General features: G+C 70.8%; 106 protein-coding genes and 1 pseudogene (1 of these 107 cut by a window edge). 46 read left to right on the top strand and 61 right to left on the bottom strand.

The features are described from left to right. The 14 genes from ACYVIP_RS25015 to ACYVIP_RS24950 all read right to left on the bottom strand — a co-directional run. Positions 1-1,022: the 5' portion of a phage tail protein gene (locus ACYVIP_RS25015; RefSeq protein WP_460400434.1), read on the bottom strand. It extends 913 nt beyond the left edge of the window; 1,022 of the gene's 1,935 nt are visible here — the first part of the coding sequence; its start codon is at positions 1,020-1,022; the stop codon falls past the left edge of the window. After that, positions 1,019-3,046: a putative baseplate assembly protein gene (locus ACYVIP_RS25010; protein ID WP_460400432.1), complete on the bottom strand. Its 2,028-nt coding sequence runs from the start codon at positions 3,044-3,046 to the stop codon at positions 1,019-1,021. Before ACYVIP_RS25010 ends, ACYVIP_RS25015 begins: the two co-directional genes overlap by 4 nt. Next, positions 3,043-4,974 (bottom strand): baseplate J/gp47 family protein, encoded by a 1,932-nt coding sequence (locus ACYVIP_RS25005; RefSeq protein ID WP_460400430.1) that lies wholly within the window; start codon positions 4,972-4,974, stop codon positions 3,043-3,045. The genes ACYVIP_RS25010 and ACYVIP_RS25005 overlap by 4 nt, the downstream gene beginning before the upstream one ends. Beyond that, complete coding sequence (locus tag ACYVIP_RS25000; protein WP_460400428.1) at positions 4,971-5,390, bottom strand: GPW/gp25 family protein; 420 nt, start codon at positions 5,388-5,390, stop codon at positions 4,971-4,973. The genes ACYVIP_RS25005 and ACYVIP_RS25000 overlap by 4 nt, the downstream gene beginning before the upstream one ends. Then, the gene (locus tag ACYVIP_RS24995; protein WP_460400426.1) at positions 5,387-6,031 is read right to left on the bottom strand and encodes a phage baseplate assembly protein V; all 645 of its coding nucleotides are present in this window, start codon (positions 6,029-6,031) and stop codon (positions 5,387-5,389) included. The genes ACYVIP_RS25000 and ACYVIP_RS24995 overlap by 4 nt, the downstream gene beginning before the upstream one ends. Continuing rightward, positions 6,028-7,233 (bottom strand): phage late control D family protein, encoded by a 1,206-nt coding sequence (locus tag ACYVIP_RS24990; RefSeq protein ID WP_460400424.1) that lies wholly within the window; start codon positions 7,231-7,233, stop codon positions 6,028-6,030. Before ACYVIP_RS24990 ends, ACYVIP_RS24995 begins: the two co-directional genes overlap by 4 nt. A gap of 13 nt (positions 7,234-7,246) precedes the next feature. Beyond that, positions 7,247-7,915 (bottom strand): CIS tube protein, encoded by a 669-nt coding sequence (locus ACYVIP_RS24985; protein ID WP_460400422.1) that lies wholly within the window; start codon positions 7,913-7,915, stop codon positions 7,247-7,249. A 73-nt stretch (positions 7,916-7,988) separates the two neighbouring features. Continuing rightward, on the bottom strand, positions 7,989-8,177 hold the full coding sequence (locus tag ACYVIP_RS24980) for a putative phage tail protein (RefSeq protein WP_460400420.1): 189 nt from the start codon (positions 8,175-8,177) through the stop codon (positions 7,989-7,991). Positions 8,178-8,189: 12 nt separating this feature from the next. Beyond that, positions 8,190-8,660, bottom strand: a complete 471-nt coding sequence (locus ACYVIP_RS24975) for a phage tail protein (RefSeq protein WP_460400418.1) — start codon at positions 8,658-8,660, stop codon at positions 8,190-8,192. Beyond that, positions 8,657-10,153, bottom strand: coding sequence for a phage tail protein (locus ACYVIP_RS24970; protein ID WP_460400416.1), 1,497 nt, complete (start codon positions 10,151-10,153; stop codon positions 8,657-8,659). The genes ACYVIP_RS24975 and ACYVIP_RS24970 overlap by 4 nt, the downstream gene beginning before the upstream one ends. A gap of 10 nt (positions 10,154-10,163) precedes the next feature. Next, positions 10,164-10,622: a phage tail protein gene (locus ACYVIP_RS24965; RefSeq protein WP_460400414.1), complete on the bottom strand. Its 459-nt coding sequence runs from the start codon at positions 10,620-10,622 to the stop codon at positions 10,164-10,166. A 31-nt stretch (positions 10,623-10,653) separates the two neighbouring features. Continuing rightward, positions 10,654-12,909: a phage tail sheath C-terminal domain-containing protein gene (locus ACYVIP_RS24960; protein WP_460400412.1), complete on the bottom strand. Its 2,256-nt coding sequence runs from the start codon at positions 12,907-12,909 to the stop codon at positions 10,654-10,656. 22 nt (positions 12,910-12,931) lie between these two features. Next, positions 12,932-13,642, bottom strand: coding sequence for a carboxypeptidase-like regulatory domain-containing protein (locus ACYVIP_RS24955; RefSeq protein WP_460400410.1), 711 nt, complete (start codon positions 13,640-13,642; stop codon positions 12,932-12,934). Next, positions 13,639-14,223 carry a Pvc16 family protein gene (locus tag ACYVIP_RS24950; protein ID WP_460400408.1) on the bottom strand — a complete coding sequence of 195 codons (585 nt, stop codon included), beginning with the start codon at positions 14,221-14,223 and terminating at the stop codon, positions 13,639-13,641. The genes ACYVIP_RS24955 and ACYVIP_RS24950 overlap by 4 nt, the downstream gene beginning before the upstream one ends. Positions 14,224-14,478: 255 nt before the next feature. Between ACYVIP_RS24950 and ACYVIP_RS24945 the strand changes: the two genes are divergently transcribed. Together ACYVIP_RS24945 and ACYVIP_RS24940 are read left to right on the top strand one after the other, a co-directional pair. Continuing rightward, positions 14,479-14,685 carry a hypothetical protein gene (locus ACYVIP_RS24945; RefSeq protein ID WP_460400406.1) on the top strand — a complete coding sequence of 69 codons (207 nt, stop codon included), beginning with the start codon at positions 14,479-14,481 and terminating at the stop codon, positions 14,683-14,685. 73 nt (positions 14,686-14,758) lie between these two features. Beyond that, positions 14,759-15,514 (top strand): AfsR/SARP family transcriptional regulator, encoded by a 756-nt coding sequence (locus tag ACYVIP_RS24940; RefSeq protein WP_460400404.1) that lies wholly within the window; start codon positions 14,759-14,761, stop codon positions 15,512-15,514. Between the two features lies 1 nt (position 15,515). On the opposite strand, the gene ACYVIP_RS24935 is transcribed toward ACYVIP_RS24940, so the two are convergent. Both ACYVIP_RS24935 and ACYVIP_RS24930 read right to left on the bottom strand, forming a co-directional pair. Then, positions 15,516-16,370 carry an acyl-CoA thioesterase gene (locus tag ACYVIP_RS24935; protein ID WP_460400402.1) on the bottom strand — a complete coding sequence of 285 codons (855 nt, stop codon included), beginning with the start codon at positions 16,368-16,370 and terminating at the stop codon, positions 15,516-15,518. Beyond that, positions 16,367-17,794: an AMP-binding protein gene (locus ACYVIP_RS24930; protein ID WP_460400400.1), complete on the bottom strand. Its 1,428-nt coding sequence runs from the start codon at positions 17,792-17,794 to the stop codon at positions 16,367-16,369. Before ACYVIP_RS24930 ends, ACYVIP_RS24935 begins: the two co-directional genes overlap by 4 nt. A 151-nt stretch (positions 17,795-17,945) precedes the next feature. On the opposite strand from ACYVIP_RS24930, the gene ACYVIP_RS24925 reads away from it, so the two are divergent. The 12 genes from ACYVIP_RS24925 to ACYVIP_RS24870 are packed head-to-tail and all read left to right on the top strand — an operon-like array spanning position 17,946 to position 31,771. After that, positions 17,946-18,929 carry an ABC transporter ATP-binding protein gene (locus ACYVIP_RS24925; protein ID WP_460400398.1) on the top strand — a complete coding sequence of 328 codons (984 nt, stop codon included), beginning with the start codon at positions 17,946-17,948 and terminating at the stop codon, positions 18,927-18,929. Beyond that, the gene (locus tag ACYVIP_RS24920) at positions 18,926-19,882 is read left to right on the top strand and encodes an ABC transporter ATP-binding protein (protein ID WP_460400396.1); all 957 of its coding nucleotides are present in this window, start codon (positions 18,926-18,928) and stop codon (positions 19,880-19,882) included. Before ACYVIP_RS24925 ends, ACYVIP_RS24920 begins: the two co-directional genes overlap by 4 nt. A 44-nt stretch (positions 19,883-19,926) precedes the next feature. Further along, the gene (locus ACYVIP_RS24915) at positions 19,927-21,507 is read left to right on the top strand and encodes an ABC transporter substrate-binding protein (RefSeq protein ID WP_460400394.1); all 1,581 of its coding nucleotides are present in this window, start codon (positions 19,927-19,929) and stop codon (positions 21,505-21,507) included. Further along, positions 21,507-22,553, top strand: coding sequence for an ABC transporter permease (locus tag ACYVIP_RS24910; RefSeq protein WP_460400392.1), 1,047 nt, complete (start codon positions 21,507-21,509; stop codon positions 22,551-22,553). Before ACYVIP_RS24915 ends, ACYVIP_RS24910 begins: the two co-directional genes overlap by 1 nt. 2 nt (positions 22,554-22,555) lie before the next feature. Continuing rightward, entirely contained in the window at positions 22,556-23,407 is an 852-nt protein-coding gene (locus ACYVIP_RS24905; protein WP_460400390.1) for an ABC transporter permease, read from the top strand. Next, complete coding sequence (locus ACYVIP_RS24900; protein ID WP_460400388.1) at positions 23,391-25,736, top strand: CaiB/BaiF CoA-transferase family protein; 2,346 nt, start codon at positions 23,391-23,393, stop codon at positions 25,734-25,736. Before ACYVIP_RS24905 ends, ACYVIP_RS24900 begins: the two co-directional genes overlap by 17 nt. Next, positions 25,733-26,941 carry an acyl-CoA dehydrogenase family protein gene (locus tag ACYVIP_RS24895; RefSeq protein ID WP_460400386.1) on the top strand — a complete coding sequence of 403 codons (1,209 nt, stop codon included), beginning with the start codon at positions 25,733-25,735 and terminating at the stop codon, positions 26,939-26,941. Before ACYVIP_RS24900 ends, ACYVIP_RS24895 begins: the two co-directional genes overlap by 4 nt. Beyond that, positions 26,938-28,035 (top strand): acyl-CoA dehydrogenase family protein, encoded by a 1,098-nt coding sequence (locus ACYVIP_RS24890; RefSeq protein WP_460400384.1) that lies wholly within the window; start codon positions 26,938-26,940, stop codon positions 28,033-28,035. The genes ACYVIP_RS24895 and ACYVIP_RS24890 overlap by 4 nt, the downstream gene beginning before the upstream one ends. After that, complete coding sequence (locus ACYVIP_RS24885) at positions 28,032-28,898, top strand: enoyl-CoA hydratase-related protein (RefSeq protein WP_460400382.1); 867 nt, start codon at positions 28,032-28,034, stop codon at positions 28,896-28,898. The genes ACYVIP_RS24890 and ACYVIP_RS24885 overlap by 4 nt, the downstream gene beginning before the upstream one ends. Beyond that, entirely contained in the window at positions 28,895-29,902 is a 1,008-nt protein-coding gene (locus ACYVIP_RS24880; protein WP_460400380.1) for a phosphotransferase family protein, read from the top strand. Before ACYVIP_RS24885 ends, ACYVIP_RS24880 begins: the two co-directional genes overlap by 4 nt. 37 nt (positions 29,903-29,939) lie before the next feature. Then, positions 29,940-30,545, top strand: coding sequence for a TetR/AcrR family transcriptional regulator (locus ACYVIP_RS24875; protein WP_460400378.1), 606 nt, complete (start codon positions 29,940-29,942; stop codon positions 30,543-30,545). 14 nt (positions 30,546-30,559) lie between these two features. Next, entirely contained in the window at positions 30,560-31,771 is a 1,212-nt protein-coding gene (locus tag ACYVIP_RS24870) for an acyl-CoA dehydrogenase family protein (RefSeq protein WP_460400376.1), read from the top strand. A gap of 58 nt (positions 31,772-31,829) precedes the next feature. On the opposite strand, the gene ACYVIP_RS24865 is transcribed toward ACYVIP_RS24870, so the two are convergent. The 3 genes from ACYVIP_RS24865 to ACYVIP_RS24855 all read right to left on the bottom strand — a co-directional run bounded on the left by ACYVIP_RS24865 (position 31,830) and on the right by ACYVIP_RS24855 (position 36,453). Further along, positions 31,830-32,648 carry an enoyl-CoA hydratase-related protein gene (locus ACYVIP_RS24865; RefSeq protein WP_460400374.1) on the bottom strand — a complete coding sequence of 273 codons (819 nt, stop codon included), beginning with the start codon at positions 32,646-32,648 and terminating at the stop codon, positions 31,830-31,832. A gap of 45 nt (positions 32,649-32,693) precedes the next feature. Further along, positions 32,694-34,562: an ABC transporter ATP-binding protein gene (locus ACYVIP_RS24860; RefSeq protein WP_460400372.1), complete on the bottom strand. Its 1,869-nt coding sequence runs from the start codon at positions 34,560-34,562 to the stop codon at positions 32,694-32,696. 157 nt (positions 34,563-34,719) lie between these two features. Then, a complete protein-coding gene (locus tag ACYVIP_RS24855; RefSeq protein ID WP_460400370.1) occupies positions 34,720-36,453 on the bottom strand; it encodes an ABC transporter ATP-binding protein in 1,734 nt (577 codons plus the stop codon). Positions 36,454-36,544: 91 nt separating this feature from the next. On the opposite strand from ACYVIP_RS24855, the gene ACYVIP_RS24850 reads away from it, so the two are divergent. Further along, positions 36,545-37,156: a TetR/AcrR family transcriptional regulator gene (locus tag ACYVIP_RS24850; RefSeq protein WP_460400368.1), complete on the top strand. Its 612-nt coding sequence runs from the start codon at positions 36,545-36,547 to the stop codon at positions 37,154-37,156. Between the two features lie 196 nt (positions 37,157-37,352). Further along, a pseudogene (locus tag ACYVIP_RS24845) lies at positions 37,353-38,540 on the top strand (transcription termination factor Rho, short form); the annotation flags it as partial. A 14-nt stretch (positions 38,541-38,554) separates the two neighbouring features. Here the strand turns inward: ACYVIP_RS24845 and ACYVIP_RS24840 are convergent. The 3 genes from ACYVIP_RS24840 to ACYVIP_RS24830 all read right to left on the bottom strand — a co-directional run bounded on the left by ACYVIP_RS24840 (position 38,555) and on the right by ACYVIP_RS24830 (position 43,158). After that, complete coding sequence (locus ACYVIP_RS24840) at positions 38,555-40,006, bottom strand: FG-GAP repeat domain-containing protein (protein ID WP_460400366.1); 1,452 nt, start codon at positions 40,004-40,006, stop codon at positions 38,555-38,557. A 167-nt stretch (positions 40,007-40,173) separates the two neighbouring features. Then, positions 40,174-42,468, bottom strand: coding sequence for an Hsp70 family protein (locus ACYVIP_RS24835; RefSeq protein ID WP_460400364.1), 2,295 nt, complete (start codon positions 42,466-42,468; stop codon positions 40,174-40,176). A gap of 90 nt (positions 42,469-42,558) precedes the next feature. After that, complete coding sequence (locus ACYVIP_RS24830; RefSeq protein WP_460400362.1) at positions 42,559-43,158, bottom strand: hypothetical protein; 600 nt, start codon at positions 43,156-43,158, stop codon at positions 42,559-42,561. 169 nt (positions 43,159-43,327) lie between these two features. On the opposite strand from ACYVIP_RS24830, the gene ACYVIP_RS24825 reads away from it, so the two are divergent. Further along, positions 43,328-43,447: a DUF397 domain-containing protein gene (locus ACYVIP_RS24825; protein ID WP_460400512.1), complete on the top strand. Its 120-nt coding sequence runs from the start codon at positions 43,328-43,330 to the stop codon at positions 43,445-43,447. Here the strand turns inward: ACYVIP_RS24825 and ACYVIP_RS24820 are convergent. The 3 genes from ACYVIP_RS24820 to ACYVIP_RS24810 form a co-directional block, all read right to left on the bottom strand. Next, positions 43,437-43,946, bottom strand: coding sequence for a hypothetical protein (locus tag ACYVIP_RS24820; protein WP_460400360.1), 510 nt, complete (start codon positions 43,944-43,946; stop codon positions 43,437-43,439). The two genes, ACYVIP_RS24825 and ACYVIP_RS24820, sit on opposite strands and share 11 nt — an antisense overlap. A gap of 4 nt (positions 43,947-43,950) precedes the next feature. Next, on the bottom strand, positions 43,951-45,219 hold the full coding sequence (locus ACYVIP_RS24815) for a hypothetical protein (RefSeq protein WP_460400358.1): 1,269 nt from the start codon (positions 45,217-45,219) through the stop codon (positions 43,951-43,953). 131 nt (positions 45,220-45,350) lie between these two features. Then, positions 45,351-45,935, bottom strand: coding sequence for a hypothetical protein (locus tag ACYVIP_RS24810; RefSeq protein WP_460400356.1), 585 nt, complete (start codon positions 45,933-45,935; stop codon positions 45,351-45,353). A 191-nt stretch (positions 45,936-46,126) separates the two neighbouring features. Between ACYVIP_RS24810 and ACYVIP_RS24805 the strand changes: the two genes are divergently transcribed. The 7 genes from ACYVIP_RS24805 (at position 46,127) to ACYVIP_RS24775 (ending at position 54,270) form a co-directional block, all read left to right on the top strand. Continuing rightward, the gene (locus ACYVIP_RS24805; RefSeq protein WP_460400354.1) at positions 46,127-47,275 is read left to right on the top strand and encodes an SPFH domain-containing protein; all 1,149 of its coding nucleotides are present in this window, start codon (positions 46,127-46,129) and stop codon (positions 47,273-47,275) included. Positions 47,276-47,499: 224 nt separating this feature from the next. Then, on the top strand, positions 47,500-48,654 hold the full coding sequence (locus ACYVIP_RS24800) for a TFIIB-type zinc ribbon-containing protein (protein ID WP_460400352.1): 1,155 nt from the start codon (positions 47,500-47,502) through the stop codon (positions 48,652-48,654). Position 48,655: 1 nt separating this feature from the next. Beyond that, positions 48,656-49,102 carry a hypothetical protein gene (locus tag ACYVIP_RS24795; RefSeq protein WP_460400350.1) on the top strand — a complete coding sequence of 149 codons (447 nt, stop codon included), beginning with the start codon at positions 48,656-48,658 and terminating at the stop codon, positions 49,100-49,102. A gap of 112 nt (positions 49,103-49,214) precedes the next feature. Beyond that, a complete protein-coding gene (locus tag ACYVIP_RS24790; protein WP_460400348.1) occupies positions 49,215-52,196 on the top strand; it encodes an AfsR/SARP family transcriptional regulator in 2,982 nt (993 codons plus the stop codon). An 86-nt stretch (positions 52,197-52,282) separates the two neighbouring features. Continuing rightward, the gene (locus tag ACYVIP_RS24785) at positions 52,283-52,747 is read left to right on the top strand and encodes a hypothetical protein (protein ID WP_460400346.1); all 465 of its coding nucleotides are present in this window, start codon (positions 52,283-52,285) and stop codon (positions 52,745-52,747) included. A 100-nt stretch (positions 52,748-52,847) separates the two neighbouring features. Beyond that, a complete protein-coding gene (locus ACYVIP_RS24780) occupies positions 52,848-53,450 on the top strand; it encodes a class I SAM-dependent methyltransferase (protein WP_460400344.1) in 603 nt (200 codons plus the stop codon). Between the two features lie 10 nt (positions 53,451-53,460). Beyond that, positions 53,461-54,270: a hypothetical protein gene (locus tag ACYVIP_RS24775; RefSeq protein ID WP_460400342.1), complete on the top strand. Its 810-nt coding sequence runs from the start codon at positions 53,461-53,463 to the stop codon at positions 54,268-54,270. A 58-nt stretch (positions 54,271-54,328) separates the two neighbouring features. Here the strand turns inward: ACYVIP_RS24775 and ligD (ACYVIP_RS24770) are convergent, their stop codons facing one another. Together ligD (ACYVIP_RS24770) and ACYVIP_RS24765 are read right to left on the bottom strand one after the other, a co-directional pair. Further along, complete coding sequence (gene ligD, locus ACYVIP_RS24770; RefSeq protein ID WP_460400340.1) at positions 54,329-55,345, bottom strand: non-homologous end-joining DNA ligase; 1,017 nt, start codon at positions 55,343-55,345, stop codon at positions 54,329-54,331. Between the two features lie 108 nt (positions 55,346-55,453). Continuing rightward, positions 55,454-55,972: a hypothetical protein gene (locus ACYVIP_RS24765; protein ID WP_460400338.1), complete on the bottom strand. Its 519-nt coding sequence runs from the start codon at positions 55,970-55,972 to the stop codon at positions 55,454-55,456. A 300-nt stretch (positions 55,973-56,272) separates the two neighbouring features. On the opposite strand from ACYVIP_RS24765, the gene ACYVIP_RS24760 reads away from it, so the two are divergent. Both ACYVIP_RS24760 and ACYVIP_RS24755 read left to right on the top strand, forming a co-directional pair. After that, positions 56,273-56,782, top strand: coding sequence for a nitroreductase family deazaflavin-dependent oxidoreductase (locus ACYVIP_RS24760; protein WP_460400336.1), 510 nt, complete (start codon positions 56,273-56,275; stop codon positions 56,780-56,782). Continuing rightward, entirely contained in the window at positions 56,769-57,785 is a 1,017-nt protein-coding gene (locus ACYVIP_RS24755; protein ID WP_460400334.1) for a ketoacyl-ACP synthase III family protein, read from the top strand. Before ACYVIP_RS24760 ends, ACYVIP_RS24755 begins: the two co-directional genes overlap by 14 nt. Positions 57,786-57,792: 7 nt before the next feature. Here the strand turns inward: ACYVIP_RS24755 and ACYVIP_RS24750 are convergent, their stop codons facing one another. The 3 genes from ACYVIP_RS24750 to ACYVIP_RS24740 form a co-directional block, all read right to left on the bottom strand. Beyond that, entirely contained in the window at positions 57,793-58,425 is a 633-nt protein-coding gene (locus ACYVIP_RS24750) for a hypothetical protein (protein WP_460400332.1), read from the bottom strand. A gap of 10 nt (positions 58,426-58,435) precedes the next feature. Beyond that, positions 58,436-59,410: a non-homologous end-joining DNA ligase gene (gene ligD, locus ACYVIP_RS24745; RefSeq protein WP_460400330.1), complete on the bottom strand. Its 975-nt coding sequence runs from the start codon at positions 59,408-59,410 to the stop codon at positions 58,436-58,438. Between the two features lie 79 nt (positions 59,411-59,489). Then, positions 59,490-60,551 (bottom strand): SGNH/GDSL hydrolase family protein, encoded by a 1,062-nt coding sequence (locus ACYVIP_RS24740; RefSeq protein WP_460400328.1) that lies wholly within the window; start codon positions 60,549-60,551, stop codon positions 59,490-59,492. A gap of 172 nt (positions 60,552-60,723) precedes the next feature. Between ACYVIP_RS24740 and ACYVIP_RS24735 the strand changes: the two genes are divergently transcribed. Then, positions 60,724-61,392 carry an enoyl-CoA hydratase-related protein gene (locus ACYVIP_RS24735; RefSeq protein WP_460400326.1) on the top strand — a complete coding sequence of 223 codons (669 nt, stop codon included), beginning with the start codon at positions 60,724-60,726 and terminating at the stop codon, positions 61,390-61,392. Here ACYVIP_RS24735 and ACYVIP_RS24730 read toward each other — a convergent pair. Next, entirely contained in the window at positions 61,376-62,803 is a 1,428-nt protein-coding gene (locus ACYVIP_RS24730; RefSeq protein WP_460400324.1) for an arylsulfotransferase family protein, read from the bottom strand. The genes ACYVIP_RS24735 and ACYVIP_RS24730 overlap by 17 nt on opposite strands. Before the next feature lie 128 nt (positions 62,804-62,931). Between ACYVIP_RS24730 and ACYVIP_RS24725 the strand changes: the two genes are divergently transcribed. The 5 genes from ACYVIP_RS24725 (at position 62,932) to ACYVIP_RS24705 (ending at position 68,210) form a co-directional block, all read left to right on the top strand. Beyond that, positions 62,932-63,417, top strand: a complete 486-nt coding sequence (locus ACYVIP_RS24725; protein WP_460400322.1) for a DinB family protein — start codon at positions 62,932-62,934, stop codon at positions 63,415-63,417. Positions 63,418-63,560: 143 nt separating this feature from the next. Further along, the gene (locus ACYVIP_RS24720) at positions 63,561-64,766 is read left to right on the top strand and encodes a PP2C family protein-serine/threonine phosphatase (protein WP_460400320.1); all 1,206 of its coding nucleotides are present in this window, start codon (positions 63,561-63,563) and stop codon (positions 64,764-64,766) included. A gap of 9 nt (positions 64,767-64,775) precedes the next feature. Further along, positions 64,776-66,323, top strand: a complete 1,548-nt coding sequence (locus ACYVIP_RS24715) for a sensor histidine kinase (protein ID WP_460400318.1) — start codon at positions 64,776-64,778, stop codon at positions 66,321-66,323. Beyond that, positions 66,316-66,759, top strand: a complete 444-nt coding sequence (locus tag ACYVIP_RS24710; protein WP_460400316.1) for a response regulator — start codon at positions 66,316-66,318, stop codon at positions 66,757-66,759. Before ACYVIP_RS24715 ends, ACYVIP_RS24710 begins: the two co-directional genes overlap by 8 nt. Then, complete coding sequence (locus tag ACYVIP_RS24705) at positions 66,756-68,210, top strand: amidohydrolase (RefSeq protein WP_460400510.1); 1,455 nt, start codon at positions 66,756-66,758, stop codon at positions 68,208-68,210. Before ACYVIP_RS24710 ends, ACYVIP_RS24705 begins: the two co-directional genes overlap by 4 nt. 64 nt (positions 68,211-68,274) lie before the next feature. Here ACYVIP_RS24705 and ACYVIP_RS24700 read toward each other — a convergent pair whose 3' ends face one another. The 6 genes from ACYVIP_RS24700 to ACYVIP_RS24675 form a co-directional block, all read right to left on the bottom strand. Next, entirely contained in the window at positions 68,275-69,456 is a 1,182-nt protein-coding gene (locus tag ACYVIP_RS24700) for a cytochrome P450 (RefSeq protein WP_460400314.1), read from the bottom strand. 113 nt (positions 69,457-69,569) lie between these two features. Next, positions 69,570-70,070, bottom strand: coding sequence for a DinB family protein (locus ACYVIP_RS24695; RefSeq protein WP_460400312.1), 501 nt, complete (start codon positions 70,068-70,070; stop codon positions 69,570-69,572). A gap of 4 nt (positions 70,071-70,074) precedes the next feature. Next, the gene (locus ACYVIP_RS24690; protein ID WP_460400310.1) at positions 70,075-71,325 is read right to left on the bottom strand and encodes a pyroglutamyl-peptidase I; all 1,251 of its coding nucleotides are present in this window, start codon (positions 71,323-71,325) and stop codon (positions 70,075-70,077) included. A gap of 45 nt (positions 71,326-71,370) precedes the next feature. Next, entirely contained in the window at positions 71,371-72,423 is a 1,053-nt protein-coding gene (locus ACYVIP_RS24685) for a tartrate dehydrogenase (RefSeq protein ID WP_460400308.1), read from the bottom strand. A gap of 64 nt (positions 72,424-72,487) precedes the next feature. Next, positions 72,488-73,357, bottom strand: a complete 870-nt coding sequence (locus ACYVIP_RS24680) for a LysR family transcriptional regulator (RefSeq protein WP_460400306.1) — start codon at positions 73,355-73,357, stop codon at positions 72,488-72,490. Positions 73,358-73,388: 31 nt separating this feature from the next. Beyond that, positions 73,389-75,137, bottom strand: coding sequence for an ABC transporter ATP-binding protein (locus ACYVIP_RS24675; protein WP_460400304.1), 1,749 nt, complete (start codon positions 75,135-75,137; stop codon positions 73,389-73,391). 74 nt (positions 75,138-75,211) lie between these two features. Between ACYVIP_RS24675 and ACYVIP_RS24670 the strand changes: the two genes are divergently transcribed. Then, positions 75,212-75,787: a TetR/AcrR family transcriptional regulator gene (locus ACYVIP_RS24670; protein WP_460400302.1), complete on the top strand. Its 576-nt coding sequence runs from the start codon at positions 75,212-75,214 to the stop codon at positions 75,785-75,787. 63 nt (positions 75,788-75,850) lie between these two features. Here the strand turns inward: ACYVIP_RS24670 and ACYVIP_RS24665 are convergent, their stop codons facing one another. The 10 genes from ACYVIP_RS24665 to ACYVIP_RS24620 form a co-directional block, all read right to left on the bottom strand. Further along, on the bottom strand, positions 75,851-76,156 hold the full coding sequence (locus ACYVIP_RS24665; protein ID WP_460400300.1) for a DUF1905 domain-containing protein: 306 nt from the start codon (positions 76,154-76,156) through the stop codon (positions 75,851-75,853). Next, positions 76,153-76,914, bottom strand: coding sequence for an ArsR/SmtB family transcription factor (locus ACYVIP_RS24660; protein ID WP_460400298.1), 762 nt, complete (start codon positions 76,912-76,914; stop codon positions 76,153-76,155). Before ACYVIP_RS24660 ends, ACYVIP_RS24665 begins: the two co-directional genes overlap by 4 nt. A gap of 71 nt (positions 76,915-76,985) precedes the next feature. After that, on the bottom strand, positions 76,986-78,362 hold the full coding sequence (locus ACYVIP_RS24655; protein ID WP_460400296.1) for a dihydrolipoyl dehydrogenase family protein: 1,377 nt from the start codon (positions 78,360-78,362) through the stop codon (positions 76,986-76,988). 138 nt (positions 78,363-78,500) lie between these two features. Further along, complete coding sequence (locus tag ACYVIP_RS24650) at positions 78,501-79,238, bottom strand: D-Ala-D-Ala carboxypeptidase family metallohydrolase (RefSeq protein WP_460400294.1); 738 nt, start codon at positions 79,236-79,238, stop codon at positions 78,501-78,503. Between the two features lie 73 nt (positions 79,239-79,311). Next, positions 79,312-80,052 (bottom strand): D-Ala-D-Ala carboxypeptidase family metallohydrolase, encoded by a 741-nt coding sequence (locus ACYVIP_RS24645; protein ID WP_460400292.1) that lies wholly within the window; start codon positions 80,050-80,052, stop codon positions 79,312-79,314. 160 nt (positions 80,053-80,212) lie between these two features. Beyond that, on the bottom strand, positions 80,213-81,106 hold the full coding sequence (locus ACYVIP_RS24640) for a carbohydrate ABC transporter permease (protein ID WP_460400290.1): 894 nt from the start codon (positions 81,104-81,106) through the stop codon (positions 80,213-80,215). Positions 81,107-81,109: 3 nt separating this feature from the next. Next, complete coding sequence (locus ACYVIP_RS24635) at positions 81,110-82,051, bottom strand: carbohydrate ABC transporter permease (RefSeq protein WP_460400288.1); 942 nt, start codon at positions 82,049-82,051, stop codon at positions 81,110-81,112. After that, positions 82,048-83,106, bottom strand: a complete 1,059-nt coding sequence (locus ACYVIP_RS24630) for an ABC transporter ATP-binding protein (protein WP_460400286.1) — start codon at positions 83,104-83,106, stop codon at positions 82,048-82,050. Before ACYVIP_RS24630 ends, ACYVIP_RS24635 begins: the two co-directional genes overlap by 4 nt. Before the next feature lie 33 nt (positions 83,107-83,139). Continuing rightward, on the bottom strand, positions 83,140-84,489 hold the full coding sequence (locus ACYVIP_RS24625; protein WP_460400284.1) for an ABC transporter substrate-binding protein: 1,350 nt from the start codon (positions 84,487-84,489) through the stop codon (positions 83,140-83,142). Positions 84,490-84,807: 318 nt separating this feature from the next. Further along, a complete protein-coding gene (locus ACYVIP_RS24620) occupies positions 84,808-86,439 on the bottom strand; it encodes an acyl-CoA dehydrogenase family protein (protein ID WP_460400282.1) in 1,632 nt (543 codons plus the stop codon). Positions 86,440-86,491: 52 nt separating this feature from the next. Here ACYVIP_RS24620 and ACYVIP_RS24615 point away from each other — a divergent pair, with 52 nt between their 5' ends. From ACYVIP_RS24615 to ACYVIP_RS24605, 3 genes are all read left to right on the top strand, one after another. Then, the gene (locus ACYVIP_RS24615) at positions 86,492-87,229 is read left to right on the top strand and encodes a PaaX family transcriptional regulator C-terminal domain-containing protein (protein WP_460400280.1); all 738 of its coding nucleotides are present in this window, start codon (positions 86,492-86,494) and stop codon (positions 87,227-87,229) included. A gap of 91 nt (positions 87,230-87,320) precedes the next feature. Further along, positions 87,321-88,055: an HAD family hydrolase gene (locus tag ACYVIP_RS24610; RefSeq protein WP_460400278.1), complete on the top strand. Its 735-nt coding sequence runs from the start codon at positions 87,321-87,323 to the stop codon at positions 88,053-88,055. Then, complete coding sequence (locus tag ACYVIP_RS24605) at positions 88,052-90,400, top strand: glycoside hydrolase family 65 protein (protein WP_460400276.1); 2,349 nt, start codon at positions 88,052-88,054, stop codon at positions 90,398-90,400. Before ACYVIP_RS24610 ends, ACYVIP_RS24605 begins: the two co-directional genes overlap by 4 nt. A gap of 129 nt (positions 90,401-90,529) precedes the next feature. Here ACYVIP_RS24605 and ACYVIP_RS24600 read toward each other — a convergent pair whose 3' ends face one another. Next, on the bottom strand, positions 90,530-93,496 hold the full coding sequence (locus ACYVIP_RS24600; RefSeq protein ID WP_460400508.1) for a glycine--tRNA ligase: 2,967 nt from the start codon (positions 93,494-93,496) through the stop codon (positions 90,530-90,532). A gap of 103 nt (positions 93,497-93,599) precedes the next feature. Between ACYVIP_RS24600 and ACYVIP_RS24595 the strand changes: the two genes are divergently transcribed. Genes ACYVIP_RS24595 through ACYVIP_RS24585 form a run of 3 tightly spaced genes read left to right on the top strand, consistent with a single transcriptional unit; the run spans position 93,600 to position 96,335 of the window. Further along, positions 93,600-94,250, top strand: coding sequence for a hypothetical protein (locus ACYVIP_RS24595; protein WP_460400274.1), 651 nt, complete (start codon positions 93,600-93,602; stop codon positions 94,248-94,250). After that, positions 94,247-95,473 carry a S1 family peptidase gene (locus ACYVIP_RS24590; protein WP_460400272.1) on the top strand — a complete coding sequence of 409 codons (1,227 nt, stop codon included), beginning with the start codon at positions 94,247-94,249 and terminating at the stop codon, positions 95,471-95,473. Before ACYVIP_RS24595 ends, ACYVIP_RS24590 begins: the two co-directional genes overlap by 4 nt. Positions 95,474-95,501: 28 nt before the next feature. Then, a complete protein-coding gene (locus ACYVIP_RS24585; RefSeq protein ID WP_460400270.1) occupies positions 95,502-96,335 on the top strand; it encodes an alpha/beta hydrolase in 834 nt (277 codons plus the stop codon). Here ACYVIP_RS24585 and ACYVIP_RS24580 read toward each other — a convergent pair. Then, the gene (locus ACYVIP_RS24580; protein ID WP_460400268.1) at positions 96,325-96,618 is read right to left on the bottom strand and encodes a WhiB family transcriptional regulator; all 294 of its coding nucleotides are present in this window, start codon (positions 96,616-96,618) and stop codon (positions 96,325-96,327) included. The genes ACYVIP_RS24585 and ACYVIP_RS24580 overlap by 11 nt on opposite strands. A 142-nt stretch (positions 96,619-96,760) precedes the next feature. On the opposite strand from ACYVIP_RS24580, the gene ku reads away from it, so the two are divergent. Next, positions 96,761-97,720, top strand: coding sequence for a non-homologous end joining protein Ku (gene ku, locus ACYVIP_RS24575; protein ID WP_460400266.1), 960 nt, complete (start codon positions 96,761-96,763; stop codon positions 97,718-97,720). Between the two features lie 87 nt (positions 97,721-97,807). Beyond that, complete coding sequence (locus tag ACYVIP_RS24570) at positions 97,808-99,385, top strand: hypothetical protein (RefSeq protein ID WP_460400264.1); 1,578 nt, start codon at positions 97,808-97,810, stop codon at positions 99,383-99,385. Between the two features lie 58 nt (positions 99,386-99,443). On the opposite strand, the gene gcvT is transcribed toward ACYVIP_RS24570, so the two are convergent. Next, positions 99,444-100,532 carry a glycine cleavage system aminomethyltransferase GcvT gene (gene gcvT, locus ACYVIP_RS24565; protein WP_460400262.1) on the bottom strand — a complete coding sequence of 363 codons (1,089 nt, stop codon included), beginning with the start codon at positions 100,530-100,532 and terminating at the stop codon, positions 99,444-99,446. Here gcvT and ACYVIP_RS24560 point away from each other — a divergent pair. Both ACYVIP_RS24560 and ACYVIP_RS24555 read left to right on the top strand, forming a co-directional pair. After that, positions 100,531-100,938: a hypothetical protein gene (locus ACYVIP_RS24560; protein WP_460400260.1), complete on the top strand. Its 408-nt coding sequence runs from the start codon at positions 100,531-100,533 to the stop codon at positions 100,936-100,938. The two genes, gcvT and ACYVIP_RS24560, sit on opposite strands and share 2 nt — an antisense overlap. After that, on the top strand, positions 100,935-101,132 hold the full coding sequence (locus tag ACYVIP_RS24555) for a DUF6186 family protein (protein WP_460400258.1): 198 nt from the start codon (positions 100,935-100,937) through the stop codon (positions 101,130-101,132). The genes ACYVIP_RS24560 and ACYVIP_RS24555 overlap by 4 nt, the downstream gene beginning before the upstream one ends. Before the next feature lie 5 nt (positions 101,133-101,137). On the opposite strand, the gene ACYVIP_RS24550 is transcribed toward ACYVIP_RS24555, so the two are convergent. The 7 genes from ACYVIP_RS24550 to ACYVIP_RS24520 all read right to left on the bottom strand — a co-directional run bounded on the left by ACYVIP_RS24550 (position 101,138) and on the right by ACYVIP_RS24520 (position 105,914). Then, positions 101,138-101,968 (bottom strand): hypothetical protein, encoded by an 831-nt coding sequence (locus tag ACYVIP_RS24550; RefSeq protein WP_460400256.1) that lies wholly within the window; start codon positions 101,966-101,968, stop codon positions 101,138-101,140. Further along, complete coding sequence (locus tag ACYVIP_RS24545; RefSeq protein ID WP_460400254.1) at positions 101,968-102,477, bottom strand: SigE family RNA polymerase sigma factor; 510 nt, start codon at positions 102,475-102,477, stop codon at positions 101,968-101,970. The genes ACYVIP_RS24550 and ACYVIP_RS24545 overlap by 1 nt, the downstream gene beginning before the upstream one ends. A 62-nt stretch (positions 102,478-102,539) precedes the next feature. Further along, complete coding sequence (locus tag ACYVIP_RS24540; protein WP_460400506.1) at positions 102,540-103,286, bottom strand: energy-coupling factor ABC transporter ATP-binding protein; 747 nt, start codon at positions 103,284-103,286, stop codon at positions 102,540-102,542. Positions 103,287-103,309: 23 nt separating this feature from the next. Further along, a complete protein-coding gene (gene cbiQ, locus ACYVIP_RS24535; RefSeq protein ID WP_460400252.1) occupies positions 103,310-104,068 on the bottom strand; it encodes a cobalt ECF transporter T component CbiQ in 759 nt (252 codons plus the stop codon). Continuing rightward, positions 104,061-104,417, bottom strand: a complete 357-nt coding sequence (locus tag ACYVIP_RS24530; protein ID WP_460400250.1) for a PDGLE domain-containing protein — start codon at positions 104,415-104,417, stop codon at positions 104,061-104,063. Before ACYVIP_RS24530 ends, cbiQ begins: the two co-directional genes overlap by 8 nt. Beyond that, on the bottom strand, positions 104,414-105,118 hold the full coding sequence (locus ACYVIP_RS24525) for an energy-coupling factor ABC transporter permease (protein WP_460400504.1): 705 nt from the start codon (positions 105,116-105,118) through the stop codon (positions 104,414-104,416). The genes ACYVIP_RS24530 and ACYVIP_RS24525 overlap by 4 nt, the downstream gene beginning before the upstream one ends. A gap of 343 nt (positions 105,119-105,461) precedes the next feature. Further along, positions 105,462-105,914: a histone-like nucleoid-structuring protein Lsr2 gene (locus tag ACYVIP_RS24520; RefSeq protein ID WP_460400248.1), complete on the bottom strand. Its 453-nt coding sequence runs from the start codon at positions 105,912-105,914 to the stop codon at positions 105,462-105,464. Between the two features lie 558 nt (positions 105,915-106,472). On the opposite strand from ACYVIP_RS24520, the gene ACYVIP_RS24515 reads away from it, so the two are divergent. Beyond that, positions 106,473-106,985: a glycine-rich domain-containing protein gene (locus tag ACYVIP_RS24515; protein ID WP_460400246.1), complete on the top strand. Its 513-nt coding sequence runs from the start codon at positions 106,473-106,475 to the stop codon at positions 106,983-106,985. On the opposite strand, the gene ACYVIP_RS24510 is transcribed toward ACYVIP_RS24515, so the two are convergent. The 4 genes from ACYVIP_RS24510 to ACYVIP_RS24495 form a co-directional block, all read right to left on the bottom strand. After that, the gene (locus ACYVIP_RS24510) at positions 106,986-107,330 is read right to left on the bottom strand and encodes a DUF6300 family protein (protein ID WP_460400244.1); all 345 of its coding nucleotides are present in this window, start codon (positions 107,328-107,330) and stop codon (positions 106,986-106,988) included. Next, positions 107,327-110,911: a DNA polymerase III subunit alpha gene (dnaE, locus tag ACYVIP_RS24505; protein ID WP_460400242.1), complete on the bottom strand. Its 3,585-nt coding sequence runs from the start codon at positions 110,909-110,911 to the stop codon at positions 107,327-107,329. The genes ACYVIP_RS24510 and dnaE overlap by 4 nt, the downstream gene beginning before the upstream one ends. Before the next feature lie 114 nt (positions 110,912-111,025). Continuing rightward, positions 111,026-111,193 carry a DUF397 domain-containing protein gene (locus ACYVIP_RS24500; RefSeq protein ID WP_460400240.1) on the bottom strand — a complete coding sequence of 56 codons (168 nt, stop codon included), beginning with the start codon at positions 111,191-111,193 and terminating at the stop codon, positions 111,026-111,028. After that, positions 111,193-111,969 (bottom strand): helix-turn-helix domain-containing protein, encoded by a 777-nt coding sequence (locus ACYVIP_RS24495; RefSeq protein ID WP_460400238.1) that lies wholly within the window; start codon positions 111,967-111,969, stop codon positions 111,193-111,195. The genes ACYVIP_RS24500 and ACYVIP_RS24495 overlap by 1 nt, the downstream gene beginning before the upstream one ends. A 288-nt stretch (positions 111,970-112,257) precedes the next feature. On the opposite strand from ACYVIP_RS24495, the gene ACYVIP_RS24490 reads away from it, so the two are divergent. Together ACYVIP_RS24490 and ACYVIP_RS24485 are read left to right on the top strand one after the other, a co-directional pair. After that, the gene (locus ACYVIP_RS24490) at positions 112,258-112,758 is read left to right on the top strand and encodes a helix-turn-helix domain-containing protein (RefSeq protein WP_460400236.1); all 501 of its coding nucleotides are present in this window, start codon (positions 112,258-112,260) and stop codon (positions 112,756-112,758) included. Positions 112,759-112,924: 166 nt separating this feature from the next. Next, the coding region (locus ACYVIP_RS24485; protein WP_460400502.1) for a trypsin-like serine protease at positions 112,925-113,266 on the top strand (342 nt) is incomplete at its 3' end.

The raw sequence follows: 113,266 nt of genomic DNA, 5'->3' as shown, positions 1-113,266 counted from the left end.
TGCCCCGGTGGCTGGTCGACGAGGAAGTCGGTGACGCCCGGTGGTGCGTGCTGCCAGTCGCTTTCCTGGTAGCGGCCGTCCTCGGAGACCACGATCGCCACCGACACCGCCGTGCCGACCGGTACCTCCGCGCTCACCCGCACCCGATGCCAGCGGCAGCGGGAGATGCCACTGGCGATCAGGTCGGTGACGAACTCACCTTCGGGAAGATACCGGTCCGGCACGGCGGGCGGCTCGGCGCGTGGGTCGCCGAGCCAGGTGTGGCAGGAGGTCACCTCGGTGCCCTCCTGGCCGGTCTCCCGCAGGCAGAAACCGTCCTCGTCGGCCAGGACCAACGAGCTCGGCGCCAGCCCGGCCGCCAACTCGTCCACTGTGGACGTGTGGAACGGCCGGCCGCGGTAGATGTGCAACCCGGCGTCGTCCTCGGTCAGCAGCCAGACCGTCCTCCCAGGACCGGTGCGGATGCCGATGATCTCGCCGGCGACCCCGGTCGGCAGCTCACCGCACGGCTGGCCGGCCGCGTCGTAGCGCCACAGGCTCGTGCTGCCGGCGCGCACCACCAGCACCTGCTCGTCCGGGGCGAGCGCGACCAACTTGGGGCGGCGGGTCCGGATCACCGCGACGAGTTGCGCACCCTCGTTGCGCCACACCAACACCCGGCCACCGTCCACCACCGCGACCCGATGTCCGCCGGCGGCGACCGCGGTCGGTGCGCGCAGCAGGCCGGGGTCGCAGTCGGGTGTCCACACCGGCCGCCAGCCGTCGCCGCAGGTGTCCCGGCGCAGCAGCCGGTTCCCCGCCAGCAGGTACCACGCGCAGGGTTGGCAACCGGGCGCCAGCCTGCGGTCGGGGAACCACGGGAGCAGCTCGCTCCTGGTCGGCCCGTCGGGCGAGGGTCCGCTGTTGGCGAGCCGGACCCCGGCGGGATCGGTGAACCCCACCAGGTTCGTGGACTCGACGACGTCCCAGCCGACCGTGTCGTCGAGCAGTCGGAAGGTCGCGGCCCGCGGTGCGCACGTCATGACGTCACCCCTTCCTCGGTCGGGATGAGCAGCGGGCGCTCCGGCCAGACCAGCGTGTTGGGCGGAATGGCGTGGTCGGTACACGGCGGCAGCCGTAACCCGTCCACGGTGAGCGCGAGCCCGGAGACCGCGAGTACCCCGTCCACGGCGAGCAGCCTGCGCACGAGCGGCGTGTGCCGCACCGCGCCGCCGAACGGCCAGCCGGCGCCGTCCTCCCCGCCACGCAACGGATCCAGGTACTCGGTGACCGCGTCCCCAGCCCTGGTCAGCACGCTGGCCCGGTCCTGGTCCCGGTCGAGCACGACCCGCGCCGCCACCCCGACCCGCCGGTACTGGGCCGGCGCGGCCACCACGGTGACCCCGGCGGGCGCGACCTCGCGGGTGAGATAGTCGGCCACCGCGCGCAAGGTGGCCGAGGACGGTGCCGGTGGCTCACCGAGATCGTCCGGCGGGGGCACCACCAGCACGCCGACGACCCCGGGAATGGGCTTGCCGGCGAACCCGGGGTGCAGGCCGGGCACCCCGTGCGCGCGGGCGACGCCGGGAGCGGCGGTGGCCAGCAGGCCGTAGTCCGCGGGGGCCACCGCGCGGCCACGAGCCCGCAGTTCGCCGACCCCGCGCCTGGTCGCGGCCGCGTCCGGCTCGGCATCGGTGCCGCCGGTGGCCGGGAACGGGTTGTTGACCCTGGTCACGAACGGCAACGCGGTGATGACGCCGTTGACCGCGCCGGCCGCCACCGCACCCGCGATGCCGCCACCGACGCGGTAGCGCACCGCACGGACGTTGCGGAACCCCGGCGGCACGGCCGCGCCGGTCACCCCGTCGCCGAAGGTGAGCTCGCCGGTCGCGTAGTCCACGACGAACACCCGGTCGTCCTGGTCGAACCCGGCCAGGCTGGCCACCTCCCGCCACCGCGAGGCGGTCCCGGTCGCGGTGCCGAAGACGTCGGTCGTCGAGTCGTCGTCGACCTCCAGCACCACGGTGCCCGCGAGGATCGGCACCTGGCTCAGCCGCATCCGCCGCCGGGCGGTGGCCGTCTGGTCCTGGATCGGTTGCGGTGGCTCGTTGGTGATCGTCCTGGCCGCCGTCGCGGTCACCAGGTTCAGCCGCAGCCCGGAGACCGTCGGTGCCGGCGAGGCGAACTCGCCGTGTGCGATGCGCAGCCGCAGCCAGCGCATCGGCGGGCCGGGCCTGGCGGCCGGGGGGTTGCCCGGCGCCCAGGTGCTGGGCACGCGCAGCCGAACGGTTCCGCTGGCGCGCAACCCGTCGGTCTCGTCCCGGATCACCTCGGCCGGCACGAACCGGCCGCCGTCCAACACATCCCAGCGCAGCAAGGGTGCCGGTGGCAGTGGCAGCGGCGCCACCCCGCCCGCGGCCGCCGGCGCCGGCGGCACCGCGTCGACGACGAAACCCAGGGACACCGAGGGAAAGGGGCTCGCCGTGCCGGTGAGGCCGATCCACAACGAGTTGCCGGGCGCCGGGTCATCGCCGAACGGCGGGAACGGGCGGCCGGGCCCGGCCGGGCCGAGCGGGATCGACGCCAGCGAGTCGACGCGCTGCACCGCGAGCGCGCCGATGGTGGCGGGGGTGGCGTACAGGTCCTGTTCGGTCTCGAAGATGATCTGCCCGGCGGGGCTGGACGCCGCGGCCTGGAAGCCGGCGGGGACCAGTACCGACGCGCCGTCCGGTGGGGTCACGGTGAACTCGAGGAAGGTGACCGCCGCGCCGGCGGGCCGGCGGCGCACGCCCGCGGTGCGCAGGTGTTCGGCCAGGATCTTCTCCGGCAACCGGTTCACCCGGTCGAGCACCGGTTCGGTCTGGGTGCCGAACAGCCGCACCAACGCCACACCCGCGTCCTGGCGGTCGGGGTTGGTCCAGTCCGGGGTATAGCCGGGGATGCGGTCCCGGATCTCGGTACGCACCGCCTCCCTGGTGGCGTCCACGAGTTCGGGTTGACCAGTGCCGGCAACGATTCTCGCCGCCGCCTCGGAATCCCTTTCCCACCAGAGGTTCTCGGCAGTCATGTCAGGCCCTCCCCTGGGTCGACCGCGGGCACGATCCTGGTCAGGACCTCGTGCGGGTTGGGCAGTTCGCCGGTGCCCAGTGGCACGTCCCCACAGGTTTCGGCGGGGGCGGTGCCGTCCAGGGCGATGGCCACCGCGGCGACGGCCGCCAGGTCGCCCAGTGCCAGTTGGGCCGCGCGCAGCAGGGCCGACGGGCGCAGTGGTGCGCCGAACGGCCAGCCGGTCCCCTCGTCGCCGCCGACAAGTGGGTCGAGGTAGCCGCGCAGTGCCGCGCCGACCACTGTGGACACCCGGGCGCGGTCGGCCGGGTCGCCGGCGAGGTCGACCCGGAGCCGGACCGCGCGGTAGGCGGGCGGGCGCACGAACACCTCGGCGGTGAGCAGCCGGGCGCACTCCAGCCGGTCGGCGACCTCGCACACCATGCCGGGGTCCGGTCGCGGCGCCTGGACGAAGTCCGGCCGGTCGACGTCACGGGTCACCGACGGGACGATGTGGACGGTCACCGCGCCGGGCACCCGCGCGCACGGGAACCCCGGGTGCTCGCCGACCGAGGCGTAGGCCCGGCCGACGGCCACGCCGGGGGTGGTGACGGCCAGCGTGACGTAGTCCTCCTCGGTGACCGCGCGGGTCACCTCGCCGAGCGAGCCCGCCGCGCGATCCCGTGCCTGGGCCACGGTCTCCGGCTCGGCGCCCTCGGCCGCCTGGACCAAGTTGGCCGCCGACACGCCGAGGGCGTGCATCGCGTCGTCGACGGGCAGCCAGTTCCCGGTCAGCCCGCCGTTGCCGTCCTGCCCGCCGCCGATGGTGTAGTCGACCGTCACGTCGGTCGGCGCGCTCACCGGGATGCGCCCGGTCAGCCCGTCGCCGAACACCAGCGCGCCCTGCCGCCGGTCGAGCAGGTAGATCTGGTCGCGGGCGCCGCCGAAGGTGAAGTCCACCACCGGTGTCCACTCGTCACAGTCGAGTTCCAGGGCCGCGTCGAGCAGGCGGTCGGCGGCGTCGGGCAGCACGAGCCGCTGGCCAGGCAGCTTGAGCCAGGCGTAGAGCTGGTCGGACAGCTCGGTCCCGGTCACCGTGCGCCGCTCCTGGTGGCGCGCGGCGGAGACGTTGGGCGACAACGCGAGCAGCACCGGCGGTGCGGCGAAGGTCGCGGCCCTGGTGGACACCACGAGCCCGTGGTCCGCGGTGGTCCAGTCCGCCGGCGGCAGCAGCCGGACCACTCCGGAGCGGCGCAACCCGCCCGTACCGTCCACAACGGACTCGAAGGTCCCGGTGCGGTCGGTGCCCGGCCGGAACCACGACCAGTCCAGTGTGGCCGGCGGGTCGACGTCACACACCGCGCGCGGCGACCAGGACGGCGCAATAGCCGGCACGTCCAGTTCGAACAGCAGTGACAGGCAGCCGGGTGCGGGATGCTCGCCGGTCAGCGGCAGGGCGAACCGGGCGGCGGCGGCGCCATCGCCAGTGAGCAACGGAATCCCGCGCCGAGTACGCAGATCGGCGGTGCGGTCGCGATCGGTCCACACCGTCACCTCGCCCGCCAGCGGGAACACCGCGACGTCCTCGTCGGTGGTGAACCTGATGCGCGCGAACGGATCCCGAGCCAGGACCGTGCCCGCCGGGACGACCGGGACGGCCTCCTGCTGGCCGACCGACAGCGCGAGCACGGTGGCCGCCGGGACCGCCGGGCGGGGTGGCTCGATCCCAAGCAGGCTGAGGATGGCGACCACGAGCGCGTCCGGCACCTGGTCGAGCCAGTACAGCCGCTGCTCCAACAGATACGCGAACAGCTCGAGCAGGGTGACCCCGGGGTCGACCGGCGCGTGCAGCGTCCAGGCGCCGTCGGACTCCGCCGGGATCCGGCGGCGGATCGCGGCCATCATCTCGGCCCAGGTGAGGTCGTCCAGCCTCGGTGCCGGCAGGGTCATGGCGTGCTCCCGGTGATGCCGAGGTAGAACGGGAACACCAGGTTGGCCTTGGTGTTGGTGCGCCGGATCCGGTACTCGACCGACACCGTGACCCGGGACTCGTCGGCCGGGTCGGCCTCCGCGCGCACCTCGTCCAGCTCCACCCTCGGCTCGAAGGTGCGTACGGCCTCGGCGATCGAGCGCTCCAGGTCCCGCAGGTTCTGCACACTGCCCGGCGCGAACACCGACTCCGGTGCGCGGGTGCCGAGATCGGGCCGCATCACCCGTTCACCGGTGCCGGTGAGCAGCAGCGCCCGCAGGCAGTGCTCGATGCTCTGCTCACCGACGGCGTAGGCCAGCCTGCCCGCCTCGTCGGGCAGGATCGGGAACCGCCACCCGGTACCGAGGAACGGCTCGCCCTGTGTTGGCTGACTCATTCGACCGTCACCTTCGGCGACAGGACGTTCCCTGGCAGCGGCACCGTCGGCGGGGTGGTCGGCGCGCTCGGGCCGGTGGCCGTGTGCACGTGCGTGTCGAACGCGGTCTTCAGCAGGTCGCCGAGCACCGCTCGCTGGGTGGCTCCCCCGCCGAGGTCGATGGTGTCCGCCTCGACGATCACCTTCTGCGCCTTGAGCCTGATCTCGCCGGTGGCGGTCACGGTCACGTCGCCGCCGTCGGCGGTGGTGATCCGGATCTCCTTGGCCGCGTCGTCGAACAGCACCTCGTGCCCCGCCCTGGTGCGGATGATCTTCTGGTCCCGGCCGTCGGTGCGCGCGGTCGGCGGCTTGTCCACGCCGTTGTACAGTCCACCGAGGACGATCGGGAACCGCATGTCCCCGTGTACGAACGCGACCAGCACCTCGTCGCCGATCTCCGGCACGAACACCGAGCCGTAGCCGCCACCCGCGTACAGCTGGCTGACCCGGCACCAGTCGGTGACCGTCGCGCCGCCGTCGAACCACTCGAACTTCAGCTTGACCTGACCCTCGTCGTTCCCGTCGTGCTCCACCACGATCGCCTCCGCGACGCCGTAGTAGCGGCGATCGGTGCTGCGGGACCGGGGCATGGTCCTGGTCACTGTGCCTCCCCCTGGTGGATCCGGCGTCCGGTGAACTGGGTGAAGAATCCGCTCGTGCCAAGGGTGTGCTCGACCCGCTTGACGAAGTACGTGCCGGAGAACCGTTGGCCGAGGCCGAAGATCTCCAGGTTGTCGCCCGGCCGCAGCTCCGGCAGGCCGGCCACCCTGCCGGTGGCGGTGATGAACTCGTAGGAACGCTCGCGCAGCAGGCTGATCGCGAGTTCACGCGCCTCCTGGTCGCTGGTGACCGGGGCGTCGACCAGCACCTCCTGGCGGCCACCGAGCACGCTCTCGGCGACCTCCGGTCCGCTCTCCCCGCCCGCCGCCGCCTGGCCGGCCGGCAGGTTCTCCGCGGTCGCGGTGAACGCGATCGCCTGTTTCGTCCGGGGATCCCAGCCGCGCACGGTGAGCTTGCTGACCTGTTGGGACACCGTCATGGTCGGCGTGAAGTCGAGCAGGTTGGGCACCAGGCCCTCGGGCAGCGCGGTCGGCCCGGTGGTCAGGCCGGGTTGGTAGGCCAGCCGGAACAGGCGGATCGGGCGACCGTCCCGGCCGTCGGTCGGCTTGATGAAGTAGAGCGTCTCCTCGCCGGTTTCCGGGTCCGGCAACAGGAAGCAGTCGAAGTCCAGCCGTTTCGCCCGCTCCATCAGGAACTGCGCGTCGGACTGGTTCTTCTGCACCACCCGGTCGTGCACCGGACCTTCCTGGGTGGTCACGATCCGCAGCTTGTTGCGCTGCGCGACCTTCTCCGCGATCTGCCAGTCCGCCAGGTTGCGGTAGACCTTCTCCACGCTCTGGTCGGGCTTGCTCTCCTTGAGCCGCACCATCCCGTCCACGCCGCTGATGGACACCGTCGGCGAGGCGCCGTCGGAGAACTTGGGGGCGAGCGTGCTGACCGTGCCGGTGGCCACGGTCAGCAGCTTGTCGGCGTAGCCGAGCCGGACCGAGACCCGGGAGCCGAGCCGGAACTCCCGCGAGTCACTGTGTTTGAACTTCAGGTTGACGTCGTCCCAGTTGTTCAGCTCCAGGTCGAACCCGGACATCTCGTCGATGTCCCGGTGCACCTTGATGTCGATGATGTCGTTCTTGGTCGTCGGATCGGCCTCGACGCCCTCTATGAGCACCTCGAACTCGGGCGCGTAGCGGTCCGGGTCGGCGATCTCCGGCGCCACACTGGTCGGCACGGTGGTCGGCACGGTCATCCGAAGCGCCCCCTCACGGCAACCGGGGCACGGTGAGCACCCGTCCCGGTGTCAGGTCGCGCGGATCGGTGATCCCGTTGGCCCGCGCCAGTTCCCGCCACGCGTCCGGCCGCCGGTAGACCGCGGCCGAGATGCTGCTGAGCGTGTCGCCCCGGCGCACCACGTAGCTCTTCTCCACCGTCGGCGACGAGCGCGGGGTGTCCAGGACCTGTTGGGCCGCCGGGCGGAACTCCTTGAGCGTCACGTCCAGCTGCGCGCGCAGCGGCACCCCGTCTGGCCGGAACAGCACGTAGTTCACGTCCAGCTTCTCCAGCACACCGGTGAACACCGCCTCGTCCCAGACGAACCGGACCACCGGCGGCGCGTGTTCCCTGCTGTCGGGCCGCATCAGGCCGCGCACGCCGTCGACGTAGGTTGTCCGGACGTTCTCCAACGTGTCGGACGTGTCCACCAGGGCCTGCACGCTCAACGTCTCGCTGCCGCCGCGCACGTACTGCAGCGGCGGCGTCTCCAGCCCGGGGATGGTGATCTCGGCGAAGGTGTTGCTCTTGCTCAGCTTGTAGTCGGTCGGGTTGAAGCGCAACGGGATCCGGCGCTGCCGCTCGTCGGCGATCACCGGCCGGATGATCTCCAACCGAGCCAACGCTCCCTGACTGGCGAACGACACAGGTGAAATACTCACGACGCCCCCTCACAGGCTCGGTGGCGCCGCTCGCGGTCGCCCTGTGTTGAATCGTTCGCTCCGCAAGCTCCGCTCACCAGGCCCCCTCCTGGTCGCCGAGGCGCCGTTCGGTCTCGGTGTGCTTGGCCCGCGCGCACTCGTCCTCGTACAACCGGGACCACGCCTGGATGTGCTTGTTGAACAGCCGGGTGAACACCGCGCCGTCGTCACCGTCCACCTGGAACCGGACCTCGAGGTTGTGGATGATCAGGTTCTTCGGCACGTGCGCCACCTCCTACAGGACATTGGTCAACCCCTCGTGCGCGATCTCCAGCTGTTCGATGGCGACCGCGTTCTGTTCGCCGTGCAGGTCCGGTCCGCTCCACTTGGCGGCAAGGCCGCCGTGGAACGCCCAGGCCATCGCGGGCACGCCGTCGGTGCCGAGCACGATCACCGCACCGTCGCGGCGCGCGCCGAGCGAGTCGGTCAGCCCGGCCTGGTACCACGACCACAGCACCCGGTCGCGCACCACGCCGAGTTTCAACGTGATCCGGTTCCACGAGTGGCGCAGCGGCAGCTGGTGGACCGAGTCGTTGCGCCCGCCCTCGGCGTAGGTCACCACCTCCAGCTGCCCGCCGAGCCCGGTGACCTCCTGGAAGGCGCCGGCGGCCACCAACGGCAGCAACAGCGCCTGCGCCGCCGGCAGGTAGGCGTCCCCGGGGTCGAGGGTGACCATGAAGCGGTACTTGAGCAGCGGGTCGGTCACGTCTCGATCACCTCCAGGCCGCGGTCCTGGCCGAGCACCAGGCGCAGCCGGATGAACTCCATCGGCACCGCGGGCGCGACCTCGATCTCACACACCACCTGGCCGGGGTCCTGCTCTGGCGGGTTGTTGGTGTCGTCGCACACCACCCGGAACGCCTGCTCCGGCCGCGCACCGGCCAGCGCCCCGGTCCGGAACGCCTCCAGCAGCACCGAGGTCAACGCCCGCACCAGGGTCAGCCGCAGCTCCGGGGAGTTCACGTCGAACACCAACGGCTCCGCGACCCGGCGCATGGCCCGGACCAACAGGTGCAGCAGCCTGCGGTGCGCGACATACCGGCCGCGCGGGTCGCCGGACAGCGTGCGCCCGCCCCACCCGACCAGCCCGCGACCCCGTTGACACCGAACGAGATTGACCCGCGCGTCGAACAGCCGGACCAGCTGCGCCTCCGGATACTCGACGGCCAGGTCGACCGCGTCCAGCAGCACCGCGTTGGCCGGCGTGTGGTGCGCGCCCCGCTCGCCGTCGAGCCGGGCGACCAGGCCGAGCACGTGCCCGCTCGCCGGCACCGTGCGCAGCCCCGTGCCGGCCAGGTCGGGCGCCCGTAACGGTGGGTGGAAGACCGCGGCGGCCCGCAGCAGCGCCTCGTCGCCGACCGCCGTCAGCTCGTCCACCCAGGACACCACGTCGTCCACTGTGGACAATTCGGCGGGCACGTCGAGCACCACCAACCGGTCCAGTGCCGACCCGACCACCGCCAGCAGCTCCAGCACCAGGTCCCGGTGGTCCTGCTCCGGCAGGTCCGCACCGAGGTCGGGCAACGCCACCAGCGCCGGCTCCGGCAGGTCCGCCTGCGCCCGCACCGCGGCGGCGTAGTCGTCCCGGCCCGGCGTCGACTCGGCGCCATCGCGCAGGACCAGGTCCCACGCCAGCGAGATCGGGCCGCCGGGGATCACCGGCACCGGCTCGCCGTCGGCGACCAGCCGGATCAGCCGGGACGCCCGCAGCCGGTCGACCAACTCCGTCGGCGCCACGCCGGCGAAGGTCTCCGCCGGCTCGCCGGGGACCAGCACGCGCACGGTGACCGTCGGCGGTCCGGCGACCGTGCTCGCCCGGTACCGGATCGCGACCCGCCCCCCGTTGGCCCAGGTGCCGGGACTGCTCGCGAGCACCTGATAGCGCTGGTGGGGAAAGCCACCCTGATCGACCGTCCACAGTGCACTCGCGGTCCGGGCGGGGCCGCTGACCCGCAGCACCCACGCCGTGCGGCCACCGTTCTCGAAGAAGCCGCGCAACGCCTGCGGCGTGGCGCAGGAGCCATCCGGCTGCCCGAACGCGCCGAGGACGTCGTTCCAGCTCTCCACCCGGACCGGCAGGTCCACCGGGCCGCGGCGGGTGCGGCCGAGGAAGGCGGCGACGTCGGTACGCAACGGCTCCTGGGCGGAGCCGTCGGGCACGACGGTCAGGGACACGCCGGGGAGTGCGGCACTGGTCATCTCGGTCGGCTCACGCGTCGATCAGGAAGCTCTCGACCGCCAGTACGAGCGTCTCCATGGCGATCTCGTTCTTGGTCGCGTTGAACGACGGGCCGGTGTACTTGGTCGGCCAGGCCCGGTCGAAGTTCCAGCGCATCGCCTCCTGGCGGTTCTCGTCCAGCATCACGATCGAGCCGGACGTGCGCCGCACCTTGCCGTTGAGCGCCTCCACCACCCAGTTCCAGAAGCCGACATGGCCGGTGACGCCACGTTTGAAGGTCAGCGCGCTCGGGGCCTTCTTCAGCCCGGTGAGCTTGCGGACGGTGATGTCCTCGCTGCCGGTGCGGTACTCGATCACCGGGATCTCCACGTCCAGCCCACTGGCCTCGGTGAACGACCCGCTCACCGCGACCCCGTCGTCGCTGACGTTGGTCACGATGACCAGGAAGTTATAGGCGGCATACGGATCGTCCCTGGTCACAGGTGGCATCGGGATTGCCTCTCAATCACGTCGGGTCAGCTCACACGAGCTGCGGTTCACGGGTCTTCTGCTGGATTCGGAAGATCACGAACTCGGCCGGGTAGACCGGCGCGACACCGATCACGCAGATGAGCCTGCCGTTCGCGATGTCGTCCTCGGTCATCGTCGAGCGGTCACAGGCGACGAAGAACGCCTCGTCCGCGGTGGTACCGGCGAGCGCGCCGCTACGCCACACGGTGGTGAGGAAGTTCGCGACGGTCTGCCGTACCAGCGCCCACAACGCCTCGTCGTTCGGCTCGAACACCACCCACTGGGTACCCTCCTCAATGGACTCCTCGAGGAACAGGAACAACCTGCGGACGTTGATGTACTTCCACGAGGTGTCCGAGGACAGCGTGCGCGCGCCCCACACCCGCTGGCCGAGCCCGGGGAAGAACCGGATCGCGTTGATGCCCTTGGGGTTGAGCAGGTCCTGATGGCGTTTGGTGATGTCCTGGGCGATCCCGTCGGTCAGCCGGATGCCGCGGATGACCACGTTGGCCGGCGCCTTGTGCACGCCCCGCTCGTTGTCCACGCGGGCGTAGATGCCGGCGACGTGCCCCGATGGCGGCACCTCGATCGCGCCCGTGCCGGTCGACGGGTCGGTGACCACCAGCCACGGGTAGTAGAGCGCGGCGTACTTGGTGTCGAAGACCTCGCGGAAGGTCTGGATGCCCTCCAGGTCCAGCCCGTCCTGCGGATCGAGGATGGCGAACCGGTCCTTGAGCAGCTCGCAGTGGGTGATCAGGGCGGACTCCACCGTCCCGGACCACACCCCGGGCACCGCGGCCACGGAGATCTCGTCGATGTCCTCCAGCGCCACGATGCCGGTGCGCAGGCCGCTTCCCCCGTCCGTGCCGACGAAGTCGGCGACGGTCAGGCCATCGAAGGCGTCGCCGCCGTCGTCGGCCAGGGTCAGCCAGCTGCCGACCGCGGGCGTCGGGAAGGCCGTCGGGTCGTCGGTCAGACCGGGCAGGGCGGTGGCGCGCACCAGCTGTGACTGGGCGGCCAGGGTGGCGACCACGCTGCCCTGGTCGGTGCCGAGCAGCCGCAGGTTGCGGAAGGTCTCGGTCACCGAGCCGCCCGCCGGGTCGTCGAACCGGGTGTCCACTGTGGCCTCGACCAGGCCGAGGCGCGCGTTCTCGAAGACTTTCTCCGGCGTGTTGCCGTCGAAGGTGACCACGTCGTCGTCGATGGCCAGGACGCGCAGGGTGGTGAGCGCGTCGCCGGTGTCGAGTTGGGTGAGCGCGTTCAGGTACAGCCGGGTCGCGCCGCCGATCCGCAGCGTGGTGCCCACGCCCCCGTTGGCCAGCCGCACCCGGCGCACGCCGAGACCGGCCTGCCAGGCTGGGTGTGTGGTGTTCGCCGCGAAGGTCAGCTCCACCTGTTGGTTCGCGTCCGGCTCGCCGGCGGTGACCTCGAACTTCCGGTTGTTGATCAGGATCGAGTACTCGCCGGATTCGAGCCCGGCCGCGCCGTTGACCCGGATCGACGTACTGTCCTCCACCGCGTCCTGGGCGAGTCGGGTGACGAACAGCGCGCCCTGCTCCGGATCGGCCAGCACCGGGAGGGTGGCGCTCACCGACGGCTGGATCCGCACCTGGACACCCGCGCCCCAGGAACCTGGGCTCGACGCGGAGAACCGCAGGCTGTCCACTTCGGACCGGGCGACGACCTGGACGAAGTCACCGCGGGACACCTTCACCTCGGCCTCGAGCGGGTCTTCGAGCTGCACCCGGCCGCTGCTCGCGGTGTAGCCGGTGATCGTGGCGGTGCCGATATCCTGGCCGTCGCCGCGGACGATCGTGATCTGGTCCCGGCCGGTGAAGCCGACCAGGTGGCTGAGTTCCAGGGTGGTGGCGCCGGGCGCCGCGTCTCGCACGATCTGGCTCACCAGTCCGGTGACCAGCGTGCCCGATCCCGGCTGCGCGTCCCCGCTGACCACCCGCTTGACATAGAGACGCTGGCCGCCGTTGTCGAAGAAACCCTTGACCGCCAACGGGAACAGCCACCAGCGACCGCCCTCGGTCGGGTTGTTCGCCCAGGCGTCGCGGATCTGGGGCGCCGGCTCTGGCAGGAAACCGCCGAACGCCGTCTGGAACTCGAGGAAATTCGTGACCAGCTTCGGTTTCCCGGTGGTCGGGCCGCGCTGGGTGACCCCGACCATGCCCGCCGTGCTGGTGCTCACCCCCGCGATCGGCCGCGGCCCCGCGTCGACCTCCTCGACGTAGACGCCGGGGCTCAGATACTCGGGCATGGCTGGCTCCTCACTTCTCTTGCTACTGCGGGGCGATCTCGATGATGTGCCGGCGACCGGCGTCGGCTGGCAACCGGATGACCAGCGAGCCGGTCCGGCCGGGGCGTTCGGTGGCCAGCAGGGTGAACAGCTCGTCGGCGCCGTCCAGCTCGCCCGACCACCGCAGGGAGAGCCGGAAGCCGCCGCGCTGGTCGGTCAGCGTGCGTTCGGTCCACGCCACCACGTCCTGGCTCGCCGTGCCGGTCACCGACACCAGCGCGTTCGCCACCGGTGCCTCGGTCGCCGCGTCCCGCACCAGGCCGTACACGGTGCGCACGCCGGGCGGGTAGCCGAACGCGGCCGCCGGCAGCAGCCGGACCAGCCTCGGCACGGCGGGTTGGGCTGGCGGGCGGAGGTCGTCGTAGGGGTAGGCGAGGAACTCGACGCCGAGGACGTCGGCGGCGAACGGCTCGTCGTCGGCCGGGTACAGCGGTTGGTAGCCGGGCACGGAGAACCGGGCGCGGTAGCGGACCTCGGCCGGCGCCCGCCTGCCGAGCCCGGGGTAGGCGATCGCGGCACTCGGAGTGCGGACGGGCTCGATGTCCTGTGGCAGCCAGGCGTTCGCGGTCTCGTCGAAGCGATCGAGGGCGACCGTCACCCCGGCCGTCCTCGGCCGCTTGGCGAACTCGTCGACCAGCACGAACCAGGCCGGGCTGTGCAGCACCGACCGCTCGAACGGGAGAAATCGTGTCATGGCAACGGAGTCCCGTCGATGGTCCGGTTGCGTACCAGCTGAAGTGCCGACACGTCCTCGGAATCCAGGTTGACCACGCGGATCTCGTAGTTCAGCGAGAGCCGGTACGGCTGCTGGATCGCGTACCAGACCCAGGACTTCTGATCCAGCGTGAGCGGGGTCAGCGTCACGTGCAGCACGTCGATGCCGCCGGCCAGGCTGCCGGTCAGCTCATCGCCGTCGAGCACGGCGTCGTCGTAGAACGACTGCAGCGCCCGGCCGATCATCTGGTGCTGGGTGAGCTGGTCGCCGCCCCACGGCGTGACCAGATACCGCAGCAGCAGGGCCATCGGCGGTTTGCGCGTGGTCGGTGGATCCGGTGGCAACGACCGCACCGGCGGCCGGTTGCGGGATGTCGGGTCCTCAGCGATCTCATACAGGAACACCGTGAGCTTCGCCTGGTCGGTCGGTACAACTACGGACAGGTCGTGCAGCACGGCGATCGGGTCCGGCTCCTCGGGCGGCGTCAACCCGACCATCGCCCGGGTCAGCCTGCCGACGATGATCGTCGAAACGTCGGCCACGACACCGAAATCCCCCATGCGATCCTCCCTGCGCCGGTGTCCCGGGGATGCGGGTGCCGCGGCGCAGGTGGAGGATTTCACCCGTGGCGTAGCGAATCCGCGACTCCCGCGTTGCCACGGCGTCACCGCCGCGTTCCCACACCGTGCGATGCGATGAAGGCGTCCTTCGGCGCACTGGACGCGATGACGGCGTCCGTCATCGCATTACCGCGATGACGGACGCGGACACGGCGCGACGACGCCGCGGTGACAGCCGGCGTGCATGCTGCGTTCGTGGAGCCATCGGAACAACCAAGCGGCACCATGATCGTGCGTGCCTGGCTGGAGGACGGCCGGCCCGACCGCCTCCGGGTGCGCATCCTGTCCTCCATCGGCGGACAGCAGGCACCGCCGCTGGCGGTGAGCACGGTCGTGGCGGTCCAGGCGGCCGTGCTCGACTGGTTGGCCGAATTACAGAACTATTCTGAGAATTCCCCGTAACGATCCGAGGCCAGAACCCGAATACCGCTGTGGCAAGGACTTCCGGAAGTTCGTTGCGCCCTGGGGGAACCGGATGCGCACACATGCTCAGCAGATCGTGACGTTGCGGCTGCTCAAGGGATTCGCGCTGCTCATCGGCGACCGGCGGATACCACTGTCCGCCAGCGCCCAACAGTTGCTCGCGTTTCTCGCGTTGCAGGACCGGCCACGCACCAGGACCTACGTCGCCAGGTCGCTGTGGCCGGAGGCCACCGCCACCCGTGCCAACGCCAACCTGCGGTCATCGCTGTGGCGGGCGCTGCGCAACGAGCCGGAGCTGATCAACGCCTCGACCCACGAGATGGCGCTGGCCAGCTACATCACCGTGGACATCCGCGACGCGATGGCGCACGCGCACCAGTTGCTGGACACCGCCAGCACCTGCGACGACATCCTGACCAGGCAGACCCGCGAGGACCTGTCCGCCGACCTGCTGCCGGAGTGGTCGGACAACGAGTGGGTGCTGTTGGAAAAGGAGCAGTACCACCAACTTCGCCTCTACGCACTGGAGGCGATGGCCACCCGGCTGACCACGGTGGGCCGCTACGGCGAGGCCGTCGCCGCCGGGTTGGCCGCCGTGCAGGCCGAACCGTTGCGGGAGAGCGCCCACCGCGCGCTCATCGACGCACACCTGGCCGCCGGCAACCGGGCCGCGGCGCAGGGCCAGTACGAGCAGTGCCGCCGGGTGTTGCTCGACGAGCTGGGCCTCGAGCCGACGGCCGGGCTGCGGGAGTCCCTGCGGCAGGCGCTGTCCGTGCCGTCGTCCGCGACCGTGGTCCGGCACCGGTAGCTCAGTCGGCCATCCGCACCAGCATCTCCTGCCCCGCGGTGGCCAGCAGGTCGCCCGCCGCGTTGTACATGGTCCCGAAGCCGACCGCCCGGCCGTTCCCGCTCGACGGGCTGCGGTTGTCGTAGAGCACCCACTCGTCGGCCCGCCCCGGCCGGTGCAGCCACATGCTGTGGTCCAGGCTCGCGGTGCGCACCTGCGGCCGGGTGACGCCGTGCAGCCGGAACGCGCCGCGCACGATGCCGAAGTCCGACAGGTACACCAACAACGCCTGGTGCAGCAACGGATCGTCGGGCAGCGGCGCGGTCACCCGCAGCCACATCGCCGACTCCGCCCTCGGCGCGCCGTCCGTGGGCGGGCAGGGCCGCAGCTCCACCGCGCCGAGCGGACCGTCGGGGTCGAACGGCGTCCGGCCGTCGAGTCCGTCGGGACCCGGCCGCCGCGGCATCGGGTCCTGGTGGGTCAGGCCGTCCTCTGGCACGTGGAACGAGGCGATCACCGCGCAGGTCGGCTCGCCGTCCTGGGCGGCCTCCACCCGCCTGGTGGTGAACGACCGGCCGTCGCGGATCGTGCTGACGGTGAACCGGGACTCCCGCGACGGGCTCCCCGGACGGACGAAGTAGCCGTGCAGCGAGTGCGGCACGGCCGGCGGCGCCACCGTCAGCGCCGCCGCCACCACGCACTGGGCCAGTGTCTGGCCGCCGAACACCCGCCCGGCCGGCAGCGCGGTGCTGGTGCCGGCGAACAGGTCGGGCCCGAGCCTGCGCACGGCCAGCGCGGCCACCAACTCGTCCACTGTGGACGATCCGGACCGGTGGGCCCGCCAGGCGGCCAGGTCCGGTCGCAGCACAGCGGTCACGGGAGCGTTCCCGGCAGCCGCCGCGCGCGTAACGCCGAGCGGCGGACCTTGCCGGCCTCGTCGCGCAGCGGGTGGTTGGTCAGCTCGTAGGCCCTCGGCCGCTTGTACGGCGCGATCAGCGTGGCCAGGTGGGCGTCCAGCGCCTCGGCGAGCACCCCGTCCTCCACCTCGACGATCGCCACCACCCGGTGCCCGAGGTCCTCGTCCGGCAGGCCGATCACCGCGCTGGCCCGCACCCCGGGATACGCGTCGAGCGCGCCCTCGACCTCGGCCGGGTACACGTTCGCGCCCCCGGTGACGATGCAGTCGGTCGACCGGTCGTCCAGGTAGAGGTAGCCGTCATCGTCGTAGTGGCCGAGGTCGCCGAGGGACTCCCAGCCGTCCCGGCTTCGCGGCCGCGCGCCGACGTAGTGGTAGGTGGAGCCGGGGCCGCCGGCCGGCATCAGGAACACCTCGCCGACCGTACCCGGCGGCACGATCGCCCCGTGCTCGTCCTGCACCTGGAACCGGGAGCCGCGGATCGGCCGGCCGACCGAGCCCCGGTGCGCGAGCCACTCCCGGCCGGTGATCATGGTGACGCCCTGGCTCTCGGTGCCGGCGTAGACCTCGACCACCCGGTCGGGCCCGAGCCAGTCGAGCCACGCCTCCTTCAGCCACGGCGCGCACGGGCCGCCGACGTGCAGCAGGGTGCGCAGCGAGGACAGGTCGGCCCGCGCGCGCACCTCGGCCGGCAGCCGCCAGATCCGGTTCATCATCGTCGGCACCAGCTGCATCCAGGTGACCCGGTGGCGCTCGACCAGGTCGAGCACGCCGGCCGCGTCGAACCGGCGCATGACCACCAACCGGTTGCCGCAGAACAGTCCGCGCATGGCGTAGATGAACGCCGCGTTGTGGTAAAGCGGCCCGACCACGAGCTGCACGCCGTCCGCGTGCAGGTACTCCACCACCGGGTTGGCCGGGTCGTACCATGGCGGGTCGTGGCTCACGATCAGCTTCGGCGCGCCGGTGCTGCCGCCGGAGGTCAGCGCCTTCCAGTGGGTCGGCACCCGCTCCGGTAACTCGCTCGCGTCCCGGTCCCCCGCCTCCGGTTCGCGGTCGACGACCAGTGCCGGGCCGGCCAGGGCGAGGACCCGGGCGCGCTCGGGCGCCGGCAGCTTGGGCGAGAGCGGCAGCGCTGTCGCGCCGAGCTTCCACACCGCCACGCAGGTGCGGAACAACGCCACCGAGTTGGGCAGCCCGATCGCGACCGTGGTGTCCTGGCCGACCCCGGCCGCGGCGTACGCCCTGGCCAGCCGGTTGGTCGCCAGGTCCAGCTCCGACCAGGTCATCGGGTCCGTGCCGGCCGCGTCGACCAGCGCGAGGTCGTGCGGGCGAGTGCGGGCGAAATGTCCGAACAGCCGGCCGATCGACAGTTCCGTGCCCACGGGTCCTCCTTGACACAGGGGTGACCGGACTTACTATTTGCACTGCGTGTGCATCTTAATCCGGGACAACTATTGACACGGATGTGATGCGACTTACTATTTGCACCATCAGTGCATATAGATGCCGCGGCGGTCAGCGAGAGGACCTGTCATGGGTGATCACCTGCTCGAGGTCGACCAGCTCGGGCTGACCATCGGCGGCACGCGACTGCTCTCCGAGGTGTCCTTCACCCTGGCCGAGGGCGAGGTCGTCGGCCTGGTCGGCGAGTCCGGCTCCGGCAAGACGCTGACCGGGCTGACCGTGATGGGCCTGCTGCCACCCACCGCACGGGCCAGCGGCACGGTCACCTTCGGCGGCACCGACCTGCTCACCGCCGAGGCCGACGCGCTGCGCCGGTTGCGCGGCAACGAGCTCAGCATGATCTTCCAGGAGCCGAGGGCCGCGCTGCACCCGGCGCGCCCGGTCGGCAAGCAGATCCTCGACGTGGTGCGCGCGCACGAGAACGTGCCGACCGCGCAGGCCACCGAGCGCGCCTGCGACCTGCTGGCCAGGGTCGGCCTGCCCAACCCGCGCCGCACGCTCACCGCCTACACCCACGAGCTGTCCGGCGGCATGTGCCAGCGGATCATGATCGCGATGGCGCTGGTGTGCGAGCCCCGGCTGCTCATCGCCGACGAGCCGACCACCGCGCTGGACGTGACCATCCAGGCGCAGATCATCGCCCTGCTGCACCAGCTGGCCGAGGAACGCGGCCTGGCCGTCCTGCTGATCAGCCACAACCTCGGCGTGGTCAGCGACCTGTGCTCCCGGGTGATCGCCATGTACTGCGGGCAGGTGGTCACCGTGGACCGCACCGCGAGCCTGCTGCGCCGGCCGCGCCACCCCTACCCGTGGGCGCTGCTCCAGGCGTCCACAGTGGACCTCGACACGGACAGGACCGAGGCCTGGCCGGGGATCGCGGGCGCGCCGGCCAACCCGGCCCGGCCGCCGGCGGGCTGCCGGTTCCATCCGCGCTGCCCGCACCGCCAGGACGCGTGCGTCGACGAGGTGCCGGCGCTGGTGCCCGACGCGGGCGGCGGGCTGACCAGATGCCGGCGCCATGACGAGCTCGAGCTGACCGGGTTGTCGGCATGACCGGTGGCGCGCTGTCGGTCGAGGACCTGGTGGTGACCTACGGCAACCGGCGCGACCCGCTGCGCGCGGTGGACCGGGTGTCGCTGCGGGTGGCCAGCGGCGAGACGTTCGGAGTCATCGGCGAGTCCGGCTCCGGCAAGTCCACTTTGGTCATGGCGGTCGCCGGGCTGCTTCCGGTGGCCGAGGGCCGGATCCGGATCGCGGCACCGGACGGCACCCTGGCCGACGCGGCCGGCTCCGTCGGCCGGGGCGGTCAGGTCCAGGTGATCTTCCAGGACCCGATGCTGGCGCTGTCGCCGAGCCTGCCGATCTGGCGCAGTGTGGCCGAACCGTTGGCGCCGGCCAGTTTCCGGGTGCCGACGCGGTTGCGGGCGCACGCGGTCGAGCTGCTCGGTCAGGTCGGCATCGGTGCCGAACTCGCCGAGCGCAGGCCCGCGCAGCTCTCCGGCGGACAGCGGCAGCGGGTCACCATCGCCCGCGCGGTCGCCGCGGACGCGCCGCTGATCATGTGTGACGAGCCGGTGGCCGCGTTGGACATCTCGTTGCAGGCCGGGGTGTTGCGGCTGTTGGACGAGCTGCGCGAGCGCAACGGGCTCACCTACGTGTTCGTCTCGCACGACATGACCTCGATCGCCCGGCTCGCCGACCAGGTCGGCGTGATGTACCTGGGCAAGCTGGTGGAGGTCGGCCCGGTGCGCGCGGTGCTGCGCGAGCCCCGCCATCCCTACACCCAGGCGCTGATCAGCGCCGTGCCCACCGTGTCGCTCCAGGCCCGCGCCCGGAGCAGGACGCTGCTGCCGGGAGAGATCCCGGACGCGCGGCGCCCGCCGTCGGGTTGCCGGTTCCGCACCCGCTGCCGCTTCGCCAAGGAGCGGTGCGCGGTCGAGGAGCCGACGCTCGGTGCCGACCAGGCGCATCAGGTCGCCTGCCACTTCTGGCCCGAGATCAGCTGACGGTCGCGGCCAACACAACTTTCCCCAGCACAAAGGAGTGCACGATGTCCGCACCAACTCCCCGGCGGGCGGCGGTCCGGCTGCTCGCCGGGACCGTCGCGGCACTGACCATCGCGTCGTGCTCCGCGCAGGCAGGCGGCGGGACCACCGGTGACGGCTCGGGCGAGCCGGACCCGCAGGGCACGCTGAACATCGTCCACGGCTCGACGCCCAACCAGTTCGACCCGTGCGGCACGCTGTCCGGATCCGAACTCGCTTATATGTCGGCGATCTACGCCCCGCTGCTGCGTACCGATCCGGGCACCGGCGAGCTGTCGGCCGGCATCGCGACCGAGTGGGTGACCTCGCCGGACGGGCTGACGCTGACCCTCACTCTCCAGCAGGGCCTCACGTTCCAGGACGGCACGCCGCTCACCGCCGAGACGGCGGCGACAAGCATCGACCAGTGCATCGCGCTGGGCAACCAGACCGTCCCGGGTCTGGAGGGCGTCGCCGCCAAGGGGCAGGACACGCTGGTGTTCACCCTGGAGCAACCGCTTTCCGGGCTGGTCGACCTGCTCGGCAGCCGGCTCGGGATGCTCGCCTCGCCCGTGGCGCGGGAGAAGTCCGGCGCGTCGTTCGGATCGACACCCGTTGGCGCCGGGCCCTATCAGCTGACCGACTTCGTGCCGGGCAGCTCGGTGACCCTCACCCGCTGGGACGACTACCAGCAGGCCGGTCCCCAGCCGGGCCGGGCGGCCACGATCAACGTCTCGATCATCACCGACCCCTCCGCCCAGGTCGCCGCGCTCACCGGCGGGCAGGCCGACTTCGGCTTCCGGCTGGAGCCGCCGGTGGTCACCTCGCTGAAGGACCAGCCGACGGTCACCATCAGCTCCGACATCGGCGTCGCCATCTCCGACCTGAACGTCGACCGCAGCCAGGGCCCGCTCGAGGACGTGCGGATCCGGCAGGCCATCAGCTACGCCATCGACCGCGAGGCGTTGGCCGAGACCGGTTCCGACGGGCTCACCGACGTCGGCTCGGTGCAGCCCTACCCGCCCGACCATCCGTTCCACATGGACGATCTGGACGACGCCTACCCGCACGACCCGGACAAGGCGCGGGAACTGCTCGCGCAGGCGGGGCACCCGGACGGACTGACCCTGCGCGGGGTTTCCCTTGACGGCAGCAACTTCCAGAACAACGGCGTGATCATCTCCGAGCAGCTGGCCGAGGTCGGCATCGAGGTGACGTTCGAGGCGAAGGCCCTGCCGGACGCGACCAAGCGGTTCTACACCGACCACCAGTACGACATCTTCTCCACCGGGATGAACTCCGGGCCGGACTGGATGACCATCTACCGCAGGCTGCTCACCACCTCATCGTCGGGCAACGCCGGCAACGCGCCCATCCCCGACGGCGACGCGGCGGTCGACGCGCTGAACAAGGCCACCTCGGAGGAGGAGCTGATGGCCGCGCTGCGCCAGGCCAACGAGGTGCTGCAGGAGCAGTTGCCGATCATCCCGCTCTACTACACCCCCTACGTCTCGGCGTGGACCGACCGGGTGGTCGGCGGGAAGGACGCGTTCGCGATCAACGGTGAGGCGGACTTCACCGCGCTCGGCGTCACCGCGGCCGGCTGATGCGCACCGAGGCGGCCGAGTCGGTGGCCGATCCGATCGAGGACGTCCCGGACACCGGTGGTGCCGCGAACGGGCGGCGCGGCCTGTTCGCGGCGGGCGGGCTGCCCCGCTTCGTCCTGCGCAGGCTGCTGTTGTTCGTGCCGACCGCGGTCGGCGCCGGCCTGCTGACCTTCCTGCTGGTCAAGATCATCCCCGGCGGCCCGGCATACGCCCGCCTCGGCGAGGAGGCCACGCCGGAGGCGATCGCGGTGGTGGAGAAGCAACTCGGGCTGGACCGGCCGGTGGTCGAGCAGTTCTTCGGCTGGCTTGGCCGGGCGATGACCGGCGACCTCGGCGTGTCGTTCCAGACCGGGCAACCGGTGTCGAACCTGATCACGCTGGCGCTGCCGGTGACGCTGGAGTTGGTGCTGCTGGCCATCATCGGCACGATCGTGGTGGCCCTGCCGCTCGGGGTGTACGCGGCCAAGCGGGCGGGCAGGCGGTCCGGGCGCTGGATTCGCACCGTGTCCGGGCTCGGGCTCGCGGTGCCGGACTTCTTCCTGGCGCTCGTGTTGATCAGCGTGTTCTCCGTGGGACTGGGGCTGCTCCCCCGGCTGGGCTATCCCCGGTTCACCGAGGATCCGCTCGGCAACCTCTACCACGTGATCCTGCCGGTGCTGCCGATGATCCTCGGTGGCAGCGCGATCGTGATCCGGCAGGTGAGCGCGGCGATGGTGGACGCGCTGGCCAGTGAGTACACCCGCACCGCGCGGGCGATGGGCCTGCCGGAGCGGGTGGTCACCTGGCGCTACGCGTTCCGCGCCGCGCTGCCGACCGTGCTGAACGTGGTCGCGCTGCTCGCGCTCGGCCAGCTCGGGGTGACGCTGGTGCTGGAGAAGATCTTCGTGCTGCCGGGCATGGGCAGCGCGCTGGTCAACGCGATCGGCGTGCGGGACTACCCGCTCATCCTCGGCATCGTGCTGGTGTACGTGGTGATCGCGCTGGTGGTCAACCTCGTGGTGGACATCGTCAACGGGCTGGTCAGCCCGGCGAGCAGGGGGGAGTGAGGATGCGCGGCAACCGGCCGACGGCCGGGCTGGTGATCGCCCTGACCGTCCTCATCGGACTGCTGCTGGCCGCGGTGCTCGCGCCGTTGGTCGCGCCCTACGACCCGCTGACCCAGGACCTGGACAACCGGCTCGGCGGACCGTCCATGGCCCATCTGCTCGGCACCGACCAGTTCGGCCGGGACGTGCTGAGCAGACTGATCTGGGGTGGCCGCAACGCGTTCGGCGGCGTCGCGATCGCCGTGGGGGTCACGTTCGTGCTCGGCGTGGTGTGGGGCACGGTGGCCGGGTACTGGCCGAAGTACGCCGGCACCACGCTGATGCGCCTGGCGGACATCATGATCGCGTTCCCCACCATGGTGCTCGCGGTGGCGATCACCGGCTCGCTCGGCGCCGGGCTGGTGACCTCGATGGTCGCGATCGGACTCGTGCTGTCGCCGAACACCGCGCAGCTGACCCGATCCGGGGTGCTCGCGGTGCGCCAGGCGCAGTTCGTGCAGAGCGCCCGGCTGTCCGGGGTGCGCACGCCGATCATCCTGGCCAGACACATCCTGCCGCTGGCGCTGCGGCCGGTGGTGGTGCAGCTGACCATCTACACCGGACTCGCGTTCGTCATCCAGGGCGTGCTGTCGTTCCTGGGTCTCGGGGTGCCGAAGCCCGCGCCGAGCTGGGGCAGCGACCTGTCCGACGCCTACGCCCAGATCCTGTCGGCTCCCGCCCAGATCATCTCGCCCGGGGTGCTGCTCGGGGTGGTCGTGCTGTGCGTGTACCGCATCGGCGACGCGCTGCGCGACCGGATGAGCTCGGGAGTCGTGCGTACAGAAAGGACCGAGGACGATGTCATCGTCGCCTGAGCCGCTTTCCGGTGTGCTGGTCGCGGATCTGTCCTCGACGGTGGCCGGGCAGTACGCCGGCCGGCTGTTCGCGCTGCACGGCGCGCAGGTCGTGCTGGTCGAGCCGCCGGGCGGCTCGCCGACCCGGTCGTTGCCGCCGCGCTCCCCCGACGGCGGGTCGTTCCTGTTCCGGCATCTCAACCAGGGCAAGGACTTCACCGAGCGCACCTCGTCGGCGGTATGCGAACTGCTTGCCACGGCCGATGTGGTGCTACGGGACCAGGGTGAGCCGCCCGCGCTCGCCGACCGGGTGGTCGACTGCGAGATCGGCGACTTCCCGCCAGGGCCCTACGCACACTGGCGGGGCACGGAGATGGTGCACCAGGCGCTGGCCGGGGTGATGAACGCGACCGGCACGGCGACCCGGCCGCCGATCTACGGCCTCGGCCAGCGGGCCGCCTACGCCACCGGCACCACTGCCTACATCTCGGCGTTGGCCGCGCTGCACGAACGCGGCCGTTCCGGGCGGGGCCAACGGGTGCGGGCGACGGTGTTCGAGTCGACGCTCGGGATGGCGCAGAACCTGGTGAGCCAGTACAGCTACAACGGCACCCAGGAGACCCGCGCCCGCTACCCGGGATTCCTGGCGGTGCTGCGCTGCGCGGACGCCTGGGTGGTGCTGTTCGCGATCCGGAACTGGCCGAGCCTGTGCCGGGTGTTCGGCGTGCCGGAACTGCTCGACGACCCGAGGTTCGCCACCGCGGGCGACCGCCTCACCCACTGGCCCCAGGTGGTGGACCTGTTACAGGGCAAGGCAACCACCATGCTGGCCGACGACGTGGTCACCGCCTGCCAGGCCGGCCGGGTCAGCGCGGAGAAGGTCACCACCCTCGGCGAACTGGTCACCTCCGAACACTGGCGGGCCAGAACCATGCTCACCCCCACCCTGAACCGCCTCTTCGACCTCCACCGCCCACCCCCGGCCCCCACCGCAGCGAAGGGCTCCTTCACTGCGTCCAGTGCAGCGAAGGGACCCTTCGCTGCGGTAACGGGGCGCGGGCCGCTGGCGGGGGTTCGGGTGTTGGAGTTCACCACGGCGTGGGCCGGGCCCTTCGCCGGGCGGTGTCTCGGTTATCTCGGCGCGGACGTGGTCAAGATCGAGGCACCGAGCCATCCGGACTCCTGGCGCGGCACCCGGGCCGGCGGCGCCCGGTTCTACTACCCCGACCTCGACCCCGGCACGGACCCGCAGAACCGCAACGTCCTGTTCAACTCCCAGAACCTGGACAAACGCTCCCTCGCGCTGGACCTGAAGCTGCCCGGCTCGGCACAGGTGCTGCGCGACCTCGCCGCGACCGCGGACGTGGTGCTGGCGAACTTCACCCCCGGCGTGCTCGACCGGCTCGGCGCGGGCCACACCGCGCTGCGCGAGGTCAACCCGGGCATCATCGTGGTCGAGATGCCCGCGTTCGGCCCCGGCGGGCCGATGTCGGGCCACCAGGGCATGGGCAAGACCATGGAACCCGCGTCCGGGATGACCGCGCTGATGGGCTACTCGGACGGCACCCCGGTGCTCACCGGCCCGGCCTACCTCGACCCGACCGGCGGGCTGAACGCGGTCGCCGCCGTGCTGACCGCGCTGGCCCTACGGGCGCGCACCGGCACCGGCTGCCGGATCGAGGTCCCCCAGGTCGAGGCGGCCGCGCACTGGATCGGCGAGTACGTGCTGGAGCAACTGGAAACCGGCACCACCTGGCGCCCGGACGGCAACGCCGCCGCCGGGTTCGCCCCGCACGACGCCTACCCGTGCCGGGGCGATGACCAGTGGGTGGCCATCGCCGTCGGCGACGACCACACCTGGCGAGCGCTGTGCGCGGCCATGGACCGGCCAGACCTCGCCGCCGACCCCCGCTACGCCACGGTCGAGCAGCGCACCGCCAACCAGCACGACCTGCGCGCCCCGATCACCGCCTGGACGTCCACACAGGACAAGACCGGGCTGGCGAGCAGGTTGCAGGATAACGGGATCCCGGCCGCGCCGGTGCTCTCCGGCGCGGACATCGCGACCAGCGAGGCGGTCCGCGCCGCCGGCATGGTGGTGGCGCTGGACCATCCGCTGGTCGGCCGCCGGGAGTACGGCGCGCTCGGCTTCCGGCTCGACCGCACCCCCGGCGGCCACCACCGACCCGCGCCCCTGTTCGGCCAGCACAACGACATCGTGCTGCGCGAGCTGCTCGGCTACGACGACACCCGGGTCGCCGAACTCCGCCAGGCAGGCGCGATCGCCGACCGGCCAACCGCCGACACCGACACCCCGAGCACCGCCACGAGAACGGTTCCCACCCCATGAGCACCCCGATCGACTACACCCCAGGCCAACTGGCCTTCCGCGCCGAGGTCCGCACCTGGCTCACGGCCAACGCGCCGGCCGAGATCCGCGGTGTACGGGTGCCACGTGGACCGTCCGATCTGGACGGTCTGCTGGCCGGCTGGGCCAAGACACTGACCGAGGCCGGCTACATGTGCGTCGCCTGGCCGAGGGAGTACGGCGGCCGAGGACTCTCCGGCGTCGAGGTGTCCATCATGAACGAGGAGTTCGGCCTGGCCGACGTGCCCCGGCTGACCAGGGGCATGGGCGAGTCCCTGGTGGGCCCGGCGATCATCGCGCACGGCACCGACGAGCAGCGGCGCCGGTTCCTGCCGCCGATCATCTCCGGCGACCACGACTACTGCCAGGGCTTCTCCGAGCCGGAGGCCGGCTCGGACCTCGCGAGCCTGCGCACCACCGGCGTGGTCGATGGCGGCGAACTGGTGCTGACCGGGCAGAAGGTGTGGACCTCCGGGTTCTGGAAGGCGAACATGATCTTCGTCCTGTGCCGGACGAACCAGGAAGCGCCCAAGCACAAGGGCATCTCCTACGTCCTGGTGCCGACCGAACGCGACGGCGGCCCCAACGGCATCGAGTTCCGCCCGATCACCAGGATCACCGGCAAGGCGCTGTTCGCCGAGACCTTCCTCACCGGCGCCCGCGCCCCACTGGACAACGTGATCGGCGGACTGGACAACGGCTGGCGGGTCGCGATGACCACGCTGGGCAGCGAGCGCGGCGGCAGCGCCACCACCCAGCACGTCGCGTTCCTGCGCCAGTTCTGGCAACTCGTCGACGCGGTCCGCGAACGCGGGCTGATCGACGACGTCCGGGTCCGCGAACAGCTCGCCTGGGCCTACGCCCAGGTGGAGACCATCCGCTTCGCCGGGCTCCAACTGGTCGCCGACCTCGCCGGCGGCGGCACCGGGCGTGGCCTCGGCAACGGGTCCACCAGCAAGATCCGGTGGTCGGAGTACCAGCGGCGGCTGACCGAGATCGCCATGGACCTGCTCGGCCCGGACGCGCTGGTCGTCGGCGAGGACTACGAGCTCAGCCACTGGCAGGAGGAGTTCCTGGTGACCCGTTCGCACACCATCTGGGGCGGCACCGCCGAAGTACAGCGCAACATCGTCGCCGAACGCGTGCTCGGCCTGCCGAAGGACCCCGCGCCGGGAGGTGCCCGATGAGCCTCGCCACCACCACCGAACAGCGGGAGCTGGGCGCCACCGTGCGCCGGTTCCTCGCCGATCGCGTGCCGCTGACCAGGGTCCGCGAGCTGATGGCCACCGAGACCGCGTTCGACCGGTCCAGCTGGGACGGTCTGGCCGACCTCGGTGTTCAGGGACTCGCGGTGCCGGCGGCCAACGGCGGTGCGGGCTACGGGTTCCAGGAGCTGGCGCACGTGTTCGAGGAGTGCGGCCGGGCGCTGCTGCCCAGCCCGCTGCTGGCCACCGTCGGCCTCACCCTGCCGGTGCTGCTCGCCGCCGGCGACGACCGGCACCTCGCCGGAATCGCGAGTGGACAGACGGTCGCCACCCTGGCCTGGCTGGCGCCCGGCGGCGACTGGGACTCGGCCGGCACGTCCCTGTCGGTCAGCGACACCGACACCGGCTGGCGGCTGTCGGGCAGCGCGTCGATCGTGCTGGACGGGATGGTCGCGGACCTGATCCTGGTGGTCGCGGGCACCGGCGCGGCGACCACGGTGGTCGCCGTCGAGCCGGACGCGAGCCTCACCAGGACCGCACTGCCCACTTTGGACCAGACCAGACCCCTTGCCCGGCTGGACTTCCAGGACACGCCGTGCACTCCGGTCGGCGCGGTCGGCGACGGCACCGCACTGCTGGCCACCGCTCTCGACGCGGCCAACGTGCTGCTGGCCGCGGAGATGGTCGGCGGCGCGCGGGCCTGCCTCGACCTGGCCGTGGACTACGCCAAGGTGCGACAGCAGTTCGGCCGCCCGATCGGCCAGTTCCAGGCGGTCAAACACAAGTGCGCCGAGACGCTGGTGGCGATCGAGGGCGCCGACGCGGCCGCCCGGTACGCGGCCTGGGCCGCCGACGCGAACCCGGCCGAGCTGCCGGTGGTGGCCACGCTGGCCAAGGCCTCGGCGGCACAGGCCTACTTCCGCGCGGCCGCGGACAACGTGCAGATCCACGGCGGCATCGGGTTCACCTGGGAGCACGACGCACACCTGTACTTCAAGCGCGCCAAGGCATCGCTGATGTTGTTCGGCGACGTCGGCGCCTACCACCGCCGGCTGGCCGACCGCATCGGGCTGTGACCGAACTGGAGGAGATCGTGACCACTGTAGAGACCTACGAATCCATTGTCGTTGACCGGGACGGCCCGGTCGGCGTGGTGACGCTCAACCGCCCGGACGTGCTCAACACCTGGGACTGGTTGATGTCCGCCGAGCTGAACCACGCCTACGGCGAGTTCGACGACGACGACACCATCCGCGCGATCGTGCTCACCGGCGCGGGCCGGGCGTTCTGCGCGGGTGCCGGGCTGCTGCCGGCCGGGCGCACCTTCGACGGCTCCCTCACCCGCGACGAGGCGCAAGCTCGGTACCCCGGCCCGCCGCGGTCCGCGGAGAAGCTGCGCACGCCGGTGATCGCCGCGGTCAACGGCGCCGCGGTCGGCGCCGGCATCACCATGGCGCTGCGCGCGGACATCATGTACGTGGCCCAGGACGCCAAGCTGGGCTTCGTGTTCAACCGCCGGGGCGTGATCCCCGACGCCGACCTGCTGTGGAGCCTGCCCAGGCTGATCGGCTACGCCCGCGCGATCGACCTGCTGTTGACCGGCCGGATCTTCCCCGGCCGGGAGGCCGCCGAGGCGGGGCTCGCCGCCCGCGCGCTGCCCACCGAGGAGGTGCTGCCCGCCGCGCTGGCCGCCGCCCACGACATCGCGACCAACGTCGCCCCGGTGTCGGCCGCGATCACCAAGCTGGTCGCCCGCCGGTTCCTGCAGGAGACCGACCAGGAAGCCGCGCTGGAGCTGGAACGCAAACTGTTCCGCTGGGCCGGCCAACACGCCGACGCCCCCGAAGGGGTCAACGCGTTCAAGGAGAAGCGCGCTCCACTGTGGACACTGTCGAAGACGCGGGACTTCCCGACCGAGCTGTTCGACGACGCCCGATGACCCTGCCAGGACTCGAACTCGCGCCGCTGCGGGACTACCTCGAGCGGGCCAGCCCAGGAATGACCGACGGTCAACTGACCGGTCAGGTCCTCGGCGGCGGGAAGTCGAACCTGACCTACCTGGTGACCGACGGCACCAACCGGTGGGTGCTGCGCCGACCGCCGCTGTGGCACGTGCTGGACACCGCGCACGACATGCGCCGGGAGTACACGGTGATGCGCGCGCTCGCCGGCTCCCCGGTGCCCGTGCCGGCGATGGTGCTGCTGTGCACCGACCCCTCGGTGCTCGGGGAACCCTTCTACCTCATGGAGTACGTGCCCGGCACGGTGCTGCGCGACCCGGCGCTGCTCGACGGGCTCGGCCGGCACCGGCTGCGCGCGCTGGTGCTGGAGACCGTGGAGGTGTTGGCCAGGCTGCACGCGATCGACAGCGCCGAGGTCGGGCTCGCGGACTTCGGCCGCCCGGTGGGGTTCAACCAGCGGCAGGTCAACCGGTGGCGCCGCCAGCTCGACGACTCCCGCAGCCGGGAGGTCCCCGGCATCGACGAGCTGCACCTGCGCCTGGCACGGGCGATCCCCGACGGCCGGGACGCCACCGTGCTGCACGGCGACTTCCGGCTGGACAACATGCTGGTGCACGACAACCGGATCAGGGTGGTGCTGGACTGGGAGATGTCCACCCTCGGCGACCCGCTGACCGATGTCGCGCTGATGCTGCTCTACGCCGAGCGGCCGGTCATGTCGGCGACCGGTCCGCCGCGCTCGCCGGTCTCGGTGCCCGGTCACCCGACGGTGGCCGAGATGCTCGCGCACTACGCTGCGGTTTCCGGCCGGGACCTGTCGAACCTGGCGTGGTACCGCGCGTTCGCCGCGTTCAAGCTCGCGGTGATCCTGGAGGGCGTGCACTACCGGCACCTGCACGGGCAGACCGTGGGGCCGGGTTTCGACCACGTCGGTGCGCAGGTACGGCCCCTGGTAGAACGCGGACTCGCGATGCTCGCGTGACGCGGGCAGAGGACAACCGCCGAAAGGGACCATGCCTGTGAACTCGACCCCGCCGACCGAGCGGCCGGCGAAGACCGACGGACGCACGCTGCGCGCCGAACGCAGCCGAGCGGCGATCATCGACGCGCACCTGGCGCTGATGCTGGAGGGCGATCTGCAGCCGACCGCGTCGCGGGTCGCCGAGCGCGCCGGGGTGTCCCTGCGCACGCTGTGGGGCCATTTCAAGGACCTGGAGGCGCTGTTCGCGGCCGCCGGGCAGAAGACCCTGCGGGTCCAGTACGCCGGCTTCGAACCGGTGCCCCCCGATCTGCCGCTCGCCGAGCGCATCGACCGGTTCTGCCGGCAGCGGGTGCGCATGCTGGAGGTCATCGCGGGCGCGTCCCGCGCCGCACAGATCCGGCTGCCGTTCTCCGCACAGCTGCGGCGAAACCGGGCACGGCACAACGACCGGTTGCGCGCCGAGCTGACCGACCTGTTCGCCGAGGAGACCGCCGCCGACCCGGAGCTGGTGACCGCGTTGCTCAGCGCGACCACCTGGCCGACCTGGATGGGCAACCGTGACGACCTCGGGCTGAGCGTCGAGCAGGCGGGCGAGGTCATGCGCAGGACGGTCACCGCGCTGCTCACCGAGAACTCCACCTGAGAGGAACCATTTCCATGCAGTTCGCCTACGACGAGCGGACCGAACAGCTGCGGGCGCGGCTGACCGCGTTCCTGGACAGCCACGTGCTCCCCGCGGAACCGGTCTACGCCGCGCAGACCGCGCAGCGGGCCGACGAGTGGGCCACCCCGCCGGTCGTGGCGCAACTGCGGACCGAGGCGCGGGCCGCCGGACTGTGGAACCTGTTCCTGCCGGGGGCCGACGGCGCCGGGCTGACCAACCTGCAGTACGCGCCGCTGGCCGAGCTGACCGGGCGCAGCCCGAGCCTGGCGCCGGCCGCGCTGAACTGCGCCGCGCCGGACACCGGGAACATGGAGCTGCTGTCCATGTTCGCCACCGACGACCAGCGGGCGACCTGGCTGCGTCCGTTGCTGGCCGCGGAGATCCGCTCCGCGTTCGCGATGACCGAGCCGGACGTCGCCTCCTCGGACGCGCGCAACATCGCCACCACGATCACCCGCGACGGCGACCACTACGAGATCACCGGCCGGAAGTGGTTCATCACCGGCGCGCTGAACCCCGACTGCCGGCTGCTGATCGTCATGGGGGTCAGCGACCAGGACGGCCAGACCCACCGCCGGCACAGCATGGTGCTCGTCCCCCGCGACACCCCCGGGGTGGAGCTGCGCCGCGGGATGCACGTGTTCGGCTACCCGGACGGCACCAAGGGCGGCCACGCCGAGATCGTGTTCGACCGGGCCAGGGTGCCGGTGGCCAACCTGCTCGGCGAGGAGCACGCCGGGTTCGCCATGGCCCAGGCGCGGCTGGGGCCCGGCCGGATCCACCACTGCATGCGGCTGATCGGCACCGCGGAGCGCGCGCTCGAGCTGATGTGCCGGCGGGCGCTGGATCGCACGGCGTTCGGCAGGCCGGTCGCCGACCAGGGCGTGGTGCGCGAGTGGATCGCCGAGTCCAGGGTGCGGATCGAGCAGTTGCGGCTGCTGGTGCTCAAGACGGCGTGGTTGATGGACACCGTCGGCAACCAGGGCGCGCACACCGAGATCCAGGCCATCAAGATCGCCACCCCGGCGGCGGTCGAGTGGATCCTGGACAAGGCCATCCAGGTGCACGGCGCCGCCGGGGTCAGCCAGGACTTCCCGCTGGCCCAGCTGTGGTCAAGCGCGCGGACGCTGCGCCTGGCCGACGGCCCGGACGAGGTGCACAAGCGCTCCCTCGCCCGCCGCGAGCTCGCCCGCCACCGGTCGTGACCGCAGCGAAGGGTCCCTTCGCTGCGGTGGACGCAGTGAAGGGACCCTTCGCTGCGGTTCAGCCGAACGTGGGTGGGCGGCGGGCTACGAAGGCGGCGACGGCTTCGCGGTGGTCCTCGGTCAGGCCGCAGGCCAGGTGGCGGGGGACCTCGCGGGCCATCGCCTCGTCCAGGTCGTGGTGGTCGGCGTCGAGCAGGTTCTGCTTCATCGCGGCGAAGGCCTGCCGGGGTCCGGCGGCGATGCCGGCGGCCAGGTCCAGCGCGTAGGCCGGCAGCTCGGCTGGCTCGACCACCCAGTCGAGCAGACCCCACGCCTGCGCGGTGGCGGCGTCGATCCGCTCGCCGAGCAGCAGCGCCCGCCGGGCCCGGTTCGGGCCGATCACCTTGGCCAGCAACCAGGTCGCGCCGTAGTCGCCGGAGAGCCCGACCTTGCCGAACGCCGACGCGAACACCGCCTTGGCACTGCCCACCCGCAGGTCGGCGGCCAGCGCGAGCCCGAGGCCGGCACCCGCCGCCGCGCCCGGCAGCGCGGCGACGGTCGGCTTCGGGAACTCGTACAACGCGCCGGTGGTGGCGCGCTGGGTCGCCAGCTGCCGGGCGACCTTCTCGTCAAAGGTCTCGTCGCCGCCCGCGGCCGCGCCGCCGCGCTCGTTGAACGTCTTCACGTCCCCGCCCGCGCAGAAGGCCGTGCCCGCGCCGGTGAGCAGCACGGCCCGCACGTCGTCGTCCTCGGCGAAGACCGCCAGCACGTCGGCGAGCGCGGCCAGCATCGGCTGGGACAGGGCGTTGCGCCGGTCGGGCCGGTTCAGGGTCACCACCCCGACCCGGCGTTCCACCCTGGCCAGCAGGTCCTCGGTACCGGTGTCGACCGTTCGCATCCGCCTCAGCCCTCTCCGAGATATCTGCACATAGAGTGCAAGATATTAGCCGATCGGCTCCTCCTCGATCGGCGCGGCGAACTGGGCGTTGTACAGCCGCCGGTAGGCGCCGTCGGCCTCGAGCAGCTGCTCGTGGGTGCCCTGCTCGACGATCCGGCCGGACTCCATCACCAGGATGAGGTCGGCGTCGCGGATCGTGGACAGCCGGTGGGCGATGACGAAGCTGGTGCGCGAGGAGCGCAGCGCCGACATCGCGTGCTGCACCAACGACTCCGTGCGGGTGTCCACCGAGCTGGTCGCCTCGTCGAGGATGAGCAGCGACGGACTCGCCAGGAACGCCCTGGCGATGGTCAGCAGCTGCTTCTCCCCCGCGCTGACGTTGGTGCCCTCCTCGTCGATCACCGTGTCGTAGCCGTCGGGCAGCGTGCGCACGAACCGGTCCACATAGGTCGCCTTGGCCGCCGCCACGACCTCCTCGAAGGTCGAGTCCGGCTTGCCGTAGGCGATGTTGTCCCGGATCGTGCCGCCGAACAGCCAGGTGTCCTGTAGCACCATGCCGGTCTGGGACCGCAGGTCCTCGCGGCGCAGCCGGGTGATGTCCACCCCGTCCAGCGTGATCCGGCCGGCGTCCAGCTCGTAGAACCGCATGATCAGGTTGACCAGCGTGGTCTTGCCGGCCCCGGTCGGGCCGACGATGGCCACCGTCTGCCCGGGCTCGGCCACCAGCGACAGGTCCTCGATCAGCGGCTGCTCGGGCCGGTAGGAGAACGACACGTGCTCGAAGGCGACCCGCCCGCGACGCTCCGCCGGCAGCGCGGCGTCGGCCGGGTCGGCCGACTGCTCCTCGGCGTCGAGCAGCTCGAACACCCGCTCGGCCGACGCCACCCCGGACTGCATCAGGTTGGCCATCGACGCGACCTGGGTCAGCGGCTGGGTGAACTGCCGGGAGTACTGGATGAACGCCTGCACCTCCCCCAGGCTCATCGCGCCGGAGGTGATCCGCAGCCCGCCGATCACCGCCACCACGACGTAGCTCAGGTTGGACAGCAACATCATCGCCGGCATGATCAACCCGGAGATGAACTGCGCGCTGGCCGCCGAGCCGAACAGCTCCTCGTTGCGCCGCTTGAACTCCGCCTCGGACTCCGCCTGCCGGCCGAACACCTTGACCAGCTGGTGGCCGGTGAACGCCTCCTCGATGTGCGCGTTGAGCGCGCCGGTCTGGCGCCACTGGGCGATGAACATCTTCTGCGCCCGCTTGCCGATCCGGCCGGTGATCACCACCGACAGCGGGATGACCGCGAGCGCGATCAGCGACAGCAGCGGGGAGATCGTCAGCATCATCACCAGCACGCCGACCACCGTGAGCAGTGAGGTCAGCAGCTGGCTGAGGGTCTGCTGCAGGGTGGTGGAGATGTTGTCGATGTCGTTGGTGACCCTGGACAACAGCTCACCGCGCGGCTGGCCGTCGAAGTAGCGCAACGGCAACCGGTGCAGCTTGCCCTCGACGTCCTCGCGCATCCGGTAGATCACCCGCTGCACCACGACGTTGAGCACCCGGCCCTGGATCAGGCCGAACAGCGAGGACGCGAAGAACAGCCCGAGCACCCAGCCGAGCACGATCCCCAACGCGCCGAAGTCGATGCTCGCCCCCGGCACGCCGTTGAGCATCGCCAGCACGCCGTCGAAGATGATGTCGGTCGCGTGGCCGAGCACTTTCGGCCCGGCCACCGCCAGCCCGACGCTGATCACCGCGAGGGTGACCACGAGCAGCAGCGGCGCCCGCTCTGGCCGCAGCCGCGCCAGCAGCCGCCGCGCGGAGGTGCCGAAGTCGTCCGGCTTGCCCATCGGGATGTTGCCACCGAAGGGCCCACCACCCATCGGACGGGACGGCCGGTTGGTTGTCGTTGTCATCGGTCCGCCTCCCCGGAATCAAAAGTTGTGGTTGCGTTCGGTTGGCAGCCGCCGGTGTGGTGCGTACTGGTGGCTGGGTCGCGTTCCGTTCCCCTTGGGTGCGGTTGGCGGCCGCGCGGCTCAGGCAGGCGGTGGCCTGTGGTTGGCAGAGGGTGGCTCATGCTGCTTGCTCCGGGGTGAGCTGGGACTGGACGATCTCGACGTAGGTCGGGCAGGTGTCCAGTAGTTGGTGATGGGTGCCGGTGCCGACCACGGAACCGTTGTCCACCACGACGATCTCGTCCGCGTCGATGATGGTGGACACCCGCTGGGCGACCACGACCACCGCGGACTCCGTTACCAGCGGCCGAAGTGCCGCGCGCAGCGCCGCGTCGGTCGCCAGGTCGAGTGCGGAGAACGCGTCGTCGAACAGGTAGATCTCCGGCCGGCGGACCAAGACCCGCGCGATCGACAGCCGCTGGCGCTGACCGCCGGAGACGTTCGTGCCGCCCTGGGCGATCTCCGCCTCCAGCCCGCCGGGCATCGCCTCGACGAACTCCCTGGCCTGCGCGGTCTCCAGCGCGGCCCACAGTTCCTCGTCGGTGGCGTCGGGGTTGCCGTAGCGCAGGTTGCTGGCCACCGTGCCGGTGAACAGGTACGCCTGTTGGGGCACCAGGCCGATCCGCGACCGCAACGCGTCCAGCTCGAACTCCCGGACGTCGACGCCGTCGACCAACACGCCGCCGCCGGTCACGTCGATCAGCCGGGGTACCAACGACAACAGCGTCGTCTTGCCGGCGCCGGTGCTGCCGATGATCGCGGTCGTGCGGCCGGGCCGGGCGCGCAGCGAGACGTCGCGCAGCACCGGCTCGTCCGCGCCGGGATAGCGGAACTCCACCGACCGCAGCTCCAGCTCGCCGCGCACGGTCGGCTCCGCGACCGGCCTGTCCGGCGGGCGCACCGACGACTCGGTGTCCAGCACCTCCTGGATCCGCTCGGCGCAGACCGCCGCGCGCGGGATCATCATCGAGATGAACGTCGCCATCATCACGGCCATCAGGATCTGCAGCAGGTAGTTCAGGAACGCGGTCAGCGCGCCGATCTGCATCTCACCGGAGTTCACCCGCTCCGCGCCGAACCACAGCACCGCGACGCTGGAGGCGTTGAGGATCAGCATCACGGTCGGGAAGATCAGCGCCTGCAACCGGCCGACCCGCAGCGCGGTGTCGGTCAGCGCGGCGTTGGCGTCGGCGAACCGGCGGGACTCCGCGCGCTCCCGGACGAACGCGCGCACCACCCGGATGCCGGACAGCTGCTCGCGCAGCACCCGGTTGACGTCGTCGATCCGTTCCTGCATCAGGCGGAACTGCGGCACCATCCTGATCACGATCAGGCCGATGGAGATCAGCAGCGCCGGCACGCAGACCAGCAGCAGCCAGGACAGCCCGACGTCCTCGCGCAGCGCCATGATGATGCCCGCGACACACATGATCGGCGCGACCACGAGCATGGTGCAGACCATCACCACCAGCAGCTGGACCTGCTGCACATCGTTGGTGGAGCGGGTGATCAGCGTCGGCGGCCCGAAGCCGGACACCTCCCTGGCGGAGAACTCCCCGACCCGGTGGAAGATGGCCGCGCGCACGTCGCGGCCGAAGCCCATCGCGGTGCGCGCGCTCAGATAGACCGCGGCCACCGAGCACAGGATCTGCACAATGCTGACCACCAGCATCCAGCCACCGGTGGCCACGATGTAGCCGGAGTCCCCGGTGACGATGCCCCGGTCGATGATGTCGGCGTTGAGACTCGGCAGGTACAGCGAGGCGATGGTGCCGATCAGCTGCAGGACGAGCACGGCCGTGAGCTCGCGTCGGTACGGCCGCAGGTAGGTACGCAACAGGCGGTACAGCAAGTGGGCCCCCGGAGGCGAAGAAACGGTTCGTATCTAACATGGGCTAACGTAGACTATCTCAATAAGAGACGCAAAGTATCTTAGGAGCAGGGTGCCGGCACCGAAGACCCGCCGCCGCGGCGAGCGCCTTGAGCAGGCGATCCTGGAGGCGGCCTGGGCCGAGCTGGCCGAGACGGGCTACGCGGGCCTGACCATCGAGGCCGTCGCCGCGCGCGCGGCGACCAGCAAGACGGTCATCTACCGGCGGTGGTCGAGCCGGGCGGCCCTGGTGGTCGCGGCGTGGAACCATCAGACGCCGACCTCCATGGCCGCGCCCGACACCGGCGCCCTGCGCACCGACCTGATCGAGCTGTTCGGGCTGATCGCCCGCCGGGTCGACACCATGATGAGCGAGCTGATCGCCGGGGTCATGGGCGAGGCCTTCCGCCACCCCGAGGTCGCCGAACTGCTGCGCGAGCGCCTGCGGGCCGCCGCCCCCCTGTACACCCGCACCCAGACCATCGTCGACCGCGCCGCCGAACGCGGCGAGCTCCCACCGACGCGGGTACCGCAACGGGCCGCCAGGATCCCGCTCGACCTGATCCGCGGCGAAGCCATGACCTGTGGCGCACCCGTCAGCGAAGCGGTGATCACCGAACTGGTCGATGACGTCTACCTCCCCCTCCTCCACGGCCTGTCCACCCCGCGAGTCCAACGCTCCTGACCCGCGAGTCCAACGCTCCCGACACGCGCGCGACCGACGGTAATCGTCACCTCCGCCGGTGGCGACCGGATTTGTCTGAACCGCCCGGAACCGCTGGTCAGCGGAGAGCGAAACCCGGCGTCGACCCTGGCCGGCCGGCCAGGTGGTTGCGCGCGGCGCGGTCCACCGCTAGCGTGGAGAGCGTCTACCTCTCGTGGATGCGGGCTCGGCCCCCCATGGGAGACGTTTTCTGGATCACCGTTCGCACCGCCTCCGCCGTGCGCGTGACCCGACCTACCCCTTGTGGAGCTTTCCCATGTCTACCACCGAATCCACCGCTGTCTGCGGCATCCTCGACATCGTCGGCGAGCGGGCCTTCCTGCGCACCGACGGCTATCTACCGAGCCAGCACGACCCGACCGTGCCGTCGCGGCTGATCCACCAACACGGTCTCCGCCGGGGCGACACCGTCGTCGGCACCGAACGGCAGGGCCGCCTGCTCGCGCCCGAATCGGTCAACGGCCAGCGACCCGGCTACCGACGGCCCACGTTCCTCGAACTGACCCCGTTGTACCCCAACGAAAGGCTCCGGCTGGAGACCGAGCCACACGCGCTCACCACCAGGGTGAGCGATCTGGTCATGCCGGTCGGCAAGGGCCAGCGCGCGCTGATCGTCGCCCCGCCCAAGGCCGGCAAGACCACCGTGCTCGCGTCGATCGCGCACGGCATCGCCAAGAACCACCCCGAGTGTCACCTGATGCTGGTCCTGGTCGGCGAACGGCCGGAGGAGGTCACCGACCTGTCCCGGGCCGTGCCGGCCGAGGTCATCGCGGCCACGTTCGACCGCCCGCCACGCGAACACACCGCACTGGCCGAGCTGGCCATCGAACGCGCCAAGCGCCTGGTCGAGCAGGGCCGCGACGTGGTGGTGCTGCTCGACTCGCTCACCCGCCTCGGCCGGGCATACAACCTGGCCGCGCCGGCGACCGGCCGCATCCTCACCGGCGGCGTCGACTCCTCCGCGCTGACCCCGCCCAAGCGCTTCCTCGGCGCGGCCCGCAACATCGACGGCGGCGGCTCGCTGACCATCTTCGCCACCGCGCTGGTGGAGACCGGCTCGGCGGGCGACACGCTGATCTTCGAGGAGTACAAGGGAACCAGCAACGCCGAGCTGCGCCTGGACCGGCGCATCGCCGACCAACGCGTGTACCCCGCGATCGACGTGCGCTCCTCGGGCACCCGCAAGGAGGAGCTGCTGCTCACCCCCGCCGAGCTGGCCGCGACCCGCTCGCTGCGCCGCGCGCTGGACACCCGCGACAGCCGGCAGGCCATCGACCTGCTGCTCACCAACCTGCGCAAGACCTCGACCAACGCCGAGTTCCTCGCCGGCGTCGTCGCCCGCTGACCCGGCCGGGAACCTCAGCCCGAGGGAACCACCACCTGCCACAGCGGGCCGCTGTCGTTGCCGAGCAGGCGCAGGGCCTGCTTCTGGCAGGCGGGGATGCTCGGATCGTTGACCCCACAGCCGATCAGCGCGGGGTCGACCGCGATCACGTCGTACCAGCGGCCGTTGTCCGGGTTGAAGTCCCACGGTTCACCGACGGCCGGGCAGGTCCCGGTGCTGTCGTACATGTGCTCGACCGCACCGGAGTTGACGACCAGCGCGCCGGTGGCCGAGTCGAACACCCACAGGTACAGGTCACGTTGTTCGACGGTGCAGTTGAAGACCTCCAGCCGGGAGATGCCGTTCGGCGGCGGGGTGGTCGGCGGCGGGTTCGTCGGCGGCTTCGGCTTGCTCGCCGCGACGTAGAAGGAGACGTCGTTGCTGCCGTTGGCCCGGACGTAGGTGAGCAGGTCGGCCCGGCGGTCGCCGTCTACGTCGCCGGCCGCGCCGAGATGTCCCGGAATGGACGTCGACCAGCTGAACGGGCTGGCGTTCACGAATTTCCCCCCGTCCGACAACGCCACCAACAACTCCCAGGTGCCCTCGTAGGGCACCTGCTTCAACAGCATGATGTCGGCCCGGCCGTCGCCGTCGAAATCGCCGACCGAGCAGATCTCGCTGTCGATGCAGAAGAATCCGTGGCCGAGCCGGGCGGCCTCGAAACCGGAACCGGTCGACCTGGCCCAGAGCACGTTGCCCTTCTGGTTGCCCGGCGAGGTCGGCTTGAACGCGATCAGGTCGCCGCGGCCGTCGCCGTCGACATCGCCAACGTGGCACCGTTCGGTGACGATGCAGAAGTAGTTGTGCAGCACGGTGTTCGTGCCGAAAGAGCCGCCGGTGGACTTGGACACCCAGACCAGCCCGGTGTACGGGGTGAAGGCGACCAGGTCGACCCGCCGGTCATTGTCCACATCGGTCAGCTGGCAGACCTGCTCCCGAATGCAGAAGCCGTTGTTCCACACCCCGCGGTTGGTGAACGCCTGCCCGGTCGACAGGGCGACGCTCACGTCGGCCGAACCGGGAGTGCTGCCATCGCCCCAGACGTAGTTGACCAGATCGGCCCGGCCGTCACCGTCGACATCGCCAGCCTGGCAGACCGGCCCGCAGAACCCGGACAGCCACAGTTCCGGTGTGGCGAACTGGAAGCCAAGGGAGACACCGACATAGACGTCACCGGTGTTGGCCGGCATGATCAGGTCCTGCTTGCCGTCGCCGTTGACGTCGCCGAGCAGCGGGGCGCCGACCGCGCCCGGTTTCCGCCAGAACTGCCAGGTGTCCGGCGGCTGCAGGACCTCGACGTTGGCCCGCCCGCTCTCCTGTGGACTGTCCATAACGGACGCGCCGGCCGGCTGGACGACGGCGACCAGCGCGACCACGATCACCGCGAGCAGTGGCGCCGCCGCGCGCCCGAAGAACGGTCTCAACATTCTCAGTGCTCCTCAGAATTCCCGACCCCGGTTCCCGCACGATTAATGCCCTGAATGCCTCATTCGGGACGCTGAACGTCCTCAATGAGGCATTCAGGGCTCTCCAACGATAACGGGGCGTCGGCGAAAGAGCGCTTCTCGTCAGGGTGAACCTGACGGGTGATCTCTCAGGAACGCAGTCGCCACACCGCGGCCTCGGTGCCGGCCGCCGCCTGCACGATCGCCGCGCTCGGCGTCACGTCGGTGGGCACGGCGAACAGCACGCACAGCGCGACCGTGCCGGACACGTCGTCGACCAGCCCGGTGTCCACACACTCGTTGGTCCGCACGATGACGCTGGGGTCGATGGGTGCGCCGCGCTCGTCGAGCAACGCGGCCGAGGCACCGGCCAGTGCACCAGCGGACACCGGCTCCTCCAGGCGCAGCGCGACCCGCAGGACCATCGCCCGGCTCCCGCCGAGGATGAGCTTCAGGTCGTCGTCGAGATAGCCGGAGGCGTCCTCGACCAGTCCCACCACCGCGACGTCGGCGGCGAACTGGCCGGTGCTCATGGGCACGATGCTGCCCGGCTCGTGCTGGTCCTCCCACGCCGCCGGCCGCGCGCCGGGGAACTCCCGGCCGGTCACCGCCACCCGCGCGCCCCGCGTCCTGGTCTCCGCGCTCAGGCTCGGCAGCGGGCTGCTGTTGGAGTGGTAGGAGATGGCCACCTCGGTGATCGTGGTGGCGTCCGGCACCGCGAACAGCCCGCAGCCAGCCACTTCCGCGCCCCGGCGCATCGACTCGACGGGATCGACCGGGCAGTAGTCCGGCAGGTAGGCCTGGGTGGCGTTGTTGGCCGGCCCCTTGAAGCTGTCCTGCGTGCTGATCATCAGGCCGTGGTCGTCCACCAGGTAGAGCTGGTTGGTCAGGTCCGGATCCTGGTTGACCGGGTCGACCGCGCGCACGGTGTAGCGCACCAACGCCCAGTGGTAGCCCTCGATCAACCCGTTGCCCAGGTCGGTGAGGCCGCTGTCCATCTGGGCGCTGTCGTCGAACTCGTCCAGCCGCCACTTGACGGCCATGTCCTGGAAGACGTAGTCGACGAACTGTCCGCGCTCGGCCGTCGGCAGCGCGTCGGTCGACCGCCCCGGCACGGTGACCGGCTCCCCGGCCGCGGCCGACGGCAGGGTCAGCCGGGGCCCGCCGGGCGGTGCCTGCGCCGAGCCGGCGACCGCGCCGCCGAACCCGCGCAGGTCGATCAGCGCGGCCACGCCGAGTATCGCCGCGGCCAGGATCACCACCGCGGCGACCGTCAGCCACACGCGCACCGGCCGCGGCTGGGGCGATGGCAGGTCGGCGGGGGCCAGGTCCTCCTCGGCGATGCGGACCGGGCCGGTCACGTCCGGGTCGCGGGCGAGGGCGGCCTGTGGCCGCAGCGCCACCTCCGCGCCGAGCGCGACCACCGCCTCCGGTCGGTCGTCGAGCCGGATGGGCACGTCCGACCACGCGCGCAGCAGCTGGGCCAGCAGCGGCACCCGGCTCGACCCGCCGACCAGCTGCACGCCGGTGATGCCGCCATCGCCGAGCCCGGCCGCCCTGGCCGTCGAGTCGAGCAGCTCGACCGCGCGGGCGAGGTCCGGGCGCACCAGGTTCTCGAACTCGTCCCGGGTCAGCAGCGCGTCCGGCAGCTGTCCCGGCAGCGCGACGTCGGCCTGCGGGTGTTGGGACAGCGCCTCCTTGGCGGTGCGCACGCCGTCGCGGAACCGTGCCAGGTCGGTGAGCGCGGCGGTCGGCACCTGCCCGAGCCGGGCGCCGGTCAGCTGGGCCAACTCCGGCCGGTCGGCCGCCAGGTGGTCCACGATCCGCTGGTCGAGGTCCTCACCGCCGAGGTCGGGCAGTCCGGCGCAGGCGACCACCTCCAGCCCGGTCGGCTCGCGGCGCACCAAAGCCGCGTCGCAGGTGCCGCCGCCGAGGTCGAGCACCGCGAGCACCGCGCCGGCCGGCAGGTCGTTGCCGCTGGCGAACCAGGCGGCCGCGGCGACCGGCTCGGCCATCATGCTCACCCGGGGCACCAGCCCCTGGGCGGCGGTCAGCAGCGCGCCGAGCTTGGTTGGCCCCCAGTCGGCCGGGTGGGTGAGCACCAGGTGGGCCACCACGGCGTCCACGGTGGTGACCGCCTCGGCGATCGCCCGCACCAGCACGGTGCGCACCAGCACGGCCGATGGCACCACGGCGTCGCCGAGCAGCACCTCGTCCTCGCCGACGCGGGCCTTCGGCCGGCGTTCCAGGCGCGCGGGCTCGTCCCGGCCGAGCCGCAGCGCCTCCTGGCCGACGACGCCCTGGCCGGCGCGGTCCCAGAAGACCGCCGAGGGAAACCACGACTCGCCGTCCACCGTGACCAGCCGGGCGGGAATTCCCGGCCCGGCGACCGCGACCACGGTGTGCGAGGTGCCGAAGTCCACCACCGCGGTGACCTGTTCCACCGCCACCTCCGCCGCCGTCGAGAGAGTTCTCGGGTTAGACCCAAGCACAATTTCCCGCGCGTAGCTGGACGTTCGCCAATCTTCGGGCGGTCAGTGGTGCTGTGGCGCGGCGTAGACGCATCCGTCGACGTCGGCGGGCACGGTGTGCGCGTCCGGGTCGTCGACCGGGGTGCACCACAGGTAGTGCAGGCCGAGCCGCTCGATGCCCAGTGGGCCGGCGGTGATCGCGAACCCGTTGCCGAAGGCCCAGTCCGGGTTGTCGGTCAGCTCGCCGGTGGCCAGGGCGCGGGTCCAGAACTCCTGGAGCGCCCGTTGTTGGCCCGGCTTGAACAGGACCAGGCCGAGCCGGTCGTAGGGCGCGATGCCGCAGGTGGCCCATTCCGCGACGAACGGTTCGTACCAGGTGACTCTGACTGGGCCGAGGTAGTCGGCCAGCGCGTCGGCGTCGGCGGGGGCGAGGTCGGCGCACTCCCCGGTGGTGTCGCGTACCCAGGTGGCGAGGTCGGTCATGGTGGTCACGGGTTGGCCGAGGGCGGGGGTGCCGGTGTCGCCCGCCGGGGTGTGGGTCGGCGGGTGCTGGTGATGGGCGCTGCTGGGCGGGGCGGCGGGGGTGGCGGCGGGTGCCGCGTCGCAGCCGGCGAGCGCGAGCAGCGCGGTGGCGGCGGCCAGTAGGCGGGCGGTGCGCCTCATCGGCCCTCCTTGCCCGAGGTAGGTGACTTTGGGAGCGCTCCCAGACCATGGGTAGCAGCCCGGACACCCGACTGTCAAAGACTCCCCGCGCGTCACCGGCGGTCGCGTTGACCGCAGCGAAGGGCTCCTTCACTGCGTTGCCACATACCGCGCTGCTCGGTGGTCGTACATCAAGCCTCACCGGGGCAACGGGACCCACTGTGTGGAAATCGGTCAGGCCGCCGACGCGGTCCTGGTGCGGGACACCAGGGATCGGGCCGGCGGCAACCTGACCTTGGTCAGCGGTTGAAGATCGACTGGTCCTCGCCCCACTCCTCGTCGTCGACCTCGTCCACGGCGGCCTTGTCCGGCTTGTCGGTGTCCTCGGTGTCCTCGGTGTCCTGGGTCGACGGGTTCAGGTCGGGGAGCACGCCGATCTCCACCAACGTCTCCACCGACGCCGGGGGCACCTTCGACAACGACGCCATGGCCGCGGTGACCTCGCGGTCCAGCGTTCCCTCGTCGACCCCCTCGACGATCCCCCGCCAGATCAGCTCGCCCTTGTCGATCCGGTCGATCACCAGCTGCCACTCGTCGGTCCGGGCGTGGCCGAGGATGTAGGCCCGGAACCGCTCGACGTCCTCATGGGTCAGTGGGGTCGCGTTCCTGGCGAGCTTCTCCTCGACCTCCTCGACCTTCGCCTGCAGCTCCCTTGCCTTGCTGAACGCGAAGTCGATCCGGCCGTCCAGCTCCCGCTCGGCCTGGATCATCTGCTGGGTACTGAAACCGTCGCCTGACGAGAACCGCATGGCCTCAGCGCTCCGCGTCCGCGGCGATGCCGTCGAGTTCGGTGAGGGACTCCTCGGCGGCGGTCATGCTCTCCTCCAACGCGCCCTGCTGCTCCTCCAGGGCGGTGACGTTGTCACTGATCTCCTGCATGGTGGTGGCCGCGTCCGCCAGGTTGGTGACGTCCGGAATCTTGTTCACCGTGTCGACCAGGTCCTGCGCGGTGTTGAAGTAGTCCTGCATCGTCTGGCAGACCTGCTCGAGCGACTCGTACAGACCGAAGACCTTCTGCGCGAGATCGATGATCTCCATGATGTTGTCGTGCAGCGCGTCGATGTCGAAATCCGCGCCGGGGAGGTAGCTCGCCGCCTTGGCGATGTACTCGATGGCCGTCCACGCCCAGCCGACATACGGAATGAACTTCGCCGCGATCTTGCCCGCGAGCTTGAGAATCTTGTTGATGGCGTCGACGGCCAACTGCGCGATCGCGATGGAGACCTCGGCGATCTTGTCGAAGCCCTTGGAAACGAACTCGCCCAGCTTCTCGCCGGCCCAGACCGCGCCCTTTTCCCAGTACTGACTGAGGAACTCCTGGAAGGAGTCCGCGGCCTCGCCGCCCCAGTCGTCCCTGGCGAGGGTGAGCGCGTTGTCGAGCATGTTCGACGCCAGCAGGCCGAAGTTGGCGCCGACGCTCACCCAGGCCGCGCCGTTGGCCTTGATGCTGTTGGGGTTGCCGGCGAGCGGCTCGAGGATGGAGTCCACAAAGGACTTGCCACCGTCGACGTTGAACTCCGACCAGATCCAGTTCACCACGTCCAGCACGGCACCGGCGTCGACGTCGTCGGCGAACGTCGAGTCCGGACGGTCGACCTCCGAGATGTCCAGCTCGGTGTAGGAGAAGGAGGACGAGCCACCCTCGAGGTGCCGGTCGTAGCCGTCGCCGTTTCCGTAGCCCGAGCCGAACTTGATCTCCTCGCCGGTGTCACCGCCGAGCCCGTTGCGCTCGAACAGGCCCGCGGTCGCCTCGTCGACGTAGCCGTAGGTCTTGGCCGCGGAGATCACCGAGTCGCCGAGATCGCACAGCTTCACCTGCATCAGGCTGAAGCCCTCGCCGACGATGGTCGACGCCTCACCGGTGACGATGTCACCGAGCGGCTGCAGCACACCTTTGAACCCGTCCGAGCTCATGCCCTCGTCCCGGGCGAGCGTCTCGATTCGGGGCAGCGTGTAGCCGGCCTCCGAGCTCAGGTAGAAACCGAAGTCCGCTAACTGCGCTTCGTTGACCTCATAGCCCATCGGGTGTTCCCCCCAGTTCGTGGTGATCGAGTCCAGCCTCAGACTGCCCGAGGCAGGTGACCGTTCCACACAGGACGCGATTCTGTGCGAAGGAAAACGGCCCGCTCAGCGTAACCCCGAGCGGTCAGCCGCTAGCCAAGTGTCTCCTGCAGACCGGTCAGCAACTCCTCGGTCAATGGCCGCAGTTGCGCCAGCTCGGCCTTTCCCAGGGTGTGCACGGTCAACGACAGACGCTCCTCGCCGATGGTGAACACCACGCCGAGTTTCACGCCGGCGACATCGGCGCCGGCCAGCACGGCGTCGGGACCGAAACCGGCGACCGTGCCGAGGTCGGGCACCTGTTCGTACTCACCGGGAGTCGGGTTCTCCACCGTCGGATCGGTGAACACGGAGTCGAGCACGTCCTTGTCGGCGGCGTCCTCGTCCCATTCGGAGTTCACCTCCGTCGACAGGTTGAACGTGCTGGTCTTGTAGTCGCACTCGCGCGTCAGGAAATAGGGTGTCTCCATCGCGGGCGCCCGGCCCCGCTCCGTGCTTTCGCTCTCCTCCACCGTGGTGGCGAGGTCCCGCTCGATCGACGCCGACGGCAACAGCTCACACAACTGGTCGCCGGACAGCTTCTCCAGCGCGGAGCCTCCCGTGGCGTCCGGCTTCGCCGAGGTGTCGCCACCGGGTGGTGTCGGTTCGTCCTCGGACGAACAGGCGGACAGTGTCATGACAGCAGTCAGTACGGCACCGACAACCACGGACAGCACGCGGCGCGTTACCCCAGAACGTTCGACCATGTGGCCGGATGCTACCCAGCGCCACGGTCGATTGTGCCGACATTCGACCTTCGGCTCCGGACGGGTCGGCACACACCTAGACTCACGGTCGGCAGGCGGCGTGCCATAACGGGAGGAACGGCATGGGGATCATCTCGAAGCTCAAAGGTGAGCTGGTAGACATCATCGAATGGCTCGACGACAGCCGTTCGACGCTGGCCTGGCGGTTCCCCCGCTACCAGAACGAGATCAAGAACGGCGCCGAGCTGATCGTCCGCGAGGGCCAGCGGGCGGTGTTCGTCTACCGCGGCAAGCTGGCCGACCAGTTCGGTCCCGGTCACTACCAGCTGGTGACCGAGAGCATGCCGATCCTGTCCACCCTGCAGGGCTGGGAGCACGGGTTCCGCAGCCCGTTCCGCAGCGAGGTGTACTTCGTCAACACCCGCCCGGTGACCGACCTGCGCTGGGGCACGCCGAGCCCGGTCACCGTGCGCGACCCCGACTTCACCATGGTCCAGGTGCGCGCCAACGGCCTGTGCGTGCTGCGCATCGCCGACCCGGAGATCTTCCTCCGCGAGGTGATCGGCACCGACTCCTCGGTCAGCACCGACGAGATCGCCGAGCTGCTGCGCCGGGTGATCACCCAGGCGTTCTCGGACATGGTCCTCGAGTCCAAGCTCGGGGTGATCGACCTGCAGGGCAAGCAGTCCGAGCTGGCCCAGAAGCTCAAGCACTACGTGCAGGAGCGCGTCGACGACGAGTTCGGCCTCAAGATCGACGACATCGTGATGACCATCACGCTGCCGGAGGAGGTCACCGAGGCGATGACCCGCGGCGTCGCCCGCGGGGTTGAGCAGGCCCGATACCTGGACAACGTCGGCCCGATGGACCGGCTGCAGCAGGGCGCGGCCGCCGAGGCCATGGTCGAGGCGGCGCGCAACCCCGGCGGGGGCGCCGGCAGCATGATGGGCGCCGGCATCGGCATGGCGCTTGGCCAGCAGATGGGCAACATGATGGCGGGCGGGGTCGCGCCGCAGGCGCCCGCCGGGCCGCCACCGCTGCCGGCGGCCCAACAGTTCCATGTGGAGATCAACGGTCAGGCGTCCGGGCCGTTCACGCCCGACCAGCTGCGGCCGTTCGTCGCTGGCGGGCAGCTCACGCCGGCGTCGCTGGTGTGGACCAACGGGATGCCGGGCTGGGCGGCCGCGCAGACGGTGCCCGCGATCGCCGCGCTGTTCGCCCCGGCCGGGCCGCCACCGCTGCCGGGTGCCCCACGGACGGACAACGCGTGACCGGGCCCGGCGGGCCACCGCCACTGCCCGGTGGGCAACCGCCCTACGGCACCCCGCCGCTGCCCAACGGACCGCAGCACGGTGGACCGCCACCGATGCCCGGCGGCCAACACCAGGGCGGACCGCCCCCGTTGCCTGGCGGACCACCGCCGATGCCCGGCGGACCACAACATGGCGGGCCACCCCCCATGCCCGGCGGACCACAGTATGGCGGGCCACCGCCCATGCCCGGTGGGCCGCAGCAGGGGCCGCCTCCTGGTCACCCCCAGTCCGAGCAGGCGCTGCGGGCGACCAGGCATGTGACCGAGCAGACCCGCACCTACCCGTGCCACCAGTGCGGCGCGCAGTTGGTGTTCGACATCGCCGCCCAGCTGCTGCAGTGCCCGAGCTGCGGCAACCAACAGCCGATCATCGAGGACGCCGGCCGCAAGGTCGTCGAGCACGACCTGCGCAACATCAACTCCGAGCGGGCGCGGGCGCAGGTCCAGCCGGGCGCGGAGAAGGAGATCGTCTGCCAGAACTGTGGCGGGCACACCACCTTCGGCGGCACGCTGACCGCGACCCGCTGCCCGTACTGCACGACCCCGATCCAGCGCGACGACATCCACGACGCGCCCGACCGGCTGCCGGTCGACGCCGTGCTGCCCTTCCAGGTCGCGCAGCCGGTCGCCCGCGAGGTCGTCGAGAAGTGGATCAAGAGCCGCTGGTTCGCGCCGACGGAGTTCAAGAAGTACAGCGAGGCCGGGTCGTTCGCGAGCGTCTACATCGCCTACTTCACCTTCGACGCCACCGCCGACACCGACTACCGGGGTGAGCGCGGCACCACCTACACGGTCACCGTCGGCTCCGGCGACAACCAGCGCACGGAGACCAGGATCCGCTGGACGCCCAAGTCCGGCCGGGTGCACAACTCCTTCGACGACATCCCGATCATGGCGAACACCGGGCTGGACGAGAAGAAGGTGGCCGCGCTCGAGCCGTGGCCGACCCAGCAGGCCCGGCCGTACTCGGCGGAGTACGTCGCCGGCCACCTCGCCCGCACCTACGACCACACCGCCGAGCAGTGCTTCGAGCCGGCCAAGCAGCGGATGGAGGCGGAGATCGACCGCACCGTCCGCCGCGACATCGGCGGCAACCAGCAGCGGGTGCACTCGAAGAACTCGCACTGGCGGGACATGCGCTTCAAGTACCTGCTGCTGCCCGTCTGGCTGCTGACCGTGGTGTACGAGGGCAAGCCGTTCCAGGTGTGCATCAACGGGGTCACCGGCGAGGTCCAGGGCAGGCGGCCGATCAGCAAGATCAAGGTCACCATCGCGGTGCTGGTCGCGCTGATCGTGGTCGCCGGCGTGTTCTTCCTGTACCAGTCACGAGGAGGCTGACATGGGCACCGCGCTCGTCGTGGTGATCGTCCTGGTCGTCCTCGGCGTGCTCGGGTTCGCCGTCGCGCTGGCGCGCAAGGGGCGCAGGCGGGCGACCGAGGCGCTCACGCTGGCGCCGGGCGCGCCCCGCGAGTGGGCCGGCGCGCACTCGCCGGAGGCGAAGCTGCACCGCAGGCTGGTCGCCGCGGCCAGGTCGCTGGCGGCGCTGCCGTTGGGCAACGCGGCCGAGATCGAGCACCGGGTCACCGTCGAACAGCAGATCCGCCAGCTCGACGAGCAACTGGTCGCCGCCGCGGCCGTGCCCCAACCCCAGCGGGACGCGGCGGTCGCGCAGATCGAGCCGCTGGTGTCGGCGGTCGAGACCTCGGCCGCCGGCATCGCCGCCGGCCGGGTCGACCTCGAACTGCTCCGGCGCACGCAGGCAGAACTCGAAGCCGGCGACCGGTAACACAACCGGGGCATCTGTCCCAGTTTTCTTGCCACCTAGGCGAATACCTGGTTACGTCGGCGACGGCGCGGGGACCACAAGCGGCGAAGTTTCGGCCGGAGGTGGAGCCCGGGTGCGGATCCAGGTGCTTGGCCCGTTGCGGGTGTGGCACGGCGACGACGAGGTGGATCTCGGCCCGCCGGCCAGGCGCGCGGTGCTCGGGCTGCTCCTGCTCGCCGGCGGCGAGCCGGTCTCCCGCGCGACGCTGGTGGACACGCTGTGGGGCGAGCGGCCACCGCCCAGCGCGGTCAACGTGCTGCAGACCCACGTCAAACACCTGCGCCGGTTGCTGGAACCCGGCCGGCCGAGCCGAACCCACAGCGACCTGCTGCCGCATGTGCGCGGCGGCTACGCGCTCCACGTGCCCGCGACCGAGGCGGACCTGCCGAGGTTTCGCCAGTTCGTCGCCGAAGCCAACGCGGCCCACCGGGCAGGCGACACCGCGACCGTCGCCGCGGTGCTGGCCGAGGCGCTCGGGTTGTGGCGCGGCCGGCCGCTGGCCGACGTGCCGCTGCTCGCCGAGCATCCGACGGTCCGCTCGCTGTCGGCCGAGCGCCGGGCCGCGCTCGCCCGCTACGGCGACGCCATGATCGCCACCGGGCGCGCGGCCGACGTGCTGGTGGCGCTGGCCGAGGCGGCCACCGAGCAGCCGCTGGACGAGCCGACACAGGCCAGGCTGATCCGCGCGCACCACGCGGTCGGCCAGCGCGCCACGGCGTTCGAGACCTTCCACGCGGTGCGCGCGCGGCTGGCCGACGAGCTCGGCGTGGACCCCGGCCCGGACCTCACCGCGGCCCACGCGGCGCTGCTGCGCGACGACGAGCCACCCGCGCCGGCCCCGGCACGGCCGGCCGGCCCGGCCCAGCTGCCGCCGGACGTGCACGGCTTCACCGGCCGCGCCGGCCATCTGTCCACACTGGACACCCTGCTGCGGGCGGGCGACCGGCGGGCGGTGGCCGTCGCGGTGGTCTCCGGTGCCGGCGGGGTCGGCAAGACCGCGCTGGCCGTGCACTGGGCCCACCACGCGCGCGAGCGGTTCCCCGACGGGCAGCTGTACGCGAACCTGCGCGGCCACTCCCCCGGCGCCCCGCCCGCCCGGCCGATCGAGGTGCTCGCCCGGTTCCTGCCGGCGCTCGGGGTGCCGGCCGAGCAGGTGCCGACCGACCTGGCGGCCGCGTCCGCGCTGTACCGCACCATGCTGGCCGACCGGCGGGTGCTCGTGGTGCTGGACAACGCCGCCCGGCCCGACCAGGTCCGTCCGCTGCTGCCAAGCGGGCCGGGCTGCGCGGTGCTGGTGACCAGCCGCGACCGCATGGTCGGCCTGGTGGCCGTGGACGGCGCCCGCGCGCTGCCGTTGGACGTGCTGGCGCCGGAGGAGGCACAGGCGCTGCTCACCGAGCTGCTCGGCGAGCACCGGGTCCGGGGCGAGCAGGAGGCCGTCGGCGAGCTGGCCAAGCTGTGCGTGTTCCTGCCGCTGGCGCTGCGGATCGCCGCGGCCAACCTCGCCGGCAACCCCGGGCACGGCATCGCCGACCAGGTCCTCGAGCTGCGCGAGGGCAACCCGCTGACCGCGCTGGAGGTGCACGGCGACGAGCAGGCCGCGGTGCGCGGCGCCTTCGAGCTGTCCTACGCCGCGCTGCCGGCCGCCGCACGCAGGCTGTTCCGGCTGCTCGGGCTGGTGCCCGGCACCGACATCGGCACCGAGGCCGCCGCCGCGGTCGTCGCCGCGCCGGACGCCGGCCGGCTGCTGGACCGGCTCGCCGGCGCGCACCTGGTCGAACAGCACGCGCCCGGCCGGTTCCGCTTCCACGACCTGTTGCGCCGCTACGCGATCGAGCAGGCGACCGCGCACGACCGGGAGGCCGAGCGCGCGTCGGCCATCGACCGGCTGCTCGACTGGTATCTGTCCACTGTGGACTCCGCGGCGCGCGTGCTGTACCCGCACATGCTGCGGCTGCCGCTGACCGCGAGCCAGGAACGGGCCTTCGCCGGCCAGGCGGACGCGTCGGGCTGGCTGGACAGCGAGCGGGCCAACATCGTCGCCGCCGTGCGGCACGCCGCGGTCGCCGGCCCGTACGAGGCGGCCTGGCTGCTGGCCGACGCGCTGCGCGGGTACTTCTGGCTGTCCCACCAGTGGGTGGACTGGCTGGCCGTGGCCGAGGCCGCGCTCGCGGCCGCGCGGACCGCCGGGGCCGAGCGCGCGCAGGCCGCCGCCCGGCTCAGCCTCGCCGACCTGTGTCAGCGGCAGAGCCGCTACCGGGAGGCGGTCGAGCACTACGCCAGGGCGCTGGTGCTCGCCCGCCGGGCCGACTGGCCGGTCGGGCACGCCGCGATCCTGGTCAACCTCGGCTGCATGTACTGGCAGGCCGGCAGGCTCCGGCCCGCGGTCGCGCACCTCGACCGCGCGCTGGCGGTGAGCGTGCGCACCGGGCAGCTCGCCGGTCAGGCCGTCACCCTGGCCAACCTGAGCATGGTGCACTGGGAGCGCGGCGAGCTGCGGCTGGCCGAGCGTAGCTGTGTGCGGGCGCTGGAACTGCACCGTGAGGTCGGCTCCCGCTACGGCGAGGCGATCACCCTGGGCAGCCTCGCCCGGGTGCGGCACGCGCTCGGGCAGGACGTTCGCGAGCTGCTCGACCAGGTGCTCACCATGCACCGGGAGGCTGGCGACCGCTACGGCGAGGCGGACACCCGCCGGCAGCTGGCCGCGGCCATGCGCGACGCCGGCCGGCTGGCCGCCGCGCACGACCTGGCGCACGCCGCGCTGGCACTGGCCCGCGACCTCGGCGACCCGCGCACGGAGACCGAGTCGCTGCACGTGCTGGCCACCGTCGAGCACCGGCTCGGTCGCCAGGCCGACGCCGTGCGCCACCTGCGGGCGGCGCTCGAGCTGGCCAGGGAGACCGGCGAGCGCTACCCCGAGTGCGACACGCTGGTCAGCATCGCGACGGTGACCGGCGACCGGAGCCACGCGCACCGGGCGTTGGCCATGGCCAACCGGGCCGGCTACGGCGCGCTGGCCGCCAGGGCGGCCGCGTTGTTGGACCAACCACCTTAGTTTCCACCGAGTTCGGCCAAACCGGACCGCCGTCGGCACCGAATGCCACACGTTCAGCACAACCCGACCCAAGGGGAGTTCTCGCCATGAAACGTCTACTGATGAGTTGTGTCGCCGTGGTCGTGCTCGCCGGCGCGGCGGTGGCCGGCGCGGCCGCGGCGGGTGCCGACGAGGCACCGGCCAGCGGCTGCTGGAAGACGTCGGTCACCGTGCCCGAATCCGCCGACGACACGTCCAGATGGACCTACGTGCACACCGTCGACTGGTGCGGCAACGGCAACACGGTCACCCGGATCAACATCCAGGGCGAGTTCACCGACCAGCGCGCGGCCGACTGCGAGCAGAAGGGCGACCCGGAGATCAACCGCGACCGGGACCCCAGCACCCCCGAGCTGGAGACCTTCAGCATGGGCACCCTGATCTGCGCACCCCCGAACGTCGAACCCCAACAGGTCTGCCCCTGGGTGATCGTCGCCGTCACCCCCGACGGCCAGTCCCACCACCCCACCACCGGCGTAGAACGCACCACCCTGTCCCCCCGCCCGGTCTGACCCACCGCAGCGAAGGGTCCCTTCACTGCACGCCGGGACGTGTTGCTGGGTTGGCAACGGGAGTTGCTGTGGCGGGGCCTGGGGGCGCAGGGTGGTGGGTATGGATCAACAGTTCTGGGACGACATGTACGGCGGCGAGACGATGCTCTGGAGTGGGCGGCCGAACGATGTGCTGGTCGCCGAGGCGGCCGGGCTGGCCGCCGGGCGGGCGCTGGACCTCGGCTGCGGCGAGGGCGCGGACGCGCTCTGGCTGGCCGAGCGCGGCTGGACGGTGACCGGCGTGGACATCTCCCGCGTCGCCCTCGACCGGGCCGCCAAGGCCGCGACCGCCGCCGGGCTCGCCGACCGGGTGCGCTGGACCCACGGCGACCTCGCCACCACCCCGCCACCGGCCGGCGCGTTCGACCTCGTCTCGGCGCAGTACTTCCCCATCCCGCACGAGCCGGACAACGCGACGCTCACCGGCGTGCTGGCCGCGGTCGCCCCAGGCGGCACGCTGCTCATCGGCGGCCACGACCTCACCGGCCACGAACACAACCACCACCCGGAGTTCGACCCGAGCCAGTACTACGACCACGAGGAGCTGCACGCGCTGCTGGCCAGGGACTGGACGATTCTCACCGCCGAGATCCGGCCGAGGGTCTCCCCGCCCCCGCCGGGCACCGAGCACGTCAACGACACCGTGCTGGTGGCCCGCCGGTAGATTCCCGCGCGTGTTCAGTGAGTCCGACCTCCGTCGCGCGGGCGCGGTGTACGCCGCACTGCCCGAGTACACCCGCCGCCTGCGCCAGGTCGGCGCCCACCCTGGCTCGGCCGCGGCCGAGCCGGGGCTCACCGGCCACGAGTACCAGCTGTTCTCCCAGAACGGCGAGGACGGGGTGCTGGTCGAGATCCTGCGCCGGATCGGCGTCACCGACGGCTGGTTCGTCGAGTTCGGCGTCGAGTCCGGCCGGGAGGGCAACTGCGTCGCGCTGGCCGACGTGGCCGGCTGGCGAGGGCTGTTCATGGAGGCCGACGGCGCCGCCAACCACCTGCTGCACCAGAAGTACCGGTGGCACGACGGCGTCACCACGCTGCACGCGACGGTCACCCCGGACCGGGTGGGCGAGCTGTTCGCGCTCGGCCGGGTGCCCGAGGAGCCCGACGTGGTCTCCATCGACATCGACGGCGGCGACTACTGGGTCTGGCGGGCGCTGACCGGCTACCGGCCGCGCGTGGTGGTGATCGAGTACAACGCCGCGCTGCCGCCGGCCGAGTCGCTCGTCCAGCCGGCCGACGCCGGGCCGTGGTCGGGGACCGAGTTCTTCGGCGCCTCCCTCGGCGCGCTGGTCGCGCTCGGCCAGACCAAGGGCTACCGGCTGGTGCACTGCGAGCTGGCCGGCGTCAACGCGTTCTTCGTCCGGGCCGACCTCGCCGCGCCGTTCCTCGACCAGGACCAGGTCCAGCGCCGCGGCCCCAACTACTTCCTGACCTCCTACGGCCACCCGGCCGACGACTCCGGCCGGCAGTACGTGACGCCCTGAATGGGTCATTTGGGACGTTGGGCGTCCCGAATGACCCATTCAGGGCAGTTGGCGGGTTCTAGTCGGCGTCCTTGCGGGCCCTGCTCGGGGCGACCCGGGGCGGTTCGTTCGGCATCTTCGGGTAGACCGGGGGCCACGGCGCGTCCTGCAGGCCGTCGGCCATGTCCCGCTCGTGCAGCGCGAGCAGCGGGTCGAGCGACTGGGGGGTCATCGCCGCCCACGGGTCGCCGTGCTCGGCCACCCGCGCGGGCACGGTCGCGATGGTCAGCTCCGGTGGCTCGACCGTCGCCAGCTCGTCCCAGCCGAACGGGGCGGACACCTGGCCGTGCGGGTTGGCACGCACCGACCAGGCGCCGAACACGGTGCGGTGCGGTGCGTTCTGGTTGAAGTCGACGAACACCCGCTCGCCGCGCTCCTCCTTCCACCAGGACGCGGTCAGCAGGTCGGGCCGGCGCCGCTCCAGCTCGCGGGCCAGCGCCACCGACGCCGCGCGCACGGTGTAGCCGTCCCAGTGCGGCGCCAGCCGGACGTAGACGTGGATGCCCCGGTTGCCGGTGGTCTTCGGGAAGCTCGCGATGCCGAGCTCGTCGAGCAGCGCCCTGGTCTCGGCGGCGGCCTCACGCAGCATCGCGAACGTCACGCCCGGCCCGGTGTCCAGGTCGACCCGCAGCTCGTCGGCGTGCTCGGGGTCGGCGGCGGTGTTGGGCCAGACGTGGAACCCGAGGCAGCCCATGTTCACCGCCCACAGCACGTGCGCCAGGTCGACGGCCACCAGCGCGGAGGAGGTCGTGCCGTTCGGGGTCGAGACCGTGGCCGTGGTCAGCCACGGGTCCGCCTTGGTCGCGGCCACCCGTTTCTGGAAGAACGACGACCCGCCGACGCCGTTGGGGAAGCGCTGGAGCATCACCGGCCGCCCGCCCATGGCCGCCAACAGCGGCTGCGCCACCGCGAGGTAGTACCGCGCGAGGTCGAGCTTCGTCTCGCCTCGTTCGGGAAAGAACACCTTGCCCGGGTTGGTGATCCGTACGGCGTGCCCGGCTACCTCGAGCACCTCGACCTCATCGCCTTTAGCCACGAAAGCGACCGTACGTCAACCCGGTGCCGCACCGCCGCCGCAACCGAGAAACACGCCGTGACGGTCTCCGGCCGCGCCGCCGAAGACCGCCACCAACTCCCGACCCGCTCAGAATCCAGGGCGCTCCACCGTCTCGGCCTTGCCTGGCGCTTGGACCGTGATCTTCATGTACTGCGCGTACCACGCGGTGTTGTGCGGCCCGTCCTGGGAGTAGTCGTAGTATGTGCAGCCGGCACCGTCGCCCGGCGCGGAGAACCAGCCCTGGGTCCCGTACTGCGGCGGCGAGCTGCCGTCACTGAAGGTGGCGACCAACTGAGCACGCACGATGTTGGTCTCTTCCGGTTCGTCCGCGATGTCACAGACGCTGAACCAACCTTCGACCCACGGGCCGGTGGCGTCCTTGTACGCGGTGAAACAGCCGATGAGGTACCCCCGTTCGATACCGCGGTAGCTCACCGACACATCCGCGCAGGTCTCGGCAAGAACCTGAACCACACCGTCCGATCTGTCACTCGAACCAGCACTCGCGACCGCGGTGGCAGACGAGATCACCCCCAGGAGCAGACCGACCGTCGCCACCGAAGCGACGAGAGAAGCACGCCATAGTTTCAATGTTGATTTCAACAAGCGAATTCTCCTTCATAATTTGTTTGCGCACGCCAACTGCGCACAAGAATTCATCTCGTCAGTTTGCGAGCGGCGACACATGTCTAGCAGCCGATAGCCTGTCAGGCCCCGAGACCGATAGCCGAACAAACAAAGACCGAACAAACAGAAATCGTTGTCGGCCACGGGAGGTCGGGTGACCGAACTCTCCGCCCGGCGCGCCTGAGTACCCCGACCTCATCGCCGTTGGCCACGAAAGTGGTCGTACGTCAGCCAACTGCCCGATGGCGGTTACGGCACGACATGTGGTGTTGTTCGAACGTGCGCTCTTCCACAACCGGCTGGCGGACCAGAACGGTCCGCGCACTTGGCCGACGACGCTGGTTCGGCCCGGTGGCCAGGCGACTGGTCCGCCTCGACCGGCTACTGCAACGGGTCAGCAGGGGCAGGTGGAGCGCCACGGCGCTGCTCGGCATGCCGCCGCTGCTGCTGACCACCCTCGGCCGCCGCAGCGGGGTGTCGAGGACCAGCCCGCTGACCTATGTCCGCCACGGCGCGGAGTACGTGGTCATCGGCTCCAACTGGGGTGGCCGGGAACATCCCGGCTGGTCGGCCAACCTGCTGGCCGACCAGCACGCGACCGTGACCATCGCCGGCCGGGCCTTCCCGGTGCTGGCCAGGGTGGTGGCCGAGCACGAGCGCGCCGACGTGTGGCGCAAGCTGGTCGAGCTGTGGCCCGCCTACGTCGACTACGCCGAGCGCGCAGGCCGGCCACTGCGGATCTTCCTGCTGGCGCCGATCGACGCGGAGGCGCCAGATGCCGGGGGGTGACCTGTTCATCCGGTCGACGGGGGCCTGGCTGCCGCAACTGGTCGACGTCGAGAGCGCGATCGCCTCCGGCCGGTTCGACGCCGCGCTCAGGGAGGTCATCGACATCGCGGCGGTCGCGGTCAGCGTGGACGCCGACGCGCCGGAGATGGCGGCCCGCGCGGCGGTGACGGCGCTGGACCGGGCCGGGGTACGCGCGGCGGAGGTGGGTCTGCTGACGCACGCGTGCTCGGTCGACCAACGGCACCTGGCCGTCGGCTGCTATCTGCAACACGCCGTCGGCGCGACGGACGCGCTGGCGTTCGAGGTGCGCCAGGGCAGCTCCGCGGCCATGGCCGCGTTGGAGATCGCGGGGAACTGGCTGCGCGCCAACGACTCCGGGACCGCGCTGATCACCGCGGGCGACCGGTTCGCCGGCCCGAGCTTCGACCGCTGGCGGACCGCCGCCGGGATGATCCTGGCCGACGCCGGGGCCGGCGCGGTGCTGTCCGCCGACTCCGGGTTCGCCCGGCTGGTGGCGAGCGCTCACCGGTCGGCGCCCCAGTTCGAGGACGCCATCCGCTTCGAGGTCATGAGCGCCGACCAGACCGGCAGCATCGACGGGTTGGTCGCCAAGCGCCACCTCGACGAACGCGTCGGCCGCGGCGGCCTGTCCCAGGTGCTGGCCGACAACACCCGCGCCGTGCTCACCGAGGTCCTCGACCTGGCCGGCGTCGAGCTGACCGCGATCCAGCATGTCGTCGTGCCACACATGGGCCGGCGCACCCTCGAGCTGATCCTGTTCGCCCCGTTCGGCCTGCCGGTCCCGCGCAGCACCTGGGACTACGGCCGCCGGATCGGGCACGCTGGCGCCTGCGACCCGCTGCTCGGCCTGAACCACCTGGTCGAGTCCGGCGCGCTGACCCCCGGCGAGCACGTCCTGGTCTTCGCCATCGGCGGCGGCTTCACCTGGGAGGCCGCGGTGTTCGAGATCGTCGACCGGCCGCCGGGGGCGGTCACGTCGTGACCGCGGGTCAGCCCAGGTCGTGGGCGGACGCGTCGAGGTGGACCGCGAGCAGCACGCCGTCGGCGGCATGGGTGGTCACCACCAGGTGATCGCCCTGGCCCAGCCACGAGCGGGCCAGGATCACGTTCTCCTCGTCGGTGGCCAGGGGCAACCGGATGTCCGCGCTGTCCGCACCGACGTGGTCCGGGTCATCGAGCAGGTCCAGCCACGACGGCGTGTGCGGCGGGTCGCCGTCGAGGATCAGCTCCTCCCGCTCCTGATGGGGCGGCATGCACCGGTCGACGGCCTCGTGGTCGACGAACCCGATGCCCGTGGAGTCGGTGACCACCCACGCCGGCTCCGCCGGGTCAGCCAGGCTGGTGACGGTGCGGACCCTGGCGACCGCCAGGTCGTCGCGCAGGACCACCGACAGGTAGGCGGCGCCGGCCACGTCGTCCTCGACGACCCGCGTGAGCCGCACCGGGTAGGCGCCGGGCGGGACATCGACGACCACGCCCTCGCCGAGCATGATGATCGGGTCGCACGCCTCCAGCCGGCCAGACGGCACCCGCAGCACACCGAGGTCGTGCACGGTCTGCGGGTAGCGCGCGCCAGCGGGCGTCCCGTCCTGGAGCGCGAGGAACGGACGCGGTTCGGTCATCGGCCGGACCTTAGCCGAACGCCGCCGTGATCTCGTCCGGGCGGCGGTCCGGGCGCAGGCCCCGCCAACTCGGGTGGCGCAGCCGGTTGTCCGGTGTCCACTGCCGGTGCTCGACCTCGCCGACCAGCTCGGGCCGCACCCACCGGGCGGCACGCGCGTCCGCGGCCGGCACCGGCTCGTCGAACGGCGACTCGGCGACCTCGATGGCCAGCACGGTCGCCAGCAGGTCCCGCAGCACCCGGTCGCTGAACCCGGTGCCCACGTGGCCCACGTACCGCAACCTGCCGTCCGCCCGGTCGCGCACCCCCATCAGCAGCGAACCGAGACCATCGGCCCGCCGTCCCCCGCCGGCCGTCCAGCCGCCAACGATCACCTCCTGGGTCTGCCGCAACGGCGTCTTGATCCACGCCCTGGACCGGCGACCCGGCAGGTACCGGGAGTCCACCCGCTTGGACACCACCCCCTCCAGCCCGTGCTCGGCCGCGACCGCCAGCATCGTGTCCGGCTCGACGTCCAGATAGTGCGGCGGGCAGCGCACCGGCCCGTCGTTCAGCTCGAGCGCGGCCAGGCGGGCCCGCCGCTCCAGGTAGCCGGCGTCGGTCAGGTCGTGCCCGTCGTCCACCAGCAGGTCGAACACGTACAGCACCACCGGCACCGTGCCGACCAGCTGCCGGCCGGGCGCCTGGACGTGCATCCGTTGCTGCAGCCGCTGGAACGAGGGCCGACCGTCCTGATCGAGCGCGACCAGCTCACCGTCCAGCAGCACCGGCCGGTCCACCGACTCCGGCAGCGCCAACAGCTCCGGGTAGGAACGGGTGATGTCCCGGTCGTTGCGGGAGTGCGCGCGTACCGACCCGGCAGGGGACACCGCGACGATCGCGCGCACCCCGTCCCACTTGAACTCGACACTGACCCCGCCACCGGCGGGCGGCGGGCCGGCCACGGCCAGCATGGGCCGCATCGGCGCTGGTAGGGGTGCGCTCACCGCCCGATGCTGCGTCGCCGGCGACCAACCGGCGGGCTGAGCGCGCCATGATCACCTGGCCGGGCGAACCCCGGTCGGGTCAGGGTGTCTGGAGTACCGCGCGAACGGCCGTCTCCACCTTGGTCGCGGTGTTCAGCTGGCCGTCGGCGTTGGGGTGCACCAACGTCGCCCGCGTGCCGTCCGAACAGGTGAGCGTGACGCCGACAAGGGTGACCGTGGCCGGCCAGTAATCCTGTGCCGAGCCGCAGACCCCCTCGACCCACCTGGTGCCGACCGGCTGGCACACGTCGTGGCCCTGGCTGCTGGCATCGACATAGGTGTAGCCATAGTCGACCAGGTCGGTGGCGTCCTCGAAAATGGCGTTGAGCTCGTTCACGACCCCGTGCAGCCACTGGATGTCCCCATGGGTCATCGACAGCGTCGTGTCTGCGCCCTCGACGCGCGCGGCGAACTGCGTGGTGTCCGACCGCACGCAGTTGGCCGCGTCCTCCGGGAAGATCGTCGGATAGCCGACGGTGATCACCTTCGCCGTCGGTGCCTGCTCTCGCACCTGCTCCAACATCTGGAGGTACTCCCGGAAGACCCGGTGGAACTTGTCGCGGATCGCCTCGCGGTCGAGGATGGAGCCCCCGTTCTCGTAGGCGTCGCGGCAGGGTGTCTGGTCGTCGTCCTGGCCGGTGCCGTAGAGCAGACAGTTCAGCATCATGGTGCCAAGCGGCATGCTGTTGCCGCCGACGCCGATGGTGATGACCTCGGTCTGGTCGCTCACGCCCGCCCGCGCCAACTGGGTCCCCACCGGCTGCCAGCCCTCACTTGGCGGACGCACCGGGCTGACCGGAGTCTGCCGGGTCTCGGCGATGTCAGTGACGGTGGCGTTGCCGCAACTGACGTTCGTCAGGCTCACCTGGCCCGCCAGTCGCCCGGCCACCAACGCGGGATAGGCACCGGCGGTTCGGTCACACCCGTCCCGGTCCGCACTGTCCAGCGACGGCTCCGGGGTGCCGACGAAGCCACCCGCGGTGTAGGAATCGCCGACCGCGACCCACTCGACGGGTGCCGGTGCCGGTGCCGCGGCGGCGGCCGGCGGCGCCATGACCCCAAGACCCACCATGATCACGGCGCCCAGACCTGACAGTTTCACTGTTACTCCTTCTCAACGGGGGGAAGATCAGCCCGAAAGTAGCCGAGGTCCGGCGACCGGAACGGGTGAACTGGCCTCTACTCCCCGAACGAGTGGCCGGAGCGCCGGCGACCAGAAGTTACCGGCCAGTATCATCCGCGAGGAGTACCTGCCGCTGCCGAGGAGAGTGCCGATGCCGACCATGACCCGCGACGCCGACGTGTTCGTGCTCGATCTCGGCGACAGCGAGAACCGGTTCCATCCGGACTGGCTGGCCGAGGTCAACGCCGCCCTGGACGAGGTCGAGGCGGCCACCCCGCGCGCCCTGGTCACCACCGCGACCGGCAAGTGCTACTCCAACGGCCTCGACCTGGAATGGCTCGGCCAGCACGGCGACCAGCTACTGAGCTACGTCGGCGACGTGCAGGCGCTGCTGGCCCGGATGCTGGCCTTCCCCGCGCCGACCGTCGCCGCGATCCAGGGACACGCCTTCGCCGCGGGCGCGATGCTCGCCCTGGCCCACGACTTCCGCGTGATGCGCGCCGACCGCGGCTACTTCTGCCTGCCGGAGGTGGACATCGACATCCCGTTCACCCCCGGCATGTCCGCGCTGATCCAGAGCAAGCTCACCCCGGCGACCGCGCTGGCGGCGATGACCACCGGCCGGCGCTTCGGCGGCACCGACGCGGCCACCGCCGGCCTGGTCGACGCCGCGGTCGCCGAACAGTCCGTGCTGAGCACCGCCACCGACCTGGTGCGCCCGCTCGCCGGCAAGAAGCCGGCCACGCTGGGCGCCATCAAGACCGGGATGTACCCCGGGCCACTGCGCAAGCTGCGCGAGCCGGTCAGCCAACCCGGCTGACCGCCGACCGGCGCATCGGCTGCCCGTCGCGGTCCATGGCCTCCACCGCCACGTAGGCCGCGCCGGGCGGCAGGTCGAGCGCGGTCTCGAAGCCGCTACGGGGCCTGGCCCTGGCCGGGGTCAACCGGTCGGGGCGCTGGCCGGACAGCACCCGCCACCGGGACACCTCCGTCGCGCCGTTCCACGACGCGTACACAGTGGACTCGCGCACCGCGGCCATCGGCGGCTCGGCCGGCGTGGCCGTCCAGTCGGCGAGCAGCGCGCGGTAGGAGAACGTGTCCGCCGGCAGCGACGCGTGTAACAGGACCGCGCCGCTGTCGGCGAACGCGGTGAACGCCGGCCGGGAGCCCCAGCCGACGAGGCTGGTGCCGGTCGGCAGCAACTGGTGGTTGGCCTGGCTGCCACTGGTCACGCCGTCCGGGTTCGCGTGCGCGGCCACCACCCGGACCGTCTCGGCCGACTCGTCCACCGCCAGGGTCAGCGCCCGCGACGGCGGCCCGGTCGAGTCCAGGTTGGACGCGTTGTCCAGCAGGCTGATCCGCCCGTCCGGCTGCCAGCGCGCGTCGTGCTGCCAGTGGAACTCGACGCCGGGCCCCAGCGTGAAGTCGCTGTGCGTGCCGCCCATCCGCCAGACCACCTCGCCGGTCTCCCGGTCGATCCGGTACAGCGCGCTGGTGTGCCGCGCGGACACCAGCAGGTCGCCGTCCGGCGCCTCGTCCACCGAGTTGGCGTGGAAGTAGTCGAAGGCCTCCCCCCGCTTGTCCGGTGCCGCGGCCACCGACTCCTCGAGTCCGATGTGGTCGATGCTGTGCCACTCGAACAGCACCCGCCCGGTCGCGATGTCCACCTCCTGCAGCACGCCCTCGCGCACCGCCGGATTCCCGCGCACCGTGGGATAGGCCAGCAGATAGGCGGTCCCCCGATCGGTGATCACCAGATCGTGGAAGTCCGCCTGGTACCCGTTGCCGGCCCGCACCGTGGCGATCTCCCGATAGGAGCTGTCCAGCAGCACGTACTCGCCGTTGCCCCAGCCGCGCTCCGGCGAGGAGCCCCGCCAGTAGGTCAGCACCGGCTCGCCGAGGTAGGTCTGCACCTCGAGGTCGTTGGGAAAGGTGCCGTCGTCCTCGAACCGCCTGGTCCACACCAGCTCACCGGCGCGGTCCACGACCATCGCGTAGGCCTGCGTCTCGCCCGGCTCGCGCTCGCCGAAACGCGTCATCAGGAACACGTAACCGGGGTCGAGACCGGCGACGGCGGTGTGCACCGAGACTCTCGGCGGCTCCAGGTCCGGCCTGCTGACCAGCGGATAGCTACGCGGTGACGCGGGCGGGCCCGGCTGGCGCACCGCGGGCTCGGCGCAGCCACCGGCCACCAGCGCCAGTGCCAACAGGACTGTCCACCGCCGACTCATCCCTCCTCCCTATCACGATCAACCGCCGCGGATCGAGGGCCGAACCGCCGGAAAACCGGATGCGGCCACGAGTTGGTCCCCATTACCGTCCACCAGCCATGAACCACCCCCGGGTACGACCCGATTTCGTGGCCGACGAACGAACCCAACTGCTCGGCTGGCTCAACATGCAGCGCTCGATCATCCACTGGAAGGCCGATGGCCTGACCGAACAGGACGCGCACCGCCCGGTGCTGCCGGCCTCACCGCTGATGACCATGGCCGGACTGGTGGCGCACCTGCGCTGGACCGAGCACTGCTGGTTCGAGGTGCTGTTCCTCGACCGCCCGACCACCCCCAACCCGCAGTTCGACGAGACGACCGAGGACCTGGACTGGCAGCCGACCGGCAGCACGCTCGCCGAGCTGCTCGCCGACTACGAGCGGCAGTGCGCGGTCTCCGACGAGATCGTCGCCGCGCACGCGCTCGACGACGTCGGCGCCAACCGCGCCATCCGCGCCGGGTCGGCCAGTCTGCGGTGGGTCCTGCTGCACATGATCGAGGAGACCGCGCGGCACGCCGGGCACGCGGACACTCTCCGTGAGCTGCTCGACGGCACCATCGGCTACTACTGACCAGGCGTTTTCCCAGATATACCCGGGTGAACTCGCGGTTACCACAAGTCGAGACATCGCCGGCCACTGACTAGGATGACGCCACCACGTATCGACCGCGAAGGAGGTCGGCACCCGGAGACTCGACAGGACGGCAGGTGCCGATGGCAGCCGGGTACGGTGCGGCGAGCAGAACGCGGCCGACCGACAGGTCCGACCAGACGCGGGTGCTGTTGATCGAGGACGACGACGGCGACGCGCTGCTGGTCGAGGAGCTGCTGTTCGACCAGGACGACGCCGTCGAGCTCGACCGGGCGCGCACGCTCGCCGAGGCCAAGGGCGCGCTGGCCGGCGCCGCGTGTGTGCTGCTCGACCTCGGCCTGCCCGACACCCACGAGCTCAACGGGCTGCGCTGGCTGCAGGAGAACGCCCCGCAGATCGCCGTGGTCGTGCTCACCGGCCTGGCCGACGAGCACCTCGGCGAGCAGGCGGTCCGGGTCGGCGCGCAGGACTACCTGGTCAAGGGTCAGGTCGACGGCAAGGGCCTGGCCAGGGTGATCCGCTACGCGGTCGAGCGCGAGCGGTCGGAGGAGCTGCAGCGCCAGCTCCGCGAGGCACAGATCTACGCCGAGGAGAACGGCCGGCTCGAACGCGGCCTGCTGCCGACACCGCTGGTCGCCGACGAGTCCCTCAGCGTGGCCGCCCGCTACTCCCCCGGTGGCCAGCGCATGCTGCTCGGCGGCGACTTCTACGACGTGGTCGAGACCGCGGACGGCTGGGTGCACACGGTGGTCGGCGACGTCTGCGGGCACGGCCCGGACGAGGCGGCGCTCGGCGTGTCGATGCGGGTCGCGTGGCGCACGATGGTGCTCGCCGACCGCCCGATGACCGAGGTGCTCCGGGTCGTCGACCAGGTGTTCCGGCACGAGCGGTTCCGGCCCTACCTGTTCACCACGCTGTGTGTGGTCTCCATCGCCCCGGAGCGCACCACCGCGCGCGTCCACCTGGTCGGGCACCCACCGCCGCTGCTGCTCACCGAGGACGGCGTGCGGGAGCTGTCGGGGGCGGTCCGCAGCCCGATCGGGGTCGGCGAGCGGGCCACCTGGCCCAGCTTCGAGGTCACCCTCGGCGAGGGCTGGTCACTGCTGATGTACACCGATGGCCTGATCGACGGCCGGGTCCACACCGAGCGTCGCCGCCTCGACGTCCACGGGCTCATCGACCTGACCGAGCGCACGCTGCGCGCGGGACACCGCGGCGAGCAGCTGCTGGACGCGCTGATCAGCCGGGTGCACGAGCTCAACGGCGGCCCGCTCGACGACGACATGGCGGTCGTCGCGCTCAGCTGGCCGACCAGGGAATCCGGGTAGGAACACCGGATGCGCCTCCTCGCCCGCTGGCCGTTGCGCCGGATCATCAACGTCAGCGTGGCGGCGGTCGCGTTGTTCTCCATCACGGCGATCATCGTCGGCGGCTGGTCGCTGACCAGCCTGTCCGACGCCCAGGACCGGGTCGTGCACCGCATCGACCCGGCGCTGATGCAGTCGCTGCGGCTGGAGGCCGCGCTGGTCAACCAGGAGACCGGGGTGCGCGGCTTCGCGCTCGGCGCGCGCGAGGACCTGCTCCGCTCGTTCGTCGGTGGCGTCGAGTCCCAGCGCGACGCCACCGGCCAGCTCGACGACCTGGTCGACGACATCCCGGCGGCCAGGAACAGCCTGCGGCAGATCGCCGAGCGCGCGAACACCTGGCGGACCGTCTACGCCGACCCGACGATCGCCATGATCGAGGCGGGTGACCGGCCGTCGGCCGACGAGGCCACCGAGGGCCAGCGGCTGTTCGACACCGTACGGGCGGCGCTCAACCGCCTGCAGGACAACCTGGTCGAGGCCAGGGACGCGGCGATCGCCGACCTCGACGGCCACTCCACCGCCCTCACCATCGTGTGCGTCGCGATCGCCGTCGGCTTCGTGCTGGTGGTCATCACGCTCGCGGTCCTGTTGCGGGGCGCGGTGTCCCGGCCGGTGTCCCGGCTGGCCGAGGAGGCCCGCACGGTCGCCGACGGCGACTTCCTGCACGAGGTCGAGCCGAGCGGACCCCGGGAGTTCACCGAGCTGGGCGCCGACGTCAACCGCATGCGCGGGCAGATCCTGCACGAGCTGGCGGCGGCGCGCCAGGCGCACGCGGAGCTCGACGCGCGCACCCAGGACCTGGAGCGCTCCAACCAGGAGCTGGAGCAGTTCGCCTACGTGGCCTCCCACGACCTGCAGGAGCCGCTGCGCAAGGTGGCGAGCTTCTGCCAGCTGCTGGAGCGGCGCTACGGCGGCCAGCTCGACGAGCGCGCCGACCAGTACATCGGCTTCGCGGTGGACGGCGCCAAACGCATGCAGGAGCTGATCAACGACCTGTTGGCGTTCAGCCGCGTCGGGCGCATCGCCCGCGAGGCGGTCGCGGTGTCCGGCGACGCCGTGCTGGCCCAGGCCAAGGCGAACCTGGCCACGGTGATCGAGCAGTCCGGCGCGGTCGTCACCGCCGACCAGCTGCCCACGGTCAGGGCCGAGGTGCCGCTGCTGACCGCGGTGTTCCAGAACCTCATCGGCAACGCGGTGAAGTTCCACGGCGACCAGCCACCGGAGGTACACGTCAGCGCGCGGCGAACCGGTGAGCTCTGGGAGTTCTCCTTCACCGACAACGGGATCGGCATCGACCCGGAGTACGGCGACCGCATCTTCGTGATCTTCCAACGCCTGCACAACAAGGCCGACTATCCGGGGACCGGGATCGGCCTGGCGATGTGCCGCAAGATCATCGAGCATCACGGTGGCACGATCTGGCTGGACACCGAAGTACGGTCGGGGTCCCGGTTCCGTTTCACGCTGCCCGCCCTGCCCGAGTCCGAACCAACAAAGGAAGAGGACACTGATGGCTGAGCCGACCGAGCTCGACGTGGTCGACGTGCTGCTCGTCGAGGACGACGACGGCGACGTACTGATGACCAGGGAAGCCTTTGAGCACCACAAGATCCGCAACAACCTGCACGTGGTGAACGACGGTGAACAGGCGCTGCAGTTCCTGCACCGGGAGGGCGACTACGCCGACGCGCCGCGCCCCGGGCTGATCCTGCTCGACCTCAACCTGCCGCGCCGCGACGGCCGGGAGGTGTTGGCGGAGCTGAAGAACGACCCGGAGCTGCGGCTCATCCCGGTGGTCGTGCTGACCACCTCGGAGGCCGAGGAGGACATCGTGCGCAGCTACGCGTTGCACGCCAACGCCTATGTCAGCAAGCCGGTCGACTTCGAGCGGTTCATCGAGGTGATCCGGCAGATCGACGACTTCTTCGTCACGGTCGTGAAACTGCCGAACTGATGGGCCTGGTGCTGCACGACGTCACCATCGGGCTGACCGGTCGCCGCGCGACCGTACGGGTCGAGCACGGTCGGGTCAGCGCCATCGAGCCGGTCAGCGGCGAGTTCAGCGGTGAGATCAGCGGTGAGATCATCGACGGCCGGGGCGGAGTCCTGCTGCCTGGACTGGTGGACGCGCACGCCCACCTGCTCCAGTGGGCCAGCGCCCGGCGCCGGGTCCCGCTCGGCGCGGCGACCTCGGCGGCGCGGGCCGCCGCGATGATGGCCGAGCACGCCCCGCCCGGCACGGATCTGGTGTTCGGCGCGCACTTCCACGCCGGCCAGTGGCCCGACCGTCCACACAAGACAGTGCTGGACCGGACCCTGCCCGACCGACCGGCCGCGCTGTTCAGCAACGACCTGCACGCGCTGTGGCTCAACTCGGCGGCTCTGCGGCTGCTCGGCCGGGACCACCCGACCGGCGTGCTCATCGAGGACGAGTGCATGGCGCTCACCGCCGCCCTGCCGGCCCCGCCGACCGAGGTCACCGACCAGTGGGTGCTCGCGGCGACCGACGCGGCGGCGGCACGAGGCGTCACCACGATCGCCGACTACGAGTACGCCGACACGGTCACCGACTGGTCCAGGCGCGCGGCGCTGCGCCCGCCGTCGACCCGGATCCGTTGTGTCATCGCGAGATCCGTCCTCGACCGGACGATCGACCTCGGCCACCGCACCGGCGACGTGCTGGCGGCGGGCGGCGGACTGCTCACCGTCGGCCCGCTGAAGCTGTTCCTCGACGGCTCGCTCAACACCCGCACCGCCTACTGCCACGACCACTACCCCGGCGGCGACTACCGAGGCGAGCTACTGCTCGGACCGGACGAGCTGGTGGCGCTGGCCCGCCGGGCGCACGCGCACGGGCTGACGCCGGCCATGCACGCCATCGGCGACGCGGCCAACACCATCGCCCTGGACGCCTTCGCCGCGCTGGGCACCGGCGGCCGGGTGGAACACGCGCAACTGGTCGGGCAGGCGGACCTGCGGCGCTTCGCCGAACTCGGCGTGACCGCCGGCGTGCAGCCGGCACACGCCCCGGACGACCGCGACGTGGCCGACCGGCACTGGACCGGCCGAACCGCGAACGCCTTCCCCTACGCCGCCCTGCTGGCCGCCGGCGCCGTCCTGGAGTTCGGCTCGGACGCCCCGGTGGCGCCGCTGGACCCGTGGGACGGCATCGCCTCCGCCATCACCCGCACCGACGACGCCCGCCCGCCATGGCACCCGGAACAGGCGCTGACCCTGGCCGACGCGCTGGCCGCGAGCACCGGCGGCCGCACCACGGTGCGCGTCGGCGACCCCGCCGACCTCGTCCTCACCGCCCGCGACCCGACCGCCCTCCCCCCCGACGAGCTGCGCGAGCTGCCGATCACCGCGACCATCCGCGCCGGCACCCTCACCCACCGCGCCTGACATTGCCCTGAATGCCCCATTCAGGACGGTGAACGTCGCCAATGCCTCATTCAGGGCATGGGACCTAACCGAAGCGCAGCTCGAGGACCTCCGGGCCGTGGATGCCCATCGGCGGGCCCCAGACGCACTCGCCGGCGATCGCCGGCGGCCCCAGCCGGGCGGCGAGCACCGGTAACGCCTCGCTGATCTCCGCGCGCGCCAGCGCGGCGCCGAGGCAGTGGTGTGGCCCGGCGCCGAACTGGAGCGGCGCGGCCGCGCGCGGGACGGTGATGTCGAAGGTGCCGCCGTCGTCGAAGGCCATGGGGTCGCGCTGGGCGGTGGCCACGCACACCGTGAGCACGTCGTCGCGCGCCAGGCGCAGACCGGCGAACTCCAGGTCCTGGGTGGCGAACCGGTAGGCGATGGTCGTGGACGGCTGCCAGCGCATGACCTCCTCGACCGCCTGGGCCGTGAGCTCGGGCCGCGCGCCGAGCACCGCCCACTGCCCGGGGTGCTCGGCGAAGGTGACCATCGCGTTGGCCAGCTGGTGGCGGGTGGTGTCGTGCGCGGCGAACACCAGGGTGACAATCAGGTTGCGCAGTTCCTCCTCGCTGGCCAGCGAGTCGTCCGCGGCCGCGGCCGCCACCAGCGCGGAGATGAGGTCCTCGCCAGGGGTTTTCCGCTTGTCGGCCATCAGGGACGAGACGTAGTCGTTGAGCCCGACCAGCGCGGCCGCGACCCTGGCCGGGATGTCGCCGCCGTGCGCGATGCTGAAGACCAGACCGACCTCGGTGGTCCAGCCGCGGAAGATCTCGTAGTCGGCGGTCGGCACGCCGAGCAGCTCGCACATGACCGCGAGCGGCAGCGGGTCGCCGAATTCCTCGACGAAATCGCGTACCCCGCCATCGGCGAGCTCCTCGGTCAACTGGTCGACCCTGGCCCGAATGAACGGCCGGAGATCGTCGATCATTCTCGGCGTGAACGCGCTGCCCACCAGGCCACGCAGGCGGCGGTGGTCCGGACCGTCCAGGTTGATCAACATCGGCACGAACCAGTCGTACACCGGCCCGTCCACCACGCCGCTGCGCTCCAGGTAGAGCTTGCCGTTGTGGTCGAACCGCTGGTCGCGCAGCAACGCGCGGCCCTCGGCATAACGCAGCACGAGCCCGCCGATCGGGCTTTCCGCGTACCAGCTCGACGCCTGGGCCGCCATCACCTCCGGCGCGACGAAATCGAACTCGGGATCAACAATGTTGAGGAATGGCACGGGGCTACCGACCGCAGCTGACATTTCACTGCCTCCACTCGAAAGTACCCACCTGTCACCATGCCGCATGAAATCGGCCACGGGAACGGGATGTTTCCGGTGGAAAAGCGAACTCAGGCGCCGACGACCCCGTCGACCCCCTCGCGCAGGAAGTCGGCGTGCCCGTTGTGCCTGGCGTACTCGTGGATGAGGTGCAGCATCACCAGCCGCAGCGAGACATCCGCGCCCCACTTGGGGAAGTAGCCGACCACGTCCAGCGACTCGGCCGCGAGCTCGATCTCCCGCGACCTGGCGACCTCGGCCTGCCACACGGTGAACGCCTCCTCGCGGGTGGCGCCGGACGCGTCATAGGCCACCTGGAAGTCGCCATCCGGCGACCAGACCAACGGGATGTCCTCCCCGTCGATCACCCGGCGGAACCACGTGCGCTCCACCTCGGCCAGGTGCCGCACCAGCCCGAGCAGGGTCAGCGTCGACGGTGGCATCGACTGCCGCCGGAGGTCCTCATCGGACAGTCCGGCGCACTTCATCGCCAGCGTCGCGCGGTGGAAGTCGAGATACGCGCGCAGCGTCTCCCGCTCCCCCGCGGTCAGCGGCGGGCTGACCCGTTCCATGAGGTCAGCGTAGTGACCCGGCCGCGACCGTGAGCACCGCCCGCACCTGGTCGATGATGTCGCGCTGGTTGGCCGCGAACACCGGGTCGGTCACCTCGCTCACGTTGTCCGGCCCGAACTCCAGTACCGGCGTGTGCAGGTGCCCGCCCGGCAGGTCGAGGCCGAGCGCGTCGCGCAGCAGCGTCACCCGGTAGGCGATCTCGTTGGACAGGTAGTCCCCGCCGCCACCGGCGCGCGCGACCGAGCCGGGGGTCGGCCCGCCCGGCGAGGTGACCGGCGCGGTCTGCCCGGCCGGGATCTCCACCACGGTCGTGTTGTCCAGCACCGGGAACCGCCCGGTCGGCGCGGCCACGATGTCCTGGTAGGGCAACGTGGTCGGCACGAACTCGGGCGCGGGGGTCACCGTCGGCACGCCGGGCGGGACGGGGATCACCCCGGTGCGCGAGACGTTGTCGTTGTCCGGGAACCCGCCCCGCCAGCGGCCGTTGTACCGCTCGACGTCGAACTGGCCGAACCGGCCCTGGCTGATCGTGGTGAACAGGTCGACCTGGTCGAGCCACGGCAGGAACGTGCGCTCCACCATGCCGGCGGCGAACGGGTCCCACAGCACCGGGAACATCGCCGTCTCGATCCGCGCCCGCCCGGCCGGGGTGTCGATCACCGTGCCGTCCAGGGCGAGCGCGGTGGCGCCGGAGGGGTTGCTGCGCCGGGGGTCCTGGTCGAGCTGGAACGGGTCGAACCCGCTGACCAGGATCCGGCGCTCGGCACCGGGAAAGCGCACCGCGTCCTGTCCGCGCGCGGCGGTCTCCAGCAGGCCGATCAGGTGGGACCGCCGCTGCTCGCTCAGCGCGAACGACGGCGTCCACTGCCGCAGCGCCCTGGTCAGGCCGAGGCGGGCCCAGTACAGCGGCCGGTCGTCGGTCACCGGCAGGGTGCCGGCCGGCACCCTGCCCTGGGCGCGGGCCACCGCGGTCTCCCACAGCAGCCGGCCCTGCGCGGTGACCGCGCGCTCGGCCAGCGCCTCGCTGGACACCGCGCACAGTGCCGGGGTGAACGCCGAGGCGAAGCGGTCGAACCCGCTGCGCGCCAGGACCTCCGTCGGCACCGGCAGGGTGAGCCGCCGCTCCTCGACGGTCAGCGGCGCGGCCGGGTCCGCGCACCGCGGCGGTGGCGCCGCCGCCGCGGTACCGCCGAGCGGCAACGCCGCCGAGAGTGCCAACACAACCACGACCAGCCCGCGCAGCAGCAGTCTCACCCGAGCATCCTCCCGGGTCGTCCCGGCAGCCGGCAAGTGCGCGGCTCACAACCGGTCGAGCAGCTCCCTGGTGAAGGTCGCGGTGTCGGCGGTGCCGCCGAGGTCGGCGGTGCGCACCGGGGTGTTCTCCAGTACGTCGGCCATCGCGGCGAGCACCTGGGCGCCGGCCTCGGGGTGGCCGAGGTGGTCGAGCATCATGGCCGCCGACCAGATCGCGCCCAGCGGGTTGGCCACGCCCTTGCCGGCGATGTCGGGCGCGGAGCCGTGCACCGGCTCGAACATCGAGGGGAACTCCCGCTCCGGGTTGAGGTTGCCGGCCGGCGCGATGCCGATGCTGCCCGCGACCGCCGCCGCGAGGTCGGAGAGGATGTCGCCGAACAGGTTCGAGCCGACGATCACGTCGTAGCGGGACGGGTCCAGCACGACCTTGGCGACCAGCGCGTCGATGTGCTCCTGGTGCCAGCTCACGCTGGAGTGCCGCTCGCCGGCCTCGGCCACCAGCTCGTCCCAGAACGGCATGGTGTGCACGATCCCGTTGGACTTGGTGGCCGAGGTGACCACGCCGCGCCGGGTCTTGGCCAGCTCGAAGGCGTAGTCGAGGATCCGGTTGACCCCCGGCCGGGTGAAGATCGCCTGCTGCACGGCCAGCTCATCGGGGAACCCCCGGCGGAAGCGCCCACCGACCTCGGAGTACTCGCCCTCGACGTTCTCCCGGACCACCACGAACTCCAGGCCGGGGGTGGACGTGCGCAGCGGGCCGGGCACGCCCGGCATCACCTTGATCGGCCGCAGGTTGACGTACTGGTCGAACTGCCGCCGGATGGGGATGAGCAGGCCCCAGAGCGAGACGTGGTCGGGCACGCCGGGCCAGCCGACCGCGCCGAGCAGGATCGCGTCGTGGTGGCGGATGCGGTCCAACCCGTCCTCGGGCATCATCGCGCCCTCGTTCAGGTAACGCTCACAGCTCCAGTCGAACTCGTCGTAGGTGAAGGTGATGCCGTGGTGGGCGCCGACCTTGTCGAGCACGGCGGTCGCTGGCGGCAGGACCTCGGTGCCGATGCCGTCCCCGGGGATCAACGCGATGCGGTGGTCAGTCATACCGCCAGTGCAGCGGCCGGGCGCCGCCCGGTCCAAGACCAGATTCCTCCCCCACCGATAGGCCCTACCTATCGGTGGTGAACTCCCGGGCCGCCGGACTGAGCCGGCCCGCCCGGTGCACCAGGCAGACGTGCAGCACCTCGGCCGAGTCCAGGTCGCGCACGACCGCGCCCGCGTCCACCGCCAGCTGCCGCCAGGACTCGCTGAGCACCGCGACCCCGACCCCGGCGAGCACCAGCGGCAGCATCGCCTCCCGGTGCTCGACCTCGACCGCGATCCGGCTGCCGGCCGCCGAGCCCACGATGTCGTCGGCGGCCCGGCGCATCACCGTGCCGGGCTGGCCGACGATCAGCCGGCAGCCGGTGAGTGCGGCGGGGGCCACCGGATCCGACCCGGCCGGCAGGTCCCCGGCGGTGGCCGCGACCAGGACGAACCGCTGGGTGGCCAGCGGGGTGACGACCATGCCCGGCGGGGCGGGCTGGTCGGCCGCGCCGAGCACGCCGAGCTCCACCGCGCCCACCCGGACCGCGTCGAGCACGTCCGGCGGCGTCGCCGCGGCCCGCACGACGACCTCGACCCTCGGGTAGCGGGCGGCGAAGCCGGCGATCATGCCGGCCAGTGGGCTGACCGCCTGCGACGGCATGGCGGAGATGAGCAGCCGGCCGCCGCGCAGCCCGTCGACGGCCGCGACCGTGTCCCTGGCCAGCGCCAGCCCACGCAGCACGTCGCGGGCGGGGTCGATCAGCTGCTCCCCCGCCGGCGTGAGCACCAGCCGGCGGCCGGTGCGGTGGAACAGGTCGGCGCCGAGGTCGCGCTCCAGCGCCCGCAGCGCCTGGGAGACCGACGGCTGGGCGACGAACAGTTCCTTGGCCGCGCGGTGCACGCTCCCGTGGTCGACGACCGCGAGGAAGTACTGCAACTGCCGAACGTCCATTGTGGACCAATCGTCTGCCGGTGGCGCCACCCTATATCGGCGCCCGCTCCCCGGCGATGCGCAGCGCCTCCACCAGTTCCCGGTACAGCGTGTCGTTGGCCAGCAACGACTCGTGCGTGCCCTGCGCGCGGATCCGGCCGCCCTCCAGCACCACGATGGTGTCCGCGTCGATGACCGTGGACAGCCGGTGCGCGACGGTCACCACCGCGCCGGCCTCGGCCCGGCGGCGGATGCAGTCGTGGATGGCCGCCTCGGTCAGCCCGTCGACCTGCGCGGTCGCCTCGTCCAGCAGCAGCACGTCCGGGGTGCGCAGCACGGCCCTGGCCAGCGCGATCCGCTGCCGCTGCCCGCCGGAGACCGAGGACGAGGTCAGCGAGGTGTCCAGCCCGTCGGCCAGCTCGGCGATCTTGTCGGTCAGCCGCACCTCGGCCAGCACCCGGTCCAGTTCCTCGTCGGTCGCGTCCGGGTGGGTGAACAGCAGGTTGTCCCGGATGGTCCCCGGCACGATCGGCGTCTCCTGCTCGACGTAGGCGATCCGCGCGCGAACGTCGCCGTAGGACAGTTCGCGGTAGTCGCGGCCGTCGAGCACCAGCGCGCCGTCCCGGGGTTCGAGGAACCGCAGGATCAGGGAGAACAGCGTGGTCTTGCCGGCGCCGGACGGGCCGACGATCGCGGTGTGCCCGCGCCGGGGGATGCGCAGGGTCACCCCACGCAGCGCGGGTTCGGCGTCCGGGCCGTACTGGGCCACCACGTCGCGCAGTTCGAGCACGTTGCCGGTGCGGTCGTGGGTCATGGCGGGTGCTGGCACCGGGTCGACCTCCACGTCCAGCGCGTCGACCTGCCGGATGCGCCCCGCGGCGGCGATCCCGGACTGCAGCGCGGTCACGTGCTGGCTCAGCTCGGTGATCGGCTCCATCAGCCCGAAGGCGTAGAGCAGGAAGGCGATCAGGCTGGAGACCTCCAACTGGCCCTGCGAGACCCGCAGCGCGCCGATGCCCAGGACCAGCACGATGGCCAGCTGGATGCCCGTCCAGGCGATCACCCACGCGACCGCCTGGATGCGCACCGCGCGGATGGCGTGGTCGGTGGAGGCCACCGCGTCGACCATGATCCGGTCGCCCTGGCGCTGCTCGGCCCGGCTGGCCTTGACCGTGCGGATCGCCCGCAGCGAGCCCTCCAGCGCGCCGCCGAGCAGGCCGACCCGCTCCTGGGCCTTCTCCTGCTCCTTGGCAATCCTCGGCATGAGCACCATGAACAGGATGCCGACCACGATCACCGAGCCGACGGTCACCGCCAGCAGGACGAGGTCGAGCACGCTCATCAGCACCAGGGAGCCAAGCAGCATCACCACGCCGTTGATCAACCCGATCACGCTGGCGGAGGCGGCCTCGCGCAGCAGCAGGGTGTCCGAGGTGACCCTGGTGACCAGCTCGCCGGTCGGCCGGGTGGTCACCGCGGGCACGGTCGCGCGGAAGAAGCGGCGCACCATGGACTCCCGGGCGCCGAGCACGACCCGTTCGCCCATGGTGCCGAGCAGGATCCACTGCCAGCAGAAGATCACCGCGCCGAACAGGACGACCGTGAGCAGCGCGGTCACCGGGGCGAGCAGCGAGCCGGCGGAGCCGAACGAGTCGAGGACCCACTTGGTGACCATCGGGGTGGTGAGCCCGGTGGCCGAGCCGAGCAGGGCCAGCACGAGCCCGAGGGCGAGCGTGCGCCGGTGCGGCCTGGCGAAGGTCCAGAGCACCCGGAGCCGAGGTAACCGTTGTGGAGTCTCCATGAGCCCTAATGGAACACTGATGCTCCATTTCAGTCAATTTTGTTCTCATATGGCATAACAGGTACGGTGCTGTCATGGGCATGGGACAGAGCGCGGTGGCCGAGTCGGGTGCCCGCCTGCGGACCAGGCGCGCCATCCTGGACGCGGCGGTCATCGCGCTGGCCGCCAACTCCGCCGCGACGCTGGCCGACATCGCCGTGGCGGCCAACGTCGGCCGCACGACCGTGCACCGCTACTTCCCGGAGCGGTCGGACCTGCTGCGGGCGATCGGCGTCGACTTCCTGGACAAGATCGACGTGGCCACCGAGTCCGCGCGACTCGACGACGGCGCGGCGCCCGACGCGCTGAGCAGGCTGTGCCAGGAGTACTTCGAGTTCGGCGACCTGTTCACGCTGTTCTTCGGCATGCCCGAGCTGGCCACCGGCCCGCTGTGGGACGAGGAGACCGCGAGCGACCGCGCGGTGATCCGGCTCATCGAGCGCGGCCACGCGGAGGGCACCATCGACCGGGAGATGGCGCCGACGTGGGTCCAGCAGCTGGTGTGGAGCCTGCTGTTCACCGCCTGGGCGCACGTCCGGGACAACGGCGCACCCAAACACCAGGCCCTGAGCCTGTGCCTACGCACCCTGACCAAAACCCTCGCCCCCTGAGCACCCGCCGGGGCCATGCCCCGAATGGGCCGTTCGGGACGCTCAACGCCCTGAATGCCCCATTCAGGGCGTTGGCTGGCGCGGGAGGCGTTCCTCGAGGGTGACGGTGACGGTGTCGCCTGCCTGCTTGCCGATGCGGGCGCGGGTGGCGGCGGTGAACGCGAGCTTGTGCGTGCCGTCGCCCAGTGCCATGAACGAGCCCTGGAACGGCTCGCCGTCGACGCGGCCCCTGACCTTCACCAGCCCGCGGGTGCCGAAGAACTCGGCCGAGCCGGGCAGTACGACATAGGTCCAGCCGCCCTTGTTCTGGCTCGTGCGCAGTGTCGCGGTGAACGTCCGGTCCAGCTTCTCGCCTGGTCGTGCGGTCATGATGGGTCGCCTCCGTACCTGAGTGAGCCGGGAGTGGTGAGTTCCGTGCCGGTCTCCAGCCAGGTCTTGAGCCCGGACAGGATCATCGGCCAGCCGCCGTAGAGGTGCTCGTCGGCGTCCTCGGTGAGCTGGTCGTGCCGGACGACGAGCCGGCAGCTGTCGCCGACCTGCTCGATCTGCCAGGTCACCCGGCTGGTGCCCGTGGCGGCGATCTCGTCGTCCCAGATGGCGTGGTAGGTCTGCACGAGCCGCCAGGGCGGGTCGACCTCGAGGTTCTCGCCCTCGATCAACCCGCCCGCCCCGTGGTGGGTGACCTGGTAGGCGGAGCCGGTGGTCCAGTCCGACGCCACCCGCGCGCCGAACTGGAACCTCGCCCGCGTCTCGGGATCGGTGATCGCCTGCCACAGCCGCTGCGGCGTGGTGGCGATGAAGATCTCGAACACCTTCTCCACGTGTGCCTCCAGATGTCGTTTCAGCCCGACGAGGCCGGCGGCCCACGCCTCGGTGTACTTGCTGACCCAGCGGTCGTGGAGGAGCCGGATCGGCACGGGGTTCAGGAAGTGCGCCTTCTCCCTGCCCCGCCGCTCCGACACCACCAGGCCGGCCTCCTCGAGCAGGCGAAGGTGCTTGGCCACGGCGACCCTCGTCATCGCGAACCGGCTCGCCAACGCGTTGAGCGACTGCCCGTCCCGCCGGAACAGCTCATCGAGCAGCTCCCGGCGGGTCGGATCCGCCAATGCCCGGAATACCCGCTCCACGCGACCACAATAGGAAACCATTTGGTTTCATGTCAACCATGGTCAAAGCGGGCCGGTCGGGCCGACGGAGGTCAGGAGAGGTTGGCGAGGGCGGTCTCGATGGTGCGGTGGAAGGTGGGGTAGGCGTAGATCATCGTGCGCAGGCGGGTGGTCGGGACCTCCGCGTGCACGGCGACCGCCAGGGCGCCGAGCACCTCGCCGCCGGCCGGGCCGGCCGAGGTCGCGCCGACCAGCACGCCGCGGTCGGCGTCCTCGACCAGCTTGACGAACCCCTCGTTCCCCACCTTGTAAATGAACCCGCGCGAGGACTCCTGGACGCGCGCGAACCCCGTGCGCACGCGGAGCCCGCGCTCGCGGGCGGCGTGCTCGGACAGGCCGACCGAGCCGATCTCCGGGTCGGTGAACGTCACCCTCGGCACCGCCCGGTAGTCGGCCGTCTCCGCGTCCGGCTCGCCGAGGATGTCGGCCGCCGCGATCCGCGCCTGGTACATCGACAGGTGGGTGAACGCGCCCCTGCCGGCGATGTCGCCGATCGCCCACAGGCCATCGGCCGCCCGCATCCGCTCGTCGGTCGGCACGTCCCGGCCGGTCGTCGGCAGGCCGACCGCGTCGACGCCGAGCGCCGCCAGGTCCGTGCGCCGGCCGGCGGCCACCAGCAGCCGCTCGGCGGCCAGCGCCTCGCCGTTGTCCAGTTTCACCGAGAACTGCCCTGCCTCGTAACGGATCCTGGCCGCCGACAGGCCGGTCCGCACGGTGATCCCCTCGGCACCGAACACCGACCCGAGCAGTTCCCCGGCCTCCGGCTCGTCGGCGGGCACCAGCCGGTCGGCGTGCTGCACGATCGTCACCGCGACCCCGAACCGGGAGAACACCTGGGCGAACTCACATCCGACCGGACCACCGCCGAGCACGATCAGCGACTGGGGCAGCTCCGCCACCGCCACCGCGTCCCGGTTGGTCCAGTACGGCGTCTCGGCCAGCCCGTCGATCGGCGGCACCGCGGGATCGGTCCCGGTGTTGAGCACGATTCCCTTGCGGGCGAGGAAAACCCTCGGTCCGTCCGATGTGGACACAGTGACCTCGCGTGGCGCGGTGATCCGGCCACGGCCACGGACGAACTGGCCGCCGGTCGCGGTGAACCGGTCGACCGCGACCGTGTCGTCCCAGTTGTCGGTGGCCTCCTCGCGGACGCGCCTGGCCACCGGCGACCAGTCGCGGTCCACCGTCGCCGAGCCGGCCAGCGTGTCCACCCGGCGCGCCTCGGCGAGCGCGTCGGCCGCGCGGATCATCATCTTCGTCGGCACGCACGCGTAGTACGGGCACTCACCGCCGACCAGCCGGACGTCGACCCCCACCACCGACAGCCCGGCCCTGGCGAGCCTGGCGCCGATGTCCTCGCCGCCCGGCCCCATCCCGATCACGACGACATCCACCTCGGTACCCGGCATGTCAACTCCCAGCGAACTCGTGTGTGCCTGTACCAGCACAGCATGTCCCTGTTCGGCACGCATCAGGAGGCGGCCCGCCGACAACGTGACTCGGGCCCGTGCCGTCCGGCACGGGCCCGAGTCGTCATCGAAAGGGTGTCAGCAGTTCGGCGCGCTCCAGAAGCGGCCGGACTTGTTGGCGACGTGCACGTGATCGTTGTGGCCGGGGTAGCCCGGTCCGAGGAGCTCCTCGAACCCGGCGGTCTTGCCCTGGTTCCACATCGTGCACTGCGGCGGGTTGCTCATGCCGAGGTCCGCGGCCTGCCCGTACATGTGCAGGCTGGTCGACGAACCGCCGACCGACGAGTTGCACGAGACGCTGCGGAACGCCGAGGTGATGCCGAGCGGGCGGTCACCGAGCTTGTGGCGCATCGCCTCGAGCTGCCACATCAGCCTGCGGATGTTCTCCTTCGCGGTGGCCGCGGAGACCTTGCCACCGTTGAAGTTGTTGGCACCGCAGTTGTCGTCGAACTCCCCGTACGTGAAGTGGATCGGCGTACAGTCGTCGTCCTGGAGCTCGTAGATCTTGTTGAAGGTCTGCTGACCGGCGATGCCGTCGGACCCGAGCCCGTAGCCGGACTGGAACCGCGCGACCGCGCTCTTGGTCGCCGGACCGTACTCCCCGTCGAGTACGAGGTTCTCGCCGGAGGCGACCCAACCGGCCACCCGGATCTGCAGCTGGGTGACATCGGCACCGGACGCGCCCTGGGACAACGTCCTTGACCAGGTGTAGCACCCGTCCGCGGCGGCGGTCGCCGGCGCGATCACGCCGATGGTGAGCGAGCCGGTGATCGCCAGTAAGAACGCCGCGGCGAGAGAAACGAGACGTCTACGCATACTTTGCCCTCCACATTGGATACGACGGAGCAGGGAGTTCCGTCGGCCGTGCACTAACGTTCGTGGGCACTTCTCAACAGTTGGGCGCGCTCCAGGTGCGGATGGGGTCGTTGGCCACATGGGTGTGGTCGTTGTGCCCCGGATAGCCCGGTCCGAGGATCTCCTCGAACCCGGAGGTCTTGGCGGCGTGGTACATCTGGCACAACGTCGGCCCGCTGGCCGTGCTGAAGTCGGTCGCCTGGCCGTACATGTGCCGGCTGCTGGGTGAGCCGCCGACCGAGGCGTTGCACGACACGCTGCGGAAGGAGATGCTCACGACCATCGGGCGGTCGCCCAGCTTGTGCCGCATCGCCTCCAGCTGCCACATCATCCGCAGGGTGTTCGTCTTCGCCGCGGCCGCGGAGACCTTGCCACCGTTGAAGTTGTTGGCCCCGCAGTTGCCGTCGAGCTCGGAGTAGGCGAAGTGCGCCGGCGTGCAGTCGTTGTCCTGGAGCGCGTAGATCTTGCTGTAGGTCTGGTCGCCGGCGATGCCGTCGGACCCGAGCCCGTAGCCGGTCTGGAACCGCCGGACCGCGGCGGCGGTGGCCGACCCGAACTCGCCGTCGATGACGAGGTTCTCCCCGGAGGCGACCCAGCCGGCCACCCGGATCTGCAGCTGGGTGACATCCGCGCCGCTCATTCCTTGGCGCAGCGTGCGGTTCCAGGTGTAGCACCCGTCGGCGGCGGCCGTCGCGGGTGCGATCGAGCTGACCGTGATCGAGCCGGTGATGGCCACGAGTATCGCGGCGAGAAGGGTGACCAGACGTCTGCGCATAGCGCCCTCCACAGAGGATGCGACGGGTGCAGGAAGGTTCCGTCGTCCGTAAGGGGATCGTGGCAGCGCGGAACGCGTTGAGTCAATGAACTGTTAGATAATTTCTTTCCTTGATCGCCCTGACCTTGATCGTTGTGCTTTTGGACTGTGCGCGGGACGATCAGCCCTTGACCGCGCCGGCGGTGAAACCGGCGATGAACCGATCAAGGAACAGGTTGAACACGAAGGCGATCGGCACCGCCACGAGCACCGTGGCCGCCTGCAACGACTGCCAGAAGAACACGTCGCCGCGGATCAGCTGGGTCGGCACACCGGTGCTGACCGGCATCTGGCCCGGTGGGGAGACGAAGGCGAGCGTGTAGATGAACTCGCTCGCGGTCAGGGTGAACGCGAACACCACGACCGCCACGATTCCGGGGAACACCAACGGAACCACGGCCCGGCCGAACGCGCCGAGGCGGCTGTAGCCGTCCACCATCGCCTGTTCCTCGACGTCCTTTGGCACGTTGCGCAGGAAGCCCATTAGCAACCACACCGAGACCGGGATGGTGATCGTCGGGTAGACCAGCACCATCGACCAGGTGGAGTCCTGCAGCCCGACGCCGACGACCACCCTGGACAGCGAGAGGAACAGCAGGCTCGGCGGCACCAGGTAGACCAGGAAGATCGCGATCCCCAGCGGACCGGACCACGGCCGGTCCAACCTGGCCAACGCGTAGGCCGCCGGCAGTGCGAACACCAGCGTGATCGCCACGACCAGCACGCCGACCCACAGCGTGTTCCAGGCGAAGGTCAGGAACGAGGTGTCGGTGAACAGGTAGGTGACGTGGTCGGGCGTTGGCGGCCGGTTGAAGATGAACGGGTTGTTCTCCGGGTTGTACAGGTCGCGGTTCTGCTTGAACGCGGTGATCGCGCTCCAGATGAACGGCCCGGCACAGAACAGCGCGACCAGGATCGCGGCGAAGTAGACGCCGATCCTGGCGGCGACGTGCCGCCGGGTGTAGCGGCGGCGCAGCGCGGCCGCCTGCGCGGCGGTGACCGGTTCGATCGCCATCCCTCAGTTCACCTCGATCCGGCGCACGACGCGGAGGATGCCGACCGCGGCGGCGAGCAGCAGTGGGAACAGGAACAACGCGATCGCGGCCCCGCCGGCGACGTCGCCGCCGTCGATGCCCCGGTAGAACGCCCAACTGGACAGCACCTGGGTGGCGTCGTTGGGACCGCCTCGGGTGAGCACCCGGACCACGGCCATGTCGGTGAAGGTGAAGATCGCGCCGAACAGCGCGGACACCGCGATCACCGGCAGCACCAGCGGGATGGTGATCTCGAACATCCGCCGCCAGTAGCCCGCACCGTCCACTTTGGCCGCCTCGTCGATGTCCCTCGGGATGGCGACCAACCCGGCCATCAGGATCACCGCGGCCAGCGGCACCAGCCGCCACACGTGCACCGCGATCACCGAGCCCATGGCCAGTCCCGGCTCGCCGAGCCAGTACATGTTCTCCGCGCGGTCGAGGAAACCGATCTCGCGCAGCACCCAGTCGATCGGCGAGTAGATCGAGTCCAGCAGCCACAGCCAGGAGATCGAGGACAGCGCGACCGGCGTGGTCCACGGCAGCAGCACCAGGAAGCGGACGATCCACTTGCCCCGGAAGTTCGCCACCAGGATGTTGGCCAACACCTTGCCGAGCAACACGATGAACACCATCGAGATGCCGGTGAAGACGAAGGTGTTGCCAAGCGAGCGCCAGAACACCGGGTCCTCGAAGGCCCGCACGAAGTTGCGCACGCCGACCCAGTCGAACGACGGGTCGCCGGCGGAGATGTCGGAGAACGCGAACGCGATCGCCAGTCCGAACGGGATCGCCACCAGCGCGATGATGTAGACCACGCTCGGCATCAGGAAGATCCACGCCAGCGCGCCATCGCGGTCGGCCAGCGTGCGCTTCGCCGGCCCGGCGACCTTGGTCGGCTCGACCCGCTCCTCGGTGACCGTCACTGGGCACCCAACCGGATCGGCTCGGTGCGCAGGCCCTCCTCGTCGGCGGCGAAGAACCGCAACCGGTCGGGATGCACGGCGAACTCGTGCAGCTCGCCGGCCGCGATCGGGGTCTCCACAGTGGAGGGCAGCCGGGCGACGACCCTGGTGGCCTCGCCGATCCTGGTCACCGTGCCGTAGACGTGCCGGTCGCCGGACAGGTACTCGATCCGGTCGACCGCGAGCGGCATCAGCGTCTTCTCCACCGACGACACGACCTCCACCGGCAACAGGTGCTCCGGCCGGAAGCCGACCAGATGATCGTCGCGCGGGACCAGGTTCATCGGCGGCGACCCGATGAACGTGGCCACGAAGGTGTCCGCCGGGTCGTCGTAGATCTCCGCCGGCGGGCCGACCTGGCGGATCTTTCCGTTGGACAGCACGGCGATCCGGTCGCCGAGCCCCATCGCCTCGATCTGGTCGTGGGTGACGTAGACCGTGGTGGTGCCGATCTCGTCCTGAAAGGACTTCAGCTCGTCGCGGGCACTGGCGCGAAGCTTGGCGTCCAGGTTGGACAGCGGCTCGTCGAGCAGGAACACCTGGGGCTCCCGCACCAACGCCCTGGCCAGCGCGACCCGCTGCCGCTCGCCACCGGACAGCTGCCTCGGCTTGCGGCCGAGGAGATGCTCGATGCCGAGCAGACCGGCCGCCCAGCGCGCCTTCTTCTCCCGCTCCGGCCGGTCCATACCGGCCGCGCGCAACGGGAACACGATGTTGGCCAGGACCGTCTTGTGTGGATAGAGCGCGTAGCTCTGGAACACCATGGCGATCTTGCGTGCCCGCGGCGGCAGCCCGGTGACCACGTGGTCGTCGATCAGGATGTCGCCAGAGCTCGGCTCCTCCAGACCGGCGATGGTCCGCAGCAACGTCGTCTTGCCGCACCCGGACGGGCCGAGCAGGACGAGGTACTCACCATCGGCTGCGGTCAGGTTGACGCCATCGATCGCGCGTACCTTCCCGTGCGCCTTCCCCCCGTCGAACTGCTTGACCAGATCGCGGACCTCGACAACCGCCACACGCCCTCCCTCTACTCGCCGAGCCGGACCGGCTCAGCCGCCGACGAGCCCGGCGGCCCGCCACTTGTCGAAGATCGAGTTGACCTGCCGCTCCGCCTCGAGCACGGACTGCTCCGGCGAGGCCTCGCCGCGGACCGCGCGGGCGAACATGTTCGGGATCACGAAGGTGTTGAACACCTCGCCGATCGCGGTCGACGCCGGGCCGGGATGGCCGATGTTGGCGCTCCACGGCACCGCGTCGGACAGGAACGCGAGCTTGTCGGCCGGCTTGGCGCCGAACGGGTCGTCGCCCAGCCAGGTGCCGATCTCGGGCGTCAGGTCCGACCACGCGCAGAAGTCGTAGAGCTTGGAGTGGTAGGTCGCCAGGGCGTAGTTCGCCGTGTAGTGCAACAGGAACTCCTTGGCCGCGTCCGCGCCGGGCGCGTGGTCCGGGATGATCCAGTTGTAGAGCACGTGCTGGGCGGCGAGCGCGGCCTTTGGCCCACGCAGCGCCGGCACGAAATGGGTGTCGTCGGCGACATCCGGGTTGGACTCCTGCGCGGTGCGCCACGCGGAGATCGAGTTGACCACGTAGGACAGCTTGCCGGCGACCAGGCCCTGGTTGTTGCTCGCGGCGTTCCAGGAGAACACCTCGGGCGTCATGGCCTGCTGGTACAGCTTGGTCATGAACTCGACTGCGGCGATGGTCTCCGGCGAGTTCAGCGTCACCTGCTCGTTCTCGTCCTGCTCGGAGGCGCCGTAGGACCACATCAGCGCCCGCAGCACCATGTTGGAGTCGATCTCCTGGGACATGCCGAGGCCGAGCTGGATGTTCTCGCTCTTCTTGATCTCGGTGGCGCCGGTGAGCAGGTCGTCCCAGGTCGTCGGGCCCTCCGGAAAGCCGACGGGCTCCCAGAGCGACTTGCGGAAGTTGCCGGGGTCGGGCACCCAGCCCGGCGAGTAGGCGTAGAACTTGCCGGTCGCCGGGTTGGAGCTGGACTTGCGGCACAGCTCGAGCTGCTTGCCCCAGCGGGAGCTGGCCTCCTCGACCAGGTCCTTGAGGTCGAGCACGCTCGGCTCGTACTGGGAGAGCGTGGCGATGTACTGGATGACGTCGTGGCCCTCACCGGCCTGGACCTCCGCGGCGATCCGGGTGGGGATCTGGGCCTGGTCGACGTGGTCGACGACGACGTTGACCCCGACGCGCTTGCCCCAGTCCTGCGCGAACTTGTCGAACCAGGTGTCGTGGCTCGGCACGAAGTGGCTCCACAGGAGGATCTTCAGGTCGCCGGACAGCTTGGTCGACGGCTCGGCGAAGGTCACCTCCGGTTCCTTGCCGGTGGAACCGGGGTCGGTGACCGGGGACTCCTCGCTGGCACAGGCACTGCCGACCGACGCCGCCATTGCCGCCACGGCCGCCGCGCGAAGGACCTCACGGCGGCTGCGAGGCCGACCGAAAACGCGGGGAACACCTTCGTTCATCGCTGACTCCAGCCTCGATGCTGTGTTCAAATGATCGCTCTGAGGCACCGTAGCCCGCCTGTGAGGCGCATCACCAGTCCCGATCAAGAAAAGGTGAGTTTTCAGGTCGCTGTATTTTCTGGTCGCTCCCGCGACTGCGCTAACGCGCCGTCTTCCCTCCTCACGTGCTCGGCGCTGGCGCGCCTGCGCGCGCTCGTCAGTCCAGACGGCGCACGCTCCGTCGCTCCCGCTCCTGGGGGGTCAGCCGATCTGTGCCCGTGCCAGGATGGCCGTGGTGTCCACGCCGGTGGGCAGGGTGCCGAAGGCGGCTCCCCAGTCGCCGTCGAGGCGGGAGGCGCAGAAGGCGTCGGCGACGGCGGGGGCGCCGTGCCGGACGAGTAGGGAACCCTGCAGTACCAACGCCATTCGCTCGACCAGGCGGCGTGCGCCTGCCTGCGCGGCCACCGGGTCGGTCAGCGCGCCGAGGTCCTTGCCGAGCCGGGCGACCGCGTCGTCGAGCCGGCGGTCCGCGCCCGCGGCCTCGGTGACCTCAGCGAAGAACGCCTCCGCGCCGACCGAGCCCATGGCGCGCAGCACGTCGAGCGCGGCCACGTTGCCAGAGCCCTCCCAGATCGAGTTCAGCGGCGCCTCCCGGTAGAGCCGGGGCAGGCCGGAGTCCTCCACGTAGCCGTTGCCGCCGAGGCATTCCAGCGCCTCGGCCGCGTGCGCCGGGGCCCGCTTGCACACCCAGTACTTGCCGACGGCGAGCCCGAGCCTGCGGAACGCGGCCTGCTGCTCGTCGCCGGCGAAGGCCCGGTCGGTCGCGCCGGCCAGGCGCAGCGCGAGGGTGGTGGCGGCCTGGGACTCCACGGTCAGGTCGGCGAGCACGTTGCGCATCAGCGGGGCATCCACCAGGCGCTCGCCGAAGGCGGTGCGGTGGGTCGCGTGGTGCATGGCGGCCATCAGCGCGGCCCGCATGCCGGCGGCGGCGCCGATCGCACAGTCCAGCCGGGTCATGTTGACCATCTGGATGATGGTCCGCACGCCCTGACCCTCCTCGCCGACCAGCCACGCGACCGCCTCGTCGTACTCCACCTCCGACGAGGCGTTGGCCCGGTTGCCCAGCTTGTCCTTGAGTCGCTGCAGGTGCATGCGGTTGCGCGTGCCGTCGGGCAGCACCCGGGGCAGCAGGAAGCACGACAGGCCGCCCGGCGCCTGCGCGAGCACCAGGAACAGGTCGCACATCGGCGCGGAGGTGAACCACTTGTGCCCGGTGAGCAGGTAGCTCCCGTCGCCGCTTGGCACCGCGCGGGTGGTGTTCGCGCGGACGTCCGAGCCGCCCTGCTTCTCGGTCATCGACATGCCGGCGGTCAGCCCCGGCTTGGTCTGCGGCGCCCCCGACCCCGGGTCGTAGACGGTGGCCGCGAGCAGCGGCTCGAACCGTTCGGCCAACTCGGGTGTGTGCCGCAGCGCGGGCACCGAGGCGTAGGTCATCGAGACCGGGCAGCCGTGGCCGCCCTCGACCTGGGACCAGGTGTGGAACTTCGCGGCCCTGGCCACGTGCGCGCCGGGGCGCTGGTCGCGCCAGGGGGCGGCGTGCAGGCCGTTGCCGATGGCCACGGTCATCAGCTCGTGGTAAGCGGGGTGGTACTCGACCTCGTCGATGCGGTGGCCGTAGCGGTCGTGGGTGCGCAGCACCGGTTCGTGCTCGTTGGCCAGCCGCGCCCACTCCTGGGCCCGCGCGGTGCCGGCCAGCCTGCCCAGCGCGCGCACCTCGTCGACCGCCCAGCCCGCGCCCTCGCGCACCAGCCCGTCGAGCAGGGCCGGGTCGTCGGCGACGTCGTGGTCGGCGAGGGGTGGCACCTGGTTGGTCACGGTGTGGGTAGCGGCCATACCGGCCATGTTACGTTTTTTGAACACGCGACACCAGACCGTAAGGACGTCGATGCGCCTGCCGGACGTGCCAGGACTGCGCCAGCTGACCGCCAGGTCGGCCGTGCTGAGCACGCTGCTGGGCGCGCACCCGCCCCGGTTGCCGGCCAGGAGCCTGGTGCGGGTCGGCGAGCTGTTCGACATCGCCGACGGCACGATCCGGGTGGCGCTCTCGCGCATGGTCGCGGCCGGCGACCTGCGGCTGGACGACGGCGAGTACGCGCTCACCGAACGGCTCATCGCCCGGCAGGCCCGCCAGGACCAGAGCCGCTCCCCCGCCACCCGTCCGTGGACCGGCGACTGGGAGATCGTGGTGGTCACCGCCGAGCGTCGCAGCCCGGCGGCGCGGACCGCGTTCCGCCAGCGGATGGCCGGACTGCGGCTGGCCGAGGCCCGCGAGGGCACCTGGCTGCGCCCGGCGAACCTGGACCGTCCGCTGGCGGTCGACTGCCTGGTGCTCACCGGGCGGCCGGCGGGCGACCCGGCCGCGCTGGCCGGCACCCTGTGGGACCTGCCGGCGATGGCGACCAGGGCCAGGCGGCTGCACGACGCGCTCGCGCAGGCGCGGGACCTGGCGGCGAGCTTCATCGTCTCCGCCGCGGTACTGCGCCACCTGGTGGCCGACCCGGTCCTGCCGCCGGCTCTGCTCCCACCCGACTGGCCAGGCGACCACCTGCGCGCCCGCTACGCCACCTACGACACCACCTTCCGCGCCACCCTGCGCACCCATCTGGGTCTCCCCCCGCAGTGAAGGGTCCCTTCGCTGCGGCCGGCGCAGCGAAGGGACCCTTCGCTGCGTTTGCCACCGGGTGGGCGGGGGCTGGTTTGGGTAGCGTGCGGGGGTGATCGGTTTGCCAGACCATGTGACCGCCTGCCTGTTCGACCTCGACGGTGTGCTCACCGGCACCGCCGCGCTGCACCGCGCGGCGTGGAAGGAGACGTTCGACGGGTTCCTGAAGCGACGCGACGGCGACGACTTCCTCGAGTTCACCGCCGCCGACTACAACGACTACGTCGACGGCCGGCCCCGGTTCGACGGGGTCCGCGCCTTTCTCGCCGCCCGCGACATCACGCTGCCGGAAGGCGACCCGGAGGCACCGCCCTCCGACGACACCGTCCAGGGCTTGGGCAACCGGAAGAACCTGCGGGTGCAGGAGATCATCGCCGAGCGCGGGGTGTCGCCCTTCCCCGGCTCGGTGCGCTACCTGACGGCCGCGAAGCGGGCCGGGCTGCGGATCGGCGTGGTCACCTCGTCGGCCAACGGCCAGACCGTGCTCGAAGCCGCCGATCTGACGAAGTTCGTCGAGGCCCGCATCGACGGCGTGACCATCGTCGAGCGCGGGCTGGCCGGCAAGCCGGCACCGGACAGCTTCCTCGCCGGCGCGGCCGCCCTCGACACGCCGGCCGAGCACACCGCGGTGTTCGAGGACGCGCTGTCCGGGGTCCAGGCCGGGAAGGCGGGCCACTTCGGCTACGTCGTCGGCGTCGACCGGGCGGGCCAGGCCGACCAGCTGCGCGCGCACGGCGCCGACGTCGTGGTCAAGGACCTGGCCGAGCTGCTGGCGGACACCCCGTGACCGAGCACGGCTTCCAGGTCTCGCCGTGGGAGCTGCGGTGGAACAGCCTCGACCTGTCCGCGCTGGAGCGCACCGAGTCGACCTTCGCGCTGTCCAACGGCCACATCGGCATGCGCGGCACCCTCGACGAGGGCGAGCCGTGCGCGCTGCCGGGCACCTACCTCAACGGCTTCTACGAACAGCACTCCCTGCCCTACGCCGAAGGGGGCTACGGCTACCCGGAGGACGGCCAGACCGTCGTCAACATCACCGACGGCAAGATCATCCGGCTACTGGTGCAGGACGAGCCGCTCGACATGCGCTACGGCAGGGCGATCGAGCACCACCGGGTGCTCGACTTCCGCTCCGGGACGGTGCGCCGGGACACCGTCTGGGAGTCGCCGACCGGCAGGCGGGTGCGGGTACGCACCGAGCGGCTGGTGTCGTTCACCCAGCGCGCGGTGGCCGCGATCCGCTACGAGGTCGAGCCGATGGACGGCTACATCCAGCTCGTCGCGCAGTCCGACCTGCTGGCCAACGAGCCGGTCGAGACCGCGAGCAGGGACCCGAGGGTCGCGGCCACGCTCAGGGACCCGCTGGTGGCCGAGGACAGCTTCGCCGAGGACCTGCGCGCCGTGCTCGTGCACCGGACCCGGCACTCGAGGCTGCGGCTGGCCGCGGCGATGGACCACGAGCTCGCCGCCGACAACGACGGCGTGCGCACCGAGATCCACGCCGAGGACGACCTGGCCAGGTTGACCGTGGCGGTCGACGTGCCGAACGGGTCGCGGCTGTGCATCACCAAGTACCTCGCCTACGGCTGGTCGGCCCGCCGGTCGGCGCCCGCGCTGCGTGCGCAGGTGGACGCGGCGCTGGCCGGGGCGCGGCAGACCGGCTGGGCGGGGTTGTTGGCCGAGCAGCGCCAGTTCCTCGACGACTTCTGGGACACCGCGGACATCACGCTCGACGGCGACGACGAGCTGCAACAGGCGGTCCGGTTTGGACTGTTCCACGTGCTCCAGGCGGGCGCGCGCGGGGAGAGCAGGGCGATCCCGGCCAAGGGCCTGACCGGTCCCGGCTACGACGGACACTCCTTCTGGGACAGTGAGACCTTCGTCCTGCCGGTGCTGACCTACACGATCCCCGACGCCGCGCGGGACGCGCTGCGCTGGCGTCATTCCACTGTGGACAAAGCGAAGGAGCGGGCGAGCGCGCTCGGGCTGGCGGGCGCGGCGTTCCCGTGGCGGTCGATCAACGGCGCGGAGTGCTCTGCCTACTGGCCGGCCGGCACGGCGGCGTTCCACGTGGCCGCCGACGTCGCGGACGCGACCGTGCGCTATCTCGCGGCCACCGGCGACGAGGCGTTCGAGCGGGAGAGCGGCGTCGAGCTGTTGGTGGAGACCGCCCGGCTGTGGCTCTCGCTGGGCCACCATGACATGCACGGCGGGTTCCGGATCGACGGGGTCACCGGCCCGGACGAGTACAGCGCCGTGGTGGACAACAACATCTACACCAACCTGATGGCGCAGCGGAACCTGCGCGAGGCGGTCGCGGTGTGCGCCAGGCAGCCCGCGGTCGCGGAGACGCTCGGGGTGAGCGCCGAGGAGACCGCGTCGTGGCGCGCGGCGGCGGAGAAGATGGTCGTGCCCTACGACCCGATGCTCGGCGTGCACCCGCAGTCGGAGCGGTTCACCGAGCACGCGGAGTGGGACTTCGCCGCGACGCCCGAGGACCGGTATCCGCTGCTGCTGCACTATCCGTACTTCGACCTCTACCGGCGGCAGGTGGTGAAGCAGGCAGACCTGACGCTGGCGCTGTACCTGCGCGGGGACGCGTTCACGCCGGAGCAGAAGGCACGCGACGTGGCCTACTACGAGGCGCGGACGGTACGGGACTCGTCGCTGTCGGCCGGTCCGCAGGCGGTGATGGCCGCCGAGGTCGGGCACCTCGACCTGGCCTTCGACTACTTCGCCGAAGCCATCCTCACCGACCTGCACGACCTGCACCACAACGTGCGCAACGGGCTGCACATCGCGGCGCTGGCCGGCGCGTGGATGGTCACCGTGGCCGGTTTCGGCGGCATGCGCGACCACGACGGATCGCTGGAGTTCGCGCCCCGGCTACCGCCCGCGCTGTCCCGGATCGAGTTCCGGATGACCTATCGGGGCTGCCGGTTCGCCGTGGAGATCACCCGCACACACGCCACCTACCGCCTGCTGGCCGGCGACCCACTGGCGGTCACCCACCACGGCCGCCCGATCGAGATCGGCCCCATGCCCCACCGCCAACCCATCCCCGACCTCCCCACACCCAAACCGATAACCCAACCCCCCGGCCGCGCCCCCACCCGCCGCTCCCCCCACTGACCCCCCGCAGCGAAGGGCTCCATCACTGCGCCTCATGCAGCGAAGGGCTCCTTCACTGCACGGGACGCAGCGAAGGGCTCCTTCGCTGCGCTGGGCGCGTTGACGGACGCCCCTCGTCGGAGCATCGGGTCAGCTGCCGAGGGCCTGCCAGTTGAGGGTGGGGGCGGACAGGTCGCGGATGGTGGTGAGGAGGCCGAGGCGGGCCTGGCGGAGGTCCTGGTCGTCGGTCATGACCATGATGTCGTCGAAGAAGGTGTTGATCGGGCCGGTCAGCTCGGAGGCGGCGGCCACGAACTCCGCCAGCGAGTGCTGGCCGTCGCCGAGCGACGCGGTCACCTTCAGCAGTGCCTGGTGCAGCGCCACCTCCGCCGGCTCGGTCAGCCGGCTCGGGTCGTAGACCGCGTCGGTGCCCGCCGGCACGATCCGGCGAACCCGCTGCAACGCGGCCGCCAGCGCGGCGAACTCCTCGTCGCCCTGCCGGCGCGCCAGCTCGGCCAGCGTCTCGTCGGCCGTCGCGGGCGGCAGCGCGAGCACGGCCGCCACGTGGCGGTGGTCGTGGCCGATGTCGAGCAACTGCTGCTCCGCGCGGCGGACGATGAACTCCGCCACCTCGGTCAGCGTCTCCGCCCGCACCTCGATGCCCTGGGCCCGCACCCGCTCGGCGGCGGCGGCCAGGCCGGTGGCGAAGGTGATCTCCCGCAGCGACGGGTGCGCGCGCAGGATCGTGATCACCCCGGCCGCCGCCCGGCGCAGCCCGAACGGATCCGAACTACCCGTCGGCGCCGCGCCGACGGCGAACAGGCCGACCAGCATGTCGAACCGGTCGGCCAGCGCGAGCACCGCGCCGGGCAGCGTCGCCGGCGCCGCGTCCCCGGCCGAGCGGGGGCGCTCCATGTCGAACAGGGCCTGCGCGACCGCGGGTGACTCGCCGGCACGCAACGCGTACTCGCGCGCCATCACCCCCGCGAGGCTGGTCAGCTCGACCACCATCTGGGAGCCGAGGTCGAACTTCGCGAGCGCCGCCGCCCGGTCGAGCACCGCACGGTCCGCCGAGGACAGCACCACACCCAGCGCGGCGGCCACCGAAGCGATCCTGGCGGCCCGGTCGGCCATCGAGCCCAGCCGCTCCTCGAACGCCAACCGCTCAAGGCCTGCCTTCATCGTCTCCGGCGCGACCTTGAGATCCGCCCGCCAGAAGAAGCTCGCGTCCTCGTACCGCGCCCGCAGCACCGCCTCGTTGCCCGCCCGCACGGCCGGCGTCGAGCAGGACCCGTTGGCCACGGCCACGAAGTGCGGCAGCAGCGTGCCGTCGGCCGCGCGCACCGGAACATACCGCTGGTGCTTGCGCATCACGGTCGTCAGGATCTCCTGCGGCAGCTCGAGATACGTCGCGGCGAACCCGCCGAGGAGCGCGTTCGGCTGCTCGACCAGGTTGGTGATCTCGTCGAGCAACGCGGCCTCGCCGTCGACGTCGACCGTGCCGCCGACCGACTCCGCGAGCGCCAGGGCGTCGGTCACGATCCGCGACCGGCGCTGGGCGATCGAGGCGGTGATCTCATGGGTGGCGAGGAAATCGAGGTAGCCGGCGGCCGAGGCGACCTCGACCTCCGGCACGGGCGCGGTCCGGTGCACCCTGGTCGTCCGACCGGCGGCCAGCGAGGACGCCACGACCGGCACCACCTGCTCGCCCAGCAGTGCGACCAGCCAGCGCACCGGCCTGGTGAACGACAGCTTCGGGTCGTTCCACCGCATGTTCCGGTCCGCGCGCAGCTCGGCCACCAGCGCACCGAGCAGCTCGCTGAGCACCTCGACCGCGCCGCGGCCGGTGTCGGTCCTGGTCACCCCGACGTGCTCGACGCCGTCGACCGCCACCCGCTCCAGCGCGGAGACCTCGACCCGCTGGCCGCGGGCGAAGCCCTGCGCGGCCTTGGTCGGCTCGCCGTCCGCGCCGAACGCCGCGCTGACCTTGGGCCCACGCACGAACCGCTCGGCGTCCGGCTCGCGCGGCGCCACGTCCTCGACGAGCACCACGATGCGCCGGGGGGTCGCGTGCGCGGTCACCTCGCCGTGGGCCAGCCGGGTGCCGGCGAGCTTGGCGACCAGCGCCTCCCGCACGGCCAGCGCCGAGCGGGTCACCTCGCCCGGGGGCAGCTCCTCGGTGCCGATCTCGAACAGCAACGGCGCGGCCGCGGCCGCCGCCGGCAGCTCGGGCAGCTCGGCGGCGGGCGGGGCGGGCGCGATCCCCAGCGGGTGGCCAAGCTCCTCGCGCCGCGCGGCCCACAGCGCGGAGACCTCCCTGGCCAGCCCCCGCATCCTGGCGAAGGCCCTGGCCCGCTCGGTCGTGGACACCGCGCCGCGCGCGTCCAGCACGTTGAACGTGTGCGAGCACTTCAGCACGTGCGCGTGCGCGGGCACCGGCAGCCGGGCGTCGAGCAGCCGGCGCGCCTCGGCCGCGTAGTCCTCGAACAGCCTGCGCTGGGTGTCCACGTCGGCGTCGTCGAGGTAGAACCGGCTCATCTCGTACTCGGCCTGGCCGAAGGCCTCGCCGTAGGTGATGCCGGGCGCGTACTGGATGTCCTTGAAATGGCTGACGTCCTGCAGCGCCATGATGATCCGCTCGACGCCGTAGGTGATCTCCACCGACACCGGGTCCAGGCTCATCCCGCCCGCCTGCTGGAAGTAGGTGAACTGGGTGATCTCCAACCCGTCCAGCCACACCTCCCAGCCAAGGCCCCAGGAGCCGGTCGCCGGGTTGGCCCAGTTGTCCTCGACGAACCGGATGTCGTGCGCGTGGATGTCGATGCCGAGCACTTCCAGGCTCGCCAGGTACTGCTCCTGCGGGTCGCCGGGGTCCGGCTTGAGGATCACCTGGAACTGGGTGTGGGTCTGCAGCCGGTTGGGGTTCTCGCCGTACCTGGCGTCATCCGGCCGCACGCTCGGCTCGACGTAGGCCACCCGCCACGGCTCCGGACCGAGCACCCGCAGGATCGTGGCCGGGTTGAGGGTGCCGGCGCCGACCTCGGTGTTGAACGGTTGCACGATCATGCAACCGCGGTCGGTCCAGTATCGGGTCAACGCCAGCAACGCGTCCTGCATGGTCAGCACCGGTCAACCCTAATGTTTCGGTCCGATGCGCCGCCTCGCGGGCAGTCCCGCCGGCGGTACCGATGAGAAAGTGCCTGCCCATAACATGAACGCCGTGACCGGTTCCTTACCCGCGCGGTCGCCTCGGCCGGTCGCGGTGCTCCTGGTGTTGTCGCTGATCGCCTTCCTCGCCGCCAGCGCGTTGACCGTCGTCGCGGTGGCCGAGAACGACGCCCCCGAGCCATGGCGCACCGGGTACGCGGCCGACGACGGGCGCCCCTCCCCCACCACCGCGCCACCGATGTCGCGCGCGCCCGCCCTCGCGCAGTGCGTCGTCGGGTCGTGGCGCACGGTCGACGAGACCCTGATGGTCAAGTTCTACACCGACGTCGGCGAGCTGCCGATGACCACGAGCGGGCGCTACTACGAGTTCCGCGCCGACGGCACCGCGGTGGAGCGCAACCAGAACATCCAGATCGTCGGCAACCACAACGGCACGCCGATCCGGCTCGTGGTCAACGGGTGGCGCGAGTTCAGCTGGTCGGCCACCGCGAGCAAGCTCAGCTACCAGGCCATCACCCGGGCCAACCTGACCTGGTCGTTCTACGACAACCGCGGCCTGCTCTCCAGCCAGAAGGAGCCGGTCGACCCGCGACACAACGAGGTCAACGACTACACCTGCGCCGAAGGGCAGTTGGTCGAGTCGAACGCCAGCGGCTTCCGCTCGGTGTGGACCCGCACCGCCGACTACGGGTACTACGGATGATCCGCGTGCTGGCGCTGGGCGCCGTGATCATGCTGACCACCGGGATGGCGCCCGCGAGCCCCGAGCAGCGGGCCGCGGCCATCACCCGCCCGGCGGTGGTGTCGGTCGAGGTCGACTGGCGCGGCTGGGTACGCGACTCGCGCACCGGTGAGGTGTTCGGCGGCCAGGAGGGCTACCAGGTGACCACCCGGTGCAGCGGCGTGGTGGTGACCGAGAACGGGTACGTGGCGACGGCCGGCCACTGCGTGGACGCCGGGCCAAGCGGCGGCGGGGGCGCGCTGGTCGACCTGGCGCTGGCGGAGCTGGCCACACTCGGCCGGGTCGGCGACCAGGACGAGGCCAGGGCACAGCTGACCACCGCCGGGGTGGTCGAGGGCGCGACGGCGGGCACCCCGGTGCGCCGCGACGTGCGGGTGGAACGGGTGATCGGCACGTCCTCGACTCCCGACCGGGACGTGGCGCCGGCGACGGTCGTCGAGGTGCTCCCGCCGGGCAAGGGCGACGTCGCGCTGCTCAGGATCCCGCGTGACGGGCTGTCCTCGGTGGCGGTCTCGGCCGAGGACGAGCTGCCGGCCGGCACGCCGATCCTGGCGATCGGCTACCCCGCCGCCGCGCAGGAGGCGACCGACCCGGGCACCGAGCCGACCAACAAGAACGGCCAGATCTCGACCAGGCGCACGGTGGCCGGCACCCCGCACTACGAGATCAGCGCGGCGGCCAGCCCCGGGATGAGCGGCGGGCCGGTGGTGGACATGTCCGGCACGGTGATCGGCCTGGTCAGCGCGGCACCCAAGGGCGAGACCCAGCCGTTCAACCTGGTGACCGCCTCGTCCACGATCTGGCAGGCGTTGCGGGAGCACCGGGTCATGGCCGCGCCGAGCGCGAACGACCGCAACTTCGTCGCCGGCCTCGACCGCTACTACGCGGGCGACTACCCGGCGGCGGTGGAGTACTTCGACGCGGTCCTCGCCGCGACGCCGACCCACCGGCAGGCCGCCGAGTTCCGCCGGCTGGCCGCCGACCAGGGCACCGGCGGACCGGACCTGCTGTTGCTGCTGATCATCGGGTGCGCCACGGTGAGCGTGCTGGCCGGGGTCGCGGCCGCGCTGCTGGCGCGCCAGCGCAGGCGGGTGGTCGCCGACCTGCCGACACCCCCGTACGGGCTGCGACTGCCCGTGCCACCACCATCCACACCGCCACTACCGAGGAGTCAGGACGACTGACCAGCCGGGCCGACGCCACACTCGACGGGTGCTGATCCAGCTGCTCGCCGGTGTCCTCGTGCTGGCCGTGGTGGTGGTCGCGCTGGCCTACCTGTTCCAACGGCGCCTCATCTACCTGTCCTCCAGCGGGCCGGTGCCCGCCGCCGGCACGGTGCTGTCCGGCGCCACCGACGTCGAGCTGCGCACCGAGGACGGGCTGACGCTGCGTGCCTGGTACGTCCCGGCAGGTGCGCCGGCCGCCGGGGTCACCGTGCTGTTCGCCCCGGGCAACGCCGGGAACCGGGCCCACCGGGCGCCGCTCGCGGCCGCGCTGCGCGCCCGTGGCCTGGCCGTGTTGCTGCTCGACTACCGAGGGTATGGCGGCAACCCGGGCGACCCCACCGAGGACGGCCTGGCGCTGGACGTGCGCGCGGCCAGGGAGCACCTGGTCGAGCGGGGTGCCGAGCGGATCGTCTACTTCGGCGAGAGCCTCGGCGCGGCGGTGGTGGCCGAGCTCGCCACCGAGCACCCACCGTGCGGGCTGCTGCTGCGCTCGCCGTTCACCGAGCTGGCCGACGTGGCCGCCGAGCACTACCCGTTCCTACCGGTACGGCTGCTGCTCAAGGACCGGTTCCGGGTGGTCGAGCACGTCCGGGCGGCGCGCACGCCGACCACGGTGGTGTACGGGTCAGCCGACGAGGTGGTCCCGGCGGTGCAGAGCCGGACCGTGGCGGAGGCGGCGGCTGGGCCGGTCACCACCGTCGAGGAACCCGGCGCCGGTCACAACGACGCGGTGTTGCTCGACGGCCCCCGACTGGTCGACGCCACGGTCCGGCTCGCGGCCGGGAACAGCGGATCGAACACCGGTCACGCTACGTGCTGACCCGCTGCTTACGGTGTTGGTAGGCGGTCTTGCGTTCGGTCTCGTCCAACCCGCCCCAGATGCCGTAGGGCTCGTAGACGGTGAGCGCGTGGTGGCGACACTCCACGATCACCGGGCAGCCACGGCAGATCTCCTTGGCCTTCTCGATGCGTACCTCCCGCGCCTGACCCCGTTCGGCGCGCGGATGGAAGAACATATCGCTGTTGCGGCCTCGGCAGGCGCCCAGCCGCTGCCAGTCCCACGTCTCTGACACGGGTCCCGGCAGCCTCGACACGTCGACCATGGCTCTGCTCCTCCAGTTACTCGCGCTTCGCCTTACGTAACTGGTGGTACCCACGAGAACTGGGCGCAAACACGACTGGTGCGCCGGTTGCCGAACAGGTCATGATGATCGGGTACGGGAAACGGGTGGGGAGGCGGTAGCAGTGGCACGACCGATCTGGAGCGGAGCGATCAACTTCGGTCTGGTGACGATCCCGGTTGAGCTCTACAGCGCGACCGAGGACCACACCATCAGCTTCCGGCAGTTCGAGCGGGGCACCTCGGACCGGATCCGGTACAAGCGGATCAACGAGCGGACCGGCAAGGAGGTGGCGTTCTCCGACATCGTCAAGGGCGCCGACCTCGGCGGCGGGGAGTACGTGATCATCGAGCCGGACGAGCTGGACGCGATCGCCCCCGGCCGGTCCCGCACGATCGACATCAACTCCTTCGTCGAGCTCGACGAGATCGACCCGGTCTACTTCCAGCGCACCTACTGGTTGGCGCCGGCCAAGGAGGAGTACGGCAAGTCGTACTCGCTGCTGCTGCAGGCGATGGAGAAGACCAACCGGGCCGGGGTCGCGTCGTTTGTCATGCGCGGCAAGGAATATCTGACCGCGGTGCGCGCAGGCGACGGCATGCTGGTGCTGAACACGTTGCTGTTCCCCGAGGACATCCGCGACCCGGCCAAGGAGCTCAAGTCGCTGCCGGAGATCACCACCGCGCGCGGCAAGGAGATCGACATGGCGATCAGCCTGATCGAGTCGATGACCGACGAGTGGCGGCCGGAGGAATACCACGACACCTACACCGAACAGGTCGAGAAGCTCATCGAGGACAAGCGCGATGGCCGCGAGATCGTCGCGGAGACCGAGCCGGCGGAGCCGACGAAGGTCGTCGACCTGTTCGAGGCGTTGTCGCGCAGCGTCCAGGGCCGCAAGCAGCGCCGCGACGGCGAGGAGCCGGACCGGTCGGGCGACACCGAGGAGGAGTTGGCCGACCTCAGCAAGGCCGACCTGGACAAGCTCGCTCGCGACCTGGATGTCAAGGGACGCTCCAAGATGAGCCGCGACGAGCTGACCAGGGCGGTCGCCGACGCCCGCCGAAAGGCCGGCGCCGCCTGAGCCGAACTGGTCAAATGATTGGTTGTCGCGCCCTAACAATCGGTAGCCTGAGGACGAATTTGGCATAGCGTCTTTGGGGAGGCGACGATGACCAAATATGTCCCGGTGGTCAACCGAAGGATATTGCCGGCGGTGGCCGTCGGCACGGCAACCGTGCTCGGCGTCGGCATTCTGTTGTCCGTCGACGCCACCCGCCAACTGCTGGCCGACGCGTGGTGGGTGCTGGCCGTGCTCGGCCTGGCGTTGGTGCTGTTGGTCGGTCGACACGTGCGCGCGCTAGTGTCGCGCCGAGAGCCGAGGTTGTCGCCGAAAGAGCGGGCAGAGTTGCTGATCGAGAAGCGAAAGATCTGGTCGCAGCGGCGGGCCGCGTTGGTGATGTTCGTCGCCGCGCCCGCGCTGATCTTCCTGTTGGGCGGGGTCGCTGTGCTGCCCGAGCGGTGGCACCTGGTGGCGTTGCGGGCCGCGCTGTTGCTCGTGGTGTGCCTGCTGCCGGCGATCCTGTGGTACCTGTTCATCACCGCGCGCCGGGTGAGCCTGCTCAACGAGTTCCTGGCCAACATCGACCGGCTCGGGCTGATGCACGACCAGCCGGGCGAGCGGGACGTGCCGCGCAAACGGCGGATCTCCGGTTACCTGCAGCGGTTCGGCGCGGTGTATGGCGATCTGCCGGAGGTCGTGCACAAAACCGTGCAGGACAACAAGTTCGAGCGCTATACGCGGAACGACTTCAGCCAGGCGACCGGCGTGACCACCGCCGCGGTGCCGGTGCTGACCGCGACCGCGCTGATCTCCATCGGCTGGCTGCTGACCCTGCCGCCGGTGGACGTGATCACCACCAGCGGGGCCGCCGGCGAGCAGGCGGCGGAGGTGGTGCAGTGGATCGACGCGCTGACCCCGACGCTGCGGCCGATCACGCTGGCGTTCATCGGCGCGTACTTCTTCTCCATCCAGATGTTGTTCCGCCGCTACGCGCTCAAGGATCTGCGCGGCAGCGCGTACATCTCGGTGTCGATGCGGATCATCCTGGCGATCATCGGGGTCTGGGTGCTGACTGTCGTGAATGGACAGTTGAACCTGTTCGACGAGGGCATGCTGCAGACGGTGTCGTTCGCGATCGGCGTGTTCCCGTTGGTGATCTGGCAGATCGTCGCCCACCACCTGAAGAAGCTGCCGTTCCTCACCGTGCCGAGCATGCGGTCGGCGTTGCCGCTCGACCGCCTCGACGGGCTGACGGTGTGGCACCAGGCGCGGTTGGAGGAGGAGGACATCGAGAACATCCCGAACCTGGCCACCGCCGACCTGGTCGACCTGTTCCTGAACACCCGGCTCGCGCCGAACCGGATCATCGACTGGACCGACCAGGCGATCCTCGACACCCAACTCGGCCAGGACGGCGGCGAGCGGCGCGCGCAACTGCACGCCAGGGGGATCCGCAACGCGACCACGTTCCTGTTGGTGGCGGCCGACGAACAGGCGACCCTGTTCGACGACGAACGCGACCAGCGCACGGTGCCCGCACTGGTGACCGCGATCAACGCCAACGCCAACGTCCAGCTGATCCAGTGCTGGCGCCGAATCTGCGAACACGCCCAGCCGGTGCCCGACCAGGAGCCGGCCAAGCAGGTCACGCTCCCGGTGCCGGTGACCGCCGGCCGGGACTCCTGAACGCGGCGAAGGGTCCCTTCGCCGCGGTTCAGGCGCCGCCGGGTCGGGCGCCGCGAGGTCAGCGCTTGTAGAACGGGAGTTTGACCACCTCTACCGGGTAGGGCTTGCCGCGGACGTCGACCGAGAGCTTGGTGCCGGGGTCGGTGAGGGTCGGCGGGACGTAGGCCATCGCGATCGGGTGGCCGAGGGTCGGCGAGAGCGCGCCGCTGGTGACCGTGCCCACCGGGGTGTCCCCCTCCAGCACCGGGTAGCCGTGCCTCGGCGCGCGGCGGCCGTCGCCGCGCAGGCCGACGCGCACGTGCGCGGCCGGGCTCTTGGCGCGCTCCTCCAGCGCGGCCCGACCAACGAAGTCGGCCGTCTTGTCGAACTTGACCACCCGTCCGAGCCCGGCGTCGAACGGGCTCATCTCCGCCGACAGCTCGTTGCCGTACAGCGGCATCCCGGCCTCGAGCCGCAGCGTGTCGCGGGCGGCGAGGCCCGCGGGCAGCAGGCCGTCGGACTCGCCAGCCTCGGTCAGCGTCTGCCAGACGTCCACCGCGTGCTCGGCCTGGGCGAACACCTCGAAGCCGTCCTCGCCGGTGTACCCGGTCCTGGCCAGCAGTACGTCGTGCTCACCGATCCTGGTCGGCACGCTGCCGTAGTAGGACAGCGTGTCCAGGTCGGCGGTACACACCCGGCCGATGATCGCCGCCGAACTCGGGCCCTGGCACGCGACCAGCGCGCAGTCCCGGGACCGGTCGACCACCTCGACGGTGAAGCCCTCGGCCCGACCGAGCAGCTCCCCGGCCACCAGGTCGGAGTTGGACGCGTTGGCCACCACCATGAAGTGGTCCTCGCCGATCCGGTACACCACCAGGTCGTCGAGCACTCCCCCGGCACCGTCGCAGATCATGGTGTACCTGGCACGCCCGAGCTTCAGCCCGGACAGGTTCCCCACCAGCGCGTAGTCCAGCGCCCGGCCAGCCTCGGGACCGGTCAGCTCGATCTCACCCATGTGGGACAGGTCGAACAGCCCGGCGGCCGCGCGCACCGCCCGGTGCTCGGCGAGCTCACTGCCGTAGCGCAGCGGCATCGACCACCCGGCGAAGTCGGTGAACGACGCCCCGAGTGCGGAGTGCACGTCGTGCAGAGGGGAAGGTGTACTCATGGCCTCGATCCTGCCTGGCCCCGCGCCTGCCCGGAACAATGGGGGTACGGACCGGCTCGCGCCGCCCGGCTGGGCGTTGGTCGCCGGCCTCGGCTACGCCGCGCTCGGCGCGACCTTCCCCAGCCACAGCGTCCCGGCGCTGGTCGCGGTGCTGATCCCGGGGGTGGCCGCGCTCACGGCGGTCGCGCTGGCCCGCCGGCCCCGGCTGCCCGGCGGGCGGTTCGGCAGGCGGCACCTGGCGTGGCTGGTGCTGGCACTGGTGTTCACCGCGTGGGAGGTCACGTCGCTGGTGCTCGGCGAGCTGTCGTTCAGCCTGTTGCTCGACCCGGTGCTGGCGTTCTACCCGCTGCGGGTCGCCGGCTGGGTGCTGTGGCTGTCCTCGCTGTGGCTGTTGGTCCGCCGATGACGTCCTGGATCCTCGGCATCGGCTTCGTGGTGTTGGCGATGGCCGGGCTGCTGGTCGAGCTGACCGCCCGGCGGGCCGTGCCAGCCCGGCCCACCCTCGGCGAGCTGGTGGGGATCATCGTCGCCACCAGGACCGGACGGTTCGTCATGGTCGCCCTCTGGGTGTGGGTGGGCTGGCACTTCCTGGCCCGCTGAGGGGGCTACGGGAACAGGGTCATCCCCGGGTCGAGCGCGATCTCGACGAGTTGGTCGAGGTTGAGCGGCGGTTGCGGCCAGTCCGGCCCACCACCCAGGCTCGATTTGGCGGACGTGATCGTGATGGACGTGCCGTCTGGCTTGTGGACCAACACGACGTTCTCCAGCCAGGTACTGCCAAGAACGTCGGTGCGGGCCTGAATCTTCTCGCCACCGGTGCCGGTGGTCAGCTCGCAGACCGGTTGATCGGTCACCTTCTCGTGGCGTACACACCGCTCGACCGGCAGATCGACCGTCGAGATGTTCATGTGCAGCAGGCTTCTCCGGCCGTCCCCCTCGATCTCGGCGAGTCCGTTGAAGGCGAAGTATCTGTCGGCGTCGCAGCCGTGCTCGATGAGCTGCTCCTCCGACAGGTCGAGCCAGTCCTGGTTGAACACCAGCGGGCCGTACTTGGCGGCAGGTTCGTCGCCGGTGAGCACCGCGCCGGGGGGCAGCCGGTCTTCCACCAACCCGCGTGCCAGGCTGGTAAGCCGCTCCTTCGCCGCGTCGGCCGGCTCGTCGGTCTTGGGCACGATGGCTATCCGCCCGCACATTCTCGCACCATCCGGCGGCGACACGGGATTCGCCGTGGCCGCCGCCGGGAGCGCTCCCGAATCGGGCATCACCACGAACGCCACCGCGCCCACCGCCAGCAGGACGGTGGCCGCGACCCCGGCAGTCGGTGTGGCGAGCTTCCTGAACCGCGCCGCGCGGCGTCCGTTGGCTATCGCCTCGTCCAGTTTCACCGTGGACGGCGGGAGGTCCCCGATCGCGTCGTCGAACTGCTTCTTGTCCATCACGTCACTCCGTTGACTTCGTCGGTTGTCTCGAGTGCCCGTGCCCGCAACAGCTCGAGCCCCCGCGCGGTCTGGCTCTTCACGGTTCCGGTGGTGCACCCGAGGATCTCGGCGGTCTCGGCCACCGAGAGATCGCAGTAGCGGCGCAGCACGACCGCCGCCCGCTGTCGGGGCGGCATGCCGTCGAGCAGATCGAGCAGCTGGGACCGGTCGAGCACCTCGTGCTCGGTCAGCGAGCCGACGTCGGGCAGCTCGGCGGTCGGCTGCTCACGCCGCCACGGCCGGCGGCGCTCGTCCAGCCAGGCGTGCAGCATGATCCGCCGCACGTAGCCATCGAGCCGCTCGTCGTCCTTGACCCGCGCGAAATGCCGGTAGAGCTTGGTGATCGTGATCGAGACGAGGTCGTCGGCGGTGTGCCAGTCATGGCAGAGCAGGTACGCGATCCGGCGCAGCGAGTCCAGGCGCGCGGTCACGTAGTCCCGGTAGGCCGCCTCGTCCGCCCGTTTCACCCGGTCTCCCCTGTGTGTGCCTCCACAACCCGGTCAACGGAGCGGACGCCGGCCGGGGTTGCTCAGTCCAGGCGGAAACCGTAGGGAAGTTCCAGGCGGTGGGCGGCCAGCAGGTCGGTGTCGGCGAGCAGGTCGCGGGTCGGCCCGTCGGCGACCACCACGCCCTCGTCGATCAGCACGCTGCGCGGGCACAGCTGCAGCGCGTAGGGCAGGTCGTGGGTGACCATCAACGTCGTGCGGCCGAGCGCGAGCAGCACCTCGGCCAGCTCCCGGCGGGCCACCGGCTCCAGGTTCGACGACGGCTCGTCGAGCACCAGGATCTCCGGGTCACAGGCCAGCACGGTGGCCAGCGCGACCCGCCTGCGCTGGCCGCCGGACAGGTGCAGCGGCGAGCGGTCGTGGTGGGCGCTCATGCCGACGGCCGCCAGCGCCGCGCGCACCCGCTCGGCCAGCGCCTCCCCGGTGAGGCCGAAGTTCGCCGGGCCGAACGCCACGTCCTCGCCGACGGTCGGCATGAACAGCTGGTCGTCCGGGTCCTGGAAGACGATGCCGACCCGGCGGCGGATCTCCCGCAGGTTCGCCTTCGCCACCGGCAGGCCGGCGACCTCGATCCGGCCGGCGCCGCCGGTGAGCACACCGTTGAGGTGCAGTACCAGGGTCGTCTTGCCGGCGCCGTTGGGACCGAGCACGGCCACCCGCTCCCCCGGCGCCACCCGCAGGTTCACCCCGTACAACGCCTGGTGGCCGTCCGGGTAGGCGTAGGCCAGCCGCTCCACCAGCAGCGCCGGCTGGGGCAGGGGGGTGCTCAGCGCGGCGGGATCCGGCTCACTCGTCACAGCCGCCATACTGCCGCCACCAGCACCGCGCCCGCCGCGAGGACCGGGGTGAGGCCGATCAGCCAGGTGCCGGGCGCGGCCGCCGCGCCGTGGTCGGGCATCCGGCCAGACCAGCCGCGGGAGACCATCGCCAGGTGCACCCGCTCGCCGCGCTCGTAGCTGCGCACGAACAACGCGCCGATCCCGCGTGCGGTCGCGCCGACCTGCCACAGGAACCGGGGGTTGTGGCCGCGGGAGATCCGCGCGGTGCGCATCCGCCTGGCCTCGGCCACGATCACCTCGAGGTAGCGCAGCATCAGCGTGGCGATCGTGGTGATCGCCGGCGGCGCGTGCAGCCGCTGCAGGCCGACGATCAGCTCCCTGGGGGTGGTGGTGGCCGCGAGGGTCAGCGAGGTCAGCACGCCGAGCGTGCCCTTGGCCAGGATGTTCCAGCCGGCGAGCGTGCCCTGCTCGGACAGGCTCAGGCCGAGGACCACGATCCGCTCCCCGCCGCCGAGGAAGGGCATCACCAGCGCGATCACCACGAACGGCACCTCGATCACCGCCCGCCGGGCGATATGTCCGATCGGCACGGCCGCGCGCGACCAGATCCAGCCCAGCAGCACCAGGTACAGCCCGAACGCCCAGAACTCGGTGCGCGGCGTGGCCACCACACAGAGCACGGCGAGCAGCGCGCAGACGATCTTCACCTGGGCGGGCAGCCGGTGCACGACCGAGTCGCCCGGCCGGTGGAGCAGGTGCTGTCCGCTACTCACGGTCGGTGTCTGGCCGCTTGCGCAGCAACCAGAACAGGCCACCGGCGATGACCAGGGTGACCAGCACACCGAGCACGCCGGCCAGGCCGGTGAACCGGTCGTCACCGTCGACGGCGTAGTCGGCTAGCGGGCTGCCCGCGAGGTCGTGGTCCTGGGCGCCGCGCGCGATGCAGTCGCCGACGAGCTCCTCGCCCGCGTCGGTCTCCACCACCTCGCAGCCTTCCAATGTGGCGGTGTCCAGGCCGTCGGGGTTGGCGTCGGCGAAGTAGGACAGCGCGCCCGCGATGACCAGGGCGACGATCGCGAACCCGACGAGGAAGCGCCGCTTGGTGCCGGTCTCGGCGGTCATGCCGTGCTCCCCTTCGGCGTCGCGACCGGCGAGTCCCGCAACTCCAGCGGTTTCGCCTGGCCGCGCAGCAGGTGGACCAGGTCGGGGCGGGCGGCGGCGACCGCGCCGACGGTCAGCGCGGTGATGATGCCCTCACCGATGCCGATCAGGCAGTGCAGGCCGAGCACCGAGCCGGCGACCGCGCCGAGGGAGAACGCCGCGTCCCCGCCGAGCGCGAACTCCAGGATGAAGCCGCCGGAGGCGACGACCGTGTTGACGAAGGCCGCGGCGAAGCACACCACCAGCAGGCCGGTGCGGCTTCTGGTCGCCAGCGGGCGCAGCAGCACCGCGGTGGCGAAGCCGGCGGCGACGCCGATCAGCGCCATGTTGGTGATGTTCGCGCCGAGGGCGGTCAGCCCGCCGTCGGCGAACACCAGCGCCTGCACGGCGAGCACGATGCCGACGCACAGCGCGCCGACCCACGGGCCGACCAGGATCGCGGCCAGCGCGCCGCCGAGCAGATGGCCGCTGACGCCGGGCAGGATCGGGAAGTTCAGCATCTGGGTGGCGAAAACGAACGCCGCGACCAGCCCCGCCATCGGCGCGGTGCGGTCGTCCAGGTCGCGGCGGGCGCCGATCATGGCGACGGCCATCCCGACCACCGCCACACCGCCGAAAATCACCGAAACGGGAGCGTTGATCAACCCATCGCTCATGTGCATGGCAATCGAGGCGGACACGTCCCTCACCCTAATTACCCCGGACTGGTTATCGCCAGACCCTTGCAACAAAGTGTGCGTCGTCGCATGCAGTGAAGGGGCCCTTCGTCAAGTTCGCTCTTGAGCAGCTTAGATTCCCGCTGGTCACCGCCTGACGATGGGCGATCCCATCATGTCGAGCGGAACCTAACACGACGACACGGCCCAGCCCTTCCATCCCATCGTCACTGAACGTAACCACGTCAGTCTCCTGATACAAGCGTGGGTGGACCGAATCGGTCCACCCACGCTTCATCTCTCGTTGTGTCGGAAGTACCGAGTCAGGCTGCGGGTTGCTGGATCGCCATCACAGTCCCACGCTCACCGGACCGGTCTCGATGTCGTTCTCGGCCGCCCACACCTCGTAGGCTGCGTACACATCGCGGGGGATCGTGCCGCGCTTGCCCCGCAGCCGTCCGTGCTCGTTCGCCCACTCCCGCACCCGCTGGCGGTACTCGTGCTTCTTGACCTTCACCTCGGCCGAATCACCCGACGCGACCTTGTACCACTCGGCCGGCACCTCGCGAGGCTTAGTCTTCGCCGCAGCCGGCCGCGCCGACCTGGACGGCCCCGACGCGCTCACCTTGAGCTTGCCCAGACGCCGAGCGGCCCCCCGATACGGCGCGACCGCACTCCGGAACGCCTCCGCGTTCGCCGCGCTCAGATCGATGGCGTACGCCTCCCCATCAAACGCGAACCGCATCGTCTCCTCGGCCGGCTGATCGTTCTCCAGATCATCGAACAACTGAACCTTCTGCATGAGTCCCCTTCAGCTCGCTTTCCGCAGCCGACGCCCACCAGCGACCTTGACCTTCGCCGCGATCCACTGCCGCACCTCACGCCGAGAGATCCCGCCCTGCCGATCCCGCGCCAGATACCCATCCACGTAGCCATACGACCGCGTAGTGATCCGCTCCAGCGTCATCGGGTCGAACCGATCAACCCCGGTACTGTCGCACCGCATGCACCGCACCGTCTGGGTATACACCCGGTCCTTACCCTGACCGTCCACAATGAACCCATCATGCGTCGGGTCCCACGCATGTCCCAGCAACCGGCACCGAACCACCGCATCGGATGCCCGTCTCAGGTACGCACGGATGTCCGCATCAAGATCAGATACTGCCGCCATGTCCCATCTCTCCATCTCGTGACCGTAGCACCCGATTTAACACCACCGATCGGTTGAACATCAAGAGCAGTTCACAGACCCTCGTACCTGGGCGTAGGTACGCTGGCTCTACTCCGCGTGATTCCTTGATCACGCTCCCTCACACTCGCGGTGGCTTGTTGGAGTGAATCGACTACCGGCACGGTCATGGCAGGGCCCGCGATGTTGCGGCCCGAGACTGAAAGGGAGAGCCAGATCATGACCGCGAACCTCGCCGCTATCAGTGCGGTACCAAGCGATGCGAAAGAACCGCGCGACCCGAAGACCTTCATGTCCGAGGACCAGTGGGAACGGCTAGTCGACCTGATGGTGCGGGACTACCCGTGGGACACCGTCATGGCTGACCGGGTGCTCGGCCAGGCCGTCGCCTATCTGATTACGGCGATGGAAACCTGGGGGCAGAACCTGGAGATTGGCTGCGGGTACCTGGTGGACATCGGCGTGCACACGATGATCCTGGACACGCCGTTCTACAGGGAGTTCTGTCAGAAGTACCACGGGAAGTTCCTGGAGCACATGCCGGAGATCGCCAGGAAGGTGGACGGCTCGGTCGAGAAGACGGCGAAGATCATCGCTGGTAACGGTTTCGCGGTGGACTGGACGCTGTGGGAGGCCGACTACGCGAACTGCAGTCCGTGCAGGCCTGGGCACGACCACTGATCACATTTCGCCGGCTTCCCAACGGCGGATGTCCTCGTCCAGATCGTCGTCGGTGTAGGTCGGCGGGTTCTTCGTGACGCGCTCGATCCATTCACGGATGACGGCGCCGGCCTCGTGCACCGTCTCGTGAGTGATGCGTTCGTGGACGGCGAAGAATGCGAGCACACCCTGCGCGACTGAGTCACTGCGATGACAGTGCGGGCAGAGCGTCACCGTTCTAGGTCCGGTAACGCTCTGCCCACCGACCCACTCGATCTCCATTGGCACCTTCACTGCAAACACCAGGTCGCTGTCGCAGACCTGGCACGGCAGGGACGGATGCAGCTCGATCTGGGGCCCGGTCATACGGTGTTGGTCGACTCCACGGCGATCCCGCGAATGCTCTTGATCTCCCCGATCAGTGCCCCGGACACCTTCACCGGGAAGCTCGGTACCGCCATCCATATCTCACGGTCACCGCGCAGCACGATCTGGACCGGTGTATCGCCGCGATGCGCCTCCAGCGCCGACCGCAGCTCGGCCAGGTTGTCCTCGTGCAGTTGATCCGCGTCAGCACGGAGCACGAACGGCACATCCTCGGCAGCAACGGGGTTGTGCTCAGCGTCGCTGATGTCCAGGGGGATCAGGCCCCCAGCGAAGATGCTCATGGCATCGTCGCGCCAGTTCACTCGGCCCTTGACCGCGACCGCGCTGTCGGGCACCAGTTCCTCGTGCATCACCGAGTAGGACTTGGCGAAGAACAGCACCTCGATCGACGCGTCCAGATCCTCGATCGTGACGATGGCCCACGGCTCGCCGTTCTTGTTCACCCGCCGGTCCACCGACGCGATGATCCCGGCGACCACCACTTCGCCCTCCTTCGGCGCGTCGCCGATCACCATGGCGATCGGCTTCGGCGCTTGCTTGCGCAGGAGGCCCTCGGCGCCGTCCAACGGATGGGCGGACACGTAGAGCCCGAGCATGTCCCGCTCGGAGGCGAGGAGTTGTTTGCGAGGCCACTCGTCGGAGGTGAAGCGCAGGTGCGCCAGCGGCGACGCGCTCTCCTCGACGGGCTGACCGGCCTCGGCGCCGAACAGGTCGAACTGACCGAGGGCTTCTTGCTTCTTCAGGCTGGCCATCGCTTCGACGGCTTCCTCGTGCACCTGGACCAACGCGAGCCTGGTGTGGCCAAGCGAGTCGAACGCGCCGGCCTTGATCAGGGACTCGATCACACGCTTGGAGCACACCGAGGCGTCCACTTTGGTCAGGAAGTCGGCGAACGAGGTGTACGCGCCCTTCTCCCGCCGGGTACGCATGATCGACTCGGCGACCCCCGCGCCGACGTTGCGGACCGCGCCGAGCCCGAACCGGATGTTCCCGCCGACCGCCGAGAACGCCACCGCGGACTCGTTCACGTCCGGCGGTAGCACCTTGATCTTCATCCGCCGGCATTCAGCGAGGTAGATCGCGGACTTGTCCTTGTTGTCACCGTTGCTGGTGAGCTGGGCGGCCATGAACTCGGCCGGGTAGTGCGCCTTGAGATACGCGGTCCAGTACGAGACGAGGGCGTACCCAGCGGTGTGTGACTTGTTGAACGCGTACCCAGCGAACGGGAGCATGACCTCCCACAGAGTCTTCGCGGCCTGCTCGCTGAACCCCTTGGCCTGCATACCGCCGAGGAACTTCGCCGACTCCTTGGCGATGACCTCCGGCTTCTTCTTTCCCATCGCCTTACGAAGCAGGTCGGCTTGCCCCATCGTGTAGCCACCGAGTTGCTGGGCGATGGCCATGACCTGCTCCTGATACACGAGCAGTTGGTAGGTCTCGCCGAGGATGGGTGCGAGCGCGTCCTTCAACTCTGGATGGATCGGTTTGATCTGTGCACGACCGTTCGAGCGGGCCGCGTAGTCCATGTGCGCGTTGACCGCCATCGGCCCCGGTCGGTACAGCGCGATAGCGGCCGACACGTCCCCGAAGTGGGTCGGCGTCATCGCCTTGAGCAGTGTCCGCATGCCACCACCATCGAGCTGGAAGACTCCGAGGGTCTCCCCGCTCGCCAGCAGTTCGTAGGCCTCCTTGTCGTCCAGTTTGAGGGTGTCGAGGTCGATCGGCACGCCATGATTGGCCTCGACCGCGCGGACCGCGTCATCAATGATCGTCAGCGTGGACAGCCCGAGCAGGTCCATCTTCAGCAGACCGACCGACTCGCACGGCTCGTAGTCCCAGCCCGTGATGATCGACCCGTCGGAGTCACGCCGCCACAGCGGAAGGATGTCGAGCAGCGGCTCGGAGCTGAGGATGTGCGCACAGGCGTGCACGCCCGCGTTGCGGATCAGCCCCTCCAGGCCACGCGCGGTCTCGAAGATCGTTTTGACCTCGGTGTCCGTCTCGACCAGGGAACGGACTTCGGCGGCTTCGTTGTACCGCTCGTGCTCGGGGTCCACGATCCCGGACAGCGGGATGTCCTTGGCCGCGACCGGTGGGGGCAGCGCCTTGGTGATCCGGTCGGCGATGGCGAAACCAGGCTGGCCGTGTACCACTCTGGCGGCGTCCTTGAGCGCCGCCTTCGTCTTGATCGTGCCGAAGGTGATGACCTGGGCGAAGTTCTCGGCGCCGTACTTGTCGCGCACGTAGGCGGCCACCTCGTCCCGGCGGCGATCGTCGAAGTCGAGGTCGATGTCGGGCGGGCTGTCACGCTCTGGGTTCAGGAACCGCTCGAAGATCAACGAGTGCTCGATCGGGTCCAGGTTGATGATGTGCAGGATGTAGGACACCAGCGCCCCGGTCGCCGACCCTCGACCCGGCCCGACACGAATCCCCTGGTTCTTGGCCCACCGCACGAGGTCGCCGACCACGAGGAAGTACGAGGCGTAGCCCTTGGAACAGATGATCTCCAACTCGTAGTCGATCCGGCGCCGGTACTCCTCATCTGGCAGACCGTCCTTGAACCGGGTGGAGATGTACTGCTCGACCTCGTCACGCAGCAGATCAGCCTCGGTCTTGCCTGCCGGCAAGGGGACCTTCGGCATCCGGTCGACCGGGGCGAACACCTCGTCGTAGGACTCGATCCGCTCCGCGATCAACAGGGTGGCGTCGGCCGCGCCGGGGACCTCCTTGTCCCAGTACTCGCGCATCTCCTCGGCCGACTTCAGGTAGTAGCCGGCCCCGTCGAACTTGAACCGGTTCGGATCCGTGAGCGTCTTGCCGGTCTGCACACACAGCAACGCGGCATGCGCCTCAGCCTGGTCCGGCGTGACGTAGTGCGAGTCGTTCGTGGCGACGGTCTGGAGACCGAGCTGGCGCGCGATGTCCAACAGGCCCTGGCGAACCGAGCGCTCGATCGGCAGGCCGTGGTCCATCAACTCGACGAAGAAGTTCTCCTGACCGAAGATGTCCCGGTAGGCGGCCGCGGCCTCGAACGCCTCCTTGGTATGCCCGAGCCGCAACCTGGTCTGCACCTCGCCGGACGGGCAGCCCGTCGTCGCGATGATCCCCTCCGCGTGCTCGGAGATCAGGTCCCGGTCCATGCGGTTCTTGCGGTAGAAGCCCTCGATACTGGCCAGCGATGACAGCCTGAACAGATTGCGCAGGCCAGCGGCGCTGGCGGCCAACATCGTCAGGTGGGTGTACGCGCCGCCGCCCGACACGTCGCCGCCCTCACCGGACTCGTCTGTGCCGCGTTGCTTCGCCTCGCCCCAGAAGATCGGCTTCTTGTGGTGCCGGCTACCCGGCGCTACGTAGGCCTCGATGCCGATGATCGGCTTGACCCCGGTCTTGCGGGACGCCTGGTAGAAGCTGAACGCGCCGAACATGTTCCCGTGGTCGGTGATCGCCACCGCGGGCTGCCCCAACTCCTCCGCGCGGGCGAACAGCGGCGCGAGCTTCGCCGCCCCGTCCAACATGCTGTACTCGGTGTGTACATGCAGGTGGACGAACGAATCAGGCACAGGAAGCTCCCTTAGCACTCGGCGATACGAGGACCCTACCGCCGGTCTGATGGCGGTTGCCGGCACGACACAGCCCCCGCCGCGCTGGTGGCGACGGGGGCTCTGTCGGTTCGTTCAGCGGTCGAACCGACCGGCCTTGATCGCATGGAGCAGGCGACTCACTTCCAAGCCCAGGGCCGGACCTGTGGATTGCTTGCTGTCGCGGAGGGCGGCCAGGTCGCTGCGTACCTCTACGCACTGACCACCCGTTTCTGACCTCGAAGACTTGCGCCAGGTGATCATTAACCCTCCATCAATTCCCTGATCAGCTTACGGGTTCCGTCCCTCGGAACAGCTACCCGGTCGAGCCGATCGAGGAGATCCGTGTGCCAGTCAGCCTCGTGGATGTAGGTCACGCCGGACCCCTGTTCGACGTGCACCACGGGCGGGGTGTGCGGGAACCGCATCCAGTGCCAAGTGTTCAACAGCAGGACGCTGGTCTGCTGGGCAGGGATGACCCGCACGGCAGCCACGCCCAAGCGCTCGCTCCGCAGCAAGGTGCCGAGTTGGCCTTTCCACACCTCCGTCCCTCCCCACGGAGTACGCAGGGCCGTCTCCGTGATGTAGATCATGTAGTCGAGCTTGGTCATGATCTGCTGGCGCTGGAGACGTGCCATCCATCGCCTGTCGATGTCCTCGGATGGGACGCCATCGGCGGCCATGATCGCAGCGGCAGTTTCACGAGTTTGGAGCAAACCAGGTACAGCAGCGACGGCGACGGTGACCAACCCGTTCGCCTCAGCTTCGTAGGCCGCCAGCGTCCCGACGTCTAGCGGCACGCCCGTGATCGGCCGATCCCACCAGCCACTCGACGAGCCCTCGGCCAGTTCCTCCAGGATCTGGTCCCGTTCAGCGGCGTCTAGCTCCCAAGCCGTGAGCAACATGGCAAAGTCCTGAATGGTCACTGTCCGTAGCCCCCGCTCGGTGCGACTTAGCTTCGACCCATGCCAACCCGCTAGCTGGGCTGCCTGCTGGAGCTTCAGGCCGCAACGCTCAGTACGTATCGCGCGCAGCCGCATCCCCCTGAATCGGTCACGCGCCTCAGGGTTCCGTTCTGACATCCCAACCCCTTGTCCTATCCCGAGTCTCGGAACGCTAACCACGTTCCCGGAACAGAGGGTACCGTGCGGGAACAGGTGCTAGAGACACGTCGAGGACATTCCCATGAGTACTTCAAAGGCGACGAGCCGGACCCGTGGCGATTGGGCTGACTTACCCCGTAAGGGTCGGGAAATTATTCACGTGCCCGGTCGGCGGATTCTCTTCTGGCTTGTTGGCCGGGATCAGGAAACTAGGAGTCGATGGTCATGACGAGCGCCGTCGTGCAGCGAGCGGAGAAGGTTTCGCGCGTGCTCGGGGACGAGCTGCTCTCACTTCGGAAAGAACACGGGTGGACGCGCCGCGATCTGCTGAACCGGTCGGGGCTGGACATTGCGCTCCAAACTCTCGCAACCTACGAGCTGGGCACCCGGCAATGCACGGTCGTTCGTCTCTGGGAGTTGACCGAGGCGTTGCAGGTACCGATGGACGAACTGGTAATCCGGGTAATGCAGCGCATCGGTGAGCGGAAGATATCTGCGCTCATCGTTGACCTACGCGCGGCGGCGAGGACCACCGTGACGGTACTGAAGCCGCTCAGTGCCTGGGCGAGGGTCCGGCTGCGCACGTCGCCGGAGAGTCACTCCCCGTTTGTATGCCTCGGCCGTACGGCGCTGGAGTCGCTGGCCATGGTGTGCAAGATCGACACTGCGGAGCTGGTGCATCGACTCCGTGACCGGCGCGCGAAACTGATTTTCCCAGGTAATTGAACTAGCGCGGCGATCAAACCTGGCCTGCGGCTACGCATGAGCCCCGGTGGGCACGAGGTAGGTAATCCCCTTTCCCGACCCTCGTGCCCGCCGGCCCTGTCCGCGTGCTAAATGGCGCATGGACGGCAAATTCAAATCGCTAATTGAATGAACGGAGAAGTTGAACGTGCGTTTCAGAAAACTCATTCCGGCCTCCACGATCCTCGCGGTCGCGGGAGCTGGGGTGCTGGGTATCGGGATGTCGCAGGCGGATGACGTCGAGCCGCAGATCATCGGTGGGGGTCCGGCGTCCGAGCCGTACTCGTGGATGGCGGCGCTCTCCTTCACCACGCCGGACGGCACCGATTTCGGGTATCAGTGTGGAGCGACGCTGATCTTCAGGGGTTGGGTGGTGACAGCCGCGCACTGCGTGACCGACCCGCCCTCGACTATGACCGCCGACGAGTTGCGTGATCTTGCTGTCGGCTATGGCCTGGAACCGGAGTTCTACAGCCACACGCCGAGTGAG

The organism is Actinophytocola sediminis (genome assembly GCF_054779715.1).
The sequence above is the reverse complement of the archived record's forward strand: the minus strand, read 5'-3'. Positions and strand labels throughout refer to the sequence as shown.

Excerpts from the sequence above, each read along its gene's own strand:
- ACYVIP_RS25010 (WP_460400432.1), bottom strand. The coding sequence starts at position 3,046 with ATGACTGCCGAGAACCTCTGGTGGGAAAGGGATTCCGAGGCGGCGGCG.
- ACYVIP_RS25005 (WP_460400430.1), bottom strand. The coding sequence starts at position 4,974 with ATGACCCTGCCGGCACCGAGGCTGGACGACCTCACCTGGGCCGAGATG.
- ACYVIP_RS25000 (WP_460400428.1), bottom strand. The coding sequence starts at position 5,390 with ATGAGTCAGCCAACACAGGGCGAGCCGTTCCTCGGTACCGGGTGGCGG.
- ACYVIP_RS24990 (WP_460400424.1), bottom strand. The coding sequence starts at position 7,233 with ATGACCGTGCCGACCACCGTGCCGACCAGTGTGGCGCCGGAGATCGCC.
- ACYVIP_RS24970 (WP_460400416.1), bottom strand. The coding sequence starts at position 10,153 with ATGACCAGTGCCGCACTCCCCGGCGTGTCCCTGACCGTCGTGCCCGAC.
- ACYVIP_RS24965 (WP_460400414.1), bottom strand. The coding sequence starts at position 10,622 with ATGCCACCTGTGACCAGGGACGATCCGTATGCCGCCTATAACTTCCTG.
- ACYVIP_RS24960 (WP_460400412.1), bottom strand. The coding sequence starts at position 12,909 with ATGCCCGAGTATCTGAGCCCCGGCGTCTACGTCGAGGAGGTCGACGCG.
- ACYVIP_RS24955 (WP_460400410.1), bottom strand. The coding sequence starts at position 13,642 with ATGACACGATTTCTCCCGTTCGAGCGGTCGGTGCTGCACAGCCCGGCC.
- ACYVIP_RS24950 (WP_460400408.1), bottom strand. The coding sequence starts at position 14,223 with ATGGGGGATTTCGGTGTCGTGGCCGACGTTTCGACGATCATCGTCGGC.
- ACYVIP_RS24940 (WP_460400404.1), top strand. The coding sequence starts at position 14,759 with ATGCGCACACATGCTCAGCAGATCGTGACGTTGCGGCTGCTCAAGGGA.
- ACYVIP_RS24925 (WP_460400398.1), top strand. The coding sequence starts at position 17,946 with ATGGGTGATCACCTGCTCGAGGTCGACCAGCTCGGGCTGACCATCGGC.
- ACYVIP_RS24920 (WP_460400396.1), top strand. The coding sequence starts at position 18,926 with ATGACCGGTGGCGCGCTGTCGGTCGAGGACCTGGTGGTGACCTACGGC.
- ACYVIP_RS24915 (WP_460400394.1), top strand. The coding sequence starts at position 19,927 with ATGTCCGCACCAACTCCCCGGCGGGCGGCGGTCCGGCTGCTCGCCGGG.
- ACYVIP_RS24910 (WP_460400392.1), top strand. The coding sequence starts at position 21,507 with ATGCGCACCGAGGCGGCCGAGTCGGTGGCCGATCCGATCGAGGACGTC.
- ACYVIP_RS24905 (WP_460400390.1), top strand. The coding sequence starts at position 22,556 with ATGCGCGGCAACCGGCCGACGGCCGGGCTGGTGATCGCCCTGACCGTC.
- ACYVIP_RS24900 (WP_460400388.1), top strand. The coding sequence starts at position 23,391 with ATGTCATCGTCGCCTGAGCCGCTTTCCGGTGTGCTGGTCGCGGATCTG.
- ACYVIP_RS24895 (WP_460400386.1), top strand. The coding sequence starts at position 25,733 with ATGAGCACCCCGATCGACTACACCCCAGGCCAACTGGCCTTCCGCGCC.
- ACYVIP_RS24890 (WP_460400384.1), top strand. The coding sequence starts at position 26,938 with ATGAGCCTCGCCACCACCACCGAACAGCGGGAGCTGGGCGCCACCGTG.
- ACYVIP_RS24880 (WP_460400380.1), top strand. The coding sequence starts at position 28,895 with ATGACCCTGCCAGGACTCGAACTCGCGCCGCTGCGGGACTACCTCGAG.
- ACYVIP_RS24870 (WP_460400376.1), top strand. The coding sequence starts at position 30,560 with ATGCAGTTCGCCTACGACGAGCGGACCGAACAGCTGCGGGCGCGGCTG.
- ACYVIP_RS24865 (WP_460400374.1), bottom strand. The coding sequence starts at position 32,648 with ATGCGAACGGTCGACACCGGTACCGAGGACCTGCTGGCCAGGGTGGAA.
- ACYVIP_RS24860 (WP_460400372.1), bottom strand. The coding sequence starts at position 34,562 with ATGACAACGACAACCAACCGGCCGTCCCGTCCGATGGGTGGTGGGCCC.
- ACYVIP_RS24840 (WP_460400366.1), bottom strand. The coding sequence starts at position 40,006 with ATGTTGAGACCGTTCTTCGGGCGCGCGGCGGCGCCACTGCTCGCGGTG.
- ACYVIP_RS24830 (WP_460400362.1), bottom strand. The coding sequence starts at position 43,158 with ATGAGGCGCACCGCCCGCCTACTGGCCGCCGCCACCGCGCTGCTCGCG.
- ACYVIP_RS24820 (WP_460400360.1), bottom strand. The coding sequence starts at position 43,946 with ATGCGGTTCTCGTCAGGCGACGGTTTCAGTACCCAGCAGATGATCCAG.
- ACYVIP_RS24815 (WP_460400358.1), bottom strand. The coding sequence starts at position 45,219 with ATGGGCTATGAGGTCAACGAAGCGCAGTTAGCGGACTTCGGTTTCTAC.
- ACYVIP_RS24810 (WP_460400356.1), bottom strand. The coding sequence starts at position 45,935 with ATGACACTGTCCGCCTGTTCGTCCGAGGACGAACCGACACCACCCGGT.
- ACYVIP_RS24805 (WP_460400354.1), top strand. The coding sequence starts at position 46,127 with ATGGGGATCATCTCGAAGCTCAAAGGTGAGCTGGTAGACATCATCGAA.
- ACYVIP_RS24800 (WP_460400352.1), top strand. The coding sequence starts at position 47,500 with ATGCCCGGTGGGCCGCAGCAGGGGCCGCCTCCTGGTCACCCCCAGTCC.
- ACYVIP_RS24795 (WP_460400350.1), top strand. The coding sequence starts at position 48,656 with ATGGGCACCGCGCTCGTCGTGGTGATCGTCCTGGTCGTCCTCGGCGTG.
- ACYVIP_RS24785 (WP_460400346.1), top strand. The coding sequence starts at position 52,283 with ATGAAACGTCTACTGATGAGTTGTGTCGCCGTGGTCGTGCTCGCCGGC.
- ACYVIP_RS24780 (WP_460400344.1), top strand. The coding sequence starts at position 52,848 with ATGGATCAACAGTTCTGGGACGACATGTACGGCGGCGAGACGATGCTC.
- ACYVIP_RS24755 (WP_460400334.1), top strand. The coding sequence starts at position 56,769 with ATGCCGGGGGGTGACCTGTTCATCCGGTCGACGGGGGCCTGGCTGCCG.
- ACYVIP_RS24750 (WP_460400332.1), bottom strand. The coding sequence starts at position 58,425 with ATGACCGAACCGCGTCCGTTCCTCGCGCTCCAGGACGGGACGCCCGCT.
- ACYVIP_RS24735 (WP_460400326.1), top strand. The coding sequence starts at position 60,724 with ATGCCGACCATGACCCGCGACGCCGACGTGTTCGTGCTCGATCTCGGC.
- ACYVIP_RS24730 (WP_460400324.1), bottom strand. The coding sequence starts at position 62,803 with ATGAGTCGGCGGTGGACAGTCCTGTTGGCACTGGCGCTGGTGGCCGGT.
- ACYVIP_RS24720 (WP_460400320.1), top strand. The coding sequence starts at position 63,561 with ATGGCAGCCGGGTACGGTGCGGCGAGCAGAACGCGGCCGACCGACAGG.
- ACYVIP_RS24715 (WP_460400318.1), top strand. The coding sequence starts at position 64,776 with ATGCGCCTCCTCGCCCGCTGGCCGTTGCGCCGGATCATCAACGTCAGC.
- ACYVIP_RS24710 (WP_460400316.1), top strand. The coding sequence starts at position 66,316 with ATGGCTGAGCCGACCGAGCTCGACGTGGTCGACGTGCTGCTCGTCGAG.
- ACYVIP_RS24695 (WP_460400312.1), bottom strand. The coding sequence starts at position 70,070 with ATGGAACGGGTCAGCCCGCCGCTGACCGCGGGGGAGCGGGAGACGCTG.
- ACYVIP_RS24685 (WP_460400308.1), bottom strand. The coding sequence starts at position 72,423 with ATGACTGACCACCGCATCGCGTTGATCCCCGGGGACGGCATCGGCACC.
- ACYVIP_RS24680 (WP_460400306.1), bottom strand. The coding sequence starts at position 73,357 with ATGGACGTTCGGCAGTTGCAGTACTTCCTCGCGGTCGTCGACCACGGG.
- ACYVIP_RS24675 (WP_460400304.1), bottom strand. The coding sequence starts at position 75,137 with ATGGAGACTCCACAACGGTTACCTCGGCTCCGGGTGCTCTGGACCTTC.
- ACYVIP_RS24670 (WP_460400302.1), top strand. The coding sequence starts at position 75,212 with ATGGGCATGGGACAGAGCGCGGTGGCCGAGTCGGGTGCCCGCCTGCGG.
- ACYVIP_RS24665 (WP_460400300.1), bottom strand. The coding sequence starts at position 76,156 with ATGACCGCACGACCAGGCGAGAAGCTGGACCGGACGTTCACCGCGACA.
- ACYVIP_RS24655 (WP_460400296.1), bottom strand. The coding sequence starts at position 78,362 with ATGCCGGGTACCGAGGTGGATGTCGTCGTGATCGGGATGGGGCCGGGC.
- ACYVIP_RS24650 (WP_460400294.1), bottom strand. The coding sequence starts at position 79,238 with ATGCGTAGACGTCTCGTTTCTCTCGCCGCGGCGTTCTTACTGGCGATC.
- ACYVIP_RS24645 (WP_460400292.1), bottom strand. The coding sequence starts at position 80,052 with ATGCGCAGACGTCTGGTCACCCTTCTCGCCGCGATACTCGTGGCCATC.
- ACYVIP_RS24640 (WP_460400290.1), bottom strand. The coding sequence starts at position 81,106 with ATGGCGATCGAACCGGTCACCGCCGCGCAGGCGGCCGCGCTGCGCCGC.
- ACYVIP_RS24625 (WP_460400284.1), bottom strand. The coding sequence starts at position 84,489 with ATGGCGGCGTCGGTCGGCAGTGCCTGTGCCAGCGAGGAGTCCCCGGTC.
- ACYVIP_RS24620 (WP_460400282.1), bottom strand. The coding sequence starts at position 86,439 with ATGGCCGCTACCCACACCGTGACCAACCAGGTGCCACCCCTCGCCGAC.
- ACYVIP_RS24615 (WP_460400280.1), top strand. The coding sequence starts at position 86,492 with ATGCGCCTGCCGGACGTGCCAGGACTGCGCCAGCTGACCGCCAGGTCG.
- ACYVIP_RS24600 (WP_460400508.1), bottom strand. The coding sequence starts at position 93,496 with ATGCAGGACGCGTTGCTGGCGTTGACCCGATACTGGACCGACCGCGGT.
- ACYVIP_RS24590 (WP_460400272.1), top strand. The coding sequence starts at position 94,247 with ATGATCCGCGTGCTGGCGCTGGGCGCCGTGATCATGCTGACCACCGGG.
- ACYVIP_RS24580 (WP_460400268.1), bottom strand. The coding sequence starts at position 96,618 with ATGGTCGACGTGTCGAGGCTGCCGGGACCCGTGTCAGAGACGTGGGAC.
- ACYVIP_RS24570 (WP_460400264.1), top strand. The coding sequence starts at position 97,808 with ATGACCAAATATGTCCCGGTGGTCAACCGAAGGATATTGCCGGCGGTG.
- ACYVIP_RS24560 (WP_460400260.1), top strand. The coding sequence starts at position 100,531 with ATGGCCTCGATCCTGCCTGGCCCCGCGCCTGCCCGGAACAATGGGGGT.
- gcvT (WP_460400262.1), bottom strand. The coding sequence starts at position 100,532 with ATGAGTACACCTTCCCCTCTGCACGACGTGCACTCCGCACTCGGGGCG.
- ACYVIP_RS24555 (WP_460400258.1), top strand. The coding sequence starts at position 100,935 with ATGACGTCCTGGATCCTCGGCATCGGCTTCGTGGTGTTGGCGATGGCC.
- ACYVIP_RS24550 (WP_460400256.1), bottom strand. The coding sequence starts at position 101,968 with ATGGACAAGAAGCAGTTCGACGACGCGATCGGGGACCTCCCGCCGTCC.
- ACYVIP_RS24530 (WP_460400250.1), bottom strand. The coding sequence starts at position 104,417 with ATGACCGCCGAGACCGGCACCAAGCGGCGCTTCCTCGTCGGGTTCGCG.
- ACYVIP_RS24525 (WP_460400504.1), bottom strand. The coding sequence starts at position 105,118 with ATGCACATGAGCGATGGGTTGATCAACGCTCCCGTTTCGGTGATTTTC.
- ACYVIP_RS24520 (WP_460400248.1), bottom strand. The coding sequence starts at position 105,914 with ATGCAGAAGGTTCAGTTGTTCGATGATCTGGAGAACGATCAGCCGGCC.
- ACYVIP_RS24515 (WP_460400246.1), top strand. The coding sequence starts at position 106,473 with ATGGCAGGGCCCGCGATGTTGCGGCCCGAGACTGAAAGGGAGAGCCAG.
- ACYVIP_RS24510 (WP_460400244.1), bottom strand. The coding sequence starts at position 107,330 with ATGACCGGGCCCCAGATCGAGCTGCATCCGTCCCTGCCGTGCCAGGTC.
- ACYVIP_RS24500 (WP_460400240.1), bottom strand. The coding sequence starts at position 111,193 with ATGATCACCTGGCGCAAGTCTTCGAGGTCAGAAACGGGTGGTCAGTGC.
- ACYVIP_RS24495 (WP_460400238.1), bottom strand. The coding sequence starts at position 111,969 with ATGCGGCTGCGCGCGATACGTACTGAGCGTTGCGGCCTGAAGCTCCAG.
- ACYVIP_RS24490 (WP_460400236.1), top strand. The coding sequence starts at position 112,258 with ATGACGAGCGCCGTCGTGCAGCGAGCGGAGAAGGTTTCGCGCGTGCTC.